This window comes from Mucilaginibacter gynuensis (genome assembly GCF_039541195.1).
GTDB classification, from domain to species: domain Bacteria; phylum Bacteroidota; class Bacteroidia; order Sphingobacteriales; family Sphingobacteriaceae; genus Mucilaginibacter; species Mucilaginibacter gynuensis.
Window position 1 is genome coordinate 1 of the sequence record NZ_BAABFT010000020.1, and the last position, 83630, is coordinate 83630.

Genomic DNA, 83630 nt, shown 5'->3' on the forward strand with positions numbered 1-83630 from the left:
TCTAATAGAATCTGTAATTATTTGTAAGCAGTCAACCGGCAGTTGCCAGCTTTTACTCACTGTATCTTTTACAGTATCCCCAAAGTGTTACATGAAGTTATTGGTTTCTTTTTTCTCTTCGTATACAATCACTAAAACATTCCTCTTCCGGTTCCTGTCTTAGCCCGTTACGCTACATGATTTTCTCTATTTCTCTTAAAGAACTTATCGCCGCCCTGTCTCAGTTTGGCTTATCTTATCAGGCGTTGCGCCTTCTAAATCTCTTATTTCATTTCAACCTTGAATTGCTCTCGGCCGTTTTGTTTTTGTTCCCTTTTCTCTTCGTTCCGGCTGCCTCACTTTCGCTTTGGCTGCCTTCCCTCGTTTTGGGACTGCAAAGGTAGAAAGCTTTTTCTTATTTCCAAACTTTATTTTTTTTTTATTTTTAAAGTTCGTTTTCTTTCCCCTTTTCTTCGTTTCCAGCTTATCTCCTCACTATTCTCTCCCGCTGGAAGCGGCTGCAAAGGTGCGATTATTTTATTTACTCTGCAAGTATTATTTCAACTTTTTATCAGGTATTTTTTATTCGCACAATTTCAAAAAACAACGCCCGTTTTGATTTGGGCGGTCACAAATGTAACAAGAAAACCTATTACCGTAAAAACATTTTTTCAAATAATTAAAACAATGGCCTAACTCGTTGTAAATTAAGATCAAACACTATAGTCAATATGGCTAAAAACAGCCTTTTTATTCCGTATTGTTAAATTGTATCTTTGATGCAGATATGAAAAACGTCGAATTTCCTGCCCATTTCTTAGATTCTTTGAAACGCGAACCCGGTTTTGAAGCGCAAAATTTTGTTGAAGCGCATCAAAATCCGCATGCTATTACTTCTATCAGGCTCAATCCTTTTAAAAAATCGGCTTCAAAAACAGGCAAACAAGTGCCATGGTGTAAAGAAGGACTGTATTTAGATACCCGACCATCCTTTACTTTCGACCCTCTTTTTCATGCAGGGGCCTATTATGTACAGGAGGCCTCGTCGATGTTTATTGATCATATTATTAAAAACATTAAACAAAACGACGAGCCCATACGCGTACTCGACCTTTGTGCGGCTCCCGGCGGTAAAAGCACTTTGCTTAATTCGGCCTTAAATAGTACCGATCTGTTAGTGGCAAACGAAATTATTAAAACACGCGTACCCATCCTTACCGACAACCTTAACCGCTGGGGAACCGCCAATGTTATTGTTACCAATAACGACCCGAAAGATTTCAGCCGCCTGAAAGGTTTCTTTGATATTATATTAGTTGACGCGCCGTGCTCGGGTTCGGGCATGTTCCGTAAAGACCCGGCCGCCATGAACGAGTGGAGTGAAGCAAACGTTAATCTTTGCCATCAACGGCAGGAGCGCATACTTGCCGATATTTATCCGGCATTAAAAGAAGATGGATACCTTATATATAGTACATGCTCGTACTCGCACCAGGAAAATGAGGATATTTTGGATTGGCTATGCGATGAGTTTGAAATGGAGAGCATCAACATACCTATTAATAAGGAGTGGGGCATTGTAGAAAGCCGGTCTGTAAAGCAGCAGGCATGGGGTTATCGTTTTTACCCGGGACAGGTAGAGGGTGAAGGTTTATTTGCGGCCTGCCTTAAAAAGACCGACAGCAGCGGCGAACTTCCGTTTTACAAAAACACCGCGCAGCAAAAGCTGGCCGTAAAAGAGATTGACCAGGTGAAGGCCTATATTAACGAGCCCGACGATTACTATTACTTTAAGGTGAACGATGATTGGCTGGCCATTGGCCGCGAGCACAAGGAAAGCCTGAACACTTTACACCGGCACCTATATATAAAGAAGTCGGGCGTGAGGATAGGCAAGCTGGTAGGGAAGGACCTGATACCCGACCACGAGCTTGCCCTGAGTACTATTATTAATAAGGTTGCGATATTACAAATCGAATTGAATTACGAGCAGGCGATACAATATCTCCGCAGGGATAATATAGATATTAATATACAGGAAAAAGGCTGGAGCCTGATGACTTTTGAAGGGTTGGCCTTGGGTTGGGCCAAATTGCTGCCTAACCGCATTAATAATTATTACCCTAAAGAGATCAGGATACTATCGAACGCCCCAACTATCTGAACTAATTTGGAAGTGCGACAAAATTGAATAAAAATTTGTTTCTTAACTATATTAATCGCAATATTGCGATATAAAGATTATGGGACTTACCAAAACAGAAATATTTACCGACGAGCAGAACCAGCTGGCACAACTGATGAAAGCATTGGCGCACCCTGCCCGTATAGCGATACTTCAACGGATCCTCATTTCAAACACCTGTATCTGCGGCGACCTGGTAGGAGAGCTGGGTTTGGCGCAGGCTACCATTTCGCAGCATTTAAAAGAATTAAAAACAGCGGGCATTATACAGGGTACTATTGAAGGGGTAAGCGTTTGCTATTGCATTAACCCCGTAACCTGGAAATTGCTCGAAAAACAATTAGGGGTATTTTTAAGCTCATACAAAGGCGAGGTAAGCTGTTGCTAACCTTTTTTTTGAATACATCAATCGTAAAATTGCAATATATGGATACATTAAATTTAACTAACTGGCAAACCTTCAAACAGCTCTTGAACAACATGCCGACCGCACTTTGCAGTTTCAGTATGGGGTGGATAAATGGGTGGATGCCTCTTATCATATTACTGAAATAAAACAGGCGCCGATAGTATCGGTTGATTGCGGTGGTGTGATGAATGCCTGGACGGAGATCATTATACAACTATGGGAACCGCCTGTTAAGGATAGCGAACGTGCCATGCCTGTAAGTAAAGCATTATCGATTATTAAACTGGTAGAAAAATCGTTGCCGCTTAATCCGTTAGGGATAGTGAAGATTGAGTTTGGCAATTCGGTATACGATACCCGCCAAATGTATCCCGGCGAGTTACTGATTGAAAGCGACGATCTGATAGTTGACCTTATACCTGATGCCACACAATGTAAAGCCATTAACCGGGGAGGCAGCTGTGGTACAACCGATAGCGGTGAAGAATGCTGCACACCGACGGACAAACCTAAAATTGAATTGAAAAATCTGGCAGCGCCCGTAAACACTTGTGCCCCGGATTCGGGCTGTTGTTAATTATTATATATATGAAAAACATATTAGTATTATGTACCGGCAACAGCTGCCGAAGCCAAATTGCAGAAGGCTATCTAAGGCATTTCGCGGGCGACCGTGCCCAAATTTATAGTGCCGGGATAGAAACACATGGTGTAAACCCGCGTGCTATTGAAATTATGCAGCAAGATGGTGTAGATATATCCGCCCACACCTCAAACAATGTAAACGAGTACCTTGATATCGATTTTGATTACGTAATAACAGTTTGCGATAATGCCAGGGAAAGCTGCCCTTACTTTCCTACCCAAGCGGCTAAATTTCACTACAACTTTCCCGACCCGGCTAAAGCCACCGGCACCGAGGATGAGATTATGGAACAGTTTAGGCGCGTACGCGAAATGATTAAGCGCTATGCTGAAACTTTTGTAAACGAAAACTTAAGCACACAGCATGCCGGTTAACAGAAGTGCCCCCGCTGTAGAACGTAAAAAGCTGGGCTTTATAGACCGCTACCTTACCCTGTGGATATTTATGGCGATGGCCCTGGGTATATACATCGGCAACTACATGCCTTCGTCTGCCGGTTTTATCAATTCGTTTTCAAGCGGCGCAACCAACATCCCGCTTGCGGCAGGCTTAATATTAATGATGTACCCGCCGCTGGCAAAAGTAAATTACACAAAGCTGGGCACTGTTTTTAAAGATATTAAGGTACTTAGTGTTTCACTCATCCTTAATTGGGTAGTAGGGCCAATACTTATGTTTATACTCGCGATCCTATTTTTGGCAGATAAGACTGAGTACATGACAGGCCTTATTCTGATAGGGCTTGCCCGGTGCATTGCTATGGTGGTAGTATGGAATGAGCTTGCCGGCGGCGACCGCGAGTATGCTGCCGGGCTTATCGCGCTCAACAGTATTTTCCAGGTATTATTCTATAGCATTTTCGCGTACATCTTCATCACCGTATTACCGCCGATGTTTGGGCTGAAAAGCTTATTTGTTAACATCACCATTAAAGAAATAGCAAAAAGCGCAGGCATTTATTTAGGGATACCTTTCGCGTTAGGAATTATAAGCAGGTTTGTTTTAATCAAATTGAAAGGCGAGGCGTGGTTTACAAATAGGTTTATTCCTTTTATTTCGCCCCTAACACTTATGGCTTTGTTGTTTACCATTGTACTGATGTTTAGCTTAAAAGGCCGGTTAATCGTCCAAATACCGATGGATGTGTTTAGGATAGCTGTGCCGTTGGTAATTTATTTCGGCATCATGTTTATGATAAGCTTTTTCGCGGGTAAATATTTTGGTGCCGGTTATTCAAAAAATGCGGCTATCGCGTTTACCGCCACAGGCAACAATTTCGAACTGGCAATAGCTGTCGCGATAGGGGTGTTTGGCATTAATTCGGGCCAGGCTTTTGCCGGAGTTATCGGGCCGCTGGTTGAAGTTCCGGCATTAATAATATTAGTAAACGTCGCCGGAAAACTACGCTACAAACCCGGCGCGGCATAGCAGATGATGATAAATTTATCGCTACAGATAATTTTATCTCTAAACGAAACTTTAATTTACTCCCATCGTATTAATAGGTAATTGTTTAATTAATTACCTATTAATCTTATCTTTCATGAAAAAGCACTTCTCTCTGATTGCTGTTATTGCAATGGCTGTTATTTTTTCAGCATTCACCTTTCAAAAAAACATTGTATCGCCTAAAATCACGGTATCGCATGTGCGCAACACTGCCGACTCTTTAGATCTTGGCTATTTTGTAGTTGCCGGCCAGGAATATCATGCGTATGGTAATCCGGCGGCGGGATCAAACGTTACCCAAATTTATGCTACAAATAATGCTACATCGGCTGATGTTACTGCTTGCACAAATGTTACAGGCACATGGAATACTACAAGCGGACCGGGTGGCGATGGCTTGGGTTTAAATGTTAGGTTTAGACACAACGGCGTTATAAAAGCATATTCAGGTATAGTATATTATTAATTGTTATACTATAATTATTAACAGAACAGGCAGATCAAAAATGACCTGCCTGTTCTGTTAAGGTTGTCTTTATAATCAATATTGCCCTGTAGATAGCATTACCAGCGTACAGGCGTATTGGGTATCTATTCCTCTTTCGTTAGCCAACCGCTCCAGTTCAGGGTTTTCCGTTCCGGGATTAAAAATAATGCGTTGTGGGTTGGTATCCAATATATAATCATACAAAGGCGGCTGGTTGCGCGTACCTATATATAAGGTAATGGTATCAATATCGTTGTGAATAGCTTCGGGCTTTTCAATTTCCACTCCGGCCACTTCTCCTTTTTTTATCCCCACGTTTACAATGCTATGTCCATAGCGCACCAGTTTATTTGCCGCCAGGTAAGCATACCTGCTGGCATCGGGCGTTGCACCTAATATCAATGTCTTTTTATCAGCCATGTAGTTATAACGGCTATCCCGGTCATTTTGTTTATTGACGCTTTTATGTTACACCGCGTTAACAATTCGTCGTACTTTGCATCTAACCTAAAATAAATTTTAATATTTTAAAATGTTTTGTGAGAACGCTCGTCTTCACTATTAAATAACAAGTACAATTGGTAACAGCATTAATGCCCCAGGATAAAAACAGACGTATCATACAAGCTATTACTGAGTATGGTAAAAACCTGCTGGGTTTTATTCGCCGCAGGGTGAACAATGATGCCGATGCCGAAGATATACTGCAGGATGTTTGGTACCAACTGAGCGCGGTAGTAAACTCGGAACCTGTTGAGCAAACCGGTGCCTGGTTATATAAGGTGGCCCGCAACAAGATCATCGATAAGCACAAGAAAAAATCGGAAGTGCTGCTGGATGATATGGCCGCCGATGATGATGAGGAAGACCTGCCCGATTTTAAGGCCTTGCTGTTAACTACCAGCACAACACCCGAAACCGAATACCTGCGTAACCTTTTTTGGGAGCAGCTATTTTTGGCGCTTGATGAATTACCGCAGGAACAGCGGGATGTATTCATCTGGCAGGAACTGGAGGATATCCCCTTCAATGAAATAGCCGAACGAACGGGCGAAAAAGTGCAAACGCTGGTATCGCGCAAGCGGTATGCCGTGCTGCACCTGCGCAAAAGGCTTGGCCAGTTGTACAAAGAGATTACACAATATTAAGATTATAAGAAAAAATGAAAAAGATATTTTACGAAGGCAAACTGAGGTTTGTACTGATACCTATAGGAGTAGCAGCCCTGCTATCGCTCATCAGTTTTGTGGTGATGCAATTATGGAACTGCCTGCTGCCCGATATTATGCACGTAACCACAATTACCTTTTGGCAGGCCATGGGCATATTTGTACTGTGCAAAATACTGTTTGGCTTTGGAAAGGGTGGAGGCCCGCGTGGCGGAGCACCATGGATGAGGCGCAAATGGGCTGAGAAAATGAAAAACATGACACCGGAAGAACGCGATAGGTTCCGTACCGAAATGGAGGACCGCATGTGCGGCTGGAAAAAAAGAACGCCGAACGATTACAGTTCATTCAATACACCTAAAGATCCAACGGGGACGCCTGTTTCTTAATATACACAATTTGTTTTTAGTTTATGGGAGTGCTTGTATTTACCACAACCGTTACCGAGGCTGAACAGGTTAGCGAGGTGAGAGCCTTGCTAACCGATGTTTCGGGTATTGAAGATTGGAATTTCGACCTCGAAGACTGCGACCGCATACTCCGAATTGTAGCCGCCGATGATGTGTGCCCCCGGTACATTGAGCAACTACTACAAACCAACGGCTTCTGTTGCCATGAATTGGATTGCTGATCTGGTTGTGATTTAACCGCGCTTTATTTTAACCACAAAGTACACAGAGGTTTGCACGGAGTTACACAGAGATTATTTTTTGAGTGACTTGAGTGATTTAGCAGCGGAGATAGCTGAGTTTTTTACGCTGAGTTTTTTGAGTTTCTTTCCCCTATATATAATATACAAGCATCTGTGTACTTAAAATTTAGCTACCTAAGTATTAAAAATCAAATAGTTAGGCATGGCGAAAACGATCTTTCACTACGTTCAAGATGACAGGGTGGGTGAGGATCTTTGCGTAACCCCGTAGAAACCTCCGCGTACTTCGTTATAAAATATAATGCAGAAGTTATATTTTTATAACCGATGCCATTCCCACAATCCTTAAAGAAGATCAGGCCTTTACAGCTTATCGCGGTAATATTTTTTACCGTGTCGGGCGGGCCATATGGTTTGGAACCCTTGCTGGCTTATGCCGGTGAGCATGCCGCTATATTGCTATTATTACTTACCCCATTGTTGTGGGATGTGCCCGCCATACTCACCGTAATGGAGCTCAACAGTATGATGCCTGTTGAAGGCGGCTATTACAAATGGGTAAAGAATACGCTGGGTACCCGCTGGGGTTTTTACGAAGGTTGGTGGACCTGGCTCTACACCTTTGTTGATCTGGCCATTTATCCCGTATTGTTTGTTGAGTACGCGACATTCTTCTTCCCCGGATTGGAGGCATATAAGATCCCTGTTTGTTTGCTCATTATATGGTCGTCGGCAGGGTTGAACATATTGGGGATAGTGCCTGTGGGTAAAGTCTCCCTGTTTTTAAGTGCCGCGGTGTTATCGCCGTTTATAGTTTTGGTGGCCGTGTTTTTTTATAAGCACACAGGCGGTATCGCGTTACCGCAGCCATCATTGCATAGTATCAGCTATCCTTCGCTGGGTATGGCATTATACACGGTAATGTGGAACTGTTTGGGATGGGATAATATAACCACCTACGCCCAGGAAGTAGAGAAGCCCGTAAAATCGTACTTAAACTCCATCGCTATCGCGTTCACGTTGGTAATGGTAGTGTACTTTTTCGCGGTGCTGGTAGCGCAGCAATCGGGTATTAATAAGGATGTTTTAACCAACGACGGTTTCCCTGCATTGGGTGTACTCATTGGAGGGCAATGGCTGGGCGCGCTCATCGCCATGGGTGGCATGGCCAGTACGTTGGGTATATATGCCGCCGTGCTGCTGTCGGTATCGCGCGTACCCAAGGCCATGGCCGATGACGGCTTGCTGCCGAAAGGACTTAACCGTAATCATCCCCGTTTTCAAACGCCTTATATTTCCATAGTAATTTGCTCCATAATAGTAAGCCTGATGGTGTTATGGACATTCGCCGACCTGCTCATTATCGACGTTACCGTATACGGCGCCGGGCTTTCACTCGAATACATTACCCTGCTTACCCTCCGCATAAAACAACCCGGCAGGCACCGCCCCTTCAAGATCCCATTAAGTACCAAAGGCCTCTACCTCATGATCGTGTTACCGGTATCGGTATATTTCATCGCACTCGCAGGCGCGTTCGCCTCCGAAGAAAAAGGCATCCAGGCAGCCCTGTTCGCCATCATCGCCCTCTCCAGCGCCGAATTGGTATGGCGAATAATTACCTGGCGAAAACCGAATTTACTGAGTGAATAATCCGATCTTAATTTCTTTCTCAAACCTCACAAGATCGGTGAAATTAACTCACCCCGACATCGCTTCGCTTGTCACCCCTCTCTCCGCTTGCGGAAAGAAGGGTTTCGAAGTTCTTTCCCTCTTTGCGCAACAGAGAGGGTGGTCCAGCGAAGCGTAGACCGGGTGAGTTGATTATGCGACTGTTTCTATCCCACCCACCCCAAACCCCGCCCCTAAAACCTCGAACCTCACCCTCCAAACATATTCCCCATCTCAATAGTTATACTTAAGCTAATAAAACAAGCTGACTATGAGATCTATCTGGAAGGGTTCTATCGGGTTCGGACTGGTGAGTATACCGGTTAAACTGTATTCTGCCGTGCAAAGCAGCTCCATCGATCTGGACATGCTCGACGGTCGCGATCATTCGCGTATCCGCTACCAGCGCGTGAACGAAAAAACACATAAGGAAGTGCCCTACGATAAAATTGTAAAGGGCTACAAGATAGACGAAGAGTATATTATTCTCGAAGAGCGTGATTTTGAAGATGCCGCGCCCGAAAAAAGCAAGACCATAGAAATTGAAAGCTTTGTTGACATTGGCGATGTAAACCCCATGTTTTACGAAACATCGTACTATACCGAACCCGACACCAAAAACAGTAAAGCCTACGCACTGCTGCTGAAAGCGCTCATTAAATCGAAAAAGGCCGGGCTTGCCCGTTTTGTGCTCCGCAATACCGAAAGCCTGTGTATTGTACACCCGGTTAAAAATGTGCTGGTGGTTACCCGTATCCGTTTCGGGCAGGAGATACGTGATACCGACGACCTTAACATTGCCGACGATGTAACCGTGAGTAAAAAGGAACTCGACGTAGGCTTGGCACTCATTAACCAGTACGCCGAAGATTTTGACGTGTCGAAATTTAAGGATGAGTATAATGACGAATTGCTGAAGATTATCCGCGCGAAAGCCAAGGGTAAACGGCCGACCATTAAAAAGCTTAAACCGCATAAAGCAAAAGGAACCGACCTGTATGAGCAATTAATGGAAAGTTTAAATGCTAAAAAAGGAGCCTGATCATGAGCCTTAAGGAATATGAAAAAAAGCGCGACTTCAGTAAAACCGCCGAACCAAAAAGCGGTAAAAGCACAGGTAAGGCCTTAACCTTTGTGGTACAGCGCCACCATGCCTCGCATTTGCATTACGATTTCAGGCTGGAACTGGACGGTACACTAAAAAGCTGGGCCGTGCCAAAAGGGCCATCGCTTAACCCCGAAGACAAGCGCCTCGCCATGATGGTGGAAGACCACCCGATAGATTATCAGAACTTTGAAGGCATTATCCCCAACGGAAATTATGGGGCAGGCGTGGTGTTGATATGGGATCATGGTACTTATGAATCTTTAGCTGATGACCGTAAGGATGATATTAAAACGTTACGGGCAGGCTTAAAGGCGGGTAACTTAAAATTCAGGCTGAAAGGCAAGATTTTAAAGGGCGAATTCGCGCTGGTAAAACTAAAAACCGGTGAAGATAATTCGTGGCTGCTGATAAAGCATAAGGACGACTACGCCGAAAAGAAATTTAACAGCGAAGACCTTGTGCCCGAAAAAATAAAGGCCATGAAGAATAACAAGGACGGCAAAGCGACCGCCCTGCCCGGTGGCAAAAAAGTTAAGGCTGAAAAAAAAACTCCTGACAAAAACGAGGTAGATGAACCGGTAGAAGAACAGCACACCGGCGGCGCCTACCGCCCGATGATGGCCAAACTGGAAAGTAAGATTTTCGATCATGAAGACTGGATATACGAGCGCAAACTGGATGGCTACCGCGCGCTTGGCTATACCGGCAAAAACGCCAAACTCATCTCGCGCAATGGCATCGACTTTAGTAAGGATTATAAGAAGGTGGTTGACGAATTAGAGGAGATAACCAAGGATGCCATTATTGATGGCGAGCTGGTGATTGAAGATGATAAAGGCCGAAGCCGTTTTCAGGATATACAGCATTATGATGGGGATAAGGATAATCTCACGCTTAAATATTACGTGTTCGATCTGCTCAAATTAAACGGCCACGATATCCGCGATCTGGAACTGATCAAACGGAAAAAACTGCTGGAAACGCTGATCGCGCAGCATCCTACACCTTCTATTATCTATAGCAAACATGTGGAGGGCAAAGGCACGGATTTATTTAATAAAGCAAAAAAAGAAGAGTGGGAAGGCGTGATTGCCAAAAATGGCCAAAGCTATTACAACAGTGGCAAACGGAGCGATAGCTGGCTGAAGTTTAAATATCAAAATTCGCAAGAGGCCTTGATATGCGGCTATACCGCCCCCACGGGTTCGCGTAAGCATTTTGGCGCTTTGGTGCTGGGGATTAACCAAGGCGATATTATCAAATACATTGGTAATTGCGGTACGGGTTTTAATGAGGCTTCGCTTAAGGAGCTGTTTTCAAAAATGGAACCACTCGAAACCGATAAACGCCCGTTCGAAGAAAAACCGCATCAGCGCAGCAAGATCACCTGGTTAAAACCCGAACTGGTTTGTGAGGTTTGGTATACCGAATGGACGGGCGACGGGCACCTGCGCCACCCGGTTTATAAAGGTTTAAGGATGGATAAAAACAAAGAAAATGTTGTTATGGAAACACCCGAAAAGCAAATGGCCGACGAGGAGATTATCACCTACGGTCGTAAAAAAGTGAGGGTATCGCACTTGAATAAAGTATTCTGGAAACAGGAAGGCATCACCAAAGGCGAACTGGTTAAATACTACCAGAGCATGGCCGACAGGATCTTGCCTTTTTTGAAAGATAAACCCATCTCCATGAAACGGCAGCCCAACGGCGTTGATGATCCGGGATTTTTTCAAAAGGACAATACCGCCAACCTGCCCGATTGGATCAAGACCGAAAAGGTTTACTCTGAAAGTAACGATAAAGACATTAACTACATTGTAGGTACCGATGAAGCCACGCTGATCTATATGGTTAACTTGGGTTGTATCGAAATTAATCCCTGGTTGAGCAGCTATAAAAAGCCGGAGAACCCCGAGTATGTGGTGATCGATATTGATCCGCATGATGTGCCTTTTAGCCAGGCGGTTGAAGCTGCACTGAAAACAAAAGAAGTTTTCGACAGGATGAAACTGGATGTGTTTATAAAAACATCGGGCTCAAAGGGCTTACATATTTACTGTTACCTGGGCGCTAAGTACGATTATGATTTTGTAAAAGTGTTTGCCGAGTATGTAGCCCATTTGGTACATGATGAACTGCCCGATACTACAAGTATAGAACGCAGTCCGGCTAAGCGGCCTAAAAAAGTATATATCGACTTTTTGCAGAACCGCCGCGGACAAACCATTGCCTGCCCGTATTCGGTACGGCCAAAACCGGGGGCTACCGTATCGGCACCACTGCACTGGCACGAGGTAAATGATGATTTGAAGCTATCAGACTATACTATTTACAATATAAAAGAACGCGCCGATAAAATTGATGATCCATGGAAAGGCCTTCATAAAACAAAAGCCGATTTGAAAAAGGCATTAAAACTCCTAAAACAAGAGGGAGTAAATATTGAATTATAATTAAATTTATATATAACTAAGCAATTGGCATGGTGTTGGTAATAGCTTGTGTACATTAAAAACATAAAAATTATCTGCACTATGGCAACTACAAAAACAAAAGCACCCAAAGCAACAGAAGTTGCTGTTGAGGTGAGCGATTCGGCTTTAAATGAGCTGTTTATTGACGAATTAAAGGACATTTACTGGGCCGAAAAACACCTGGCCAAAGCATTGCCTAAAATGGCGAAAGGCGCTACATCTGATGAGTTGCGCAAGGCTATCGAAACCCACCTTGCCGAAACTGAAAACCACGCTGTAAGATTAGAGCAGGTTTTTGAAGTGATAGGTGAAAAGGCCGCTACTAAAAAGTGCGATGCCATGGATGGCCTGCTAAAAGAAGGTGCCGGGATACTGGAAGATACCGAAGAAGGTACCATCACCCGTGATGCCGGGATCATCTCTGCCGCTCAAAAAATTGAGCACTACGAAATTGCCTCTTATGGTACGCTGAAAACCTTAGCCGCTACATTGGGCTATAACGAAGCTGCCGAACTGCTTGATGCTACTTTGCAGGAAGAAAAAAAGACTGATGACCTGCTTACTAAAATTGCAGAAAGCGGCATTAACAAAAGTGCCAAAGCCGAAAAGAAATAAGTAATTGCCGAACGCTATATTAAAAGTCATCTCTGTAAAAAGAGGTGACTTTTTTGTTTACAGCTTATACTGTCGTGAGTTTAGCGCAGCGTAACTCGTGATACATTATGGGTTAATCTTTCAGCTTAACTGCAATACAGATGGCGTGATTACGAAAGCTGAAAGCTTTCGGCATGCGTAGTCACGAGTTACGCTGCGCTAAACTCGCGACAGCGAATATTATTCTTGCGGAGGTTTTGGAGGGGTTGTTTTGGGATTAAACCTTGGCTTAAAACCTAATGCCGGTTTGGTGGTGGGTGTTTCCTCTGCAGGTTTCTCTTCGGGTGCAACGTCCGAAGCCGTTGCAGGCTCGGCAGTATCCTTTATCGGTTCCTGAACTTCGGGTACCGGAATCTCTTCTACAGGCTTTGGAGTAGCATTTGCTGCACGGAACTTTGGCTTGAAGCCCAAAGGTGCTTTGGTGGCAGGCTTTTCTTCGGGAGTTTCTTCTGCCGCTTCTTCCGCGGCGTTTACTTGTATCGTATTGCCCGGTGCCTCATCTTTAATAACATCTTCCTTTTCGGGAGCAGGTTTTTCTTCAGCAGGCTTTGGCGTGCTTGCTGCACGGAATTTCGGTTTAAAACCTAATGCCGGTTTTGCTTCAACAGGCGGTTCAATGTTTTCTGCCGGAGGCTCAACTTTTGCCGTTTCGGTTTGTGATATATCTTCCGCCGGTTTTGGCGCAGCCTTAAACCTCGGAGTAAAGCCAACCTTAGCAGGCGGCGGTGCTGCAGCGGGTTGCTCTACCGGGGTTTCGGCTTGTGGCGTATCTTCTGCAGGTTTTGGCGCAGTCTTAAATCTTGGTGTAAAGCCAACTTTTGCAGGAGGCGGTGTTGCAGCGGGTTGCTCTGCCGGGGTTTCAGCTTGTGACATATCTTCAGCAGGTTTTGGCGCCGCTTTAAATCTTGGAGTAAAACCAACCTTTGCAGGCGGCGGTGTTGCGGCAGGCTGTTCTGCCGGGATTTCAGCCTGTGGTGTTTCTTCCGCCGGTTTTGGTGCCGCCTTAAATCTCGGTGTAAAACCAACCTTTGCAGGCGGCGGTGTTGGAGCGGGTTGCTCTGCCGGGGTTTCAGCTTGTGGTGTTTCTTCTGCCGGTTTCGGTGTTGATGGTGCTTTAAAGCGTGGTGTAAAGCCTGTTTTTGGCGCGGATGTTACAGGCTCTGTGAGCGAATCAACAATGGTTTGCTCGGCAAGCCTGTTTTCAATTACTACCTTTTCAACCTTAATTTCGGGTGCAAGGTGGTATTTTAAGCGTAGTTTGTTGAACCAGTATTTTTTGGTGTGGTCGAAGCTTTTTTCGCCCATTTGTCCGTAGTGGTTTTCAAATTCGGCAAATAAACCCGGTTCGGCATCTTGCAGCGCGGCCAGGTTTATCTTCTTCTTTTTAAAAAACTCTTCGAACGTTAGCATCGGCTTTACAGCATTATATCCACATCTATTTTGTTCCAGCGTATCCCGTTGGCAGTTGGTGTCCAGTCTTCACGCTCCTCGTCGGTCGCGTTCATCAGCTTCGGGAACCATTCCAACGGAAAAACCTGTTGTTTACCATCGCCTTTATCCACATGCAGCAAGCCCGCATTAAAGGTTACCTTAATGTCTTTTTGTTGCTTACGTGATGTGAATAACGCCATGATTTATCACTTTAATTTTAAAGGACTGTCATTCTGAACATAGTGAAGAATCTTCTTCGCTTTACAGTTCACTAACAGATGCTTCGTACCTCAGCATGACAGTCCTTTTACTGATCGGCAATGAGAGTGCTGTTACTCTGCCATGTTATGGTACACCGCCTGCACATCGTCATCCTCTTCCAGGCGATCAATGATCTTGAACACCTCTACCGATTGCTCTTCGGTTACGGCGGTGGTCGATTGCGGGATGCGCTCTAACTTGGCCGATTTTACTTCAATGCCCAATCCTTCAAGGGCTTTTTGCATGCTACCGAAATGCTCGTAACCTGCATGTACAACCGCTACGTCCTGTCCCTCTTCGTTCGCTTCCACAAACAGATCTTCAAGGCCGGCATCTATCAGTTCAAACTCCAGTTCTTCCAGATCACGGTCGCCCGGATCAAAAGTAAATACCGATTTGCGGCTGAATATAAAATCGAGCGAGCCGGTTTTACCCAGCGTACCGCCATATTTGGTAAAGTAACTGCGTACGTTGGCAACGGTACGGTTAAGGTTGTCGGTAGCGGTTTCTACCAATATAGCTACACCAAATTGCGCGTATCCTTCGTATACTATTTCTTCGTAATCTTTCTCATCGCGACTGGTTGCGCGTTTTATAGCGGCTTCAACCCTGTCTTTAGGCATGTTAACCGCCTTGGCATTTTGTACCGCGGTGCGTAGCCTTGAGTTGTTGTCAACATCACTGCCGCCTGCTTTAACAGCCATAACAATTTCCTTACCCAAACGGGTAAACTGAACCGCCATTTTGGCCCAGCGTTTAAATTTTCTTTCCTTACGGAATTCAAATGCTCTTCCCATAGTAATTATAAACCTGTTATTGATCAGGTTTTTGAGGTGCAAATATAATATTATGTTACTTAATCTTTTTCAGATTAGTAAGCATATCCTCTACCATTCTCGGCAGGTCGAACTCCGGCTGCCAGCCCCAGTCGGTGCGGGCCTGGGTGTCGTCTATCGATTTTGGCCAGCTGTCGGCAATGGCCTGGCGTGGGTCGGTATCCACGTAGCTTAATTCAAAACCGGGAATATGCTTCTTAATTTCCTCGCCCAGTTGCTCGGGTGTAAAGCTTAAACCCGCCAAGTTATATGATGATCGTATGCTCAGGCTTTCTGCCGGGGCATCCATCAGCGCGAGCGTGGCACGTATGGCATCGTCCATGTGCATCATCGGCAATTCGGTTCCTTCACTTAAAAAGCTGGTATATTTTCCGTTAGTTAAGGCTTCGTGAAAAATATGTACCGCGTAATCGGTAGTACCTCCACCCGGTGCTGCTTTCCAGCCGATCAAACCCGGGTAACGGATGCTGCGTACATCAAGCCCGTATTTTTCAAAATAGTACTCGCACCAGCGCTCACCGGCAAGCTTGCTGAAACCGTAAACGCTGTTCGGATCCATCACACAATACTGCGGCGTATTCTCTTTTGGCGAGTTAGGCCCGAACACTGCGATGGAACTTGGCCAAAACAATTTAGCCACTTTAAACTCAATTGCGTAATCAAGCACCAGTAAAAGGCCGGTCATGTTGAGGTCCCAGGCCATTTTAGGGTTCTTTTCGCCTACGGCAGATAGTATGGCTGCCAGCAGGTATACCTGTGTTGGTTTGTGGGCTTCAAACACACGGCGAAGGTTGTCGGCATCGGTTACGCTTACCAACTCAAACGGGCCTTCATCGCCCTCGCTGTCAGCAGGTTTACGAATGTCGGCGGCTATTACCTGGTTGCTGCCATGTATAGCTCTTAAGGCTTTAACCAACTCAGTGCCTATTTGGCCGTTGGCGCCAATAATTAAAATTTTCTCGGTCATGGGTGTCAATATCCAGCAAAGTTAAAAATTTGCACATAATACAGCCTGTAAAGCTGCATTGTGACAATATTAAAACCTGTAACGGCCTTAAGTGCAAAATTATTTGCATATTTGGGGTTATTAACTGACACAGGTAATAATTAAACATTAAAAACGAAGCTTTCGTGTGCATCCACGAGGGTATTCACAAAAACAAAAATTTAAAAAAGATGAAAGTCGCAGTAGTAGGTGCCACAGGTTTGGTGGGCACTAAAATGTTGCAGGTTCTGGCAGAACGCAACTTCCCCGTTACAGAATTAATCCCCGTAGCTTCAGAGAAAAGTATTGGTAAAGAAATTACTTTTAAGGGTAAGCAGTATAAGGTGGTTTCTGTTGAGGATGCGATTAAACAGAAGCCCGACCTTGCTTTATTTTCGGCAGGCGGCAGCACATCATTAATACAGGCTCCGTTATTCGCGGCGGCAGGTATCACCGTAGTTGATAATTCATCGGCATGGCGTATGGACCCAACCAAAAAACTGGTTGTGCCCGAAGTAAATGCAGATGTGCTTACAGCCGATGACAAGATCATCGCTAACCCTAATTGCTCAACCATACAAATGGTAGTGGCCTTAAAACCGCTGCACGATAAATATAAAATTAAACGCGTTGTCGTATCAACTTATCAGTCAGTAACAGGTACCGGCGTTAAGGCGGTAGACCAGTTATTTAACGAGCGTAACGGTATCGACGGGCCTAAAGCATATCCGTACACCATCGACCTGAACGTTATTCCTCAAATTGATGTATTTACCGAAAACGGTTATACCAAAGAGGAAATGAAAATGATACTGGAAACCAAAAAGATAATGGGCGACGACAGCATCCGCGTTACGGCTACTACAGTACGTATCCCGGTAATGGGTGGTCACTCGGAGTCGGTTAACGTTGAGTTTGAGAACGATTTTGATTTGGCCGAAGTACGCGAACTGTTAAGCAACGCGCCGGGCATTATCGTTACTGATGATACCGCTAACCTGAAATACCCTATGCCGCTCGACGCGCATGATAAAGATGAGGTATTTGTAGGCCGTATCCGTCGTGATGAAACTCAGGACAATACTTTGAACTGCTGGATAGTATCAGACAACCTGCGTAAAGGCGCTGCTACCAACGCGGTACAAATAGCCGAATACCTGGCTGCCAAAAACCTGATTGGCCAGGCGGTAGAGGCGTAAGCAATAATATTTTTATAATGAAAGGGATAGCCGGTTGGTTATCCCTTTTTTGTTTAATTTGGTTTTATGAAACCACCTAAACTATTATTGCTCTTATGGTACTGCTTTACATCGCTTACCACGTTTGCCCAAACGCCCAAGAGTATCGAGGCTGATTTGCTTAAAAGTTTTAAAAGAATCAGTTATTGGGATCAGCAGGATGGCGATGTGAAATACGATTCTTTGATTGCGGCTAATAAAACATTTGGCACAAAATTGAAACGTTACACCGAAAAACATCCATTTACAATAAACTACCCATTTACCACTTTAAAAAAGGAGAAGTTAAAAATTGCAACTTCAGCGAATGGACTGTTCCGTATTTACTCATGGAATACGGAATTGGGAGGAACAATGTACTCATTCAGCAATGTGATGCAGTACAAAGTTGGTAGTAAAACCTATTCAAAGTTATTTGAAAGTGGAGAGAATGGATTTATGCCCTATTATGATGCGCTGTGCTCAATTCAAAACAATGGAAAAGTATATTATATCGGTGTGTTTTGGGGCACAGAATCTTCACGGTATCATTATGAGGGCATTAAGATGTTTACAATAGATAATAGTGTTTTGAAAGAATTGAAGATCATTAAAACCGCAAAGGGGCTGAACAGTACTATTTCTTACGATTACGACACTACATTTTTCAGGGACTATAAGAGCATACCTAAAATAGTTTTTGACGGAGACAAAGGACAAATTTCATTGCCTGTAGTCGCCGAAAATGGAAAGATGACAAATAAATATACTACCTATAAATTTACCGGAAAATATTTTGAGAAAGTGAAATAGAAGCATTCATCATTGTGCTTCTTTTTGCTTTTTACTGTTGCTGTTTTATTTTCGGGATAAAACAAAATGCATTAATCACCGTAAATATTATACCTGAAAATGTGCTTGAATATAAGGCGTCTTTAACTTCAGTTTTCAGCAAAAAAACATTCATTAAAAACAATAGGCTGGTATACAACACAAATTGTATAATATAACGTATTGATATTTTTAATTTCATTGTGCTTCTTTCTGCTTTTTATTAGCCATATATATTAAAACTCCGGTACAAACCACACCGCCGCCCAACGAACTAACAAACGCCGATCTTACCGGCACACCCAATAAAGTGGCTATCAAAAGGCTCACGCCTACCGTAACAAAAAGGCATATGGTGTACAATAAAAATCTGCCCGAATTAAATTTCATCTTTCCCACTGATTATGTAGCAAATGTACAGCTTAGCAGCATAAAGGCACTAAGTTTTGCTAATTCTTAAAAAAGCTTAAACATTCCCCTGCGGGGATATTGAATAAATAGGAGAGGAAACTCAGCCCCGATTATTTAATACACCTTAATTAAAAAAAGAAGCGGCATCTACATAGCAACATATAGTATTCGTGCTGCAAGTATGGTAACCTGCAACACGAATAAAACATTGTCGCACATCGTTCAGTTTAATAGCAGGAGCTTTGCAAGTGATTTTCTTACAACTCACAACCCTCAACTCACAACTTACAATAGCATCCCCGCAACATCTTTCCAGGTGTCGGCGCGTTCGTAGCCATCAATGGCCAGGTTATGCGGCGAGGTGAAAAGTATTTTGCGGCCCTCGAAGTTCACAAAGTTTTTAAGGCGGTCGTCAATCATAATATCTACGTTCACAATTTTATGCCCGCAAAAGATGATGTTGGTCCACGATATAAATGGGAAATGCTCGTTAAGCCATTCCAGTTTATCGGCCAGTGAGTTTTTAAATTCCATAGCGGCCGATACGATATAGAGGTCGTATTTTTCGTTCAGCTGCTGCAGCACCTCAACGGCATCTTCCATTACAGGGATATCCCTGAAAAAGCCCGGTTCGTTGATATACTGGCGTAGGGTATGGCGTATCTCTTCGGGTAAAACTTCGTTAAATTCTTTGCCGTGCATTTCATCAAGCACAACTTTGGTTTGATGGCGTTCTTCGTAAAGGGTAATGAATTTGCCAATAGTATCCGCTATTACTTCGTCCATATCAATGGCGAGGCGTAGTTTGTTGTTCATACTGGCTAAAATAGGGCTTTTAGAAAGCAGTTTAAACACTTATTTAATTATTTATGGCTTAGTGTTTTATAAATAATTATTTTTTGTACCTTTGCGTCCCCGCTGAAAGAAACTCCGGGAACAATGTTGAATACATAATTTTAAATTAAAACATGGCAACTAAGATCAGATTGCAAAGACATGGTAAAAAAGGGAAACCTTTTTACTACATCGTGGTAGCAGATTCTCGTGCACCGCGTGATGGCCGTTTCATTGAGCGTTTAGGTTCATACAACCCAAACACCAACCCGGCTACAATTGACATTAACTTTGATAAAACTTTCGAGTGGGTAGACAATGGCGCACAGCCAACTGATACTTGCCGTGCTATCCTTTCATACAAAGGCGTTTTATACAAAAAACACTTACAAGGCGGTGTTAAAAAAGGTGCTTTATCTCAAGAACAAGCCGATGCTAAATTTGCTGAATGGCTTGATCAAAAAGATGGTAAGATCACCGGTAAAAAAACTGACTTGGTATCTGCTAAAGACGAAGCCCGTAAAGCTGCTTTACTTGCTGAAGCTAAGAAAAAAGAAGACAGAGCTGCTGCAATTGCCGCTAAAAATGCTCCTGTTGCTGAAGAAGAAGCGCCTGCTACTGAAGAAGCTGCTGCTGAACCGGAAGCTGAAAGCGCTGAATAATTATTTCAGTAAAATGTATTATAACAATGGCGATGTACCTGCAAAGGCATCGCCATTGTTATTTTTAAACAAATTATTTTGACGAAATGAAGATCGAAGATAGTTTCAGGATAGGCAGTGTATTAAAAACCAAGGGCCTTAAAGGCGAAATGCAGCTGTTTGTTGATTTCGACGGGTTGGAGAACATAAAATACAATGCCGTATTTGTTGACATGGCCGGCAAGCTGGTGCCCTACTTTGTTGCCTCTGTAAAATACGGCCCCAAAAACGGCGCTTATGTTTACCTGGAAGATGTGGATACAGTTGAAAAGGCATCGGTACTGGTAAAAAAAGACATTTACCTGCCCAATAAGCTAAAGCCTAAAAAGAAAAAGGAAGAGTTTACGCTGATGGACCTGAAAGGGTTTATGGCGATAGACATATACGAAGGCGAACTGGGCGAGATCACCGACATACAGCAATACCCGCAGCAGCTGATCGCTACCGTAACCTACAAAAGCTGTGAAGTGCTTTTCCCGCTGAACGAAGAAATTATACAGGGCATTGATGTGGTAAAAAGCATCGTGTCGGTTGATTTGCCCGAAGGCTTGCTAGATATTTATCTGGATTAAAAATATTACATATATTATTTGCGGTAAAAGAAATTTTTACGTTTAGTATTATATTTTATAAATTTACATAGTGAACCTGGTAGAAAGATTTAATCAATTTAAAATTGCCCAAAAATTTAACAGGGTTAATATCAAAGGTGTAATAACAGTTGATGATTACTCCTTTGATATTAGAATTTTCAATGGTGATCTATATGCTAATAGTTTACCATTGGAAGACTTTTTTAATGAGGCAATGTTGAGTGTTGATGAAGAGTTACACTATGAACAGGCAATTTATGAATGGATCAATAAGATTGCTAATTCCCGAGTAGCTTAGGAAGATACTGTAAAGCTAACTTATCTCTGTCGCCTAAATATTTTTCTGCACATTCGGGCATCCAAACTTCATCGACAAACTTTATAAAAATTGGTAATATTTCATTTTTGTATTGTCTCGCATCTACGGTCATCCCGTTAGGAAATCGATGGCTATACATTTTATGTGTATCCGATACGTTTGGATGATTGTCGCGAAGATATTGAGCGAACAGCCTGCCAACACTAACGTCGGGCCTGATTTCTTTTCCATCAAAAGCTTTATTGGGGATTTGATAGCCGACTTGTTCGAATTTTCCATAAATTCTGATAAACAACTCACTTATTACTGAAAAGTAGCCTCGTTCGGTTCTGTCCCAATTATCGTTAAAGCGTATAACAAAATTGGGAGTATCAAGTCTATTTATACCAAATGATCCTGTCTTTCGTATGGCGGGTATAACTTCTTTTGTTACCCATTTTCTAAATTCTTTGGCAGACGGTTTTTTGCTTCTGAAAATCAGATTGTATAATCCGCTTTCATTCACTAGGTTGGTACTTCTATTCTGACCTGCCCTCGGTATAACCGATACCAGCTTTTCATCATCATCTAAAGAAGATACTGCATCAGATACATTTTTTATATCTAACATTGCACAAACATCCGCCGCTATAAACCATGGTTCACCATCAATCTCTATTGTCGTGAAATCATTAATCGAGTTGCTGTTTTCGTCTTTGTACTTGAATATCGCTAATTGCATTTGATAAATAATAAGGTTTACGAGTGACATCAAATATACTAAAAACGTCGTTTAAATTTTAAATAGGGTAAGTGCGAATGGTTAATAGAATGTACACTAAAGTAACTTTTATTATTCCTTGGTTCCACCGCATCTGTGTTAATTATGTAAATGTTAGATACTCTAATCATGAGTTATTTATCTGGATTAAAAATATTTTGTCAAGCATACTTGACTTTTGTCAAATTTGTTTTACATTTGGTAAAACAAATTTGATATTATGAAAGCACGTTATCTTTTTCCGCCAGTGTTCAGGATATTAGGTATCCTGATGGCCATTCCAGGTTTCATCCTTGGGTACTTTGTGGTTTTTCGTGATTACGCCATTCCGGGTTTTGAGCTTCACCTGCGTACCCGTGGCTACCTTGACCGGGCCGCTTTTGAAAATTTCACCAATGAGCTGGCGCTAACGCTGGTAGTAGGGGGCTTGCTCTTCATCGCCTTCTCTAAAGTAAAGCGCGAGGATGAGCTTACCGCCCGCATTCGCTTAAACGCCTTGTACTGGGCCATATTGACTAACTACCTGCTGTATGCTGCCTGGCTGTTGCTCGCCCTGCTTAACGAGGCATTTAAAGTGGAATTTTTAGAAGTGCTTACCAATAAGGGTTTCCAGTTTTCGCTCGATAATTTCTTTTTACCCTTAGCCATATTCATCGCCCGCTTTTATTACCTGTTGTATAAAAGCAAAAACGAGTATCAGGATATCCCGCTGCACTTTTTACCCAACAAGCCCTACAATGTTGCAGGCAAGTTATTATCCATCGCTTTGCTGCTGCCGTCGTTATACGGCATGCTCGATCTTTTTCGCGGGGATTACTTTGAGTACCTATTTTACTTTATGCCATTCGTATTCCTACTGTGGATCTACTCTAAAGAGCGGGTAGAAGATGAGTACATTAACTCGATAAGGCTTAGCGCCATGCAAATTGCCGTGTATGTGAACTATGCCATTCTATTGCTGGCTAATATTTTTTGTTACGGAATTGAGTTTCTGTTGGTACAGGAAATTAATCTTATCACCATTCCGCTGATATTTGTAATCGTGTTTCAATACAGGTTATATCGTTTATCAAAAGAAACAAGCCGTAAAAGCGGTCAGCTCAATATGAACATTTTATAAGCGCACCCATGAAAAATTCGCTGCGCGTTGAACGTGCCATTAAAAACATGACCCAGGCCGACCTCGCCGACCTGATAGGCGTATCGCGCCAAACCATCAATACCATAGAGAGTAACAAATACGTGCCTTCCACCATACTTGCCCTCAAAATTGCCCGTGTATTCGGCAAACCCGTTGAGGAGGTGTTTATTTTGGAGGAGGAAGATTAACCCCCCGGCCCCCTGAAGGGGGAGCTTTTGAATATCCTGATTAAATTCGGCATTAACCTTTGCATATCAAAAACTCCCCCTTCAGGGGGTTGGGGGGTTTTGCTATCTTTGCGCTATGCGTTTTGATATCATTACTGTTTTGCCGGGACTATTGGAGAGCCCGTTTGCTCATTCTATTTTGCAGCGTGCGCAAAAAAAAGGCATTGCCGAAATTCACGTGCATAACCTGCGCGACTACTCCACCCACAAGCAAAAAAGTGTTGACGACTACCCTTATGGCGGCGGCGGCGGCATGGTAATGAATATCGAGCCCTTCGCGGCTTGCATTGATCAGCTGAAAAGCGAACGCGAATATGATGAGGTGATCTTTATGTCGCCGGATGGGGTTACGCTTAACCAGCAGATAGCAAACCAGCTATCTATCAAAGAGAACATCATCATTTTATGCGGGCATTATAAAGGAATAGATCAGCGGATCCGCGATATATATGTAACCCGTGAGATGTCCATAGGCGATTATGTGCTTTCGGGCGGTGAACTACCCGCCGCGGTACTGGTTGATGCCGTAGTGAGGCTTATACCGGGCGTGCTGTCCGACGAAACCTCTGCACTGAGCGATTCTTTTCAAGGCGATTTGCTGGATGCGCCCTTGTATACCCGCCCGGCCGACTGGAACGGCCACAAAGTGCCCGATGTATTATTGAGCGGCAACGCCGCCGAAATAGAAAAATGGCGTTTTGAGCAAGCGCTGGAGCGTACACGCACCCGCAGACCCGATCTGCTGAAGTAACCTGCCGGCCACGTATGCTTTTTGAATTGTAAAGCACTGTGAATGCGTAAAAACCAGCATAAATTGTTAGTAAAATATATTTTGTGGAAATTTTTAAAATCGGTTTTTTATTATCAAAAAAAATCTCTATACTTGCAATCCGATTTTTACGGGCTAAAAATCGCTTTTAAAGGCTAAAAATCATGGATTTAGTAAAATTTGTAGAAGAGCAAACAGTAGTAAAGAAAGAAGTTCCGACGTTTAAAGCCGGAGACACTGTTAGCGTATATTATAAAATCAGAGAAGGTAACAAAGAGCGTATCCAGGTTTACCAGGGCGTTGTTATCCAACGTAACAGCGTAGGTGTTTCTGAAACATTTACCGTACGTAAAGTATCAAACGGTATAGGTGTTGAGCGTATCTTCCCTATCAATTCACCAAACATTGATAAAGTAGAAGTGAACAGCTACGGTAAAGTACGCCGTGCTAAACTATTCTACCTGCGTGCCCTTACAGGTAAAGCAGCTCGTATCAAATCAAAAAGAGTTTAATTTTTGCCGCCTCCTAAGGCGGAACACGATACATAAAGCCTTTTCGGATTTTTCCGAAGAGGTTTTTTTGTTGGCTAAAAATATGGGTTGGGGATATCTGTAGGTGGATTGCTATTGACGGGCAAGATAAGACATTTGGTCTTAGCTTCAGATTATCTTGCCAAAGTTAAATCTGTCATCTCGAAACGCAGTGAGAGATCTTCTTCGCTATTCTGGTCTTCGACTTGTTTGACGAAGAAGATTTCTCTTCGTTCCTCATCGAAATGACAACGTTTAATGTTGCGAAAAATAGGAGCAGCGGAAAAGCGTTCCTAATACTACAATATATTCCCGCCCTCTTTGCGCTCGCGCAGAGAGGGCCGACCAGCGTAGCGTAGTCGGGGTGAGTTGATTAACACCGGACAAGTATATCCACTACAGCATCAACCTTAACAAAAAAGAGCGACAAGTATAAACCCATCGCTCTTTCAATATAGCGCTTCGCGAAGCGCCGATCAATAACTTATACCGTTTTCTTTTTTGCTTCCGTTTTTGGTGCTTTTACAGCAGGCTGTAATTCGGCTAATACGGTGCGGCCGCCTTTTACTACATCGCCTATATTAACGTTGATCTTGGTGCCTAATGGCAAAAACAAATCGACCCTTGAACCAAACTTGATAAAGCCGAACTGGTCGCCTTGCTCAACCACATCGCCTTCTTTTACATACCATACAATACGGCGGGCTAACGCGCCTGCAATTTGCCTGAACAATACCGGTATGCCCACGTTGTTTTCAATAACGATGGTAGTACGCTCATTTTCGGTAGATGATTTTGGATGCCATGCTACCAGGTATTTACCCGGGTGATATTTAAAAAACTTTACCACACCAGCTATGGGGTTACGGTTTACGTGCACGTTAACGGGCGACATAAATACCGATAACTGAATACGTTTATCTTTAAAATACTCGGTTTCTTCAGTTTCTTCAATTACTACCACCTTGCCGTCGGCAGGGCAAAGTACCTGTGTTTCGTCTTTAGCTATGGTTATTGACGGGCTGCGGAAAAACTGCACGATAATAGCGAACAGTAGGAACGACAGGATGTAAATAACCCACTTTAACGCGTAAGCCTGCGGGAAATAGAACTGAATAAGCGCATTCAACACAAAAATGAAGAGAATGCAGATAGCAAGTGATGTGTAGCCTTCTTTATGAAAAGTCATCGTTTTTTATAGATATTTTTTACAAAACTAAGCATTTGAAATGAAGTATAGGTAGGCATATACAATTGGTGCCGCCAGCAATAAGCCATCGAACCTATCGAGCAGGCCGCCATGGCCGGGCAATATGCCGCCGCTGTCCTTAACGTTGATGCTGCGCTTAAACATCGATTCAACCAGATCGCCCATGGTACCAAATGTGCTGATAAGTATTCCTACCGATACCCATTGTTTCCAGCTGTATTCACCATAGTAATGGCCCAATATAAGGGCAACACCTGCGGTGATCAGTATGCCGCCGATAAAGCCCTCCCAGGTTTTTTTAGGCGAATGCCTTTCAAACAGCTTTACCCGCCCGAGTTTGCTGCCTACCAAATAAGCACCGGTATCATTAGCCCAAAGCAACAGCAAAAAGCCTAATGGCAGGTGAAAATTAAAGCTGCCGCTCACAAAGGCCAACGCGTGGAAAAACGTGAACGGTATAATGGTAAATATGAGCCCCAAATAACTGTAAGCGATATTATTAAAGGGGGCCGTGGCTTTTTTAAACAATTCCTGTATAAAAATGGCCGATAGCGTTACCGGCAATAACAACAACAACTTATAACCCGATAAATATGCCTGCGCTGCAAAAAGCGCGAAAATGAATACGCCGTTAATAAGGCCGGCGCTTATGTTGGGCTGCGTGCCGCTTTGCTTAACCAGTTTGTAAAACTCGTGCAGGCAAAAAGCACTTAATATTAAATAGAACCCTGTAAAAACGGCGGCGTTAATTAACACCGATGCCAGCATTACGATGATAAAAAAGAAGCCTGTAATGGCGCGTACTCTCATGTGTTGATCTGATTGAGGATCATGATCTCTATAGCAGTGCTAAAATCCTCCTGGTGAACGTAAACCTCTATATTGCCAAAAGCGCGGTGAGATGAATCCTGCTTATTGAGCAATACCGTATCTATCTGATGCTCGGTGAGCATCTGTTTAATAATTTCTGATTGATAAAAATTGAATGAAGTAAAGATCTTTACCCAGTTTTTTTCCATTTAATATTCCGCGACCCTGTTTTTGCCTATGGCAATCTTTTTATAGATCCACAACAAAAATAAAAGAAAAATCAGGCTAATTATATAGCCCGTATAATTAAAAATGTGCTCATCGTTTACATCAATGCTGATTTGTTTGTGCTGGTACATATAGGTCCAGATAACGGCGGTGCCATTATTGATAAAATGCGCCCAAACTGATGGCCATATACTACCGCTCCAGGCTACCATATAACCAAATAAAGCGCCCAGTAAAACACGCGGCAAAAAGCCAAAAAACTGCAAATGGAACGTACTGAACAATATAGCGGTGATCCATATAGCCGAATGTGTGCGGCCCGTCCACCGGTGAAAAATAGTTTGCAGGCATCCGCGGAACAGAAACTCCTCGGCAACGGCAGGCAATAAAGCTACTATTACAAGGCCCGAAATAAGATCGCCGGGGCCACGCATTTTTAACACTACTTCAATAATTCGCTGCGATTCTTCTTCCGATTCACGCATCCAATTCTCCACCCCCTTTAAAAACGACGGCAGCTTAAGCTGCATATTGATATTGGTAAGCAACTCCATAGTAGGGCTTGATATAAACATGATCACCAGCACCAGCGGTATAAGCAACCACGGGAAACGGATGGAGGGCTTTAGGTATTCCTCGGCATCGTGCACCACCAGGTAGGCGAAAAACAAAGCCGGTACAAAAAAGATGAACAGCGTGTTGCCAATAGCAAGCAATATTTTAAGCGCGCTGATGGCTTCGGGCGGCGATGATGGTGAAATTGCCATGGCCTGGCTAAAAACATCCATGCCGTATAGCACCTTAATAATGAGCACTGATATGAGCATGCCGAAGACGGCACAGGCAAAACCAACGAGGATAAGATATACCAATTGTAAAGGCGGCGTAATGTAATAGTGTTGCCTGTCAGTCATGTACTTAATTTTTCTTATTTTTGCAGGGCTTAAAGATAAGCTATGTCTGTACGAATTGGAAATATTGATTTAGGGGATTTCCCGCTGTTACTTGCACCGATGGAAGATGTGAGCGATCCGCCGTTCCGTTATGTGTGTAAAATGAACGGCGCGGATATGATGTATACGGAGTTCATCTCGTCGGAGGGCTTGATACGTGATGCTGCCAAAAGCCGTAAAAAACTGGATGTTTTTGAATATGAACGCCCTATCGGGATACAAATATTCGGGAGCGATATCAACAGCATGCGCGAAGCTACTGAAATAGCCACACTGGCTAATCCAGACCTGATGGATATCAACTATGGCTGCCCGGTTAAACAGGTAGCCTGCCGCGGTGCCGGTGCCAGTTTATTGCAGGATATTGATAAAATGGTAGCCATGACCAAAGCCGTTGTGGATGCTACACACCTGCCAGTAACGGTAAAAACCCGTTTAGGTTGGGATGATAATACCAAAAACGTTTACGAAGTAGCCGAACGCTTGCAGGATGTAGGTATTAAGGCGCTTACCATACATGGCCGCACCCGTGCGCAAATGTACAAGGGCGTAGCCGATTGGTCGCTGATACATGATATTAAAAAGAACCCGCGTATCCAGATCCCTATTTTCGGTAATGGCGATATCGATTCCCCCGAAAAGGCCGCCAATTGGCGTATGGAATACGAGGTGGATGGTATGATGATCGGCCGTGCAGCTATTGGTTACCCTTGGATCTTTCGCGAGATAAAACACTTCTTTAAAACAGGTGAAAAACTGGAAGGCCCAACCATTGCCGAACGTATTGAGGTGTGCCGTACCCACTTAGAGAAATCAATAGAGTGGAAAGGCCATAAAACGGGCATATTTGAAATGCGCAGGCATTACTCCAATTACTTTAAAGGCATCGAGAATTTTAAAGAATTTAGGATGAAACTGGTTACTGCCGCCACAATTGACGAGGTACAGGACATTTTATGTGAGATAGATGTAAAATATTCGCGCGAAATGGTGTGATTATAGGGCGGAAATAATATATTTGATTTTAAAGAACAATAATCTTAATCATGGTTACCACTATAACTGAAGGTGTTAAGGTTTCAGTTGAAACTATATACCAACCGGAATACTCCAATCCGGCAAACGATCACTTCATGTTTGCCTACCGGATAAACATTGAAAATATGGGTAACTATGCCGTGCAGCTAATGAGCCGTCACTGGTATATCTTCGACTCAAACGGCGCTAAACGCGAAGTAGAGGGCGAAGGCGTAGTAGGTGTACAACCCATTATTGAACCGGGCAACTCACACGAATACGTATCGGGTTGTAACTTAAAAACCGATATGGGCAGCATGAAAGGCGAATACCAAATGTTGCGCCTCTTAGATAATTCGGAATTTGACGTACAGATCCCCGAATTTTATTTGATAGCGCCTTACAGGATGAACTAATCCCCCCAGCTCCCTGAAGGGGGAGTAAGAGAAGCAAGAGTAAAGAATCAGGATACAAGACAATCCGCTGCATAAAAAGAAGAAGCCCGGTCAATTGACCGGGCTTCTTCTTTTTGTAATCCATCATGCTAATCAAAAGCTCCCCCTTCAGGGAGCTGGGGGGGGGGGGTTAATCCCTCCTGCCGAATAGGAACTGCGCGTAATATAATAACGTTGCCAATGCGCTTAGTGCTGCAACTACATAGGTCATGGCGGCCCACCATAGGGCGTCTTTGGCTTGCTCGTGTTCCTGGCGGGTTTGCATTACGTTGTAATTGTTGTTTAACCAGGCCAATGCCCTGCGGCTGGCGTCAAACTCTACCGGCAGCGTTATAAAGCTGAACAAGGTTACCAATGCCAGCGCGGCAACGCCAATGGCCAGCACATACGAGTTATGCGCGAAGAACAGCAGCAACACGCCTATGGTAAGCGTAAATTGTGTTAAAGTTGATGCCACATTGATGGCAGGTACCATTGCCGAACGGAAACTTAACCAGGCATAAGCTTTGGCATGCTGTACGGCGTGCCCGCATTCGTGCGCGGCCACTGCGGCGGCGGCAATACTGCGGCCATGATACACATCCGGACTAAGATTTACCGTTCTGTTCTCGGGGTTGTAGTGGTCGGTAAGTTGGCCTTCTACCGATATTACCTGTACATTGCTGATACCGTTATCGCGCAGCATCCGCTGGGCAACCTCCGCGCCTGAAAGACCGGACAGTAAGCCCATCTCGGCATATTGTTTAAATTTACTTTTAAATCGCCATTGCACAATAAAGCTTATCAATGCAATCGCGATCATCAGGAAAATTGCCGAATTATACGTAATAAATCCTGTTATTAGTGCTGTATGATTCATATTGTGTTTTTATAAATACCTATATTCAAAAAGTATTCCGTTATATACCATTAACAAATTGAGCACACAAACGTTTTCCTACTGGGAGCAAACATCCTTCATCAATAACAGCGATGTGATCATCATCGGCAGCGGATTGGTGGGGCTTAGTGCTGCCCTGCATTTAAAAACACAGCAACCAAAGCTGAATGTACTGGTGCTGGAGCGGGGCTTTTTACCATCGGGCGCAAGCACAAAAAATGCCGGATTCGCTTGTTTCGGTACTGTTTCCGAGCAAATTGCCAATATAAAGGCCTCATCTGAAGGTGAAGCTATGCAGCTGGTAAACTATCGCTGGCGTGGTTTGCAAAAGTTAAGGCAAAACCTGGGCGATGCCAATATTGACTATCAACAGCATGGCGGCTACGAATTGTTTATGCAGCACGAAACAGAACGTGCCGATACCTGCATTGAGCAATTAACATACTTTAACAACTTATTGCAACAAGCTACCGGCGAACGCGACATTTATGCAGTAGCCAATGCCAAAATTGCAGACTTTGGGTTTGATAAAGTAAGCCGGATAATAGTAAACCGTTGTGAAGGCCAGATAGATACCGGTAAGATGATGCGCGCACTGCTGCAAAAAGTATATAACGCAGGTGTGCTGGTGCTGAATAATTGCGCTATCGAGCGGTTTGAGCAAACCGGCGAGGGCATCAATCTGATCACTTCGCAGGGTAATTTTAAAACAAGTAAAGTGATACTGGCCACCAATGCTTTTGCCGCGCAATTATTCCCCGAGCTGGATGTTACGCCCGGCCGAGGGCAGGTGCTGGTAACCGAGCCCATCGCGGGTTTAAAATTACAGGGCACCTATCATTTTGATGAAGGCTATTACTACTTTCGCAATATCAACAACCGCATACTCTTCGGCGGCGGTCGCAATATCGATTTTAACGCCGAACAAACCTGGAACATGGGGCATACCGAAGCAGTAAAGGCCAAACTGCTGCACTATCTCAACAACGTAATTTTACCCGGACAGGAAGTACAAGTAGATACCTGGTGGAGTGGTATCATGGGTTTCGGCAATGAGTTAAGCCCTATTGTAAAACAAGTAGCATCCAATATTTACTGCGCCGTACGCTGCAATGGCATGGGCGTAGCCATGGGGAGTTTGGTTGGAGAAGAGGTGGCGGAGTTGGTTTTGGGGTAGCATCTACATAGCCGACTCACCCGGTCTGCGCTTCGCTTTTCCACCCTCTCTGCTGCGCAAAGAGGGTGAAAAAGATGAAAAATTAATATGTAAAACTCTTCTTTCCGCTTGCGGAGAGAAGGGTGACGAGTGCAGCGAAGTCGAGGTGAGTTGATATGGTATGGCCAGCAAAAAGCTTCTGACTGTTTCTTCCCGTCAGCAAACAGCTTCGGGCGAAAGCGGGCAGAACTGTGGAGGCCATGAGCGTAAAGGCGGGCATAGCGAACTTGTTGCATGTGGGTGGGAATAGCGCGGCGGGGCAAAAGTTCCAGCCCTAAGTTCTGCACGATTTGCAGGGTAAGGCCTCGTGCGGCAAAGAAGCCTTTTGCTGGACAAGGGTTTTGTTACTTTTGCCCTCAAAAGTAATAGGGCTCTGCGCCCAAGAGCAGACTACTGTTAATCAAAGCACGAGTCTAACCTAAGTAGAAGATCGCTTCGTACCTTACGACAATAGCAATGCTTGATGAAGTGCCCATGATCAAACACTTTCATTTATAATAAATAATCACCTACCCTAACACCATACCTATACAATCCACCTTAAATCCCCGCAATTTTTTACCTTTGCCGCATGGCATCCATTAAACCATCGGTACCAAAGGGTACCCGCGATTTTTCTCCGGCCGAAATGGCTAAGCGTAATTTTATTTTTGATACCATTAAGTCGGTCTTCCGCAAGTATGGTTATCAGCAGATAGAAACGCCGTCGATGGAAAACCTGAGCACCCTTACCGGTAAATATGGCGATGAGGGCGATAAGCTGATCTTTAAAATACTGAACAGCGGCGATTTTCTTTCAAAAGCCAATCCTGCCGCCCTTGCTGACAATGATTCAAACGCGTTAACAGCTTCTATCTCCGAAAAAGCCTTGCGTTACGATCTTACCGTTCCTTTTGCACGTTACGTTGTGCAGCACCAAAACGATATTACCTTTCCGTTCAAGCGTTTCCAGGTGCAGCCGGTATGGCGTGCTGACAGACCGCAGAAGGGCCGCTACCGCGAATTTTACCAGTGCGATGCAGATGTGGTAGGTTCTGATTCATTACTCAACGAAGCCGAATTTATACAGATCTATGATGAGGCTTTAAGCAAGCTGGGACTGCAAGATTTTACTATAAAAATCAATAATAGAAAAATACTATCAGGCATTGCGCAGGTTATAGATAAAAGTGATAGTATAATTGACCTTACTGTAGCCATTGATAAACTGGATAAAATTGGTTTAGACGGCGTTACTGCCGAGTTGCTTACCAAAGGTTTTACCGAGGCAGATATTGAGCAGTTGAAGCCTGTAATATTACTGCAAGGCACCAATACCGAAAAGCTGACAAGCTTACGTGAGGCCCTGGCTACATCAGAAATCGGTTTGAAAGGTTGTGAAGAACTGGAAACCGTGCTAAACTACATCAACATCGCTCCATTACAAAAGGCGACGCTGGAACTGGATATAACCCTGGCCCGCGGACTGAACTATTATACCGGCGCTATCTTCGAGGTGAAAACCAATGAGGCACAAATGGGGAGTATCGGCGGCGGTGGTCGTTACGATGACCTTACGGGGATGTTCGGACTGAAGAACCTAACCGGTGCAGGCATCTCTTTCGGTGCCGACAGAATTTACGACGTAATGGAAGAACTAAACCTTTTCCCTACCGAAGCTGTGCAAAGTACGCAAGTGCTGATCTGCTGCTTTGATAAAAATGCAGAGTTATATGCCCTGCCGCTATTGCAACGCCTCCGCGCATTAGATGTAAAGGCAGAGTTATACCCTGCGGGTGCCAAAATTAAAAAGCAAATGGAATATGCCAACAGCAAACAAATTGCCTACACCATCCTCATCGGCAGCGAAGAGATGGAAAGCGGCCTGCTGGCATTTAAAGATATGAACAGCGGCGAACAGCAAAAGCTGAACATCGCCCAGATCACCGAAAAGCTACAATAAACTAAAGCAACCGGATGATCGCCCTAAGCGGTCATCCGGTATTTTAAAGGGGTAAGTTTATAATGTGTACGGAACAAGCGTATAAACGAACTCGGGCACTCAAAGCCCACCATGCTCACTACCTCGTTAATAGGGTACTTGGTTGTTTTTAAAAGCTGTTGCGCCCTTTGCAACCTCAATTGTACCAAAAACTGGTGCGGCGTTAACTTAAAAGCCTGTTTAAATGTGCGCAGCAGGTGATTAACCGAAAGGCAGGCATGTTCCGCCAAATCTTCCAAACTAATGTTGCTGTTAAAATTGGTGTACAAAAACTCTTTGGCCATGTTAAGGCGGCGCAATATTTCTACACGGGTGCTGCTGTTTAAAAAGTTAAGATTGCCGGCTTTCTCCAGCACCTCGGTATTATAAATTTTATAATAATTGATAAGGCAGTGGTGCAGGTATTCGTTGATCAGCATTTCATCCTGCAAGCCATTATCCAGCCTGCTTTTAAGGTGAAAGATGTTGTACCTGATATCGCCTTTGAAAGGATAAATGGTTTCGTTAAACTCATCCTCCTGTCTTTGCAAATAGCCTTGCCCCTCTAACAACGACCTGTCGGTTTGCTCGTGGCTGTTCTTAAAGTCGTTCAAAAATTGCTGATCGAAATTAATGGAGAACGATTGCGCCGGGTCATTTGAGCCTACACTGCTGGCATAATGGGTGCCTTTGTTGAGTATCAAAAAAGAATCGGGGTAGATAGACAGGTTGCGCCTGCCGATCTGGTAGCTTTCGTTGCCGCTTAACACAAACCTGATATTAAAATCAGACGAGCATTGCATAGCATTTTGCCTGCTGCTGGTGCGGCTATATATTTTGTTATTGTTTCTTAAGGTTTTTGAGTAGTCCATGATAAGGTAGAATGTTAGTAGTCTGTGTAATCCCGTTCCTCCACAAGTAAAAATTTATTACCGCAGGGGTCTAAAAACTCGGCGACCAAACCAATCGGCAAATATTCCGGCTCCCGGCTAAACTCAATACCCGCTGTTTTAAGCTGGTGATGATCGTTCAGGCAGTCGTCGGTATTCAAAACAATGCAATTTTCGAAACTGTTATCAGGATTTTGCTTTGATACAGCAAGCAATACATCATGATTTTCGGCTTCCAATATCACGCACGATCCATCCTCATAAAGAGGCTTGTCGTCAACAATTTTAAAGCCTAATTTTTCAGTGTAAAAGCTTATCTGTTCTTCAAATTTACCCGCGTGTACGGGTATATACCTTAGTTTCATACATTATTATTACCGGCTAATTAGTAAAAACAGGAAAACGCAGGGTATACCAAAATTTTAAATAAGAGTAGCTTGAATTTTCCCGGTTAGATGTCGCAGAAAGACGGTCAGTTAATAACTTCTGATATCAAAGGTAGACTAAGTTATGGGTTATAGTATCACCCACATAGGGGGATTTTTGTGGTATAAATTAGATTAATTGACGATTAATAGCGTTAAAAGGCACTTTTTAGCATTGATAAAACGATTAATCTTTTCAACTTTAGAATACATGGAATGATTTCTTAACATTAAAGGCAGGAAAGCTTTTTATATAGGAGTGGTATTAGCTATTAGTTAAGCTTGGACATTTAGTTTACCGCTGAGGGTGCTGAGTTTTTTTAACCACACAGAGCACAAAGGTTTTCACAGAGTTACACGGAGAACCCCATCTTAACCTGTCATCTTGAACGAAGTGAAAGATCTTCTTCGCTATGGGTGTTATCCTTCCCGTCAGCAAACAGCTTCGGGCGAAAACGGGCAGAACTTTGGTGGCTATGAGCGCAAAGGCGGGCATAGCGAACTTGTTGCATGTGTGGAGGAATAGCGCGGCGGGGCAAAAGTTCCAGCCCTAAGTTCTGTTCGGTTTGCAGGGCAAGGCTTTGTGCGGTAAAGAAGCCTTTTGCTGGACAAGCCTTTTGTTACTTTTGGGCTCAAAAGTAATGGGCCTCTGCGGCCAAGAGCAGGCTGCCTTTAATTATAGCAGAACCTAAAATACTTCCTAAATCAACTTATTTTCCTTAGCTGTTTTAATGGCATCGGCACGTGAATTTACATCAAGTTTTAGGTAGATATTTTTTACATGGCTGCGTACGGTTTCGAGGTCGATGAAGAGTTCGCGGGCTATCTGGCTGCGGTTCTTGCCATCGCGAATGAGTTCGAGGATCTGGGTTTCGCGTTTGGATAGCGGCGACTCCTGGTTCTTTTGGAACGATTTGATCACCAGCTTGGCAATATTGATGCTCATAGGTCCACCGCCTTCCTTTACCTCTTTTATTGATTCAATAATACGGGATGGTGGTGTGTTTTTAGTAAGATAGCCGGATGCTCCGTTTTCAAGCGCGTTAAAAATTTGCTTTTCCGATTCGTATACGGTAAGTATCAGTATAAAACATTGAGGAAGTAACTTCTTCAACTTCGGGATAGCCTCAATGCCGTTGGTGCCTGGCATTTCAATATCCAGCAGGATCACATCTGGTTTATCGCCGGTTATTTTGCGTGCGGCATCATCGTAGGTGCTATAATGGCTCACCACCTCGTAACCATCGGCCTCACCAATTAAAAAGGCATAGCCCTGCCTTATGGTTTCGTCATCCTCAATAATACTCACTCTTATATCGCGGCTCATGGTTATCTGGTGGTTTTGGTATTAATAGTAAATTCTAAAGCAACGGTAGTACCCGCTCCCGGTGCCGATATAATTTGCAGATAGCCATTGAAACGTTTTGCACGTGTTTGTATATTTTTAATGCCATGCCCCTTAATATCCGCGTCGGCATCAAAACCTTTGCCATTATCAGTTAGCATTATACCAATGATGTTTTTATCTATCCTTATTATTTTCAACACCGCCTTGGTAGCATCAGCATGCTTCAACACATTATTGAGCGATTCCTTAAATATCATGGTGATATTGCGGTTGTACTCCATGGTTAACTTTACCAGTTCGAGGTCTTCGTTGATGTTGTCAAAGGTAAAGGCTACCGGCGTATCCTGAAATATTTCTATCCCTATTTCTTCAATATGTTTAAGGGTTTCGTACAGGTTATCACTTTTAGGGTCGAGTGCCCAAAGAATATCCTTGGTGCCATTATACAGCGCGGCCGCATTCTGCTTGATCTGCTCAACGAGGTTACGCTGCTCGGGCTTGTCGCTTTCAATTTTTACATTCAAAATTTCAGATAATACGGTGATGCGTGTAAGCTTATTACCCAGGTCATCATGGAAATCTTCCGCGGTTTGCTGGCGAATTTTGATTTTCTCTTCGCGCTTAATAGCCTCAATAGCCAACTGGCGTTGCTTTTTATTATGGTGCCAAAGGCTTTGTATAGCAATGATGAGCAGCATGATAAATATGGCTGCCACAATTTGAAAGAGGGCGGTTTTATAAAATGGCGGCACAATTTCAAAATGGAATTTGGCCGTGGTTTTTGATTGCTGCCCATCGGCATTAATGGCCTTTACCTCGAAGGTGTAACGCCCCGGCGGCAATGAAGGGTACTCTACCACGTTTGTGCTCACCGGCATTGAAAAATCACGCTCCAGCCCGGTAAGTTTATACTGATATTTTACACTTTGCGGATTGTTCAGATGTACGCCAAAAAAGGTAATAGCCAAATGGTTCTGATCAGCACTTAATTGCGGACAGGTATCGTTCTTACTGTTCAAACTGATGAGCCTCGGGGATTTATTATCTTCAAACAGCCGCGCATTTTGTATCATCACATACGGCGCAGCTCCCGACCGCATTTTAATGTCGGTATTATATATGGTGAGTCCTTTGGTATTGCCTATGAAGATCTTGCCTTTAAAAAACAGCGCGGCGTTTTGGTTTGATTCAACCACGGGTTCGTTAGCGTTGATACTTTTGAGTACCGTAGCCGAAACAGCTTTTGTATCTACCTTTAAGCGGTTCACACCCCTGCCTGTGCCTACCCATAAAATGCCCTTATCATCATTAACCAAACTGTATATCGCGTTCGATTTCAAGCCTTGCTTTTCGCCATAGTTGCGTATTTTACCGGTCGGGATATCCCAAATAAAGATTCCCCTGTCGTCGCTGCCGAAGAATACGAGGTTTTTATATTTGGCCATCCCCAAAATTGATGAGCGGGCTATAGCGCCTATTCTAAAACCGGGAACCAGCTTTTTATTTACGGCAAGCAAGGCTCCCTCCTGCGTACCGATCAGCATAGAATCGCGGCCGATAGGCAACAAGGCCGTAGTGAACGCGCTGCTGCCTTGCAGACGTGTAAGCTGTCCGTTTTGGTAATACATGCAGCCCGTGGGCGTAGCCAGCCAGATAGTGCCGGCGGTATCTTCGCCTATGCTGATGATGGTACCGCCCTCGGTACCTTTAATCATTTCATACTTGCTGCCGTCGTACTTCCAGGCGGCATCGGCGCCTATCCATAAATTGTTTTTACTGTCGGTAAATAAACCCTGTATGCGGCGCTCGTCAATACCGCCATTTTTGAAGGGCATAGGGCTAAGTAAACCGTTGGCATAGCTCAGCAAACCGGCATCGGTACCTAAAATAACTTCGCCATTGCGGCCGGGCGCTATACCCATTACTACCTGGTTGTTGGTTAAGCCGTTACTGCGATCATACGTAACGTGGTCATCACCCTCAAACTTAAAAATACCACTGCCCGATGTGGCCAGCCACAGGTTATTATCGGCATCTTTAAAAACATCGGTCACCGGGTTATCGGTTAAACCATTTTTAGCAGTAAAGTGTATGGCTTTGCCTTGTTTAAGGTAATAAGCGCCATTGTTGGTGCCTATCCACAGGTTATTATCAGCATCCTGATCAAAACTTAAAAAGGATGTACCCGATGGTAACATAGTGCTCGCGGTAAGCGGGTTCAGCATGCCGCCCCGCGCTGTAAACAAGCCCTTAAGCGACAGGATGTAAAGTGTTTTCGCATCTTCCCTGTCAAACGCGAACTTCATTACATGGATAGGGTCTGCCTCATCAGCAAAATTTACGTAAGGTTGCCAGGTGTGATCATTAAGGGAGTAAATGCCTTTTCTGTACAGCGCGGCATATAGTTTACCCTGTTTATCGGCCATTACGCTGGTTACGCCATGGTCGTTATCACCAAACGAAACCAACTCCAGCGCTTTGCCCTGAACCTTAAACAAATGATTGTTCAGGATGATCCATACATCGCCTTTTTTATCCTGCGCTATTTGCGTAACCCAGGTGTTTTTCATGCCTGCAGGCGGCGGAAAGTTATATACTTTTTGATTTTTAAAAAGCGACAAACCACGATGCGTACCAAACCACACCGCTCCCGATTTATCGGTAAATACGGCGTAAACAAAATTATTATTCAGGCCGTTGGCTTTTGAAATATTGTAATAGTCTTTACCATCAAACCGGGCCGCGCCGCCGAGGGTGCCCATCCATAAACGATGCGCGTTATCCTGCGCGAGGCGGTTCACCTGCGATTGTATCAGGCCGTTCTCGATATCGTAATGGGTAAAATTATAACGCTGGGCATTTGCCGTATTATAAAAAAAACAGCCTGTAAGGCACAAAAATGCAATAATGCGCAAGTAAAAACGGTATAGGGGTATTTGCAATGCTATCAAATTAATTATATGCCTGTGGCGGGTATTTACCAACGTTAAAGTACAATATATTAAAAATAAAAAAATCACCCCATAAGGGTGATTAGTAAGGTCAGTAATTAGATGGTTCTTAGTGCTTTATTGTTACTGTTTTGTACTGGCAGTTACCGGCATAGTTGCTTCGTCGCCTTTTGATTCTTTAAAGAATTTATATACCTGGGTGATCTTCCACTCGTTATCAGCATTTTTTTGAATGGTTAAATAGTTGCATTGGCAGGTATTACCATAAACAAAGTGAACACGGGCTAATACCACAGCATCGCTTTCAGCTAATATTTCGTAGTTCGACTCACAATTTTGTTGTGTGCCGGCTTCGGCTTTCATTTGTTTAATAAGGTTTTGTTTGCTTTGGATATATGTTTTTTCGCCGCGCGGAATTTTAAAGGTAGCGTCGTCGCTCAATATACGATCGAGTTTTTTAGAGTCGGCCGTCATGTGGCAATCTATAAACTGTTTTACAATGTTGTTGTAGGCCACTGAGTTTGGAGCGCCCGGCCCGTCGAAACCAAATACTGTTGCTGTTGCTAACAGACATATTACACAAAACAGCGTGAACTTACTTTTCATGGTGATAATTATTTTAACCAAAGTTGGGCATGAAAGTAAGCCGCCGATGTGCGGAAAACACTTTGCTGATATGCGAATAACACCAATGTGGCGTATTTAACAATTTATAAACCAATAGTTTAGGCGCGGTTAATATTTAATGACGGTGAAGTGATAATATAATTACTAATATTGCAAATGCAACATGGTTGCTTTTTGTTATGAAAGGAAAAATTCACTCCGGGTTAGATACTATAGGCATGACCGCCTCATTACTTTGTGCCGTACATTGCGCGCTTGTGCCGCTTTTACTTACCGCCCTGCCGCTTTTGGGCATTGGCTTTTTAGCTAATGAATGGGTTGAGATCTCCATGATCGGCCTGTCGGCAATAATTGGCTGTATAGCATTGATCACTACCTTTAAAAGGCATTATAGTTATACCCCGCTTATTACGCTGGTAACAGGGTTTGTGCTGATTTTTACCGGGCATGCCCTAAGCAATGCCGCCTGGGAGCATATTATGGTACCGCTCGGCGGCCTTACCATTGCAGCGGCACATTACATTAATTGGCGTTTATATACACACCAATGTGCCGATACCAACGTTATACCTTAAAAATGTTAATTTTGCATGCAAATGATGCAGGAAGAATTTAATACGTTACTGGAGAAGCACCACCTTAAAAAAACAGGTCCGCGATTGAGCGTGCTTTCTGTTTTGCGCTCGCGCGATATGGCTACTTCGCAACCCGAACTGGAAGAAATTTTAGGGAAAGAGATTGACCGGGTTACCCTGTACCGCGTATTAAGCACTTTTGAAGAAAAAGGCATCATCCATAAAGTCCTCGATTTAAAGGGCACCGCTAACTACGCCATCTGCTCAGCAAAATGCAACGAACACGAGCACCACGATGAACACGTACATTTCAACTGCACCGACTGTAACCACATTTATTGCCTCGACGGGCACGTACACCTGCCCGAGATTAGCGTACCTAAAGGTTTCAAAAGCACATCGGTTAATTTGAGCGTATATGGGGTGTGTAGTAAGTGCAATAAAAAGGCAGAGTAAAGGGTAGGGGAGTTACCGCTGAAGTATTGCGTAGTTTTAAAGAGCTGGTCTTTTGTTGTCGATGTATGTTGCAGTAAATTTGATTACAATTTAAGGCACTCTTTCTCGGACGTAATTCCAATTTTACTCATACCTCAACGCCTCTACCGGGTCGAGCTTTGAGGCTTTTTTGGCAGGGTAATAACCCGAGAGCAGGCCGATAATTGTACATAGCATTATGGCTACAAACAGCCATAGCCACGGTACGGCGAATACGCCGCTGATGTTTACCGCTACCAGGTTGCCTATACCCATGCCTAAAATAATACCGGCAACCCCGCCAATAAGGCATATTACAATAGCTTCGATCAAGAATTGTTTACGTATTACTGATGGCGTTGCACCGATAGATTTCCGCAAGCCTATTTCGCGTGTGCGTTCGGTTACCGATACCAGCATAATATTCATGAGGCCAATGGCGGCGCCGATGAGCGTGATGATACTGATGGCAAAGCCTGCCGCGGTGATACCGCCCATTTGCGAGGCAAGTTCTTTCTGGATAGAATCGCTTCGTGATATTTCGAAATTATTATCCTGGTTAATATTCAGGCCGCGGATATTACGGAACAGCGAGATCGCCTCCCCTACGCTGGCATCCAGCGCTTCGGGACCGCCAACTATTACAGTGAGTTCGAAGGAAGGATTAGCAGTAGTGGCGATCTGTTTAGCTTTCAGCACCGGGATCAGCGCGGTACGGTCGCCGCTTGATTGTGACCCCGAACCTTTTGATGCGATAACGCCAATGATCCTGAACCTGTTATTGCCTAAAAAGATGGATTTGTTCACCGCGTCGCTATCCTTAAAAAGGGTTTTCTTTATTTCTTCGCCTATAATGGCCACGTTATCGCCGTGCTCCAGTTCAGATGATGAAAAATTACGGCCGAAAGATAGCTTGTATCCGCTCGTGATCAGGTAGTTTTCGTTAGTACCCAATACAGATACATTGGGGTTGGTTTTTTTGTTGCCAAGCTTACCCACGGCATTGCCGGTAACTGATAAATTGATAGAGGTGGATACCGGTAGTTTAAACAATTTCTGAAAACGTTCGGCCTGATCGTAACGCAGCGGAGGGTTTACCTTTTTTTGTCCGCCCGGGCCAAAGTTAAAATTATCGTTACGGTTACGTATGGTAAAGGAGTTTGCCCCTAAGCCCGCGAAGGTATCGTTAGTATATTGTTTAAGTCCCTCAATAGCGGTAAGTATACCCACCAATGCCATAATACCTATGGCGATAATAAGCGCGGTAAGTGAAGTACGCAGTTTGTTGCCCCCGATAGATTGCAGGGCGATGGATACATTTTCGCAAAGAGTAGTTTTTACCGGCATATTAAAATGAGTGACTCGTATGTGTTTGACTACGTTATGATGTTATTTGTTACAAGCCTGTTTCAAGTAAATTTAGGTGGAAATAAGATGGAAAGTTTTTTAAATTGCTTCTCTAAACCAATTACTACCATGAACATCATCAAAACAACCTTATTATGCAGCTTTATGTTGCTCCTCGAATTAGCTGCTTCGGCACAAGAAAAACGTGAAAAAGCACTGGTAGATAGCGGAAATATATTCCATTTTGTTGATATGCGCGATATCAACGGCAATCTTATTAAACCAAACGAGCTTGCAGGTAAAACGGTAGTAATGAATTTTTGGTTTATTGGTTGCCCACCCTGTGTATTCGAGTTGCCTATGCTCAGCAAAATAGCCGAAGATTATAAGGATGATAAAAACAAGGTGTTTATTGCCGTTTCTTTAGATAAGCCGGCGGAGCTAAAAGAGTTTTTAAAGAAACATCCATTTGCCTACCATTTAATAGCTAACGGCCTTCCCCTGGCTAATAGTTACGGCATAGTAACCGAGCCGCTTAATTTGGTGATCAATAAAGAAGGTATCATCGTTTTTAACAGTTATGGCTATGGGGTAGCATCGGTACCGGGCAGGATAGAGGATGTGCTGAAAACATTATAATAACCCACAAAAAAAGCGATGTGTTTTTAAACGCATCGCTTTTGCTTAATATTAATAGAATACTTTTTATACCGAGAACGAAGTGCCGCAACCGCAGGTGCTGGCAGCATTAGGGTTGTTAAAGGTAAATCCACGCGCGTTTAAGCCATCCTGAAAATCAATTTGCATACCTACAAGGTACAGGCCGTGGGCTTTATGCATAAATACTCTTATGCCATCAATTTCATATTCCTGGTCGCCGTCTTTCTTTTGGTCGAAACCCAAAATATAGTTCATGCCCGAACAACCCCCACCTTCAACACCAACGCGTAAGCCGAAATCATCGCCTATTTCCTGCTGGTCCTTTAATTTAAAAAGTTCTTTTACTGCACCCGGGGTGAAGCTAACCGGAGCGATTTCAACAGCTATACTCATCTTATTTTTAATTAACTACACAAATATAATGTAAAATACGGATTTTTGTTAACACAGGCCTGTTTATGACCGGGGCTTAACATTTCAATCTATGGCAGTATATCCGCTTTTGTTAGACATTTTAAAATACACACTTTCGGGACTTGGCGTAGTTTACGCCGCCTTTTACCTTGCAAAACCTTATCTTGATCGTGCCGAAAAAACACAACTACTTGATTATAAGAAAAGCCTGAACGCGCAAACCCTCCCATTAAAACTGCAAGCTTATGAGCGTGTTGTTTTATTTGTAGAGCGGGTTAACCCTGCCAATATGCTTGTCCGCTTAAATAACCCCGCTTATTCAGCAGCCGAACTGCATGGCCTTATTGTAACCGAACTGCGTAACGAGTTTCAGCATAACATCACCCAGCAAATATATGTAAGCAGCCGTGCCTGGGGCTTGGTAAAGCGTGTAAAGGATGATACCTTGAGCATCGCTAACAACGCCATAAAGGCCCTGCCCGAAAATGCTACCGGCCTCGATTTGGCCAAAACCATATTGGGGCAGTTGAGCCGGTTGGAGGATAACCCTTACGATATTGCGCTAAGTCTCATCCGCAAGGATCTGGAAGACCTGTTTTAAACACCAGCCATGAGCGATAAAAAATTCACCACCACTTCGGGCATCCGTATTGCAGAGGTTTACACCAAGCCTTCAGAGATGAACGAACTGCCGGGTGAATTTCCCTACACGCGAGGCATCCAAAAAAACATGTACCGCGGCAAACCGTGGACCATGCGCCAGTACGCAGGCTTTTCAACCGCCGAAGAATCAAATAAGCGCTATCATTACCTGCTTAGCCAAGGCACCATGGGCCTTTCGGTGGCGTTCGACCTGCCAACACAGATAGGGTATGACAGCGACCATGAACTGGCCGAGGGTGAAGTAGGCAAGGTAGGCGTGGCTATCGACTCATTAAAGGATATGGAGATCCTCTTCAATGGCATCGAGCTACAGAGCATCACTACCTCCATGACAATTAATGCCACGGCCGCCATTTTGCTGGCTATGTACATAACGCTGGCCAAAAAGCAGGGTGCCGATATTACGCAGATCTCGGGTACCATACAGAACGATATATTAAAGGAGTACGCCGCGCGGGGCACCTACATTTATCCGCCCGCGCCATCTATGCGGCTCATTACCGATATTTTTGAATATTGTAGTAAAGAAGTACCTAAGTGGAATACCATCTCCATTTCGGGCTACCATATAAGGGAGGCAGGCTCAACTGCTGTGCAGGAACTGGCCTTTACGCTGGCCAATGGTAAGGCGTATTTACAGGCCGCCCTTGATAAGGGGCTTGATATCAATGTATTCGCCAAGAGACTGTCATTCTTTTTTAACTGCCATAATAATTTTTTCGAAGAAATAGCCAAATTTCGCGCCGCCCGGCGCATGTGGGCGCACATCACCCAAAAACTGGGAGCTACTGATGAAAGTGCCCAAAAACTGCGTTTTCATACCCAAACAGGCGGTTCAACCCTCACGGCGCAGCAACCAATGAACAACATAGTGCGTATAAGCAACCAGGCGCTGGCAGCAGTACTGGGGGGCACACAATCATTACATACCAACGGGTATGATGAAGCCCTTTCGCTGCCTACCGAGGCCGCCGCTAAAATAGCATTACGCACACAGCAGATCATCGCTTTTGAAAGCGGCGTTACCGATACGGTAGACCCGCTGGCAGGCTCGTATTTTGTAGAGGCGTTAACCGACGAAATGGAAAAAGCCGCGCAGGTATATATTGATAAGATAGATGCCATGGGCGGATCGGTAAAGGCTATTGAGCAGGATTATATTCAGCAGGAAATAGCCGCGGCCGCCTACGAATATCAAAACGGGATAGAGAGCGGGGAGCGTGTTTTGGTAGGCGTAAACCGCTTTACCCAGGCCGAAGAATTGCAGCAAAATGTGTTTAGGGTTGATGATGCCATACGCAGGCAGCAGATGGATAAGCTGGTGCTTTTACGGCAGCAGCGCGACAATGCCGGGGTAGAAAAAAGCCTGCAAAATTTAAAAATTGCAGCACAGGGAAATGACAACCTAATGCCATTTATTATGGTGGCGGTAGAGCAATATGCCACGCTTGGCGAAATTGCTGACACGCTACGTTCCGTTTTTGGCGAATACTGACAGGCGGGTTTCTGCCACTGTCAGTATGTGGAAAGTTGTTCACATTTTATTCCGCCTAAAACCAGTATGTTACGATTTTGTTAACACTGACAGGGCTGCCATGGCGCAAGAATTGTGGAGAGAGCCTGCCTTACGGAATGGCAGATATTTGAATAAAAACTGGCTAAAAAGGTTGAATAATAATAACAAAAATTGACTTATAATTGAAAAGGAGTCGATTGCGATTTTTGCTACGAATAGTACGTTTTTGTGATGAATTTGCAGCAAAAAGAGTGTTAAGCTTTCAAAAATTTAATTTTTTAAAAAGTTCAAATTTAATTTTTTAATCAGCTTTTTTTTTGAATATTCGATGTTCCGTAGCAACCCCATAAGAAGTTCTGCTGGGGTTTTGAATATCAATATTTTACTGAAATCTATATATGGAAAAAACTTGTACGAACGTTTGGAATAGCTGTCTTCAGATAATAAAAGACAACATCCCGGCACAAAGCTTTAAAACCTGGTTCGAACCAATTAAAGCTTTACGCATGGAAGGTAGCGTTCTGACGATACAAGTACCCAGCCTTTTTTTCTATGAGTGGCTGGAGGAGCATTATGTTGGCCTGTTACGCAAAACCATTAAAAAACAATTAGGCGATGAAGGACGTTTAGAATACAACATTGTTGTAGAGCAATCTTCCTCAAGTAAGCCATATACCACTAATATGCCTTCGAACGGGAATGGAGCTGAATCAAAAAATCAGTCTATGCCGATACCGATTTCAATTAACAAGGATATTAAGAACCCGTTTGTAATACCGGGACTGAAAAAACTGAACGTTGACCCTCAGCTTAACCGTAACTATACCTTCGAAAATTTTGTAGAAGGCGATTGCAACCGTTTAGCGCGTTCGGCCGGTTATGCTGTTGCGGCAAAACCCGGAGGCACCTCTTTTAACCCGCTGATGATATACGGTGGGGTTGGCTTAGGTAAAACCCACCTGGCACATGCCATAGGTAACGAAATAAGGAATACCCTGCCCGATAAACTGGTGCTGTATGTATCGTGCGAGAAATTTACCCAACAGTTTGTTGACGCGCTGAAGCATAATAACATTAACGATTTTGTGAATTTTTACCAGGCCATTGATGTATTGATCATGGATGACGTACACAACTTTGCCGGTAAAGAAAAAACACAGGATTTCTTCTTCCATATCTTCAACCACCTGCATCAATCGGGCAAACAACTGATCATTACATCAGATAAAGCGCCTAAAGATCTTTCAGGTTTAGAAGAACGCCTGTTATCGAGATTTAAATGGGGCCTTTCGGCAGATTTGCAGATCCCTGATCTGGAAACCCGTATGGCTATCCTTAAAAATAAGATCTACCAGGATGGTATCGAACTATCAAACGATGTGGTTGAATATGTAGCCCATAATATTGATAACAACGTACGTGAGCTGGAAGGCGCAATGGTATCATTACTGGCGCAATCAACCCTTAACCGTAAGGAGATTGACCTGAACCTGGCTAAGCAAATGCTGAAGAATTTTGTAAAGAACTCTTCAAAAGAAATTTCAATGGAATACATCCAGAGCCTGGTTTGCGAGTATTTTGAAGTGCCTATTGAAATGGTTAAATCACAAACCCGTAAGCGCGAAATTGTACAGGCAAGGCAAATATCAATGTACCTGGCAAAGGCGCATACCAAAAGCTCATTAAAATCAATCGGTACCTTCTTCGGCGGCCGCGATCACTCAACGGTTATCTACGCTTGCCAAACGGTAGAAGATTTAATAGATACCGACAAAAAATTTAAAGGCTACGTAGCCGATATTCAAAAGAAGCTAAAAATGAGTTGAGTTTTTGAGGCGCGAAAGCGCTGATGAACACCATACTTAAACAATATAACGAGCCCCGCCAAAAACGGGGCTTTTTTTGTTTAGTGATTTTAAACCATAGATTAAGCCGGTAGTCATACAAAGGCAGGGCAGTTTTGCAAAACTGCCCTGAAAACCTATATTAGCTTAAACTAACCATTTTGTCACATAAATCAACGGTTTCGTCACATTTGCTTTTGCATGCGGGGCCTATCATCTACCTTTCACAAAATAACTTATGAAACCCCTTCCCCGTTTTAACTCGGCTTGTAGCAGCTTTTTAATAGCCATGCTTTTTTGCTGTTTTTTCGCCTTGGAAAGTATTGCCCAGCCGGTTAATATAGCCAAGGGAAAACAATTTGCTATAAAATTGACCCGGATAATGAAAGTTAGGGACAGTGCACACATTGAAGAAACATATCTGTTTAAATCCTTAGGTAAGGAAGCCAACGGCGATTCGGAATTTGAAGTTAAATTAGTTGCTGTCAATAATAGTGCGGTTGTAAATGGGATACGCGAGGGTGTGAATACCAATGATATTAAAAAAACAGGATTTAGTTCTTCTTCTGTAATTTTAACAATGGCCTTGTTGTATCAGCCGCTTTATATTACTATAAACCCCAAGGGCGAGCTTATAAAATTAACAGGGTTCAAAGAGCTTGTTAAAAAAGCGGCTGTTAAATGGCAATTAGACGAAGAGCTGACTACCATGATCGCCGAAGATGAGCCTTTTATTAACACGACATTGCAATGGTTTTTTTTGAACCTGCCCGATAAAAGAATTAATTACAACGCTGAATGGAAATGGTGGAACTCTACTTTTAAAGTAACCGGTATAAAAGGAGCCTTACTGGAAATAACGGCAAAGCCTGATTCAGCTATCAATACAATTTCCGGAACTTATTTATTTAATGACGTTACCGGTTTAATTGAAAAGGCAAATACCCGAACTCTCTTTAAAGCCGACAATGGAAGTCAGTGGGTAGAAGATTATGCACAGGAAGTTAACTACAACGCTACCCCGGTGGTAACTGATACGGCTTGGATAAACATGGCTGTAAAAATGAGTTCGTGGAGCGATGCCCTACGTGTCAACAATAAGCCGAAGCAAAAAGAGCTATTAGCTTATTTTAAGGAGAATGACAAGCCTTTCAGAAATGATGCCCACTACCGCTCAAGAAAACTGAGTATGATACAAGACCTTGATGACAAAAACAAAAGCAATACTTATGATAGCTTGTTGTTTAGTACGCCTAATGCATTATTAACTGCTATGCCGCATCATACATCTAATAAGCTGTTAAAAATAATGGATAATCCCGCCGGATCGCTGGATTCTGCTTTGGCGGTAACCCGATTTTTTTATACAAGTGATCAGTTTAACGATTGGGTGCAGCATTCGTTCTCGCAAGATTTTAAACCGTGGGATGAAGCAGGCAACCGTGACTTTTTAAGAAAAAGAGATTCATCTGAGGCAGCGATCGATAAAGCGATGATCGAAATAAAAACTAATCATAAACGATCGCGTCAGCTTTTGCAAATGTACCAGGCGGCTAAGGAGCCCTTGTTAATTCGCAAAAAAACGGAGGCTTTGTATTTATGGGTATTGGCGCAGGAGCAAAAGGGCAAGCCACAATCGCTTATCAACATAGCCAACAAGCTTGGCAAAATGACGGAGAAAGATATGCTGTTGAACAATGGCGGACGGTATAACCTGCTCGTTTATAACTTACTGGTTGATGCCAAAAGAATAAAAGAAGCGAATAGCCTGTTACAAATTACCCTGCAAAAACTTGAGGCAAATACGGCAGACGAATTAAACGGTAACAGGTATGCCGATCAAAACCTGCTGGCATACGCTTATTATTTGCAATACCTGGCTGCTAAACCGGCCGATTCGGTAAAGGCGCTTAAATATTTGGCCAAGGCTGCCGCGTACTCACCCAAAACAAAGAATCAGGAAGATGTCACCAGCTTTTACGACAGAAGTTTTTTCCTCAACGCGAAGGAAAGCTATCGTGATGATTTTATTCAAAAGCTGTTCGCTATTGGCGATAAAGAACAAGCGTTGGCTATAATTGCCGAACACCTGAATGCTAACCCGCAAAATATTGCCGACGTGCAGGAGCTGTTTACGAAATATGTACCCGAAAGAAGCTTTAAAGACTTTTTCGCCAAAGGTGTTGTGGGTATTTGGGAGCCTGCCCCCAATTTTAAACTGAAAGATATTGACGGTAAGGAACGCGCGTTAAGCGACTATAAAGACAAATGGCTGGTGCTCGATTTTTGGGGAACATGGTGCGGTCCATGCCGTGCAGAAATGCCGCGCGTAAACGAGTTTAACAACCAGGTAGTAGGCGGAGAACTTGCCGGGGTAAACTTTATGAGTATTTCCTGTTACGATACCGAGGAAAAGATCAAATCGTTCTTAACAGAAAATAAATACAGTATTCCGGTGTTGGTGTCGGATAATGTGGTACAGCGGAATTATAAAATAACAGGCTATCCATCCAAAATATTGATATCGCCGGATGGCGGGATGCTGCCTGTAAAACACGGTACCGACTGGCGTGCGGTTATTAAAACATTCAGCCAGTTATATGCCGCAAATTGATGTAACAAAATGAGCCTGTTTTAGTCTTATTTTAAACAAGTTAAACCTTCACAAAACATACCCGAATGAACAATACTTCTACCGGTTTTAAAGCGAGTTACAAATGCCTCATTGCACTATTGCTGTGCAGTATTTTTATACCCGCCGTTTTCGCCCAATCTGTTAATGTACCAAAGGGCAAGCAGTTTACCATGAAAGTAACTACGGGGCTTTATGGCGGCGGCCTGGAAGATGCTTCGGAAGCATATCTTTTCAAATCATTAGGGAAAAACAGCAGCGGCGAGGCCGAGTTTGAAGTGAAGCTGATTGGGGCGGCTAATTCGGGCGTGGTTTATTATGTAGAGAAAAGAAAGGCTAAGGAAGTACCGGTTGAATATTTAAATACCAGCCGTTTGCGCAAATCTGCACTCGGTGGTAATGCCTTGTATTATATGGCTTTGCTAAATAAACCTGTAATTGTTGCTATTAACGGCAAAAACGAAGTTACAAAAGTAAGCGGAGCGGTTGAGGCGCTTAAAGAGCAGTTTACCAAATGGCAGGTAGAGCCCGACCTTACAGCTTGGGATATGGGTAAAGTAGCTAACTATAAACAAACCATACAACACCTGTTTTTGCAACTGCCCGATAAGCGCATCAGCTATGATTCGGGTTGGGAAAACCCAAAGTTAAATGCCAGTTATAAAGTTATAGGTATAAAAGGCGCCCTGCTCGAAATCACTGCTGTGCCTGTAAAAGCCGGGGAGCTTAACGCGCACGAAGGCAGCTATAGCTATAACGAAGTTTTCGGCCTGATTGAAAAGCAACAAACTAAAACTATCAGGGTGTTAAAAAGTGATGAAACTTCGTTCATTGGCGAAACATATAAGCAGGAGATTGAATACAGCGCCGCCGAGCCTGTTTTAGATACCGCCTGGATAAACATGGCCGCTATGATGAGTCAATCGAGCAATGTGTTTAACACAGCCGGCGAAGTAGATGGCAAAAAGCTGCTCCCCTATATCAAACAAAATAATGCCCGGTTCAAAGACGATCCGTACTACGAACTGGCCAAGCTACGATTGGTAGGGAAAATTAAAGGCGGTAACGGCAACGATAGTTTGCTGCTGCGAATCCCCAATCACCTGATAGCCAACTCTACCTCGCACATGTTTAACAAGCTTGGCCGGGTGTTGCATGTCTCTGCTGATTCGGCTTATGCTTTAAGCAAGTATTTTTATAACTCTTATTCGTTTACCGATTGGGTAAATAACAGTTACGCGCAAGAGCTGAAAGATGACGGCCGGAATGCCAATGTTGCCGCGTTATTAGACCTGTACCACACTGCGAAGGAACCGCTCATCCGTAAAAAAACAGAGGGCTTGTACCTGTGGGTTACGGCCAGGCAACAGCAAGATGATTTGAAGGTGTTAAAAAACACATCAGCAGCCTTTAAGCAAATGAGTGTAGCCGATATGAACCTTAGTTACGGCGGGCGTTATGCTTTAATGGTTTATAAAATGCTGCACGATGCAAAACAAAGTCGCGAAGCCAATAGCCTGTTACAAAATACCATTCATAAATTGGCGCAGGCCACCGCCGATACCCTGAACGTTGACCGCTACCAGGCGCAAAATATGCTGGCTTATGCTTATTACCTGCAATATGAAGATGCAAAAACGGCCGATTCGGTAAAGGCGTTGAGCTACTTGTCGCTTGCGGCTAAATACTCGCCTGCAAACAACAGGGAAAAAGCGCACGAAAGCTTTTATGACAGGGTGTTCCTCGAATCGAAAGAAAGTTACCGGCAGGAATTTATAGAGAAGCTTTTCAACAGCGGTAACCAGCAGCAGGCGCTTGAGATCTTCGCGGCGCACATCAGTTCGGAACCGCAGAATATTGATGAAATGCAAAAGGTATATGCCGAGCATTTTCCCGATAAAAAGTTTAAGGATTTTTTTGTGAACAGTATTATGCCGGGCTGGCAAACCGCTCCTGCTTTTAAACTGAAAGGAATTGATGGTAAAGAGCGCTCATTAAGCGACTATAAAAACAAATGGCTGGTGCTCGATTTTTGGGGAACCTGGTGCGGGCCATGCCGCGCCGAAATGCCGCACGTGAACGAGTTTAATGATCAGGTAGTAAAAGGCGAATACCCGGGGATTGATTTTATGAGCATCGCCTGCTACGATACCGAAATTAAGGTGAAAACATTTTTGGCTGATAATAAATATGGCATACCCGTGCTGATGTCTGATAATAAAGTGGAGCAACTTTACAAACCCGATGGGTATCCTGCCAAGATACTGATATCGCCGGATGGCCGCATGTTGCCTGTAAAGTTTGGCGCCGACTGGCTGGGCATCATTAAAAAGTTTAGTGCGCTATATGCAGCCAACTAATATGATAATAACATGAAATATAAAACTCTGAATATATTACCATAAACATACTATGAAAAAAATCACAACCTTATTATTATCACTATTCATCGGCTCAGCGGGCGTTTACGCCCAGCAACCGACGACAGTTAAAGGCCAGCGGTTTGAAATTACCACACGCACCGTTAGCAGGGCCGAAAACAAGGTAGACAATGAAAATATATACCAGTTTCGTCTGCTATCAAAACAGGGTGGCAACAGTATATACGAGTGTAAGCTGGTTAAAGTAAAAATGCGGGAGAACGGCCAGGGTTCGTATGGCGCGAGCATTATCCTGAATACCGACAGTATCCGTAAAATGACCTATAACACTTCGGGGATATTTATGCCTTTGGCTATTTTACAGCAGCCTTTAAAGGTAACTATTGCCGCCAACGGTAAGCTGGTAAGTATTGAAGGTGTTACCGAAGCCATCAATAAAGCCGCTGCCGCCTGGGGTTTAGGTGACGAGATGAAACAGCAATTGCTGAATAATAGCGCGGGGGGCTACCCGGCTAATGAAATAAGGCCGCTGTTTTTACAGCTTCCCGATAAAAAGATAGGATACGGCGTGGCGTGGAAAACTACCGACCCGGTTTGGAATTATAAGGTAACCGGTATTAAAGGGGCCTTGCTCAGCGTATCATCATCAAACGAAATAGAGGATGGTAAAACCATTGCAGGCATAAACGGCAATTACACCTACAATGATGTAACCGGTTTAATTGAGCAGGGCGAAGTGATCAGCAAGTATACCGTAAACCCCGATGCTCCCAAGCCGATCAATATAGATGCCGTTTTTACCCAAAACGTACGTTACAATGTGAACGAGTATAAGCTGGATACCGCCTGGCTTAATATGGCCATTGTTACCAGTTTTTGGAGCAACGGGCTCAAAAAAGGCGCGGAGTATGATTCGGCCAAAGTATACGGATATTTTAAAGCGCACGACGCCTTGTATAAAAATGATCCTTACTACAGGCTTACAAAAATTGGTTTGATACAGCAGTTCCGGTCAGATAAGGCATACCAGGCTTACGACAGTATGCTGGTTGAAACGCCTACCCATTTTCTTAGAGGCAGCAGCAGCCACCTGCATAACAAAATTGGCAGTGTGCTTAACTTGGGTGCTGATTCATCATACGAGGTAAGTAAGTATATGTACAAAGACGAATCTTTTGATAACTGGATACAGCACTCATTCGCACAGGATTTTCTTGATAGGGATGTGCCTATCGCAAATGACGAAGGTTACCGCAAAGCCATGCTGGAGCGTGGCTGGAAAAATGAGGATATTACCAAATTACTTAACAAGTTAAGCCGTCAGTTGGCCAACGCTAATGACCTGATCAAACTGTTCCATACTTCTAAAATTCCGGAGATCCGTCAAAAAACAGAAGCCCTGTACCTTTGGGTGAATGCCAAACAACAAAAGAAAGACCCGGCGGTATTGGTAAAAACTGCCAACGAATTTAAAAAAATGAGCGACCTGTATCTTAAACAAGGGAACGGCAACCGCTACGCGCTCATTGTTTATAATATGCTGATAGATGCCAAAAAGCCAAAAGAGGCAGAAGCCCTGTTGGCTAAAACAATAGCATCACTGGAAAAATTCACAGCAGATACATTTAATTTCAATCGTTTTGCCGATAAGAATATGCTGGCCTACGCTTATTACAGGCAATACCAGGCCGCCAAACCTGCCGATTCGGTAAAGGCTTTGCAATACCTGTCTAAAGCGGCACAGTATTCACCTAAAAACAATAAGGAAAAAGCGTACAGTAGCTTTTATGATCGTGTATTTCTGGCGGATGCAAAAGAAACCTACCGGGAAGTGTTTATGGAGAAACTATTCAAAAATGATAATACCACCGAGGCGCTGAATATTTTTGTCGACCATATTAATGTTAACCCCGAGCAGATAGATGAGATGGAGAAGATCTACCACACTTATTTCCCGAAAGAAAACTTTAAGAAATTTTTTGCTGATAAGATTGTAACGAATTGGGAGGTTGCCCCGTCATTTATATTAAAGGGACTGGATGGCAAAGACCATAACCTGGCCGATTACAAAAACAAATGGCTGGTGCTTGATTTTTGGGGAACCTGGTGCGGTCCGTGCCGTGCCGAAATGCCGCGGTTAAATGAGTTTAACAAGGAGATTGCCGCAGGCAAACATAATGGTATCGCCTTTTTAAGCATCGCTTGTAATGATAGCGAAGACAAGGTAAAATCGTATATTGATTTTAATAAATTTGAGATACCGGTAGTAATGTCAGATGCCGAAGTGCAAAAGCAATACAAAATACGCGGGTATCCTTCAAAAATACTGGTATCGCCCGATGGTAAAATGCTCTCCGTAAATTTCGGTGCCGAATGGGATACAGTGGTAACTAAATTTAACCAACTATATACAGCAGCAAACTGATCATGAAAAAACTATTGTTTACCACCTTTATTATTTGCCTGGCAACAAGGGCTTTTTGCCAGCAAGCCGAAACCGACGCGGTTAAGGCAACCATCAACACCATGTTTGATGCCATGCGCAAGGGCGACAGCGTTATGCTGAACAAAACCTTTCATAAAAGTATGGTGCTGCAAAGTGTGGCTAATAAAAAGGATGGCACAGTAGCATTGATCACCGAAAAGCCTGAAGAATTTGCCAAGGCTGTAGGTACGCCGCACAAAGAGGTTTGGGACGAACGCATTACTTACGGCGCTATAAAGATTGACGGCGCCCTCGCCAGTGTTTGGACACCGTATAAGTTTTACGTCGACGATAAATTCAGCCACTGCGGTGTTAACTTTTTCCAGCTGATGAAAACCGAAACCGGCTGGAAGATCATCTACATAGTAGATACCCGTCGCAAGGATAATTGTCCGGAGTAATTAGAAATGTTAAAGAAATGCCGGTTTGTTCAACAAATCGGCATTTCTTTTTTACAACTCGCCCAGTTTACCCAAAGCATAAAACAAAGCGGTGCAATGTAATGCCTGCGCTATTTTGTTTTCGGCGAGGAGTTGCTTTACTTCGGCGATGGTATGTTCGGTTACTATCAGTTCTTCGTGTTCATCCAAATCCTGATCCTGAACCTTTTTGCCGCCTTTGGCCAGGTAGCAATAAGTTTTGTTATTGGCTGTAGATGGATTGGCGTATATGGTAGCCAATAGTTCGATGTCGTCAAACTGGTAGCCGGTTTCTTCTAATAGTTCGCGGCGCATGGCGGGTAATGGTTCTTCGCCATCATCGATAACGCCGCCCGGTATCTCTTGCGATACAATGGCCGCCGCGTGGCGATATTGGGTAACCATCAGTATCTTGCCTTCTTCGGTAATGGCCACGGCGTTCACCCAGTCGGGATATTCGAGTACGTAGTATTGTTCAACAATGCGGCCGTCGGGCATTTCGCATTTATCGCTTCGCAGGGTAGCCCAGGGGCCTTTGTGCAGGTATTCGGAATGGAGTACTTTCCACTTAAGATCGTTCATAGTTATTTGTGATAAACCTTTGTATGGTTTGCCGGGTTGTTATATTTTCAAAAGAATCGTAATGGTGCTGCTGTTCCAGTATATCAAAAATGATCAGCACCTTTTTCAGTAAAAGCAATGTATCGTCGTCAACTTGAAGCGGTTGGGCAAACACGTAAAGCATTTGCGCCAGGGCGTTCAACTTTTCGGCGCTATAGCTTGCCTGTTGCATGGTAACTGTAAAATCTGCCTCGTTTAAATTAAGCAAATTTTCTAATTCGGCGTTGTACTCCTGCTGTAAAATTTCGTTGAACTGCTGCTCGTAGGCTTCATTATCGCCATCGGCCTTTAGGCCCAGCAGCTTCGCCAAAAGCAGGGCCATTTTGCGGGCTTCGTTAAACAGGTAATCGCGCTGGTACATAAAGGTGATAAATATTGGTTTTACCAGCTACCGCTTGATCCGCCACCGCCAAAACTGCCGCCGCCAAATCCGCCGAAACCACCACCGCCTGAACTGCCGCCACCACCGGAGAAACCTCCCCAGTCGCCGCCGCTGCTACGACCACCACCGCCCAGCATGTTGCCGGCCAAAAACCACCAAAACGGACTGGCACCACCACGGCGACCAATGATCTGTCTGCCGCCACCGCCGCCGCCACGCTTGCTGAATACTACCACCAGTATTACTACAACAATGATGGCTATAAAACCTATCGGGGCAGCGTTGCCTTTATTTTTCTTAACCTTTTTCTCGGCTTTGTATTCGCCTTTGGTGTACTTAATGATGTCATCAACAGCGGCGTTCAGTCCCCCGTAATAATCGCCTTCGCGAAAGCGTGGGTTCATATCATTCTCGCGGATCTGTTGGGTAACAATATCGGGTAATGCGCCTTCAACACCGTAGCCGGTTTGTATGGTCAGCTTGCGGTCTTCCAGCGCGGCCAGTATCAGCACGCCGTTGTTTTTATCTTTTTGGCCTATGCCCCATTTACGGCCAAGTTGCAAGGCGTACTCGCCAATATCATAATCGCCAACCGAACGCATCAGCACAATGGCTATCTGGGTTGAGGAGCTATCGTTAAATGCAACCAGCTTACTTTCCAGCTTTTGCCTTTCCTCGCCCGATAGCGTATTGGTGTAATCGCTTACCAGTGTGTTCGGTTTTTCCGGAAACTGCTGGGCAAAAGCGATGTATCCGCTTAACAGGAGGCCAAGTAATACTATATATCTTTTAAACATCTTTACTATTGGGTTAGTTGCCGTTCATTTCGGCTATATCATCAGGCAACTCGTTGGTATCGCCATTTTGATACGGAAAATATTTTTGCAGTTGCTGCCCGGCCATGGTGATACCGGTAATAATACCCTCGGCCAGGTTGCCATATTTAAACTGACCCAGCATTTGAGTTTTGGTTTCATCCCAAAAGTTTTCGGGTACTACCTTATTTATGCCTGCATCGCCAATAATGGCAAACTTACGATCAACCGTAGCCAGGTAAATAAGCACCCCGTTGCGCAGCTTGGTTTTATCCATACCTAACTGGTAAAAATATTTGGCGGCGCGGTCGAGCACTTCGTCGCTGCATTTTTTTTCGAGGCAAATCCGAATCTCGCCCGAGGTAAATTTCTCAGCGGCCTCAATAGCCAGCCTTATGCGCGACTGCTCGTCTTCGTTAAATATGTTCATGGTTGTTGTGATTGCACCGATTTTGGGGTGATTTCACTGATCTTGAGCTGCATCAATACCTAATCGGTGCAATCGCTCCAAGAATCAGTGAAATCCAAAGCAATTAAAATTTAACTTCCGGGGCTTTATCTGCACCTGCTTCGGCAGTGAAATAGCCTTTAGCGCTAAACCCGAACATTTTGGCAGTAAGGTTAGCAGGGAACGAGCGAATCTTGCTGTTATAATCCTGCACGGCCTGGTTAAAATCTAAACGGGCTACGTTGATACGGTTTTCGGTACCTTCCAACTGAGTTTGTAGTCCCTTAAAGTTTTCGGTGGCTTTCAATTCCGGATAGTTTTCGGTGATGCTTAGTAATTTGCCTAATGCGGAGCCTAACTGACCTTGTGCTTCCTGATATTGTTTGATTGATTCAGGGGTTAGCTTAGTTGGGTCAACCTGCACTGATGTTGCTTTGGCGCGGGCCTCAACAACGGCAGTTAATGTGCCTTTTTCAAAGTTTGCTGCACCTTTAACGGTGTTCACCAAGTTTCCTATGAGGTCGACACGGCGTTGGTACTGGCTTTGTACGGCACCCCATTTGCCTTTTACATTTTCGTCAAGTTTAACCATGCTGTTGTAGCTGCATGAGCTTAATGATGCTGCCGCTACGATTATTAATATGGCTGATAGTAACTTTTTCATTTGTAGTATAGGTTTAATTTACGTGAATTTACAATTTAGATATCAAAACGCATACCGTTGTTACAACTATAGTTTACTAATGACAGATTGACAAAGTATTTTACACGATTTAGCAAATAATTTACACCTAAGCGCGTAATTTTTCCGTTATTTATTCCTTATTAAAACTGACAGCATTTAATTAATGAAAAAAACGCTTACCACCTTCTTGATCTCGCTCAGTTTAGGCGCTGTAGCCCAAAACAAGGTAAAAGAAAACTTAGTGCAGTATGTTAATCCTATTATAGGTACCCAGCGTATGGGGCATACTTACCCGGGTGCCACAGTGCCATTTGGTATGGTACAACTAAGCCCTGAAACCGATACCGCCAGCTATGAGCTTAACGGAAAATATAATCCTGATGTTTATAAATATTGCGCAGGTTACCAGTACGATGATAAAACCATTGTAGGTTTTAGCCATACACATTTCAGCGGTACAGGTCACTCTGACCTGGGCGACTTTTTAATAATGCCTACTGTGGGCACGTTAAAACTGAACCCCGGTACAGCAGATAAACCGGGCAGCGGTTATCGTTCGGCCTTTTCGCATCAAAATGAAGTATCGCAGGCCAACTACTACAAGGTAAAGCTTGACGAAAGCAACATTACTGCCGAAATGACCACTACCACGCGTGTTGGTTTCCACCAGTATACCTTCCCTAAAAGCGATAAGTCACACATCATACTTGATCTGATGGCCGGAATCTACAACTATCCCGACAAACCGGTTTGGACATATATTAAAGTAATTAACGATAGCCTTATTGTAGGTTACCGCCAAACCAATGGCTGGGCACGTACCCGTACGCTGTACTTCGCTATGGCGTTTTCAAAACCGTTTAAGGAGCACGGTTTCCGCAAGTACGAAAAAAGACAAGTGTACGGCGGTTTCTGGGGTAAATTCAATCAAACCAAAAACTTCCCCGAAATTGCCGGCAAGCAAATAAGGGCTTACTTTGATTTTGATACCCAGGAAGGCGAAAAAGTGAAGATCAAATTCGCGCTTTCTCCTGTAAGCATGGACGGCGCTTTAAACAACATGAAAGCTGAAGCACCAGGCTGGGACTTTGAAAAAGTGAAGAACGACGGACAGCAGCAATGGGAAAAAGAGCTAAGCAAAATTACCATTGAGGGCAGCAAAGAAACCAAGCTGAATTTCTATACCTCAATGTACCACACCATGATCAACCCTACCATTTATATGGATGTTGACGGACAGTACAAAGGGCTTGACCAAAACGTACACAAGGCCGATGGCTTTGTAAACTATACCACTTTTTCGTTGTGGGATACTTACCGTGCGCTGCACCCGCTGTTTAACATTATACAGCCAACCCGCAATGCCGACATGGTAAAATCAATGATGGCGCATTTCGACCAAAGCCCCGAGCACATGCTGCCGGTATGGTCAAACTCGGCTAACGAAAACTGGTGTATGAGCGGTTACCACAGCGTAGCGGTAATTGCCGACGCGGTAGTTAAAGGCAACGCGCCGTTTGATGCCAACAAAGCTTTAGAGGCTTGCGTAACCACTGCACGCAAACGCGATTACGAAGGTATTGGAGAGTATATCGACAGAAGCTATATCCCTGATGAAAGATCGGGCGTATCGGTATCATCAACACTGGAGTATGCTTATGATGACTGGGCGATAGCGCAAATGGCCAAAAAATTAGGCAAGAACGATATTTACGAGGAGTTTATAAAACGTTCGCAGAACTACAAAAATGTGTACGATGCCAAGATAGGCTTTATGCGCCCGCGCAAGGCTGATGGTACATTCCGTGGCGAGTTCGATCCGCTGTCTACGCACAATGCCGGCTTTATTGAAGGTAACTCATGGAACTATACCCTGTTTGCTCCGCAAGATCCTAAAGGATTAATTGAGCTGATGGGCGGCGAAAAACGCTTTTTGCCTTACCTTGATTCGTTATTTACCATGCACCTGGCTGATAAATATTTTGCCGAAACAGAAGACATAACCCGTGATGGTATCATAGGTAACTATGTACACGGTAACGAGCCATCGCACCACGTTGCATACCTGTACAACTGGACAAGCAAGCCATGGAAAACACAGGAAAGAGTACGTATGATTTTACCGCTGATGTACAAACCAACTCCTGATGGTTTGGGTGGTAATGATGATACCGGCCAAATGAGTGCCTGGTATATATTTACCTCGCTGGGTTTTTACCCTGTAGCTCCGGGTAGCGATCAGTTTTCAATTGGCAGCCCGGCAGTAAACGGCGCGGTTATCAATCTGGAAAATGGTAAACAGTTTAATATCACTGTTAAAAACCAAAGCGCTAAAAACGTATATGTTCAAAAAATAGAGCTTAATGGTAAACCGCTTAACGGTTTGTCAATTGCTAATGCCGATATTATGAATGGTGGCAATATCACCTTTTATATGAGCAGCAAGCATAAATAATATTCAATTTTAACCGGAGCATCGCGCTCCTGATGGCCTTTCTTAAGTCTTTTACCCTTTCGGGGATGAAGATTTAAGAGGGGCTTTTTTATTACCCGGCCATGCAGTGCTGCTCGCGGATGTTCATTTTCATTATTTTATCTTTCAGTATACCACGGGCACGGTGTAAGGTGGTGCGTGATAACAATTCCGTCATACCTAAAGTGCTGCCTATCTCCTGGTGTGAGTAACCTTCAATAGCGTACATGCTAAAAACTGAACGGTAGGTAGCCGGTAGCTCTTGTATCATGTTCATCAGCTCATTAGCCTCTAAACGGTTGCCATTGCTGCTTCTGCTTAATTGGTAAGTGTTATCAGCGCTAAAATCTTCTACCAAAACCATTGGTTTTAATTTGCGGTATCTTGATATAGCGGCGTGTACCATTATGCGGCGTACCCAGCCTTCAAGGCTGCCTTCGCCACGATAGTTTTGCATGTTTTTAAATAATTTGATAAAGCCTTCCTGTAATATATCTTGTGCTTCATCTTTATCTTTCGCGTAGCGCATGCATACGGCCATCATTTTTGGCGCTAATATTTTGTATAGTAATTCTTGTTGTTTGCGTTCGTTGTTAAGGCATCCTTCCCAAACTTGATTTAAACGATTTTCTACAGTTGTCATTGTGATTGTGATTTGATACCCCTATGCCAAAATTGATACCCGTAATTTAAGATATTGATAATCAGGTAAATAAATTTAAGAGGTGTGCCAATACTGTTCGATACCGAACGTTCATTGTGCACGGGCGGACGGTTTATGTGCGCCGAAATAGTTAACTTTGCACCATCCGGGATAAAAACCCGGCACAGCAAAATGATAAAAGACGTAGAAATTGTATGCCAGCCCGGGCAGCAGGAAGATGAAACCATTGTTAAGGACTTAGCCGCAGCCGCGCTAAAAGTTCCGGCCAAAAGAATATCTGGAGTTAAAACCATCAAGCGCTCTATCGACGCGCGGGGCCGAAAGGTAGTATACCGTATGCAGGTAAGGGCTTTTATTGATGAACCCTACCAGGCCGATCATTACATTATAAAATACCCTGATGTTAGTAATGCCAAACAGGTGATCATAGTCGGCGCTGGTCCGGCAGGGTTGTTTGCCGCTTTGCAGTGCATCGAACTGGGATTAAAACCTGTAATTATAGAACGCGGTAAGGATGTTAAACAACGCCGCCGCGATTTGGCCAATATTAACAAGGAAGGTTTAGTAAACCCTGAATCGAACTATTGCTTTGGTGAGGGTGGCGCAGGTACCTATTCTGATGGTAAGCTATACACCCGCTCAACCAAGCGGGGCGATGTTAACCAGGTATTGAAAGTATTTGTGGCGCATGGTGCTACCGACGATATTTTGGTAGATGCCCGCCCGCATATAGGTACCAATAAGCTGCCGCAGATCATCACCGCCATGCGCGAAACTATTTTGAATGCAGGCGGCGAAGTGCTTTTTGATAAAAAGGTAACATCCCTGCTGGTGAGCTTTGATACGATAAACGGTGTTGAGCTCGCATCGGGCGAGAAAATGATGGCCAATGCGGTTATCCTGGCTACGGGCCATTCGGCCCGTGATGTATTTGAGATGCTGCACCGGCAGAATATCTTGATAGAAGCCAAGCCATTTGCTTTGGGGGTACGGATAGAGCATCCGCAGGAAATAATTGACCGCGCCCAATACCATTGCGAGTTCCGCGGGCCCGATCTCCCTCCATCCTATTACAGTTTGGTAGAACAGGTGGATAGCCGTGGCGTATTCTCCTTTTGTATGTGCCCCGGTGGTATTATTGCCCCCTGTGCAACTGATGCCGATGAGATTGTGGTGAATGGTTGGAGTCCATCAAAACGGAATAACCCTTACGCTAACTCGGGGACGGTGGTGCAAATCAACTTTGAAGATGTAAAGGGCGATATTAACGATCCTTTCCGGATGCTGCGTTTTCAGCAACAGGTAGAGCAGGCGGCTTTCAGGGCAGGAGGCGGCAATTTGGTTGCTCCCGCGCAACGGATGGTCGATTTTGTAGAGGGAAGATTATCAATCGATCTGCCCGAAAACTCATACCTGCCAGGTACAAAAAGCATCCAACTGAACGAAGTATTGCCAAACTGGATAAGCCAACGACTGCAAAAAGCCTTGCCGGTATTTGGTAAAAAGATGAAAGGTTATTACACCAACGAAGCTATTTTAGTAGGTGTAGAATCGCGCACCTCATCGCCCGTAAAAATACCAAGAGATAAAGAAACCCTGCAGCACCCGCAAATAACAGGCTTATTCCCCTGCGGCGAAGGAGCGGGATATGCAGGCGGTATAATTTCGGCCGCTATTGATGGTATAAATTGCGCGATTGCGGCTGCGAAAGTGGTTTAAGAGGAAACCCATCTCCACTGTCATGCTGAGGAACGAAGCATCTGTTGACAAACTTTAAAACAATAAAGGTTCTCCACTTTGTTACTCATGACGTGTTATCAAAGCAGTTTCTCTTTTACGTCAGCAAGAAGCTTCGGGCGAAAACGGGCAGAACTGAGGAGGCCATGAGCGCAAAGGCGGGCATAGTGAACTTGTTGCATGTGGAGTGGGAATAAGAGGTGGGGCAAAAGTTCCAGCCCTAAGTTCTGCACGGTTTGCAGGGTTAAGGCCTTGTGCGGCAAAGAAGCCTTTTGCTGGACAAGCCTTTTGTTACTTTTGGGCTCAAAAGTAATGGGCCACTGCGGCCAAGAGCAGACTAACGTTAATTATAGCACAATCGTAACCTACGTAGAGATTGTTTCCTTCCCACCCATGACGTGTTAAAAAAACTGTCATTCTGAACGTTTGAAGAATCTTCTTCGCTATGCTTATCTGCGATAGATGCTTCGTTCCTCAGCATGACAGTGGAGAGTGGTTGTGTGCCATTGTCATTTACCTTCAGCGTCCAAAAAGAATAAAAATTATCTCAATGACGCGAGTTTATAGATTTGCTCCTGTTTATATATTTACAACGATCCCAAAAAAGCAACCAAAGCATCACGTTGTGTTTTAGATAACGAAGCTACTTTGTTTTTGGCAGAAAGCGCTTCGCCGCCGTGCCACATGATGGCTTCGAGCAGGTTACGGGCGCGACCGTCGTGCAGGAAATTGGTGTGGCCGTTCACCTTGTTGGTTAGGCCAATGCCCCAAAGTGGTGGGGTGCGCCATTCTGACCCGCTGGCTAAAAAGTCGGGGCGGTTATCGGCAAGGCCGGGGCCCATATCATGCAGTAACAGGTCGGTATAAGGATGGATCAGTTGGTTGCTTAACTGCGGCAAACTTACATTTACCGCTGTACGAGCATCAGCCTTGTGGCATTTGATACAGCCCGCGCTGATGAATATTCCTTTACCTTCAACTACCGTAGGGTTGGTTACACTACGACGAGCGGGCACAGCCAGTGTACGCACGTAAAATTGTACGCTGTGTAAAAGACTATCGGTTAACTCATAGTTTCCGGAGCCTACATTGCTATCGAACTGGGTTTGTCCGTCGCTGCTTTCCTTGGGGAAAATGAAATTGGTGATGCCGATATCGCCATTATAAGCAGCGGCTACCTGTTGTAATAACGATGGCTGATTGGCTTTCCAGCCGAAACGGCCTAATACTTTTTTATTTTGAATAACATCCCAAACCGAATTGGCTTTCCCGCTGATGCCGTCGTTATCTTTATCATCCGGGTCGGCATTGGCCATAATATCAGCATCGCTTATACCTTCCAGCAAGCCCAAACCAAATACAGGCGCGGCTACGCGTGGCGATAACAGCACATTGCCCGGTAGGGTAATGTAAGGATCAATAATAGTATATGAGGGCGTACGCAAATTATAGGTACTGCCATCGGCAAACTCAAAAGTATTATCGGTATAGGTAATCAGTACATCGCCTTCTTTTTGCTTGTTTAACAAGCCGCGGTTTTGCAGCTGATCGCCAAAGCCGGGTACGGGTACCGGGTTGCCGTGCTCGCCTTCGCCGGGCAGGCTTAGTCTGAACAACATGTTGGCGGCAGATTCGCCTTTGCCGGGAACTTTTCCACGGCCATCGCTAACGTGGCACGACTGGCACGACACGTTATTGAATATAGGCCCCAAACCCGGGTTAACCGGTGCAGGAGCAGATACGAATGTGGCGCCAAACTGCCCGTCGCCAATTTCGTGTATGCGGGCCAGGTGTTCGGGCAGGCTGTTAAAAACATGAGAAAAGGCACCACTACCTTCATCAAATGCGGTTTGCGAACCACCGCTCAACCATTCGCTGTCCGGATTATTATCGGCAACTGAAGTATCGGCCTTACGGCAAGCCGCAATAAAGCCGGCGGTAAGGCCTGCAATGATCAGAACGGTTTTGGTGGTTTTTCTCATGTTTAAAATGCGGGTATAATTATTTTACGTTTTTCTGCACAAAAGTTTTCAGGTCGCCGTCAAGTACATTAAACAGGGCCTGAATTTTAGTCATCGCGTTTTGAACTTTTGATTGCTGAGTAACGATAGCCTCACCAAACGGAATTGTAATATCATTTAAAGCGGCTATAGCAGCAGCATGCTTGCTCTTAATATCAGCATCAAGCGATAAGTCTTTCTCACGAACAAGATCTTCCAAACCTTTGCCATCACTGTTGAAGCGGCCCTGGTAAATATCAAGGATACCTTTAATGTTGTTGGTAAAATCGATAGTTGAGTTTTTAGCGAAAGGGCTTTCCTCTAATTTAGGATCCTGCGCGTCAAACGGTTCTTTAATTTTACCGTTGGCAACCTCATCACAAATACCCGACATACCATCAACAATTTGCAGGAAAGCCGCCTGTTGCGTAGTAAACTCGGTTGAACCGGCACCTGCATTAGCCAATTGCTTATCATAACCATCTACAGACCATGAATCGCGTACCTCGGTAGTTAATTTAACCAGGTTAGCTGTAAGGCTCACTAAAAATTCTTTTTCGCGGACGGTAAATTGGGCCGCTGTCTTATTACCGTTTTGTCCCCACAATAGGTACTCAATAGGGTGAAAACCTTTTAGTGATTCTTCTAAGCCAGCAACATATTCCGGTGTTAGCGCCTGATTCCCACTTAATATCGACTCCAAATCATTAAATTCAACCGGCCAGGTATCAATACGTGGGTCGATCTGATCTTCAGCAACCGGGCCAAATAACCAGGCTTCAGTTTGCTCCCATGTAGTACGCATAGCTCTCCATTTATTTTGACTATCGGCAAGGTTTGCATCGTTAGTGGTGGTATTAAGCGTAGCGATTGACGTTTTTAAAGCCTGTGCTTTATCAAACATATCCTGGTACGAAGCCTTGCAAACAATATTGGCAGCATCTGCCAGTATTTGCTTTTTAAGCGCTTCTATATCGGTAACATTGGTGTTGTCGTTTTTATCTTTTGAGCATGATACTCCCGCCAGGGTAAGCGGCACGGCTATTACAAGCGCTTTAATAAATGATCTATTCATTTGATTTAACTTAAGTGGATGATTACTTGATTATTGATAAGTTCTGTTCTGAAAGTTTTTAAAGGCCGCAAAGCAGGCTCTTTCAATACCTTGCCATTCATATCGAATGAGCTGCCGTGCGATGGACAGTAGATCTTGTTGGCGGTAGCGGTAAGGTTTACACCCTCGTGCGTGCATTTGAGGTAAAGGGCTTTATATTCTTCGCCGTTCTTCACCAATAAAATGTCGTTCTCCATTTGCCTGGTGCGTATTACCAGCGCGGTAACTTTACCCGGTATAAAATTTTCGGTACCTACTTCTACTTCCTGATCTTTCGATCCGGCTACCTTTAATAAGGGCAGCGGCGTAGCGCACGATTCTAACAATGATGCACCGGAAGCTACTAATAAACACGCCGCACATCCCGATTTGATAAAGCTTCTCCTGCTGGTCATGAGAGTAATATTGGTTAAAAGTTATAGGCTATCCCGAGGTTTACAAAACCGGTGTTTTTGAAGTATGGTATTTGCTGCGGAAAAGGCGTTACAATAAGCGCCTGGTTAAAATCTCCGGTCATGCGTTCTACATAATCGGCCTTAATGGCGATACCTTTTATAGGCTTGTAGGTTAAACCTGCAACAATGTATTTCTTTTTGTTAGCCCCGTTCTCAATGCCATTAGCCGGAATTTTTGCACCCAGATCAATGTATTCGTAACGGCCGAAAAGGGTTAACGAGCGTTCGCCTTTGTAGCGACTGTATAAAATATCGTAACCCAACTCGGCATAGCCGCCGTACATGGTTTCGGGTGAGTTATTAGCGTAGGCCCGGTTAATGGCATCGGCATTGTTAATGTGTACAAAAGTACCGATGGTACGTATTGATATACCGTTATTGTTATACTGCGCGTTTACTTCGCCCAGTGTTACAGCGTTGCCAAACACACCCGAGTTAAGCTGAAGACTATCGGCCACACGCTGCTCTAAAGCGGTAGAACCACCGATATAACCCGAGGCTTGCAGCCTGAAATTGCTGATATAATAAAGTAACGAACCGCTTACGCCCAGGTTAACACCATTGGCCGCCTGCCCTAATTGCCTGCCACCCCTGATACCGTTAGCACCGCTAAAACCTTCGGAGTTTAAGCCGTTGGTTAATGCCAAACTATAATTTAACCCCGGTACGCTGAGCACTTGGCCGTAAAGGCCTACGCCTACCTCGCGCCAGGTTGAAGGGATGATCTGCTCTTCCAGAAATGGCCTGTCGACACCGTTAAATGTAGTAGGCAGGTGGTTTTCGTTGATGTAGCCTATACGCGGTATAAATAAACCGGCTACTATATAGGTAGATGGGTTAAGGTTGAATTTAAGGAATGCCTGCTCCATCGAGATGCTTCCGCGACCGGTTACACCCTCGTCGCCGCCCGATGATGACGAAAGCGCGTCTTCCACTTCCAGCTCGGTGAACAGCGATATTTTGTTGTTGAATTTATGGCCCAGGAATAGTACCACACGTTTCAAATTGCTTTCGGCACTTTTGCGTTTGGTATCTAAACTATAGCGAGCTTCGCCGTAGCCCGATAGTACAGTTGCCTGTTGTTTGTAAATAAGGCCTGCGGCAAGTGAATCTTCCTGAGTTAGCACTTGTGCGGATGCTTTGGTAGCGTAAAGGCCTGATAGTAATATAATAAGAAAAGTAAATCTCTTTAATTGCATAGTGGTGATTTTCGGCCATAAAGATAGCTATTTAGACTAATTACAATTACAGATTAGAAACAAATTAGAACTTTTTGCCATTTTTATTGTTTTTGGCGACATGTCAACAGCCCAAAAACTACAGCAGGAATTAGAAAATGTACTCTCCGGCGATGCATGGTACGGCAGCCCGGTATACAATATTATTGCACAGGTAAGTTTTGAAGCAGCTTACGAAAGACCACCAAACCACGCGCACAGCATTGCCGAAATTGTACTGCACATGCTGGGCTGGACGGAGGAAGTGATCCGCCGCATGCAGGGGCACACAGCTGCCGAACCTCCGGGCGGCGACTGGCCCGATGCCGGCACACCCGACGAGCACAAATGGAAAACCCTGGTGAACGATCTCAAGCTAATGAATGTGGAACTCATCGGCGTAATAGAAAATTTCCCCGAAGAAAAATGGAACACGCCCATAAACGATACCCGCAACTGCGAGCTGGGTACAGGTGTAAGCTACGAGGCTTTAATTAGAGGGTTGATACAACACCATATATACCACTCGGCACAAATAAGTTTATTGAACAGGATAGTTGGGTAGGGGCAAGTAGAATGGCTTACATTTTTAACTGCAGAGATACGCAATTCAAGAAATTTTAGTACGTAACACCCTATCTAAAAAAGATATGCTACGAAGTTTAAAAGCTTCGTAACACGAAAAAATCGTCTCTATTATATTAAACAACCAGCTTTACCAGCTTTTCGCCATCAAGTATTGGGATAGCGGTGGTGGTATCTACATTGAGGCAAAAAGCGATATCGGCTTCGATGCCTAATTGTTTGAGGCGTTCGCTGTGAGATGTTTTTTTGAGATAGCCATCCAAATCATCCTTTGCTAACTGGAAAAGATCATTAGCCGCGATAGCCGGATCATCGGTACGCAGGGTGGTCCCCTTTAGCTGCTCTACTACGGCACCTGCAAACAGGGTATCTTCCAGGTTGAAGTTGTTTTTCCAGCCTGCGCAAACCAGCAAGATATTATCGTTCTGTGTTTTTAACCAGTTGCATAGCGCGGTAATGTTTAAAAACGAACCCAGTACTATCTTTTTAGCTTTGAGCGACAAGTGCAGCGCGTGCGTGCCGTTGGTAGTAGTAAGCACCACCGTTTTACCGGCCACCTTTTCTTTGGTGTAAGAGAACGGCGAATTGCCAAAATCAAAGCCCGATACCACCTCACCGTTACGCTCGGCAGCCAGCAGGTAATCAAAGCCTTTTTCTCGGTAGGCCGCGCATTCTTCCACCTGCGACACCGGGATTATGGCCTCGGCACCATTTTCGATACCGTAACAAATAGAAGTAGTAGCCCTGAAAATATCTATAATAACAACTATATATTCCTCTACATTATAAAGAGGAATGAGTGCCGGGGTAAGGCAAACTTCTAAACGGGCACTCCTGCCTGTTGAGGCAGGAGTTAAATTTTCTGTCTGTGTCAATATCTGAATATATTATTACTCCGGTTCCCCCTTTAGGGGGATAGGGGGATTATGCTTTATAAAAAGGCGGCTTAACTATTTTAGCCTTCACTTTATTATCACGTATCTTGATGAATATTTCGGCATCTTCTTTGGCAAACTCCTTGTTCACATAACCCATACCGATAGCTTTTTGCAGCGATGGCGATTGTGTGCCCGAGGTTACTTTACCAATTACATTACCATCGGCATCAACAATTTCATAATCATGACGAGGGATACCGCGGTCAATCATTTCAAAACCAACCAGCTTTTTGCTGATACCGTCCTGCTTTTGTTGCTGCAAAGCCGCCGAATTGGTAAACTCTTTGCTAAACTTGGTTACCCAGCCTAAGCCGGCTTCAAGCGGCGAAGTGGCATCGTCAATATCGTTACCGTACAGGCAAAAGCCCATCTCTAAGCGCAATGTATCGCGCGCGCCTAAACCAATTGGTTTAATACCGAAAGGCTCACCGGCTTTAAAAATGGCTTCCCATATTTGTTCGGCATTATCGTTATCAAAATATATCTCAAAACCGCCCGCACCTGTGTAACCGGTGGCAGATACCACTACGTTATCAATACCGGCAAAAGTTCCTTTTTTAAAGGTGTAATATTCCATGGAGGCCAGGTCGATACTGGTAAGGCTTTGCAGTGCCTCGGCAGCTTTAGGGCCCTGGATGGCCAGCAGTGAAGTACGGTCGGATATATTCTTCATTTCAACACCGTTGGTGTTAAATTTAGAGATCCAGTTCCAATCTTTTTCAATGTTTGAGGCATTAACTACCAGCATGTAGGTTTTCTCGTCGATACGGTAAACCAACAAATCGTCAACAATACCGCCGTCTTCGTTAGGCAGGCATGAGTACTGTACTTTGCCATCGTATAGCTTTGAGGCATCGTTACTGGTAACACGTTGTATCAGGTCGAGGGCGTTTTCGCCTTTCAAAATAAACTCGCCCATGTGGCTTACATCAAACACACCTACGCCTTTGCGTACGGTTTCGTGTTCGGCGTTTATGCCTGCATATTGTACGGGCATATTGTATCCGGCAAAAGGCACCATTTTGGCACCGGCCTTAACGTGTATATCAGTTAATGCTGTATTCTTCATGTGTCAGTTAAAATTGGGGCAAAAATAGCAAAAATACGCACAAATCAGGCATGTGCCAGGCGCTTATAATACGCGGCCAGTTTAAGGGTAACGGCCTCTACATTGTGCTGCTCTTCGGCCAGCAAACGGGCGTTCGCGCCAATGGTTTTGCAAAAAGCTTCGTCGGCAATGCAGCGTTGTATGGCTTCGTAAAATTCATCGCGGTTATTGGCTATGAGTATGTTGTGCCCGTGTTTGTAGTTGATACCTTCGGCACCCAGCGATGTCGAAATAATGCACTTCTGCATGGCCATACCCTCTACAATTTTAACCCGCATACCACCGCCCGATAGCAGGGGCACTATCATAATACATTTATTGTTCACAAACTCCAGCGCGTCGTCTACCTCGCCCTGTATGTATATTTTGCCCGGCACTTCGTAATCATCAAACTGTTCGGGAATATCGTTACCGGCAACATACAGGCGTGCGCGCAGGTCGCCGTTGCTAAAATCGCTGTGGAAATTATCAATGAACCACTCCATGCCTTCGCGGTTGGGCAGCCAGGCCAGCGACCCTAAAAAGAACAGGCTCGGAAACTCGGTCTTGTCGCAATCGGGGGTGTACTTCAACAGGTCGATACTGATGGGCAGCACCTCTACCGGAACTCGAATATCATACGAGCGGATGGTTTTTTCATCCTGCCCGGTAAATACAATAATGGCATCAAAATGAGCAAGCTGTTGCAGCTCATAACTCCTGATACGCTTGGCAAGCATCGTCAGGTATATTTTTTTAAACGGATCTGATTTTTGCTGCGCCAGCCTGAACCATACCTGGTGCTCAATATTGTGCGCCCGGTAAATAAGCCGCGCCTTTGAATGCTTGCGCACAGCGGCAAGGTAGGGCACCACGAACAAGCCTTCAAACTGTACAATATCATAATCGTGGCTTTGCAGTTCGGTTATAATGATATTTTCGAGCTCTTCGTTGTAATAACGATCAATAATGTGTGCCGTTTGACTGAAGAGGTTAAAAAAAGCATCAACCATACTTACCGAAATATCAACATGATGTGAGCGGTAATTTATTTTATCGAGGATATCGTCGGTAGCGTGCAGGCGGTCGTTTTGCTTTTTCTCGTCGAGCGAGATCAGCGAAACCTCGTGCCCGAGGTTAACGAGGCCTTTAATGGTATTATACACCACTATAGGGTATCCGCCGTTTTGCGGAAACAAAGTACGGTGCGACAATATCAGTATCTTCAATGGGGCTTGGATGGTTTGTAGCAAAAATACTTAATTGCCAGTTACAAACAAGTAATCGGTACGTCAGGAATGGATTATTCTACTAATATTTTTTGGCAGTAAAGCGATTTGTTTATGCCTGCTCAAATTCTATCCTGATCTGTGGGTTGGTCACCTTAAAACTTAGGCGATGGTACGGGGTATGGCCCAATCTTAAAACCGTATTGCGGTGTTTTATAGTAGGATAGCCTTTATTGCTGTGCCAATCGTACTCGGGATGTTCGGCAGCGATGAGCTTCATGTAATCATCGCGGTAGGTTTTGGCCAGTATGGATGCTGCCGCTATGCTGTAATACTTGGCATCGCCCTCCACAATGCAGTGGTGCGGCGTGGTTTCGTATTTGTTAAAACGGTTGCCATCTATAATTAAAAACTCGGGCTTTAGGGTAAGCTGCGCGATGGCGCGGTGCATAGCCAAAAAGGAAGCGTTGAGTATATTGATCTGGTCTATCTCTTTATTACAAACAGATGCCACGGCATAGGCTATCGCCTTTTGCTCAATTTCGGTACGCAGCTGGTAGCGAATGTCTTCGGATAGTTGTTTGGAATCGTTCAGCAGGTGATGATCAAAATCGACAGGTAGAATTACAGCGGCGGCAAAAACAGGCCCTGCAAGGCAACCGCGCCCGGCTTCGTCACATCCTGCCTCAATTAATTCATGCTGAAATCTTGCTAATAACATCGTTGCTCGCTTATCTTTTTTATCAAATATCTGATAATTTATGATAACGGGCTTAAAATATTTTTAGTGTAAGGAGGGTAATGTCATCAATGGGCTTGGCTTTTATAGCCTTGTTGAGGTGATCTAAAATGGCCTGGTTAAAATCAATAGGCGGGAGTTTGCCATTCTTGATTACGCAGTTTACCAGTTTATCGTCGTTCCACTGCTTTGATACATCGGGCTCATGATCCATCAATCCATCGGTATAATTAAAAATGAGTGTATTGGGCTCTACATCTACTTCGCCTTCGTTTAAAAACGGGAGGTCGTCAAAGGCGCCTATCATGGTGGTGCCTAATTTAAGCGGCACCGCCTCGCCATCGCAAAACATGATGGATGGGTTATGCCCGGCGTTGATATAGTTGAGCTTACGTGTTTGCTGGTTATAGCGAGCCAAAAACAGGGTAATGAATTTTTCGCCCTTGGTGTTTTTAAGTACAATGTCGTTAAGCCTGTCGATGATGTTGGTGAGTTCGGGCTCTACCGTTACCCAGGCACGCAGGCTGGCCTGAAAGTTTGCCATGAGCAAGGCGGCCGAAATTCCCTTTCCCGATACATCGGCAATACACCATATATATTCGTGGTCGTTTATGCGGATGAAATCGAAATAATCGCCGCCGATGTTTTGATGGGGAAGGTAGCGGGCATCAATCTCGATATGCTCATCTTTATGCATCCGCACCGGGATCAGCATATTCTGCACATCGCTGGCCAGCTCCATTTCGCGCTGAAAACGTTCGGATTGCAGCTGTTGCTTAAATAATTTCCGATTCTCCAATGCCACCAATATCACGTTGATAAGGGTTTGCATAAAGTTGAGGTCATTACTTACCATCTCTTCCGGCGATTTGAAATCGCCTATTAGTGCAAAGGCTACCGGTTTGTTTTTTTGGTAGATGGGGATATAATAATCGTACTGCGACAGTATGCCGTTCTTATGCCCCGAAACAGGGATGGCCTCACGGAATTTTTTTAATAATAGGCAGGCCTTATAAAGCTCGTAAGTAGGTTCTGTTTGCCCGCCATATTTTGATATACACACAAAAACACCCTCGTCTTCAATTAAAAAACGCAGCTTACCCATATGCAGATAATTCTGGCATATTACTTCAAACATTTGAATGAGTACAGGTGTAGCCGTGTTTTTATTGATAGCGCGCGTTATCTCCAATAAAGAGTTTAATTCCGACTGCCGTTTAAGTAACAGTCTAATTAAATCGTCTTCACCTGAATTAGCTTCGTTATGCTGCATTGGTTGTATATAGAAGGCTTTCTATAAAATTAGAAAATAATTTTTTTAAACAAGGATACTTTGTGATTTTATATCAAAGGCATCCCTTAACCCTACCGTTACTAAATTAAACGCGTAAATGGTGAGCATAATGGCCAGTCCCGGTATTATGGCCAAGTGTGCCGAATCCATCACGATGTACCCATAGTGTTCCTTGATCATCCCGCCCCAGGTAGGCATTGGCGGCTGTGCCCCAAAACCCAAAAAACTCAAACCCGACTCTAACAGAATTGCCGACGCGAAATTTGATGATGCTATCACTAATATCGGCCCTATAATATTAGGTAAAATATGCCGCATTATTATACGCCTGTTATTAAAACCTAAAGAACGGGCTGCTTCAATATATTCTACCTGTTTTAACCCGATCACCTGCCCGCGTACCAGTCGCGCTACCTCTACCCACATGGACAGGCCAACCGCAATATATATTTGCCATAAACCCTTGCCCAGCGCGAAGGATATGGCGATAACCAGCAGCAATGCCGGTAACGACCATAGTATATTCATCAGCCAGCTTAATGCCGCATCTATCTTGCCGCCAAAATAACCGGCCACCGCGCCAATGCTTACGCCGATAAGCAAACTGATGATCACCGCCACCAAACCCACCGAAAGCGAGATGCGTGTGCCCAATAATAAACGGCTCAGCAAATCGCGACCGTAAATATCGGTGCCTAACAGGTAGGTTTTGGTTGTAATATTTTCCGTTTGGATCGCATCTCTAAAGCGTTGATAAAGCGGATCGCCAAGCGGCAATACGCTGTGCCTGCCCGATGAGTAGAGCACAATAACGTTGCTGCCGCTGTAGGCCGGCTTTTGCCCGGTGACTACCTCAAATATATTGTAAGCTTTTCGTTCGGGTTTATCCTCGTCGCCAATGTATTCGTCAACATAAACCGAATCGGCCTTAAAATTATAACCGGTTATGGGGATGTTGCGATAGAAATCGGGCTGGCCGAAAAGCATTTTTGTAAAGACGCCCACCGTATCCACCGGTTCATCTTTACGGATACGCAGCAGCATAAACTTCGATCCCGGTTTTTTAATGCTGAGCTGAATGATCATGTTATTGGCCTGCGGCGTATCATCGGGCATTATTAAATAACCCAGTATGGCAACAATAATGCTGATAGCGATGAACACAACTCCGCCAACGGCAAACTTGTTGCGCATAAATACCTTACGGGTCCGCTGTGCTGGGGTGAGCTCGGCCAAGATCTTTTTTGTTTAAATATGCTTTAAATACGGCAATAATTCATCGCCCAGTAAAAACAAATGAACGTGTAATGACTTAAGCCTCGTTCAGTTCATCCCAATACTCCACCGCGCGGCGGTAATGCGGTATCACAATTGAGCCGCCAACCAAATTGGCTATCATGAAGATCTCGTTCATTTCATCGCTGTTCACGCCTGCTTCGTGACATTTGCCAAGGTGGTATTTTATACAGTCGTCACAACGCAACACCATGGATGCTACCAGGCCCAGCATTTCTTTGGTTTTTACGTCAAGCGCGCCTTCGGCATAAGAGGTGGTATCCAGCGCGAAAAAACGTTTGATATTGGTATTGGCGGTTTCCATTATCCTATCGTTCATTTTGGTGCGATAGGCATCAAATTCATCTGTTAACTTTCCCATTGTATATGTGTTATTCTAAAAATTTCTTCCGGTAATTTAAGGGGCTTACCTGCATGCGAGCCTTAAATGTTTTGTAAAAGTGCGATACATCCCCAAACCCGCAATCAAACGCGATGGCCGATATCGGCTTATCGGTTTGTACCAGTAACTGCGTGGCGTAACTAAGCCGGTACTCAATAATGGTATCCATGAAGGTGCGGCGGGTTACTCTCTTAAAATATTTGCAAAAAGCATTGGGCGTCATGTTGGCTATGCCTGCGGCTTCTTCTAATGATACATGGCACCTGAAGTTCTCTACCAAATAGGCAAATACCGGGTTAATACGCGGCTGTTCGCTCATGCTGATACCGGGCAATATACCATGCTGATCCAGCAATACCTGATTACGGCTTTTGGCCAGCGTTTGCAGGGCATCCAGTAATAAAAGCAGTTTTTTGAAACTTTCGCTATTACCGGTAAACTGCTGCATAATGACTTTCATATCCGCATTCACGCTTTTAAAGCAGATACCGTTACCGCTTTTTTGCAACAGACGGCTAATGTGCCTTAACTCGTGCCGGGTAAAAAAATCATCACCTAAAAATTCGGGCACAAATTGTATCACTATAGAGCAGGCATCATCCTGTTTGTCTTCCAGTTTCCAGCAATGGGGCACATTGGGGCCAAGCAACACGAGGTCGCCCGGACCAAAATTTTCCATGTGGCTGCCAACATATCGCTTGCCGGTGCCGCTTACAATGTAGGTAAGTTCGTACTCGCGGTGGTAATGGTAAGGCGCGTTAAACCCTTCTGCATCAAATGTTCGCGCCAAAAAAGACTGCTTATCATTATGTTTTATCAGCTCGTATGAGGCCTTCATTTTTGCGTATACTGTCGGGTTTATTTGTGTGGGTAATTATATGGATAATATACGCCATTATTATGCCATAAAACATATTTTTTTGGCGATAAGTAAGCCGGATATTTAGCACACCAATAATTCCTGAATTATGAGCCTTACCAAATTATCGCACAGCACTCAACGCACGATAGATGATGCTCCCATTCATTAAACAGAACTCTGCGTTATTATAAATAAACAATTCAGCTATTTTTATTTCAAGGGGTTGCAGGCTTCGGATAACCGGAGCCTTTTTTTATGCAAATCCACGTCTACAGAAACGCCCCTAACTCCGTGAATATCCATATCCCACATTAAATTATTTCAAAATAAATTTTATAAATAAACGAACGTTCACTTATATTTGTGCCGTAACTATTTAACTATTAATGCGCACACGAAATACGGATAAGGAGCAACTGGTAAAACAAACGGCAATTGAGCTTTTGGTAAATGATGGCTTTGAGGGCTTTAGCATGAACAAGCTGGCAAAAGCCTGCGGTATATCGGTAGCTACGCTGTACATCTATTATAAAGATAAGGACGACCTGATCATTAAAATAGGTACCGAAGAATACCGGTTAATGTGCGAGCAGATTTTGGAGAACTTTAATCCCGAAGTAGGTTTTGAGGAAGGCTTGCGGCACCAATGGAAAAACCGGGTAAGGCACGCGTTGCGCAGCCCTGTTTTGGGCGCGTTTTTTGAGCAATTACGTTCATCAACTTATCAGCAAGAGATTTACGAAGTGTTTGTAGACGAGTTTAAAGAAACAATGGGACGGTTTATGCATAACGCCATTAAGCGCGGCGAAATTAACGCCATGCCTTTGGAGGTTTATTGGGCCATAGCGTTTGGCCCGTTGTATAACTTGTTGCGTTTTCACCAGGAAGGCCGTAGTATAGGTGGCAGGGCATTTATACTTACCGATGAAATGATATGGCAGGCATTTGCCCTGGTGATAAAGGCGCTAAAAAATTAAATGGTTTACCGGCAGTATTTATGAATGTTATGGAAGAGCAAATATTTGTATTTAAAACCAGCATTAAAACCGAGCGCGACAGGCAAAACATCTGTTCGCTGCTCAACGCTACAGAGGGCGTAGCCGACTGGAACGTTGACCTCGACGATTGCGACCGGGTGCTGCGCATTGTAACGGCAACGCTTGATGCCGTAAGCATTATTGAATTAATTAACCAAAAGGGCTATCTGTGTATAGAACTTGACTAAACAATTATCCCCACAAAATGAAACAACCACAATCAACCGCGGCAACACCGTTTACCGCATACCAAAAGCTGCTGATAGGCATACTGGCCTTGTTGCAGTTCACCGTAATATTAGATTTTATGGTGCTATCGCCATTGAGCGATATCCTCATGAAATCGTTAAACGTCACTCCTGCGCAATTTGGCTGGGTGGTATCAGTATACGCGTTCAGCGCGGGCGGCTCCGGCCTGCTTGCCGCCGGTTTCGCTGATAAATTCGACAGGAAGAAACTGCTGGTGTTCTTTTATGCCGGTTTTATATTAGGCACCTTCGGTTGCGCTATGGCCACAAGCTACCATTTGTTACTGGCAGCACGCGTTGTTACCGGCTTGTTCGGTGGTGTAATAGGCGCTATATCAATGGCCGTAGTTACCGATATTTTTGAACTTAACCAACGCGGCCGTGTAATGGGCGTTTTGCAAATGGGTTTTGCAGGCAGCCAGGTGCTGGGTATTCCTATCGGCTTGTACTTTGCTAACTTATGGGGATGGCACGCGCCGTTTTTAATGATAGTTGGCCTGGCCGTACTGTTAATGCTGGTAATGGTTTTAAAAATGCAGCCGGTTAATAAGCATTTGGCGTTACAATCGGAAAAGAACGCGTTTTTGCACCTTGGGCATACCGTTTCTAACAGTCGCTATCAAACAGGTTTTCTGGCTACAGCGTTCCTGTCGGTGGGTGGGTTTATGCTGATGCCTTTTGGCAGCGCTTACCTGATCAATAATATCCATATTTCACAGCATTCGCTGCCTATGGTATTCTTGTGCACAGGTATATCATCTATCGTGATTATGCCCTTCATTGGTAAGCTGAGCGATAAGCTGAACAAGTTTCACCTCTTTACCGGTGGTTCAATATTGGCTATCATTATGATCTTGATCTACACAAATCTGCCGCCTGTGCCGCTGTGGCTGGTGGTAGTGGTTAACATGATCATGTTTATGGGCATCATGAGCCGCATGATTCCGGCCACTACGCTTAATACCGGTATCCCCGAAATGGCCGATCGTGGTGCTTACATGAGTATCAGTTCGTCGTTGCAACAGGTTGCGGGAGGTATTGGTGCTGTAATCGCGGGGCTGATAGTATCGCAATCAGGCAAGGGCGCTCCTTTGCAGCATTACGGTACTTTAGGTATTGTGGTGGCCGCTGTAATTACCGCCTGTATCTTCTTTGTATACCGTGTAAGTGTAATGGTGCAAAACAAACAGCGCGAAGTAGTTAATGTAGCTGCTGCCGAAAATTACGATAGCATAGATGAGGTGCTGCCCGAGCATTTATAAAGTAAACCGGGTGTAATATTACCGTTAATGACCTGTCGCATAAATACCTTTTGGTATATTTGTTTATGGACAGGTCATTATCAAAAGCCGAACGTACCCGTAAGTTCATTATTGAAAGTACTGCCGAAATCTTTAACAAAAAGGGTTACGCCGGCACTTCCATGTCAGACCTTACCGAAGCGACCGGGCTTACCAAAGGTAGTATTTACGGAAATTTTGAGAACAAGGAAGAGGTTGCGCTGGCGGTATTTGATTACAACAGCGAAAAGGTGAAAAACCTGATCAGCGAGCAAATTAGCCGTGCCGCATCTTACCATGATAAGCTGATGGTTTATGCCAAAGTGTATAAAAACGTAACCAAAGGCTTTATTACACAAGGCGGCTGCCCGATACTGAATACCGCCATTGAAGCCGACGATACCCATAACCTGCTGAAAGATCGTGCCGCCAAAGCCGTAATAAAATGGAAGAAAAGCATCACCGACCTGATAGAAGGCGGCGTAGCCGCAGGAGAGTTTAAGCAGGACATCGAGATCCCCCGTACCGCCCTATCCATCATCGCCCTAATAGAAGGCGCGGTAATGATCTCCCGAGTAACCAACGACCTTGGAGCGATGGATAAAATATTAAAAACAGTAGAAGCAGTGATTGATGAGTTAAAAGTGGCATAAGGGTCGAGGTTCCGGGTTTCAGGTTCGGGGGCTACCTAACGCTTGTACACGTTGAAAAGTCGGGAGAAAGTCCACCTCGCATATAAAACTCCCCCTTCAGGGGGCTGGTGGGCTCCACGCCTTCCGCAAAAACCTTAACCAATTACCATGCATCATGTTCTCAATATCGGCATCAGTATAACCACGGGCTGCTAACAGGCTGGTAACCTTTTGCAGATCGGCAATGGTAACTAGATCATAAGGGCACTGCTCTCGCCCGAACGCGCCATCCAGGTCAGAGCCGATGCCTACGTGAAGTGCATTGCCCGCTATTTGGCAGATATGATCGATATGATCCATCATCACTTCGAGGTTGCAGTTCATTCCTTCGGGTGTTGATTGCCCGCGCACCCAGTTGGGTACCATCATCCAGGCATCAAGCGCAGCACCAATAACAGCGCCCCGTTCAATTAATTCTTTTATCTGTTCATCGTTGTATTGGCGGTTGTGGTTCACCAGCGCACGGCAGTTATTGTGGCTGGCCCAAATGTGGCCGTTGAAATGATCGAGCGCTTCCCAAAAGCTATCGTCGCATAGGTGCGTAGCATCAAGGATGATGTTCAGCTGTTCCATCTTTCTCAATAGCTCATGACCTTTTGGTCCCATGTATCCCGTGGCATCAGTACCTTGCGCATACCGGCCCGGGCCATAATGCGCAGGCCCTACCGCACGGAGGCCATAGGCATAAGCCCGTTCTAAATGTTCAACGGTAACAATAGAATCGGCACCCTCTAAACTTAAAATATAACCTACAGGCTTTTTGGCACTGTCCTCGCCATTGTTCCATAAAGCCAAATGATTTTCCAGCGTTTGCAGGTTATTGATCTGTACCATTTCGCCTGCCTCTTCCATGGCTTTATACCAGGCCAGTTGCCCCTGTGTTTGCGCCCAGGCCTGTTCCGGCGAATGCCAGCCGGGCAAAGCATTATCCGGTGCTACATAGCGCGCTATCTGGGTAGCTACTACCAGACCTATGTTTCCTTTGCGCAATTCGGGTAATGATACTACGGCCTTTTCACGGTCGGGTTTATCCGTAAGGCCTTTCTCCCTCGCGTTGATATGGGCTACCGGCAGGGTAAGGTCGCGGTTCCATTCCAGCGCGTTCATACTTAGGTCGAGGTGGGCATCTACAATAAACATAGGCTTAATATCAATAATTTATTTTACGGTCGCGGGCGGTGTTATGCCATTCACCGGCGATATAGTTTTTATCTATAATAACAACGCGCTCATATAGAGCCACGGAAGGGCATACGTGAAAAGGCAAGCCATAAAGCACATCGCCAACTTTATAGTCATGATTTTCAGCTACTTGTAATACTAAATGTTCTTCACTATGGCTTATCGATTTTAGTTCGGGCGCATTTAAAAACATCACGCGTTTACTCAACTCACTTTCCGATGCTACCGATTTATGGCCGAGGTCTGTACAGATCACCCCATCCGCAGGCAATGAAACAATGCGGCTTACCAGCAAAGCTGCCGGTAAAAAAGGCTGCTCTTCAAATAGCGCTTCGTAATTTGCATCCCAATAAATAAACGTTCCTGGACTGCATTCCACATCCTCCCATAAAGCATGTATCGGGAATGTTGGCGTTCCTCCTGCTATTACTTTCGGCGAATAGCCTTTAGCTTTTAATTGCTGCAACAATTCCCTTACGGGATCAAAAGCTTCGGCACAGCGGGCTTTCCTAGCTTCTATATCGGCATCGTGTATGTGGCCATCGTACGCGTGCAAGCCTATTAGGATAAGCGTTGCAAGCTGGTCAACTTCGGCATATAATTGCAATGTGCCATCGCCGGGTATTATCCCGGTGCGGTTCATCCCCACATTTAAATCAATGTAAACAGGAATGGTAATGCTATTCTCTGCGGCCGAGGCAGCGATGGCTTTTGCCGTATCAATATTATCAACCAAACAGGAATACCGTGTATTGGGATAGTTTTTTATGAGGTTGATGAACCGCTGTAGCTTTGGCCCGGTGGGCTGATAGGCCAGCAACACATCAGGTACTTTGCAAATTCCGCCTAATTCGGCTTCGGCTATGGTGGCGCATTTAAACTTGCTGATACCCGCCGCCATATTCAGCTTAAGTACCTCCCCGTTCTTGTGCGATTTGATGTGCGGCCGTAACCGGCTTACGTTATCTATCATGCCCGTCAGCAAGGCAAGGTTATGTTTAACCCTTTCGGGGTAGAGCACCAGTGCCGGGGTATCCAGCTTATCTATATCGGCTATTTCAAACCAGTTTTGTGCTGTAGCCATAGCAGTAATTATACTAATTCAAAAAGCGCTTCAATTTCTACAGGGATATTATCGGGCAATGAACCAAAGCCTACGGCGCTACGTACGCCAATGCCGTTCTCCGGTCCCCATACCTGCGCGAAAAGTTCGCTACACCCATTGATGATGTAAGGATGTTTTTCAAACTCGGGCACACAATTCACCATACCCAATACCTTTATCACCCGTTTTACATTATCTAAACTGCCCAGGTTTGTTTTGATGGTTGATAGGATAGCCAATCCGACTTGGCGCGCGGCAAGTTTGCCATCTTCCATATTAATGGTTTCGCCAATGCGGCCGATGATCAGCGTTTTATCATCCTGCACCGTGCCATGGCCCGATACATACAGGTATTTGCCATCAATTAAATAAGGTTTGTAAACACCCAGTGGTGCAGGCGCGGGCGGCAGGTTAAGGCCCAGTGCTTTAAAGTTTTCTTCAGGAGTACTCATTGTAATTTGTTTTATCATTTATGCAGATGCCCCACCTGTACAAGTACAGAAAAGGCGGTATGAAAGCGTTTGTTTTCGGGCTGCCATACAAATGCAATATGAGTATTATTATGATGAGTAGCAACCCGTAAGTAAACTGTAAAAGCCACAGTAAGGTAATTATCAGCACGGTATAACTAAAAGCGTTACATTTTTTTAAACATATATTATTATAAAATTTACATTTGTGGTTCGCCGGTGATGTAAGCGCCGGTTTAATTCAAAAATTGATCGCGATGTACGATATTTGCTGTGTAGGACATATCACCTTAGATAAAGTAGTTACCACCCAGGCCGTTAAACACATGGCCGGGGGCACTTCCTTTTATTTTTCGAACGCTATACGCAATATGGGCGTAAACTACATGCTGATAACCGCGCTGGCCGAAACCGAAATACGTTTTGTTGACGACCTGCGGGCCAAAGGCATAAAGGTTGATGCCCTGCCAAGTACACACACCGTAAATTTTGAAAATATATACTCCGAAAACCAGGATCACCGCACCCAGCGCGTGGCACAAAAGGCAGATCCTTTTACCCCCGAGCAGCTGACTGGAACCGAAGCGAAAGTATTTCATTTAGGCCCTCTGCTGGCCGATGATATGGATTTAACGCTGATAAAATCATTAGCCGACAGGGCAAAGGTAAGCTTAGATGTACAAGGTTATTTGCGCGAGGTGCGCGACCAACAGGTACATGCTATTGACTGGCCGGTTAAAAAAGCGGCATTGCAATACATCCACACCCTTAAAGCCAACGAACACGAAACCGAAGTGCTTACCGGGAGCAAAAACATCCACGAAGGCGCTAAAATACTGGCGGGTTGGGGCGTTAAAGAAGTAGTGATCACCCTGGGGAGTATGGGCTCGGTAATTTATGCTGATGGTGTGTTTTATACTATCCCGGCATTTAAGCCTACTGCTGTTATTGATGCTACAGGATGCGGCGATACCTACATGGCGGGCTATTTATACCAGCGCACAAAGGGTGCCGATATACAACAGGCCGGTGAATTTGCCGCCGCCATGGCCAGTATAAAGATCGCGGCATCGGGCCCATTCGTAGGCACCGAAGATGAAGTGGTTGATTTTATGCAGGTAAAGCAGGCTATTTAAGAAAGCACAAAGAAACAGAAAGAAATGTCTTTGCGAGGTACGAAGCAATCTCGTGGCTATTTATGTTTGCTCTGTATTCGACGGGATTGCTTCACTACGTTCGCAATTGTAAAGGTTATATAATTCGGTAACAAGATTAGCTTTAAAAAAAGTTAGTCACCATGCGCATCAACACGAATGACCTCACCCTTAAGCGGAACTATCTTCAGACCTATCGGTTGCTGATCAAAGAATACGAACAGGTAAAAGCAGGAGAGCACCCCACTTTCAAATTAGCGAAAGACTTCTACAGCGCCCATCATACTGACAGGCGGAGCTTTCTGAAGTATTACAACCGTTATAAGC

General features: G+C 44.3%; 87 protein-coding genes. 46 read left to right on the forward strand and 41 right to left on the reverse strand.

What is annotated here, in order from left to right; translation table 11 throughout:
- Positions 1-766: 766 nt before the first annotated feature.
- From ABD894_RS24375 to ABD894_RS24400, 6 genes are all read left to right on the forward strand, one after another.
- On the forward strand, positions 767-2143 hold the full coding sequence (locus tag ABD894_RS24375; RefSeq protein WP_345213704.1) for a methyltransferase RsmF C-terminal domain-like protein: 1377 nt from the start codon (positions 767-769) through the stop codon (positions 2141-2143).
- A gap of 79 nt (positions 2144-2222) precedes the next feature.
- Positions 2223-2552 carry an ArsR/SmtB family transcription factor gene (locus tag ABD894_RS24380; protein ID WP_345213705.1) on the forward strand — a complete coding sequence of 110 codons (330 nt, stop codon included), beginning with the start codon at positions 2223-2225 and terminating at the stop codon, positions 2550-2552.
- Positions 2553-2658: 106 nt separating this feature from the next.
- Positions 2659-3150: a DUF6428 family protein gene (locus ABD894_RS24385; protein ID WP_345213706.1), complete on the forward strand. Its 492-nt coding sequence runs from the start codon at positions 2659-2661 to the stop codon at positions 3148-3150.
- A gap of 11 nt (positions 3151-3161) precedes the next feature.
- Positions 3162-3593, forward strand: a complete 432-nt coding sequence (locus tag ABD894_RS24390; protein ID WP_345213707.1) for an arsenate reductase ArsC — start codon at positions 3162-3164, stop codon at positions 3591-3593.
- Positions 3583-4647 (forward strand): ACR3 family arsenite efflux transporter, encoded by a 1065-nt coding sequence (gene arsB / locus ABD894_RS24395; RefSeq protein ID WP_345213708.1) that lies wholly within the window; start codon positions 3583-3585, stop codon positions 4645-4647. The genes ABD894_RS24390 and arsB overlap by 11 nt, the downstream gene beginning before the upstream one ends.
- Before the next feature lie 115 nt (positions 4648-4762).
- On the forward strand, positions 4763-5134 hold the full coding sequence (locus ABD894_RS24400; RefSeq protein ID WP_345213709.1) for a hypothetical protein: 372 nt from the start codon (positions 4763-4765) through the stop codon (positions 5132-5134).
- Between the two features lie 75 nt (positions 5135-5209).
- Here ABD894_RS24400 and ABD894_RS24405 read toward each other — a convergent pair whose 3' ends face one another.
- The gene (locus tag ABD894_RS24405) at positions 5210-5575 is read right to left on the reverse strand and encodes a CoA-binding protein (RefSeq protein ID WP_345213710.1); all 366 of its coding nucleotides are present in this window, start codon (positions 5573-5575) and stop codon (positions 5210-5212) included.
- Between the two features lie 158 nt (positions 5576-5733).
- Here ABD894_RS24405 and ABD894_RS24410 point away from each other — a divergent pair, with 158 nt between their 5' ends.
- The 7 genes from ABD894_RS24410 (at position 5734) to ABD894_RS24440 (ending at position 12847) form a co-directional block, all read left to right on the forward strand.
- Complete coding sequence (locus ABD894_RS24410; protein ID WP_345213711.1) at positions 5734-6303, forward strand: RNA polymerase sigma factor; 570 nt, start codon at positions 5734-5736, stop codon at positions 6301-6303.
- Positions 6304-6317: 14 nt separating this feature from the next.
- Positions 6318-6713, forward strand: a complete 396-nt coding sequence (locus ABD894_RS24415; RefSeq protein ID WP_345213712.1) for a hypothetical protein — start codon at positions 6318-6320, stop codon at positions 6711-6713.
- Between the two features lie 23 nt (positions 6714-6736).
- Positions 6737-6955: a hypothetical protein gene (locus tag ABD894_RS24420; RefSeq protein WP_345213713.1), complete on the forward strand. Its 219-nt coding sequence runs from the start codon at positions 6737-6739 to the stop codon at positions 6953-6955.
- Between the two features lie 348 nt (positions 6956-7303).
- Positions 7304-8629 carry an APC family permease gene (locus tag ABD894_RS24425; protein WP_345213714.1) on the forward strand — a complete coding sequence of 442 codons (1326 nt, stop codon included), beginning with the start codon at positions 7304-7306 and terminating at the stop codon, positions 8627-8629.
- Between the two features lie 289 nt (positions 8630-8918).
- The gene (gene ku / locus ABD894_RS24430) at positions 8919-9689 is read left to right on the forward strand and encodes a non-homologous end joining protein Ku (protein WP_345213715.1); all 771 of its coding nucleotides are present in this window, start codon (positions 8919-8921) and stop codon (positions 9687-9689) included.
- Between the two features lie 2 nt (positions 9690-9691).
- On the forward strand, positions 9692-12211 hold the full coding sequence (ligD, locus tag ABD894_RS24435) for a DNA ligase D (RefSeq protein ID WP_345213716.1): 2520 nt from the start codon (positions 9692-9694) through the stop codon (positions 12209-12211).
- Between the two features lie 81 nt (positions 12212-12292).
- Positions 12293-12847 (forward strand): YciE/YciF ferroxidase family protein, encoded by a 555-nt coding sequence (locus tag ABD894_RS24440; RefSeq protein WP_345213717.1) that lies wholly within the window; start codon positions 12293-12295, stop codon positions 12845-12847.
- A 219-nt stretch (positions 12848-13066) separates the two neighbouring features.
- Here the strand turns inward: ABD894_RS24440 and ABD894_RS24445 are convergent, their stop codons facing one another.
- From ABD894_RS24445 to ABD894_RS24460, 4 genes are all read right to left on the reverse strand, one after another.
- On the reverse strand, positions 13067-14296 hold the full coding sequence (locus ABD894_RS24445) for a hypothetical protein (protein ID WP_345213718.1): 1230 nt from the start codon (positions 14294-14296) through the stop codon (positions 13067-13069).
- Between the two features lie 5 nt (positions 14297-14301).
- Positions 14302-14517 (reverse strand): DUF2442 domain-containing protein, encoded by a 216-nt coding sequence (locus ABD894_RS24450; RefSeq protein ID WP_345213719.1) that lies wholly within the window; start codon positions 14515-14517, stop codon positions 14302-14304.
- A gap of 132 nt (positions 14518-14649) precedes the next feature.
- On the reverse strand, positions 14650-15375 hold the full coding sequence (locus tag ABD894_RS24455) for a YebC/PmpR family DNA-binding transcriptional regulator (RefSeq protein WP_345213720.1): 726 nt from the start codon (positions 15373-15375) through the stop codon (positions 14650-14652).
- Positions 15376-15430: 55 nt separating this feature from the next.
- Positions 15431-16381, reverse strand: coding sequence for an NAD-dependent epimerase/dehydratase family protein (locus ABD894_RS24460; RefSeq protein ID WP_345213721.1), 951 nt, complete (start codon positions 16379-16381; stop codon positions 15431-15433).
- Positions 16382-16590: 209 nt separating this feature from the next.
- On the opposite strand from ABD894_RS24460, the gene ABD894_RS24465 reads away from it, so the two are divergent.
- Positions 16591-17598, forward strand: a complete 1008-nt coding sequence (locus tag ABD894_RS24465; RefSeq protein WP_345213722.1) for an aspartate-semialdehyde dehydrogenase — start codon at positions 16591-16593, stop codon at positions 17596-17598.
- A 66-nt stretch (positions 17599-17664) separates the two neighbouring features.
- Positions 17665-18429 carry a hypothetical protein gene (locus ABD894_RS24470; RefSeq protein ID WP_345213723.1) on the forward strand — a complete coding sequence of 255 codons (765 nt, stop codon included), beginning with the start codon at positions 17665-17667 and terminating at the stop codon, positions 18427-18429.
- Positions 18430-18645: 216 nt separating this feature from the next.
- On the opposite strand, the gene ABD894_RS24475 is transcribed toward ABD894_RS24470, so the two are convergent.
- On the reverse strand, positions 18646-18837 hold the full coding sequence (locus tag ABD894_RS24475; RefSeq protein ID WP_345213724.1) for a hypothetical protein: 192 nt from the start codon (positions 18835-18837) through the stop codon (positions 18646-18648).
- 306 nt (positions 18838-19143) lie between these two features.
- A complete protein-coding gene (locus tag ABD894_RS24480; RefSeq protein WP_345213725.1) occupies positions 19144-19674 on the reverse strand; it encodes a 5' nucleotidase, NT5C type in 531 nt (176 codons plus the stop codon).
- A 152-nt stretch (positions 19675-19826) separates the two neighbouring features.
- On the opposite strand from ABD894_RS24480, the gene ABD894_RS24485 reads away from it, so the two are divergent.
- From ABD894_RS24485 to ABD894_RS24495, 3 genes are all read left to right on the forward strand, one after another.
- Entirely contained in the window at positions 19827-20354 is a 528-nt protein-coding gene (locus tag ABD894_RS24485) for a 30S ribosomal protein S16 (protein ID WP_345213726.1), read from the forward strand.
- 86 nt (positions 20355-20440) lie between these two features.
- On the forward strand, positions 20441-20965 hold the full coding sequence (gene rimM / locus ABD894_RS24490; RefSeq protein ID WP_345213727.1) for a ribosome maturation factor RimM: 525 nt from the start codon (positions 20441-20443) through the stop codon (positions 20963-20965).
- 70 nt (positions 20966-21035) lie between these two features.
- Complete coding sequence (locus ABD894_RS24495; RefSeq protein ID WP_345213728.1) at positions 21036-21284, forward strand: hypothetical protein; 249 nt, start codon at positions 21036-21038, stop codon at positions 21282-21284.
- Here the strand turns inward: ABD894_RS24495 and ABD894_RS24500 are convergent.
- Positions 21265-22026 carry a BRO-N domain-containing protein gene (locus ABD894_RS24500; RefSeq protein ID WP_345213729.1) on the reverse strand — a complete coding sequence of 254 codons (762 nt, stop codon included), beginning with the start codon at positions 22024-22026 and terminating at the stop codon, positions 21265-21267. The two genes, ABD894_RS24495 and ABD894_RS24500, sit on opposite strands and share 20 nt — an antisense overlap.
- Before the next feature lie 259 nt (positions 22027-22285).
- Between ABD894_RS24500 and ABD894_RS24505 the strand changes: the two genes are divergently transcribed.
- The 4 genes from ABD894_RS24505 to rplS all read left to right on the forward strand — a co-directional run bounded on the left by ABD894_RS24505 (position 22286) and on the right by rplS (position 24714).
- Positions 22286-23185, forward strand: a complete 900-nt coding sequence (locus ABD894_RS24505) for a hypothetical protein (protein ID WP_345213730.1) — start codon at positions 22286-22288, stop codon at positions 23183-23185.
- An 8-nt stretch (positions 23186-23193) separates the two neighbouring features.
- On the forward strand, positions 23194-23394 hold the full coding sequence (locus tag ABD894_RS24510) for a helix-turn-helix transcriptional regulator (RefSeq protein ID WP_345213731.1): 201 nt from the start codon (positions 23194-23196) through the stop codon (positions 23392-23394).
- A 115-nt stretch (positions 23395-23509) separates the two neighbouring features.
- On the forward strand, positions 23510-24184 hold the full coding sequence (gene trmD / locus ABD894_RS24515) for a tRNA (guanosine(37)-N1)-methyltransferase TrmD (RefSeq protein WP_345213732.1): 675 nt from the start codon (positions 23510-23512) through the stop codon (positions 24182-24184).
- A gap of 182 nt (positions 24185-24366) precedes the next feature.
- Entirely contained in the window at positions 24367-24714 is a 348-nt protein-coding gene (rplS, locus tag ABD894_RS24520) for a 50S ribosomal protein L19 (RefSeq protein WP_345213733.1), read from the forward strand.
- 502 nt (positions 24715-25216) lie between these two features.
- On the opposite strand, the gene ABD894_RS24525 is transcribed toward rplS, so the two are convergent.
- The 4 genes from ABD894_RS24525 to ABD894_RS24540 are packed head-to-tail and all read right to left on the reverse strand — an operon-like array spanning position 25217 to position 27894.
- Positions 25217-25921: a phosphatidylserine decarboxylase family protein gene (locus tag ABD894_RS24525; RefSeq protein ID WP_345213734.1), complete on the reverse strand. Its 705-nt coding sequence runs from the start codon at positions 25919-25921 to the stop codon at positions 25217-25219.
- 27 nt (positions 25922-25948) lie between these two features.
- Complete coding sequence (locus ABD894_RS24530; RefSeq protein ID WP_345213735.1) at positions 25949-26752, reverse strand: phosphatidate cytidylyltransferase; 804 nt, start codon at positions 26750-26752, stop codon at positions 25949-25951.
- Positions 26749-26961, reverse strand: a complete 213-nt coding sequence (locus tag ABD894_RS24535; RefSeq protein ID WP_345213736.1) for a putative signal transducing protein — start codon at positions 26959-26961, stop codon at positions 26749-26751. The genes ABD894_RS24530 and ABD894_RS24535 overlap by 4 nt, the downstream gene beginning before the upstream one ends.
- Positions 26962-27894 carry a CPBP family intramembrane glutamic endopeptidase gene (locus ABD894_RS24540; protein ID WP_345213737.1) on the reverse strand — a complete coding sequence of 311 codons (933 nt, stop codon included), beginning with the start codon at positions 27892-27894 and terminating at the stop codon, positions 26962-26964.
- Positions 27895-27936: 42 nt separating this feature from the next.
- Between ABD894_RS24540 and dusB the strand changes: the two genes are divergently transcribed.
- Both dusB and apaG read left to right on the forward strand, forming a co-directional pair.
- The gene (dusB, locus tag ABD894_RS24545) at positions 27937-28929 is read left to right on the forward strand and encodes a tRNA dihydrouridine synthase DusB (protein WP_345213738.1); all 993 of its coding nucleotides are present in this window, start codon (positions 27937-27939) and stop codon (positions 28927-28929) included.
- Positions 28930-28979: 50 nt separating this feature from the next.
- Complete coding sequence (apaG, locus tag ABD894_RS24550) at positions 28980-29366, forward strand: Co2+/Mg2+ efflux protein ApaG (RefSeq protein WP_345213739.1); 387 nt, start codon at positions 28980-28982, stop codon at positions 29364-29366.
- Positions 29367-29535: 169 nt separating this feature from the next.
- Here apaG and ABD894_RS24555 read toward each other — a convergent pair whose 3' ends face one another.
- Positions 29536-30264: a zinc metallopeptidase gene (locus ABD894_RS24555; RefSeq protein WP_345213740.1), complete on the reverse strand. Its 729-nt coding sequence runs from the start codon at positions 30262-30264 to the stop codon at positions 29536-29538.
- Positions 30265-30322: 58 nt separating this feature from the next.
- Between ABD894_RS24555 and ABD894_RS24560 the strand changes: the two genes are divergently transcribed.
- Both ABD894_RS24560 and hisS read left to right on the forward strand, forming a co-directional pair.
- Complete coding sequence (locus ABD894_RS24560) at positions 30323-31462, forward strand: NAD(P)/FAD-dependent oxidoreductase (protein ID WP_345213741.1); 1140 nt, start codon at positions 30323-30325, stop codon at positions 31460-31462.
- A 610-nt stretch (positions 31463-32072) separates the two neighbouring features.
- A complete protein-coding gene (gene hisS / locus ABD894_RS24565; protein ID WP_345213742.1) occupies positions 32073-33443 on the forward strand; it encodes a histidine--tRNA ligase in 1371 nt (456 codons plus the stop codon).
- Between the two features lie 23 nt (positions 33444-33466).
- Here the strand turns inward: hisS and ABD894_RS24570 are convergent, their stop codons facing one another.
- The gene (locus ABD894_RS24570; RefSeq protein ID WP_345213743.1) at positions 33467-34333 is read right to left on the reverse strand and encodes a helix-turn-helix domain-containing protein; all 867 of its coding nucleotides are present in this window, start codon (positions 34331-34333) and stop codon (positions 33467-33469) included.
- A 14-nt stretch (positions 34334-34347) separates the two neighbouring features.
- Entirely contained in the window at positions 34348-34716 is a 369-nt protein-coding gene (locus tag ABD894_RS24575; protein WP_345213744.1) for a VOC family protein, read from the reverse strand.
- 454 nt (positions 34717-35170) lie between these two features.
- Here ABD894_RS24575 and ABD894_RS24580 point away from each other — a divergent pair, with 454 nt between their 5' ends.
- Positions 35171-35302 carry a hypothetical protein gene (locus ABD894_RS24580; RefSeq protein WP_345213745.1) on the forward strand — a complete coding sequence of 44 codons (132 nt, stop codon included), beginning with the start codon at positions 35171-35173 and terminating at the stop codon, positions 35300-35302.
- Positions 35303-35476: 174 nt separating this feature from the next.
- Here the strand turns inward: ABD894_RS24580 and ABD894_RS24585 are convergent, their stop codons facing one another.
- The 3 genes from ABD894_RS24585 to ABD894_RS24595 all read right to left on the reverse strand — a co-directional run bounded on the left by ABD894_RS24585 (position 35477) and on the right by ABD894_RS24595 (position 39681).
- Positions 35477-36103: a response regulator gene (locus ABD894_RS24585; RefSeq protein ID WP_345213746.1), complete on the reverse strand. Its 627-nt coding sequence runs from the start codon at positions 36101-36103 to the stop codon at positions 35477-35479.
- A 2-nt stretch (positions 36104-36105) separates the two neighbouring features.
- Complete coding sequence (locus ABD894_RS24590; RefSeq protein WP_345213747.1) at positions 36106-39066, reverse strand: ligand-binding sensor domain-containing protein; 2961 nt, start codon at positions 39064-39066, stop codon at positions 36106-36108.
- Between the two features lie 132 nt (positions 39067-39198).
- Positions 39199-39681: a nuclear transport factor 2 family protein gene (locus tag ABD894_RS24595; protein ID WP_345213748.1), complete on the reverse strand. Its 483-nt coding sequence runs from the start codon at positions 39679-39681 to the stop codon at positions 39199-39201.
- A gap of 200 nt (positions 39682-39881) precedes the next feature.
- Here ABD894_RS24595 and ABD894_RS24600 point away from each other — a divergent pair, with 200 nt between their 5' ends.
- Both ABD894_RS24600 and ABD894_RS24605 read left to right on the forward strand, forming a co-directional pair.
- A complete protein-coding gene (locus ABD894_RS24600; RefSeq protein ID WP_345213749.1) occupies positions 39882-40277 on the forward strand; it encodes a MerC domain-containing protein in 396 nt (131 codons plus the stop codon).
- A 21-nt stretch (positions 40278-40298) separates the two neighbouring features.
- On the forward strand, positions 40299-40733 hold the full coding sequence (locus ABD894_RS24605; RefSeq protein WP_345213750.1) for a Fur family transcriptional regulator: 435 nt from the start codon (positions 40299-40301) through the stop codon (positions 40731-40733).
- 123 nt (positions 40734-40856) lie between these two features.
- Here ABD894_RS24605 and ABD894_RS24610 read toward each other — a convergent pair whose 3' ends face one another.
- Positions 40857-42098, reverse strand: a complete 1242-nt coding sequence (locus ABD894_RS24610; protein ID WP_345213751.1) for an ABC transporter permease — start codon at positions 42096-42098, stop codon at positions 40857-40859.
- Between the two features lie 129 nt (positions 42099-42227).
- Here ABD894_RS24610 and ABD894_RS24615 point away from each other — a divergent pair, with 129 nt between their 5' ends.
- Positions 42228-42737 (forward strand): peroxiredoxin family protein, encoded by a 510-nt coding sequence (locus tag ABD894_RS24615; RefSeq protein ID WP_345213752.1) that lies wholly within the window; start codon positions 42228-42230, stop codon positions 42735-42737.
- Positions 42738-42803: 66 nt separating this feature from the next.
- On the opposite strand, the gene ABD894_RS24620 is transcribed toward ABD894_RS24615, so the two are convergent.
- Complete coding sequence (locus ABD894_RS24620) at positions 42804-43151, reverse strand: HesB/IscA family protein (RefSeq protein ID WP_345213753.1); 348 nt, start codon at positions 43149-43151, stop codon at positions 42804-42806.
- Positions 43152-43242: 91 nt separating this feature from the next.
- Between ABD894_RS24620 and ABD894_RS24625 the strand changes: the two genes are divergently transcribed.
- The 7 genes from ABD894_RS24625 to ABD894_RS24655 all read left to right on the forward strand — a co-directional run bounded on the left by ABD894_RS24625 (position 43243) and on the right by ABD894_RS24655 (position 55094).
- A complete protein-coding gene (locus ABD894_RS24625) occupies positions 43243-43773 on the forward strand; it encodes a DUF7935 family protein (RefSeq protein ID WP_345213754.1) in 531 nt (176 codons plus the stop codon).
- A gap of 9 nt (positions 43774-43782) precedes the next feature.
- The gene (locus ABD894_RS24630; RefSeq protein WP_345213755.1) at positions 43783-45330 is read left to right on the forward strand and encodes an acyl-CoA mutase large subunit family protein; all 1548 of its coding nucleotides are present in this window, start codon (positions 43783-43785) and stop codon (positions 45328-45330) included.
- A gap of 419 nt (positions 45331-45749) precedes the next feature.
- Positions 45750-47177 (forward strand): chromosomal replication initiator protein DnaA, encoded by a 1428-nt coding sequence (dnaA, locus tag ABD894_RS24635; protein ID WP_345213756.1) that lies wholly within the window; start codon positions 45750-45752, stop codon positions 47175-47177.
- 400 nt (positions 47178-47577) lie between these two features.
- Positions 47578-49809, forward strand: a complete 2232-nt coding sequence (locus tag ABD894_RS24640; protein ID WP_345213757.1) for a TlpA family protein disulfide reductase — start codon at positions 47578-47580, stop codon at positions 49807-49809.
- A gap of 65 nt (positions 49810-49874) precedes the next feature.
- A complete protein-coding gene (locus tag ABD894_RS24645) occupies positions 49875-52187 on the forward strand; it encodes a TlpA family protein disulfide reductase (RefSeq protein WP_345213758.1) in 2313 nt (770 codons plus the stop codon).
- A 52-nt stretch (positions 52188-52239) separates the two neighbouring features.
- Positions 52240-54633: a DUF6263 family protein gene (locus tag ABD894_RS24650; protein WP_345213759.1), complete on the forward strand. Its 2394-nt coding sequence runs from the start codon at positions 52240-52242 to the stop codon at positions 54631-54633.
- A gap of 2 nt (positions 54634-54635) precedes the next feature.
- On the forward strand, positions 54636-55094 hold the full coding sequence (locus tag ABD894_RS24655) for a nuclear transport factor 2 family protein (protein WP_345213760.1): 459 nt from the start codon (positions 54636-54638) through the stop codon (positions 55092-55094).
- Between the two features lie 51 nt (positions 55095-55145).
- Here the strand turns inward: ABD894_RS24655 and ABD894_RS24660 are convergent, their stop codons facing one another.
- From ABD894_RS24660 to ABD894_RS24680, 5 genes are all read right to left on the reverse strand, one after another.
- Positions 55146-55694, reverse strand: coding sequence for an NUDIX hydrolase (locus ABD894_RS24660; RefSeq protein ID WP_345213761.1), 549 nt, complete (start codon positions 55692-55694; stop codon positions 55146-55148).
- Positions 55681-56094: a hypothetical protein gene (locus ABD894_RS24665; protein WP_345213762.1), complete on the reverse strand. Its 414-nt coding sequence runs from the start codon at positions 56092-56094 to the stop codon at positions 55681-55683. Before ABD894_RS24665 ends, ABD894_RS24660 begins: the two co-directional genes overlap by 14 nt.
- A 20-nt stretch (positions 56095-56114) precedes the next feature.
- Positions 56115-56912, reverse strand: coding sequence for a TPM domain-containing protein (locus ABD894_RS24670; protein WP_345213763.1), 798 nt, complete (start codon positions 56910-56912; stop codon positions 56115-56117).
- A gap of 13 nt (positions 56913-56925) precedes the next feature.
- On the reverse strand, positions 56926-57360 hold the full coding sequence (locus tag ABD894_RS24675) for a TPM domain-containing protein (RefSeq protein WP_345213764.1): 435 nt from the start codon (positions 57358-57360) through the stop codon (positions 56926-56928).
- A 103-nt stretch (positions 57361-57463) separates the two neighbouring features.
- A complete protein-coding gene (locus ABD894_RS24680) occupies positions 57464-58042 on the reverse strand; it encodes a LemA family protein (protein ID WP_345213765.1) in 579 nt (192 codons plus the stop codon).
- 184 nt (positions 58043-58226) lie between these two features.
- Between ABD894_RS24680 and ABD894_RS24685 the strand changes: the two genes are divergently transcribed.
- A complete protein-coding gene (locus ABD894_RS24685; RefSeq protein WP_345213766.1) occupies positions 58227-60518 on the forward strand; it encodes a GH92 family glycosyl hydrolase in 2292 nt (763 codons plus the stop codon).
- Positions 60519-60609: 91 nt separating this feature from the next.
- On the opposite strand, the gene ABD894_RS24690 is transcribed toward ABD894_RS24685, so the two are convergent.
- Complete coding sequence (locus tag ABD894_RS24690; protein ID WP_345213767.1) at positions 60610-61179, reverse strand: RNA polymerase sigma factor; 570 nt, start codon at positions 61177-61179, stop codon at positions 60610-60612.
- A 192-nt stretch (positions 61180-61371) separates the two neighbouring features.
- Here ABD894_RS24690 and ABD894_RS24695 point away from each other — a divergent pair, with 192 nt between their 5' ends.
- Positions 61372-62919, forward strand: coding sequence for an NAD(P)/FAD-dependent oxidoreductase (locus tag ABD894_RS24695; RefSeq protein ID WP_345213789.1), 1548 nt, complete (start codon positions 61372-61374; stop codon positions 62917-62919).
- Positions 62920-63524: 605 nt separating this feature from the next.
- Here the strand turns inward: ABD894_RS24695 and ABD894_RS24700 are convergent.
- Genes ABD894_RS24700 through ABD894_RS24715 form a run of 4 tightly spaced genes read right to left on the reverse strand, consistent with a single transcriptional unit; the run spans position 63525 to position 67705 of the window.
- Positions 63525-64919 carry a di-heme oxidoreductase family protein gene (locus tag ABD894_RS24700; protein ID WP_345213768.1) on the reverse strand — a complete coding sequence of 465 codons (1395 nt, stop codon included), beginning with the start codon at positions 64917-64919 and terminating at the stop codon, positions 63525-63527.
- A 19-nt stretch (positions 64920-64938) separates the two neighbouring features.
- Positions 64939-66012 (reverse strand): imelysin family protein, encoded by a 1074-nt coding sequence (locus ABD894_RS24705; RefSeq protein WP_345213769.1) that lies wholly within the window; start codon positions 66010-66012, stop codon positions 64939-64941.
- 5 nt (positions 66013-66017) lie between these two features.
- A complete protein-coding gene (locus ABD894_RS24710) occupies positions 66018-66446 on the reverse strand; it encodes a QcrA and Rieske domain-containing protein (protein WP_345213770.1) in 429 nt (142 codons plus the stop codon).
- Between the two features lie 14 nt (positions 66447-66460).
- On the reverse strand, positions 66461-67705 hold the full coding sequence (locus ABD894_RS24715; RefSeq protein ID WP_345213771.1) for a hypothetical protein: 1245 nt from the start codon (positions 67703-67705) through the stop codon (positions 66461-66463).
- Positions 67706-67805: 100 nt separating this feature from the next.
- Between ABD894_RS24715 and ABD894_RS24720 the strand changes: the two genes are divergently transcribed.
- On the forward strand, positions 67806-68288 hold the full coding sequence (locus ABD894_RS24720; protein ID WP_345213772.1) for a DinB family protein: 483 nt from the start codon (positions 67806-67808) through the stop codon (positions 68286-68288).
- 136 nt (positions 68289-68424) lie between these two features.
- On the opposite strand, the gene ABD894_RS24725 is transcribed toward ABD894_RS24720, so the two are convergent.
- The 8 genes from ABD894_RS24725 to ABD894_RS24760 all read right to left on the reverse strand — a co-directional run bounded on the left by ABD894_RS24725 (position 68425) and on the right by ABD894_RS24760 (position 76111).
- On the reverse strand, positions 68425-69183 hold the full coding sequence (locus tag ABD894_RS24725) for a 2-phosphosulfolactate phosphatase (protein WP_345213773.1): 759 nt from the start codon (positions 69181-69183) through the stop codon (positions 68425-68427).
- Positions 69184-69232: 49 nt separating this feature from the next.
- Positions 69233-70315: a glycine cleavage system aminomethyltransferase GcvT gene (gene gcvT / locus ABD894_RS24730; RefSeq protein ID WP_345213774.1), complete on the reverse strand. Its 1083-nt coding sequence runs from the start codon at positions 70313-70315 to the stop codon at positions 69233-69235.
- A gap of 44 nt (positions 70316-70359) precedes the next feature.
- Positions 70360-71562 (reverse strand): glycosyltransferase family 4 protein, encoded by a 1203-nt coding sequence (locus tag ABD894_RS24735; protein ID WP_345213775.1) that lies wholly within the window; start codon positions 71560-71562, stop codon positions 70360-70362.
- Between the two features lie 112 nt (positions 71563-71674).
- Positions 71675-72283 (reverse strand): ribonuclease HII, encoded by a 609-nt coding sequence (locus ABD894_RS24740; RefSeq protein WP_345213776.1) that lies wholly within the window; start codon positions 72281-72283, stop codon positions 71675-71677.
- Positions 72284-72335: 52 nt separating this feature from the next.
- A complete protein-coding gene (locus tag ABD894_RS24745) occupies positions 72336-73574 on the reverse strand; it encodes a PP2C family protein-serine/threonine phosphatase (protein ID WP_345213777.1) in 1239 nt (412 codons plus the stop codon).
- Positions 73575-73619: 45 nt separating this feature from the next.
- Positions 73620-74831, reverse strand: coding sequence for an ABC transporter permease (locus tag ABD894_RS24750; RefSeq protein ID WP_345213778.1), 1212 nt, complete (start codon positions 74829-74831; stop codon positions 73620-73622).
- A 76-nt stretch (positions 74832-74907) separates the two neighbouring features.
- Entirely contained in the window at positions 74908-75252 is a 345-nt protein-coding gene (locus ABD894_RS24755) for a carboxymuconolactone decarboxylase family protein (protein ID WP_345213779.1), read from the reverse strand.
- Between the two features lie 10 nt (positions 75253-75262).
- Positions 75263-76111, reverse strand: a complete 849-nt coding sequence (locus ABD894_RS24760) for an AraC family transcriptional regulator (protein ID WP_345213780.1) — start codon at positions 76109-76111, stop codon at positions 75263-75265.
- Between the two features lie 410 nt (positions 76112-76521).
- Here ABD894_RS24760 and ABD894_RS24765 point away from each other — a divergent pair, with 410 nt between their 5' ends.
- From ABD894_RS24765 to ABD894_RS24780, 4 genes are all read left to right on the forward strand, one after another.
- The gene (locus tag ABD894_RS24765) at positions 76522-77112 is read left to right on the forward strand and encodes a TetR/AcrR family transcriptional regulator (protein ID WP_345213781.1); all 591 of its coding nucleotides are present in this window, start codon (positions 76522-76524) and stop codon (positions 77110-77112) included.
- Positions 77113-77141: 29 nt separating this feature from the next.
- A complete protein-coding gene (locus ABD894_RS24770) occupies positions 77142-77360 on the forward strand; it encodes a hypothetical protein (RefSeq protein WP_345213782.1) in 219 nt (72 codons plus the stop codon).
- A gap of 17 nt (positions 77361-77377) precedes the next feature.
- Positions 77378-78682 (forward strand): MFS transporter, encoded by a 1305-nt coding sequence (locus ABD894_RS24775; RefSeq protein ID WP_345213783.1) that lies wholly within the window; start codon positions 77378-77380, stop codon positions 78680-78682.
- Positions 78683-78747: 65 nt separating this feature from the next.
- On the forward strand, positions 78748-79353 hold the full coding sequence (locus ABD894_RS24780; RefSeq protein WP_345213784.1) for a TetR family transcriptional regulator C-terminal domain-containing protein: 606 nt from the start codon (positions 78748-78750) through the stop codon (positions 79351-79353).
- 96 nt (positions 79354-79449) lie between these two features.
- Here the strand turns inward: ABD894_RS24780 and ABD894_RS24785 are convergent, their stop codons facing one another.
- From ABD894_RS24785 to ABD894_RS24795, 3 genes are read right to left on the reverse strand one after another with little or no spacing between them, the layout of a single operon-like run.
- Positions 79450-80532 (reverse strand): dipeptidase, encoded by a 1083-nt coding sequence (locus ABD894_RS24785; protein ID WP_345213785.1) that lies wholly within the window; start codon positions 80530-80532, stop codon positions 79450-79452.
- Positions 80533-80542: 10 nt separating this feature from the next.
- Complete coding sequence (locus ABD894_RS24790) at positions 80543-81658, reverse strand: D-TA family PLP-dependent enzyme (protein WP_345213786.1); 1116 nt, start codon at positions 81656-81658, stop codon at positions 80543-80545.
- 8 nt (positions 81659-81666) lie between these two features.
- Positions 81667-82131, reverse strand: a complete 465-nt coding sequence (locus ABD894_RS24795; RefSeq protein WP_345213787.1) for a RidA family protein — start codon at positions 82129-82131, stop codon at positions 81667-81669.
- Positions 82132-82355: 224 nt separating this feature from the next.
- Here ABD894_RS24795 and ABD894_RS24800 point away from each other — a divergent pair, with 224 nt between their 5' ends.
- Together ABD894_RS24800 and ABD894_RS24805 are read left to right on the forward strand one after the other, a co-directional pair.
- A complete protein-coding gene (locus ABD894_RS24800) occupies positions 82356-83285 on the forward strand; it encodes a PfkB family carbohydrate kinase (RefSeq protein ID WP_345213788.1) in 930 nt (309 codons plus the stop codon).
- Between the two features lie 161 nt (positions 83286-83446).
- On the forward strand, positions 83447-83630 hold a 184-nt coding region (locus tag ABD894_RS24805; RefSeq protein ID WP_345209594.1), incomplete at its 3' end, for a hypothetical protein.

Coding starts and splice junctions, on each gene's coding strand:
- ABD894_RS24375 (WP_345213704.1), top strand. CDS start 767: ATGAAAAACGTCGAATTTCCTGCCCATTTCTTAGATTCTTTGAAACGC.
- ABD894_RS24380 (WP_345213705.1), top strand. CDS start 2,223: ATGGGACTTACCAAAACAGAAATATTTACCGACGAGCAGAACCAGCTG.
- ABD894_RS24390 (WP_345213707.1), top strand. CDS start 3,162: ATGAAAAACATATTAGTATTATGTACCGGCAACAGCTGCCGAAGCCAA.
- arsB (WP_345213708.1), top strand. CDS start 3,583: ATGCCGGTTAACAGAAGTGCCCCCGCTGTAGAACGTAAAAAGCTGGGC.
- ABD894_RS24400 (WP_345213709.1), top strand. CDS start 4,763: ATGAAAAAGCACTTCTCTCTGATTGCTGTTATTGCAATGGCTGTTATT.
- ABD894_RS24405 (WP_345213710.1), bottom strand. CDS start 5,575: ATGGCTGATAAAAAGACATTGATATTAGGTGCAACGCCCGATGCCAGC.
- ABD894_RS24415 (WP_345213712.1), top strand. CDS start 6,318: ATGAAAAAGATATTTTACGAAGGCAAACTGAGGTTTGTACTGATACCT.
- ABD894_RS24420 (WP_345213713.1), top strand. CDS start 6,737: ATGGGAGTGCTTGTATTTACCACAACCGTTACCGAGGCTGAACAGGTT.
- ABD894_RS24425 (WP_345213714.1), top strand. CDS start 7,304: ATGCCATTCCCACAATCCTTAAAGAAGATCAGGCCTTTACAGCTTATC.
- ku (WP_345213715.1), top strand. CDS start 8,919: ATGAGATCTATCTGGAAGGGTTCTATCGGGTTCGGACTGGTGAGTATA.
- ligD (WP_345213716.1), top strand. CDS start 9,692: ATGAGCCTTAAGGAATATGAAAAAAAGCGCGACTTCAGTAAAACCGCC.
- ABD894_RS24440 (WP_345213717.1), top strand. CDS start 12,293: ATGGCAACTACAAAAACAAAAGCACCCAAAGCAACAGAAGTTGCTGTT.
- ABD894_RS24445 (WP_345213718.1), bottom strand. CDS start 14,296: ATGCTAACGTTCGAAGAGTTTTTTAAAAAGAAGAAGATAAACCTGGCC.
- ABD894_RS24450 (WP_345213719.1), bottom strand. CDS start 14,517: ATGGCGTTATTCACATCACGTAAGCAACAAAAAGACATTAAGGTAACC.
- ABD894_RS24455 (WP_345213720.1), bottom strand. CDS start 15,375: ATGGGAAGAGCATTTGAATTCCGTAAGGAAAGAAAATTTAAACGCTGG.
- ABD894_RS24460 (WP_345213721.1), bottom strand. CDS start 16,381: ATGACCGAGAAAATTTTAATTATTGGCGCCAACGGCCAAATAGGCACT.
- ABD894_RS24465 (WP_345213722.1), top strand. CDS start 16,591: ATGAAAGTCGCAGTAGTAGGTGCCACAGGTTTGGTGGGCACTAAAATG.
- ABD894_RS24470 (WP_345213723.1), top strand. CDS start 17,665: ATGAAACCACCTAAACTATTATTGCTCTTATGGTACTGCTTTACATCG.
- ABD894_RS24475 (WP_345213724.1), bottom strand. CDS start 18,837: ATGAAATTTAATTCGGGCAGATTTTTATTGTACACCATATGCCTTTTT.
- ABD894_RS24480 (WP_345213725.1), bottom strand. CDS start 19,674: ATGAACAACAAACTACGCCTCGCCATTGATATGGACGAAGTAATAGCG.
- ABD894_RS24485 (WP_345213726.1), top strand. CDS start 19,827: ATGGCAACTAAGATCAGATTGCAAAGACATGGTAAAAAAGGGAAACCT.
- rimM (WP_345213727.1), top strand. CDS start 20,441: ATGAAGATCGAAGATAGTTTCAGGATAGGCAGTGTATTAAAAACCAAG.
- ABD894_RS24500 (WP_345213729.1), bottom strand. CDS start 22,026: ATGCAATTAGCGATATTCAAGTACAAAGACGAAAACAGCAACTCGATT.
- ABD894_RS24505 (WP_345213730.1), top strand. CDS start 22,286: ATGAAAGCACGTTATCTTTTTCCGCCAGTGTTCAGGATATTAGGTATC.
- ABD894_RS24510 (WP_345213731.1), top strand. CDS start 23,194: ATGAAAAATTCGCTGCGCGTTGAACGTGCCATTAAAAACATGACCCAG.
- trmD (WP_345213732.1), top strand. CDS start 23,510: ATGCGTTTTGATATCATTACTGTTTTGCCGGGACTATTGGAGAGCCCG.
- rplS (WP_345213733.1), top strand. CDS start 24,367: ATGGATTTAGTAAAATTTGTAGAAGAGCAAACAGTAGTAAAGAAAGAA.
- ABD894_RS24525 (WP_345213734.1), bottom strand. CDS start 25,921: ATGACTTTTCATAAAGAAGGCTACACATCACTTGCTATCTGCATTCTC.
- ABD894_RS24530 (WP_345213735.1), bottom strand. CDS start 26,752: ATGAGAGTACGCGCCATTACAGGCTTCTTTTTTATCATCGTAATGCTG.
- ABD894_RS24535 (WP_345213736.1), bottom strand. CDS start 26,961: ATGGAAAAAAACTGGGTAAAGATCTTTACTTCATTCAATTTTTATCAA.
- ABD894_RS24540 (WP_345213737.1), bottom strand. CDS start 27,894: ATGACTGACAGGCAACACTATTACATTACGCCGCCTTTACAATTGGTA.
- dusB (WP_345213738.1), top strand. CDS start 27,937: ATGTCTGTACGAATTGGAAATATTGATTTAGGGGATTTCCCGCTGTTA.
- apaG (WP_345213739.1), top strand. CDS start 28,980: ATGGTTACCACTATAACTGAAGGTGTTAAGGTTTCAGTTGAAACTATA.
- ABD894_RS24555 (WP_345213740.1), bottom strand. CDS start 30,264: ATGAATCATACAGCACTAATAACAGGATTTATTACGTATAATTCGGCA.
- hisS (WP_345213742.1), top strand. CDS start 32,073: ATGGCATCCATTAAACCATCGGTACCAAAGGGTACCCGCGATTTTTCT.
- ABD894_RS24570 (WP_345213743.1), bottom strand. CDS start 34,333: ATGGACTACTCAAAAACCTTAAGAAACAATAACAAAATATATAGCCGC.
- ABD894_RS24575 (WP_345213744.1), bottom strand. CDS start 34,716: ATGAAACTAAGGTATATACCCGTACACGCGGGTAAATTTGAAGAACAG.
- ABD894_RS24585 (WP_345213746.1), bottom strand. CDS start 36,103: ATGAGCCGCGATATAAGAGTGAGTATTATTGAGGATGACGAAACCATA.
- ABD894_RS24595 (WP_345213748.1), bottom strand. CDS start 39,681: ATGAAAAGTAAGTTCACGCTGTTTTGTGTAATATGTCTGTTAGCAACA.
- ABD894_RS24600 (WP_345213749.1), top strand. CDS start 39,882: ATGAAAGGAAAAATTCACTCCGGGTTAGATACTATAGGCATGACCGCC.
- ABD894_RS24605 (WP_345213750.1), top strand. CDS start 40,299: ATGATGCAGGAAGAATTTAATACGTTACTGGAGAAGCACCACCTTAAA.
- ABD894_RS24610 (WP_345213751.1), bottom strand. CDS start 42,098: ATGCCGGTAAAAACTACTCTTTGCGAAAATGTATCCATCGCCCTGCAA.
- ABD894_RS24615 (WP_345213752.1), top strand. CDS start 42,228: ATGAACATCATCAAAACAACCTTATTATGCAGCTTTATGTTGCTCCTC.
- ABD894_RS24620 (WP_345213753.1), bottom strand. CDS start 43,151: ATGAGTATAGCTGTTGAAATCGCTCCGGTTAGCTTCACCCCGGGTGCA.
- ABD894_RS24625 (WP_345213754.1), top strand. CDS start 43,243: ATGGCAGTATATCCGCTTTTGTTAGACATTTTAAAATACACACTTTCG.
- ABD894_RS24630 (WP_345213755.1), top strand. CDS start 43,783: ATGAGCGATAAAAAATTCACCACCACTTCGGGCATCCGTATTGCAGAG.
- dnaA (WP_345213756.1), top strand. CDS start 45,750: ATGGAAAAAACTTGTACGAACGTTTGGAATAGCTGTCTTCAGATAATA.
- ABD894_RS24640 (WP_345213757.1), top strand. CDS start 47,578: ATGAAAGTTAGGGACAGTGCACACATTGAAGAAACATATCTGTTTAAA.
- ABD894_RS24645 (WP_345213758.1), top strand. CDS start 49,875: ATGAACAATACTTCTACCGGTTTTAAAGCGAGTTACAAATGCCTCATT.
- ABD894_RS24650 (WP_345213759.1), top strand. CDS start 52,240: ATGAAAAAAATCACAACCTTATTATTATCACTATTCATCGGCTCAGCG.
- ABD894_RS24655 (WP_345213760.1), top strand. CDS start 54,636: ATGAAAAAACTATTGTTTACCACCTTTATTATTTGCCTGGCAACAAGG.
- ABD894_RS24660 (WP_345213761.1), bottom strand. CDS start 55,694: ATGAACGATCTTAAGTGGAAAGTACTCCATTCCGAATACCTGCACAAA.
- ABD894_RS24665 (WP_345213762.1), bottom strand. CDS start 56,094: ATGTACCAGCGCGATTACCTGTTTAACGAAGCCCGCAAAATGGCCCTG.
- ABD894_RS24670 (WP_345213763.1), bottom strand. CDS start 56,912: ATGTTTAAAAGATATATAGTATTACTTGGCCTCCTGTTAAGCGGATAC.
- ABD894_RS24675 (WP_345213764.1), bottom strand. CDS start 57,360: ATGAACATATTTAACGAAGACGAGCAGTCGCGCATAAGGCTGGCTATT.
- ABD894_RS24680 (WP_345213765.1), bottom strand. CDS start 58,042: ATGAAAAAGTTACTATCAGCCATATTAATAATCGTAGCGGCAGCATCA.
- ABD894_RS24685 (WP_345213766.1), top strand. CDS start 58,227: ATGAAAAAAACGCTTACCACCTTCTTGATCTCGCTCAGTTTAGGCGCT.
- ABD894_RS24690 (WP_345213767.1), bottom strand. CDS start 61,179: ATGACAACTGTAGAAAATCGTTTAAATCAAGTTTGGGAAGGATGCCTT.
- ABD894_RS24695 (WP_345213789.1), top strand. CDS start 61,372: ATGATAAAAGACGTAGAAATTGTATGCCAGCCCGGGCAGCAGGAAGAT.
- ABD894_RS24700 (WP_345213768.1), bottom strand. CDS start 64,919: ATGAGAAAAACCACCAAAACCGTTCTGATCATTGCAGGCCTTACCGCC.
- ABD894_RS24705 (WP_345213769.1), bottom strand. CDS start 66,012: ATGAATAGATCATTTATTAAAGCGCTTGTAATAGCCGTGCCGCTTACC.
- ABD894_RS24710 (WP_345213770.1), bottom strand. CDS start 66,446: ATGACCAGCAGGAGAAGCTTTATCAAATCGGGATGTGCGGCGTGTTTA.
- ABD894_RS24715 (WP_345213771.1), bottom strand. CDS start 67,705: ATGCAATTAAAGAGATTTACTTTTCTTATTATATTACTATCAGGCCTT.
- ABD894_RS24720 (WP_345213772.1), top strand. CDS start 67,806: ATGTCAACAGCCCAAAAACTACAGCAGGAATTAGAAAATGTACTCTCC.
- gcvT (WP_345213774.1), bottom strand. CDS start 70,315: ATGAAGAATACAGCATTAACTGATATACACGTTAAGGCCGGTGCCAAA.
- ABD894_RS24740 (WP_345213776.1), bottom strand. CDS start 72,283: ATGTTATTAGCAAGATTTCAGCATGAATTAATTGAGGCAGGATGTGAC.
- ABD894_RS24745 (WP_345213777.1), bottom strand. CDS start 73,574: ATGCAGCATAACGAAGCTAATTCAGGTGAAGACGATTTAATTAGACTG.
- ABD894_RS24755 (WP_345213779.1), bottom strand. CDS start 75,252: ATGGGAAAGTTAACAGATGAATTTGATGCCTATCGCACCAAAATGAAC.
- ABD894_RS24760 (WP_345213780.1), bottom strand. CDS start 76,111: ATGAAGGCCTCATACGAGCTGATAAAACATAATGATAAGCAGTCTTTT.
- ABD894_RS24765 (WP_345213781.1), top strand. CDS start 76,522: ATGCGCACACGAAATACGGATAAGGAGCAACTGGTAAAACAAACGGCA.
- ABD894_RS24770 (WP_345213782.1), top strand. CDS start 77,142: ATGGAAGAGCAAATATTTGTATTTAAAACCAGCATTAAAACCGAGCGC.
- ABD894_RS24775 (WP_345213783.1), top strand. CDS start 77,378: ATGAAACAACCACAATCAACCGCGGCAACACCGTTTACCGCATACCAA.
- ABD894_RS24780 (WP_345213784.1), top strand. CDS start 78,748: ATGGACAGGTCATTATCAAAAGCCGAACGTACCCGTAAGTTCATTATT.
- ABD894_RS24785 (WP_345213785.1), bottom strand. CDS start 80,532: ATGTTTATTGTAGATGCCCACCTCGACCTAAGTATGAACGCGCTGGAA.
- ABD894_RS24790 (WP_345213786.1), bottom strand. CDS start 81,658: ATGGCTACAGCACAAAACTGGTTTGAAATAGCCGATATAGATAAGCTG.
- ABD894_RS24795 (WP_345213787.1), bottom strand. CDS start 82,131: ATGAGTACTCCTGAAGAAAACTTTAAAGCACTGGGCCTTAACCTGCCG.